Annotated in this window: 98 protein-coding genes, 3 tRNA genes and 1 pseudogene (2 of these 102 running past the window's edge); 40 read left to right on the forward strand and 62 right to left on the reverse strand. The window is 69.7% G+C overall.

Going from position 1 to position 115,343, the window contains the following annotated elements:
- Together ABRP24_RS09255 and ABRP24_RS09260 are read left to right on the forward strand one after the other, a co-directional pair.
- A protein-coding gene (locus ABRP24_RS09255; protein ID WP_349849853.1) for an LCP family protein crosses the window boundary here: on the forward strand, positions 1-565 show its 3' portion. 722 nt of this gene lie to the left of the window's left edge; the window shows 565 of its 1,287 coding nt (coding positions 723-1,287); its start codon lies off the left edge, out of view; it ends in the stop codon at positions 563-565.
- A 508-nt stretch (positions 566-1,073) separates the two neighbouring features.
- Positions 1,074-1,163, forward strand: a tRNA-Ser gene (locus ABRP24_RS09260).
- A 66-nt stretch (positions 1,164-1,229) separates the two neighbouring features.
- Here ABRP24_RS09260 and ABRP24_RS09265 read toward each other — a convergent pair.
- Positions 1,230-2,420, reverse strand: coding sequence for an MFS transporter (locus tag ABRP24_RS09265; RefSeq protein ID WP_349849851.1), 1,191 nt, complete (start codon positions 2,418-2,420; stop codon positions 1,230-1,232).
- Between the two features lie 127 nt (positions 2,421-2,547).
- Here ABRP24_RS09265 and ABRP24_RS09270 point away from each other — a divergent pair, with 127 nt between their 5' ends.
- On the forward strand, positions 2,548-2,997 hold the full coding sequence (locus ABRP24_RS09270; RefSeq protein WP_214531207.1) for a MarR family winged helix-turn-helix transcriptional regulator: 450 nt from the start codon (positions 2,548-2,550) through the stop codon (positions 2,995-2,997).
- 78 nt (positions 2,998-3,075) lie between these two features.
- Here ABRP24_RS09270 and ABRP24_RS09275 read toward each other — a convergent pair whose 3' ends face one another.
- Positions 3,076-4,080, reverse strand: a complete 1,005-nt coding sequence (locus ABRP24_RS09275; RefSeq protein ID WP_349849849.1) for a LacI family DNA-binding transcriptional regulator — start codon at positions 4,078-4,080, stop codon at positions 3,076-3,078.
- A 116-nt stretch (positions 4,081-4,196) separates the two neighbouring features.
- Here ABRP24_RS09275 and ABRP24_RS09280 point away from each other — a divergent pair, with 116 nt between their 5' ends.
- The 5 genes from ABRP24_RS09280 to ABRP24_RS09300 all read left to right on the forward strand — a co-directional run bounded on the left by ABRP24_RS09280 (position 4,197) and on the right by ABRP24_RS09300 (position 11,310).
- Complete coding sequence (locus ABRP24_RS09280) at positions 4,197-5,414, forward strand: Gfo/Idh/MocA family oxidoreductase (RefSeq protein ID WP_349849847.1); 1,218 nt, start codon at positions 4,197-4,199, stop codon at positions 5,412-5,414.
- Positions 5,411-6,415 carry a sugar phosphate isomerase/epimerase gene (locus ABRP24_RS09285; RefSeq protein ID WP_349849846.1) on the forward strand — a complete coding sequence of 335 codons (1,005 nt, stop codon included), beginning with the start codon at positions 5,411-5,413 and terminating at the stop codon, positions 6,413-6,415. Before ABRP24_RS09280 ends, ABRP24_RS09285 begins: the two co-directional genes overlap by 4 nt.
- A gap of 202 nt (positions 6,416-6,617) precedes the next feature.
- Positions 6,618-7,622 carry a MoxR family ATPase gene (locus ABRP24_RS09290; RefSeq protein WP_051596850.1) on the forward strand — a complete coding sequence of 335 codons (1,005 nt, stop codon included), beginning with the start codon at positions 6,618-6,620 and terminating at the stop codon, positions 7,620-7,622.
- Positions 7,622-8,953 (forward strand): DUF58 domain-containing protein, encoded by a 1,332-nt coding sequence (locus ABRP24_RS09295; RefSeq protein WP_349849845.1) that lies wholly within the window; start codon positions 7,622-7,624, stop codon positions 8,951-8,953. The genes ABRP24_RS09290 and ABRP24_RS09295 overlap by 1 nt, the downstream gene beginning before the upstream one ends.
- A 5-nt stretch (positions 8,954-8,958) precedes the next feature.
- Entirely contained in the window at positions 8,959-11,310 is a 2,352-nt protein-coding gene (locus ABRP24_RS09300; protein ID WP_349849844.1) for a DUF3488 and transglutaminase-like domain-containing protein, read from the forward strand.
- A 177-nt stretch (positions 11,311-11,487) separates the two neighbouring features.
- Here the strand turns inward: ABRP24_RS09300 and ABRP24_RS09305 are convergent, their stop codons facing one another.
- Both ABRP24_RS09305 and ABRP24_RS09310 read right to left on the reverse strand, forming a co-directional pair.
- Positions 11,488-12,090 carry a TetR/AcrR family transcriptional regulator gene (locus tag ABRP24_RS09305; protein ID WP_301599880.1) on the reverse strand — a complete coding sequence of 201 codons (603 nt, stop codon included), beginning with the start codon at positions 12,088-12,090 and terminating at the stop codon, positions 11,488-11,490.
- A gap of 247 nt (positions 12,091-12,337) precedes the next feature.
- Positions 12,338-13,099 carry a trimeric intracellular cation channel family protein gene (locus tag ABRP24_RS09310; protein WP_111038270.1) on the reverse strand — a complete coding sequence of 254 codons (762 nt, stop codon included), beginning with the start codon at positions 13,097-13,099 and terminating at the stop codon, positions 12,338-12,340.
- 69 nt (positions 13,100-13,168) lie between these two features.
- Between ABRP24_RS09310 and efeU the strand changes: the two genes are divergently transcribed.
- The 3 genes from efeU to efeB are packed head-to-tail and all read left to right on the forward strand — an operon-like array spanning position 13,169 to position 17,272.
- A complete protein-coding gene (efeU, locus tag ABRP24_RS09315) occupies positions 13,169-14,779 on the forward strand; it encodes an iron uptake transporter permease EfeU (RefSeq protein ID WP_349849843.1) in 1,611 nt (536 codons plus the stop codon).
- A complete protein-coding gene (gene efeO / locus ABRP24_RS09320) occupies positions 14,766-15,989 on the forward strand; it encodes an iron uptake system protein EfeO (RefSeq protein WP_349849842.1) in 1,224 nt (407 codons plus the stop codon). Before efeU ends, efeO begins: the two co-directional genes overlap by 14 nt.
- Positions 15,986-17,272, forward strand: coding sequence for an iron uptake transporter deferrochelatase/peroxidase subunit (gene efeB, locus ABRP24_RS09325; RefSeq protein ID WP_214524384.1), 1,287 nt, complete (start codon positions 15,986-15,988; stop codon positions 17,270-17,272). The genes efeO and efeB overlap by 4 nt, the downstream gene beginning before the upstream one ends.
- A gap of 321 nt (positions 17,273-17,593) precedes the next feature.
- Here the strand turns inward: efeB and ABRP24_RS09330 are convergent, their stop codons facing one another.
- The 4 genes from ABRP24_RS09330 to ABRP24_RS09345 form a co-directional block, all read right to left on the reverse strand.
- On the reverse strand, positions 17,594-19,972 hold the full coding sequence (locus ABRP24_RS09330; protein WP_349849841.1) for a bifunctional UDP-sugar hydrolase/5'-nucleotidase: 2,379 nt from the start codon (positions 19,970-19,972) through the stop codon (positions 17,594-17,596).
- A gap of 102 nt (positions 19,973-20,074) precedes the next feature.
- Entirely contained in the window at positions 20,075-21,889 is a 1,815-nt protein-coding gene (locus ABRP24_RS09335) for a thiamine pyrophosphate-requiring protein (RefSeq protein ID WP_349849840.1), read from the reverse strand.
- A 152-nt stretch (positions 21,890-22,041) separates the two neighbouring features.
- Positions 22,042-22,968: a sugar phosphate isomerase/epimerase gene (locus tag ABRP24_RS09340; RefSeq protein WP_349849839.1), complete on the reverse strand. Its 927-nt coding sequence runs from the start codon at positions 22,966-22,968 to the stop codon at positions 22,042-22,044.
- On the reverse strand, positions 22,965-24,122 hold the full coding sequence (locus tag ABRP24_RS09345) for a Gfo/Idh/MocA family protein (protein WP_035808774.1): 1,158 nt from the start codon (positions 24,120-24,122) through the stop codon (positions 22,965-22,967). Before ABRP24_RS09345 ends, ABRP24_RS09340 begins: the two co-directional genes overlap by 4 nt.
- Positions 24,123-24,198: 76 nt before the next feature.
- On the opposite strand from ABRP24_RS09345, the gene ABRP24_RS09350 reads away from it, so the two are divergent.
- The 3 genes from ABRP24_RS09350 to ABRP24_RS09360 all read left to right on the forward strand — a co-directional run bounded on the left by ABRP24_RS09350 (position 24,199) and on the right by ABRP24_RS09360 (position 26,618).
- On the forward strand, positions 24,199-25,620 hold the full coding sequence (locus tag ABRP24_RS09350; protein WP_349849838.1) for a glucose-6-phosphate dehydrogenase: 1,422 nt from the start codon (positions 24,199-24,201) through the stop codon (positions 25,618-25,620).
- A gap of 29 nt (positions 25,621-25,649) precedes the next feature.
- Positions 25,650-26,435 carry a dienelactone hydrolase family protein gene (locus ABRP24_RS09355; protein ID WP_176709249.1) on the forward strand — a complete coding sequence of 262 codons (786 nt, stop codon included), beginning with the start codon at positions 25,650-25,652 and terminating at the stop codon, positions 26,433-26,435.
- Between the two features lie 110 nt (positions 26,436-26,545).
- Positions 26,546-26,618, forward strand: a tRNA-Arg gene (locus ABRP24_RS09360).
- Between the two features lie 159 nt (positions 26,619-26,777).
- On the opposite strand, the gene ABRP24_RS09365 is transcribed toward ABRP24_RS09360, so the two are convergent.
- From ABRP24_RS09365 to ABRP24_RS09395, 7 genes are all read right to left on the reverse strand, one after another.
- Complete coding sequence (locus ABRP24_RS09365; protein WP_051596854.1) at positions 26,778-27,410, reverse strand: TetR/AcrR family transcriptional regulator; 633 nt, start codon at positions 27,408-27,410, stop codon at positions 26,778-26,780.
- Positions 27,411-27,502: 92 nt separating this feature from the next.
- The gene (aroQ, locus tag ABRP24_RS09370; protein WP_051596855.1) at positions 27,503-28,183 is read right to left on the reverse strand and encodes a gamma subclass chorismate mutase AroQ; all 681 of its coding nucleotides are present in this window, start codon (positions 28,181-28,183) and stop codon (positions 27,503-27,505) included.
- A complete protein-coding gene (locus ABRP24_RS09375; protein WP_027466125.1) occupies positions 28,180-28,401 on the reverse strand; it encodes a hypothetical protein in 222 nt (73 codons plus the stop codon). The genes aroQ and ABRP24_RS09375 overlap by 4 nt, the downstream gene beginning before the upstream one ends.
- 29 nt (positions 28,402-28,430) lie before the next feature.
- Positions 28,431-30,092, reverse strand: a complete 1,662-nt coding sequence (locus tag ABRP24_RS09380; RefSeq protein ID WP_349849837.1) for a glycoside hydrolase domain-containing protein — start codon at positions 30,090-30,092, stop codon at positions 28,431-28,433.
- 218 nt (positions 30,093-30,310) lie between these two features.
- Positions 30,311-31,405: an alkene reductase gene (locus ABRP24_RS09385; protein ID WP_349849836.1), complete on the reverse strand. Its 1,095-nt coding sequence runs from the start codon at positions 31,403-31,405 to the stop codon at positions 30,311-30,313.
- 64 nt (positions 31,406-31,469) lie between these two features.
- Positions 31,470-31,682, reverse strand: coding sequence for a hypothetical protein (locus ABRP24_RS09390; protein ID WP_027466129.1), 213 nt, complete (start codon positions 31,680-31,682; stop codon positions 31,470-31,472).
- Between the two features lie 51 nt (positions 31,683-31,733).
- Positions 31,734-32,177, reverse strand: a complete 444-nt coding sequence (locus ABRP24_RS09395) for a MarR family winged helix-turn-helix transcriptional regulator (protein ID WP_071246862.1) — start codon at positions 32,175-32,177, stop codon at positions 31,734-31,736.
- Positions 32,178-32,481: 304 nt separating this feature from the next.
- Between ABRP24_RS09395 and ABRP24_RS09400 the strand changes: the two genes are divergently transcribed.
- The 8 genes from ABRP24_RS09400 to ABRP24_RS09435 all read left to right on the forward strand — a co-directional run bounded on the left by ABRP24_RS09400 (position 32,482) and on the right by ABRP24_RS09435 (position 42,033).
- Positions 32,482-37,851 (forward strand): DUF6531 domain-containing protein, encoded by a 5,370-nt coding sequence (locus ABRP24_RS09400; protein ID WP_349849344.1) that lies wholly within the window; start codon positions 32,482-32,484, stop codon positions 37,849-37,851.
- 1 nt (position 37,852) lies between these two features.
- Entirely contained in the window at positions 37,853-38,224 is a 372-nt protein-coding gene (locus ABRP24_RS09405; protein ID WP_349849346.1) for a hypothetical protein, read from the forward strand.
- A 461-nt stretch (positions 38,225-38,685) separates the two neighbouring features.
- Positions 38,686-39,150: a hypothetical protein gene (locus ABRP24_RS09410; RefSeq protein WP_349849348.1), complete on the forward strand. Its 465-nt coding sequence runs from the start codon at positions 38,686-38,688 to the stop codon at positions 39,148-39,150.
- Between the two features lie 254 nt (positions 39,151-39,404).
- A complete protein-coding gene (locus ABRP24_RS09415; RefSeq protein ID WP_371836746.1) occupies positions 39,405-39,962 on the forward strand; it encodes a hypothetical protein in 558 nt (185 codons plus the stop codon).
- Complete coding sequence (locus tag ABRP24_RS09420) at positions 39,952-40,368, forward strand: DUF6188 family protein (RefSeq protein ID WP_349849352.1); 417 nt, start codon at positions 39,952-39,954, stop codon at positions 40,366-40,368. Before ABRP24_RS09415 ends, ABRP24_RS09420 begins: the two co-directional genes overlap by 11 nt.
- Positions 40,365-40,781: a DUF6188 family protein gene (locus ABRP24_RS09425; RefSeq protein WP_017886112.1), complete on the forward strand. Its 417-nt coding sequence runs from the start codon at positions 40,365-40,367 to the stop codon at positions 40,779-40,781. Before ABRP24_RS09420 ends, ABRP24_RS09425 begins: the two co-directional genes overlap by 4 nt.
- 59 nt (positions 40,782-40,840) lie before the next feature.
- Complete coding sequence (locus ABRP24_RS09430; protein ID WP_349849354.1) at positions 40,841-41,503, forward strand: hypothetical protein; 663 nt, start codon at positions 40,841-40,843, stop codon at positions 41,501-41,503.
- Positions 41,500-42,033 (forward strand): hypothetical protein, encoded by a 534-nt coding sequence (locus tag ABRP24_RS09435; protein ID WP_349849356.1) that lies wholly within the window; start codon positions 41,500-41,502, stop codon positions 42,031-42,033. The genes ABRP24_RS09430 and ABRP24_RS09435 overlap by 4 nt, the downstream gene beginning before the upstream one ends.
- A gap of 129 nt (positions 42,034-42,162) precedes the next feature.
- Here ABRP24_RS09435 and ABRP24_RS09440 read toward each other — a convergent pair whose 3' ends face one another.
- Positions 42,163-43,386, reverse strand: a complete 1,224-nt coding sequence (locus tag ABRP24_RS09440) for an alpha/beta fold hydrolase (RefSeq protein ID WP_146247938.1) — start codon at positions 43,384-43,386, stop codon at positions 42,163-42,165.
- 23 nt (positions 43,387-43,409) lie between these two features.
- On the opposite strand from ABRP24_RS09440, the gene ABRP24_RS09445 reads away from it, so the two are divergent.
- The 4 genes from ABRP24_RS09445 (at position 43,410) to ABRP24_RS09460 (ending at position 48,824) form a co-directional block, all read left to right on the forward strand.
- The gene (locus tag ABRP24_RS09445) at positions 43,410-43,991 is read left to right on the forward strand and encodes a DUF3000 domain-containing protein (RefSeq protein WP_017886108.1); all 582 of its coding nucleotides are present in this window, start codon (positions 43,410-43,412) and stop codon (positions 43,989-43,991) included.
- Positions 43,988-45,337 carry an HRDC domain-containing protein gene (locus ABRP24_RS09450; RefSeq protein WP_371836747.1) on the forward strand — a complete coding sequence of 450 codons (1,350 nt, stop codon included), beginning with the start codon at positions 43,988-43,990 and terminating at the stop codon, positions 45,335-45,337. The genes ABRP24_RS09445 and ABRP24_RS09450 overlap by 4 nt, the downstream gene beginning before the upstream one ends.
- Before the next feature lie 128 nt (positions 45,338-45,465).
- Positions 45,466-46,683: a thiolase family protein gene (locus ABRP24_RS09455; protein WP_027465475.1), complete on the forward strand. Its 1,218-nt coding sequence runs from the start codon at positions 45,466-45,468 to the stop codon at positions 46,681-46,683.
- 2 nt (positions 46,684-46,685) lie between these two features.
- On the forward strand, positions 46,686-48,824 hold the full coding sequence (locus tag ABRP24_RS09460) for a 3-hydroxyacyl-CoA dehydrogenase NAD-binding domain-containing protein (RefSeq protein ID WP_349849359.1): 2,139 nt from the start codon (positions 46,686-46,688) through the stop codon (positions 48,822-48,824).
- 112 nt (positions 48,825-48,936) lie between these two features.
- On the opposite strand, the gene dxs is transcribed toward ABRP24_RS09460, so the two are convergent.
- The 5 genes from dxs to dut all read right to left on the reverse strand — a co-directional run bounded on the left by dxs (position 48,937) and on the right by dut (position 56,028).
- Positions 48,937-50,874: a 1-deoxy-D-xylulose-5-phosphate synthase gene (gene dxs / locus ABRP24_RS09465; protein ID WP_349849361.1), complete on the reverse strand. Its 1,938-nt coding sequence runs from the start codon at positions 50,872-50,874 to the stop codon at positions 48,937-48,939.
- A gap of 150 nt (positions 50,875-51,024) precedes the next feature.
- On the reverse strand, positions 51,025-53,841 hold the full coding sequence (gene acnA, locus ABRP24_RS09470) for an aconitate hydratase AcnA (protein ID WP_349849363.1): 2,817 nt from the start codon (positions 53,839-53,841) through the stop codon (positions 51,025-51,027).
- A 128-nt stretch (positions 53,842-53,969) separates the two neighbouring features.
- Positions 53,970-54,785: a DUF3159 domain-containing protein gene (locus tag ABRP24_RS09475; protein ID WP_349849365.1), complete on the reverse strand. Its 816-nt coding sequence runs from the start codon at positions 54,783-54,785 to the stop codon at positions 53,970-53,972.
- A gap of 32 nt (positions 54,786-54,817) precedes the next feature.
- Complete coding sequence (locus ABRP24_RS09480; protein ID WP_232536646.1) at positions 54,818-55,540, reverse strand: DUF3710 domain-containing protein; 723 nt, start codon at positions 55,538-55,540, stop codon at positions 54,818-54,820.
- Positions 55,537-56,028: a dUTP diphosphatase gene (gene dut, locus ABRP24_RS09485; protein WP_232749524.1), complete on the reverse strand. Its 492-nt coding sequence runs from the start codon at positions 56,026-56,028 to the stop codon at positions 55,537-55,539. The genes ABRP24_RS09480 and dut overlap by 4 nt, the downstream gene beginning before the upstream one ends.
- Before the next feature lie 63 nt (positions 56,029-56,091).
- Here dut and ABRP24_RS09490 point away from each other — a divergent pair, with 63 nt between their 5' ends.
- Positions 56,092-56,523 carry a DUF3093 domain-containing protein gene (locus tag ABRP24_RS09490; protein ID WP_110859581.1) on the forward strand — a complete coding sequence of 144 codons (432 nt, stop codon included), beginning with the start codon at positions 56,092-56,094 and terminating at the stop codon, positions 56,521-56,523.
- 128 nt (positions 56,524-56,651) lie between these two features.
- Here ABRP24_RS09490 and ABRP24_RS09495 read toward each other — a convergent pair whose 3' ends face one another.
- Positions 56,652-56,951: a DUF4193 domain-containing protein gene (locus tag ABRP24_RS09495; RefSeq protein WP_349849368.1), complete on the reverse strand. Its 300-nt coding sequence runs from the start codon at positions 56,949-56,951 to the stop codon at positions 56,652-56,654.
- A gap of 298 nt (positions 56,952-57,249) precedes the next feature.
- On the opposite strand from ABRP24_RS09495, the gene sepH reads away from it, so the two are divergent.
- On the forward strand, positions 57,250-58,278 hold the full coding sequence (gene sepH / locus ABRP24_RS09500) for a septation protein SepH (RefSeq protein WP_173033640.1): 1,029 nt from the start codon (positions 57,250-57,252) through the stop codon (positions 58,276-58,278).
- A 33-nt stretch (positions 58,279-58,311) separates the two neighbouring features.
- Here the strand turns inward: sepH and ABRP24_RS09505 are convergent, their stop codons facing one another.
- A complete protein-coding gene (locus ABRP24_RS09505; RefSeq protein WP_349849370.1) occupies positions 58,312-59,478 on the reverse strand; it encodes a nucleotide pyrophosphatase/phosphodiesterase family protein in 1,167 nt (388 codons plus the stop codon).
- 43 nt (positions 59,479-59,521) lie between these two features.
- Here ABRP24_RS09505 and ABRP24_RS09510 point away from each other — a divergent pair, with 43 nt between their 5' ends.
- Positions 59,522-62,008 carry a DNA topoisomerase (ATP-hydrolyzing) gene (locus ABRP24_RS09510; protein ID WP_349849372.1) on the forward strand — a complete coding sequence of 829 codons (2,487 nt, stop codon included), beginning with the start codon at positions 59,522-59,524 and terminating at the stop codon, positions 62,006-62,008.
- A gap of 267 nt (positions 62,009-62,275) precedes the next feature.
- On the opposite strand, the gene ABRP24_RS09515 is transcribed toward ABRP24_RS09510, so the two are convergent.
- Positions 62,276-64,402: a type IIA DNA topoisomerase subunit B gene (locus tag ABRP24_RS09515; protein WP_071244557.1), complete on the reverse strand. Its 2,127-nt coding sequence runs from the start codon at positions 64,400-64,402 to the stop codon at positions 62,276-62,278.
- 167 nt (positions 64,403-64,569) lie between these two features.
- Here ABRP24_RS09515 and ABRP24_RS09520 point away from each other — a divergent pair, with 167 nt between their 5' ends.
- On the forward strand, positions 64,570-64,794 hold the full coding sequence (locus ABRP24_RS09520) for a hypothetical protein (RefSeq protein ID WP_017886093.1): 225 nt from the start codon (positions 64,570-64,572) through the stop codon (positions 64,792-64,794).
- A gap of 77 nt (positions 64,795-64,871) precedes the next feature.
- Here ABRP24_RS09520 and whiA read toward each other — a convergent pair whose 3' ends face one another.
- The 6 genes from whiA to uvrB form a co-directional block, all read right to left on the reverse strand.
- Positions 64,872-65,852: a DNA-binding protein WhiA gene (whiA, locus tag ABRP24_RS09525; RefSeq protein ID WP_027465690.1), complete on the reverse strand. Its 981-nt coding sequence runs from the start codon at positions 65,850-65,852 to the stop codon at positions 64,872-64,874.
- 75 nt (positions 65,853-65,927) lie between these two features.
- On the reverse strand, positions 65,928-66,827 hold the full coding sequence (gene rapZ, locus ABRP24_RS09530; protein ID WP_027465691.1) for an RNase adapter RapZ: 900 nt from the start codon (positions 66,825-66,827) through the stop codon (positions 65,928-65,930).
- Positions 66,828-66,930: 103 nt separating this feature from the next.
- Complete coding sequence (uvrC, locus tag ABRP24_RS09535) at positions 66,931-68,961, reverse strand: excinuclease ABC subunit UvrC (RefSeq protein ID WP_138803552.1); 2,031 nt, start codon at positions 68,959-68,961, stop codon at positions 66,931-66,933.
- The gene (uvrA, locus tag ABRP24_RS09540) at positions 68,962-72,003 is read right to left on the reverse strand and encodes an excinuclease ABC subunit UvrA (protein ID WP_349848565.1); all 3,042 of its coding nucleotides are present in this window, start codon (positions 72,001-72,003) and stop codon (positions 68,962-68,964) included.
- A gap of 48 nt (positions 72,004-72,051) precedes the next feature.
- Complete coding sequence (locus tag ABRP24_RS09545; RefSeq protein ID WP_138803554.1) at positions 72,052-72,969, reverse strand: SDR family NAD(P)-dependent oxidoreductase; 918 nt, start codon at positions 72,967-72,969, stop codon at positions 72,052-72,054.
- Positions 72,959-75,031, reverse strand: coding sequence for an excinuclease ABC subunit UvrB (uvrB, locus tag ABRP24_RS09550; protein ID WP_138804005.1), 2,073 nt, complete (start codon positions 75,029-75,031; stop codon positions 72,959-72,961). The genes ABRP24_RS09545 and uvrB overlap by 11 nt, the downstream gene beginning before the upstream one ends.
- Before the next feature lie 170 nt (positions 75,032-75,201).
- Between uvrB and ABRP24_RS09555 the strand changes: the two genes are divergently transcribed.
- Positions 75,202-76,530, forward strand: a complete 1,329-nt coding sequence (locus ABRP24_RS09555; RefSeq protein ID WP_349848567.1) for an MFS transporter — start codon at positions 75,202-75,204, stop codon at positions 76,528-76,530.
- Positions 76,531-76,665: 135 nt separating this feature from the next.
- Here the strand turns inward: ABRP24_RS09555 and ABRP24_RS09560 are convergent, their stop codons facing one another.
- From ABRP24_RS09560 to polA, 7 genes are all read right to left on the reverse strand, one after another.
- Positions 76,666-77,961 (reverse strand): acyltransferase, encoded by a 1,296-nt coding sequence (locus tag ABRP24_RS09560; protein ID WP_349848569.1) that lies wholly within the window; start codon positions 77,959-77,961, stop codon positions 76,666-76,668.
- Positions 77,958-79,454: an AMP-binding protein gene (locus ABRP24_RS09565; protein WP_349848571.1), complete on the reverse strand. Its 1,497-nt coding sequence runs from the start codon at positions 79,452-79,454 to the stop codon at positions 77,958-77,960. Before ABRP24_RS09565 ends, ABRP24_RS09560 begins: the two co-directional genes overlap by 4 nt.
- A gap of 22 nt (positions 79,455-79,476) precedes the next feature.
- Positions 79,477-80,520 carry a hypothetical protein gene (locus ABRP24_RS09570; RefSeq protein WP_349848573.1) on the reverse strand — a complete coding sequence of 348 codons (1,044 nt, stop codon included), beginning with the start codon at positions 80,518-80,520 and terminating at the stop codon, positions 79,477-79,479.
- Positions 80,517-81,119: a dephospho-CoA kinase gene (coaE, locus tag ABRP24_RS09575; protein ID WP_138803559.1), complete on the reverse strand. Its 603-nt coding sequence runs from the start codon at positions 81,117-81,119 to the stop codon at positions 80,517-80,519. Before coaE ends, ABRP24_RS09570 begins: the two co-directional genes overlap by 4 nt.
- 92 nt (positions 81,120-81,211) lie before the next feature.
- Entirely contained in the window at positions 81,212-82,687 is a 1,476-nt protein-coding gene (gene rpsA, locus ABRP24_RS09580) for a 30S ribosomal protein S1 (protein ID WP_027465699.1), read from the reverse strand.
- A 158-nt stretch (positions 82,688-82,845) separates the two neighbouring features.
- Complete coding sequence (locus ABRP24_RS09585; protein WP_349848575.1) at positions 82,846-84,525, reverse strand: DUF885 domain-containing protein; 1,680 nt, start codon at positions 84,523-84,525, stop codon at positions 82,846-82,848.
- Positions 84,526-84,575: 50 nt separating this feature from the next.
- On the reverse strand, positions 84,576-87,218 hold the full coding sequence (polA, locus tag ABRP24_RS09590) for a DNA polymerase I (RefSeq protein ID WP_349848577.1): 2,643 nt from the start codon (positions 87,216-87,218) through the stop codon (positions 84,576-84,578).
- A gap of 128 nt (positions 87,219-87,346) precedes the next feature.
- Between polA and ABRP24_RS09595 the strand changes: the two genes are divergently transcribed.
- On the forward strand, positions 87,347-87,715 hold the full coding sequence (locus ABRP24_RS09595; protein ID WP_051596794.1) for a PaaI family thioesterase: 369 nt from the start codon (positions 87,347-87,349) through the stop codon (positions 87,713-87,715).
- A 16-nt stretch (positions 87,716-87,731) separates the two neighbouring features.
- Here the strand turns inward: ABRP24_RS09595 and ABRP24_RS09600 are convergent, their stop codons facing one another.
- The 7 genes and pseudogenes from ABRP24_RS09600 to ABRP24_RS09630 all read right to left on the reverse strand — a co-directional run bounded on the left by ABRP24_RS09600 (position 87,732) and on the right by ABRP24_RS09630 (position 91,868).
- Positions 87,732-88,202: a GNAT family N-acetyltransferase gene (locus ABRP24_RS09600; RefSeq protein ID WP_349848579.1), complete on the reverse strand. Its 471-nt coding sequence runs from the start codon at positions 88,200-88,202 to the stop codon at positions 87,732-87,734.
- Positions 88,203-88,311: 109 nt separating this feature from the next.
- Positions 88,312-88,917: an ANTAR domain-containing response regulator gene (locus tag ABRP24_RS09605; RefSeq protein WP_017887240.1), complete on the reverse strand. Its 606-nt coding sequence runs from the start codon at positions 88,915-88,917 to the stop codon at positions 88,312-88,314.
- 126 nt (positions 88,918-89,043) lie between these two features.
- A tRNA-Leu gene (locus ABRP24_RS09610) sits at positions 89,044-89,125 on the reverse strand.
- A 55-nt stretch (positions 89,126-89,180) separates the two neighbouring features.
- Complete coding sequence (locus ABRP24_RS09615) at positions 89,181-90,350, reverse strand: GAF domain-containing protein (protein ID WP_349848581.1); 1,170 nt, start codon at positions 90,348-90,350, stop codon at positions 89,181-89,183.
- A gap of 52 nt (positions 90,351-90,402) precedes the next feature.
- Positions 90,403-90,573: pseudogene (locus ABRP24_RS09620) on the reverse strand (DUF779 domain-containing protein); the annotation flags it as partial.
- A 114-nt stretch (positions 90,574-90,687) separates the two neighbouring features.
- Positions 90,688-90,942: a hypothetical protein gene (locus ABRP24_RS09625; protein WP_349848583.1), complete on the reverse strand. Its 255-nt coding sequence runs from the start codon at positions 90,940-90,942 to the stop codon at positions 90,688-90,690.
- Positions 90,943-91,010: 68 nt separating this feature from the next.
- Positions 91,011-91,868 carry a hypothetical protein gene (locus tag ABRP24_RS09630; protein WP_349848585.1) on the reverse strand — a complete coding sequence of 286 codons (858 nt, stop codon included), beginning with the start codon at positions 91,866-91,868 and terminating at the stop codon, positions 91,011-91,013.
- A gap of 114 nt (positions 91,869-91,982) precedes the next feature.
- Between ABRP24_RS09630 and ABRP24_RS09635 the strand changes: the two genes are divergently transcribed.
- From ABRP24_RS09635 to ABRP24_RS09645, 3 genes are all read left to right on the forward strand, one after another.
- On the forward strand, positions 91,983-92,756 hold the full coding sequence (locus ABRP24_RS09635) for a DUF3800 domain-containing protein (protein WP_017887232.1): 774 nt from the start codon (positions 91,983-91,985) through the stop codon (positions 92,754-92,756).
- A gap of 179 nt (positions 92,757-92,935) precedes the next feature.
- The gene (locus ABRP24_RS09640; protein ID WP_349848587.1) at positions 92,936-93,223 is read left to right on the forward strand and encodes a hypothetical protein; all 288 of its coding nucleotides are present in this window, start codon (positions 92,936-92,938) and stop codon (positions 93,221-93,223) included.
- A gap of 260 nt (positions 93,224-93,483) precedes the next feature.
- Complete coding sequence (locus tag ABRP24_RS09645) at positions 93,484-94,083, forward strand: hypothetical protein (protein WP_349848589.1); 600 nt, start codon at positions 93,484-93,486, stop codon at positions 94,081-94,083.
- Here the strand turns inward: ABRP24_RS09645 and ABRP24_RS09650 are convergent.
- Complete coding sequence (locus tag ABRP24_RS09650; RefSeq protein ID WP_349848591.1) at positions 94,080-94,253, reverse strand: hypothetical protein; 174 nt, start codon at positions 94,251-94,253, stop codon at positions 94,080-94,082. The genes ABRP24_RS09645 and ABRP24_RS09650 overlap by 4 nt on opposite strands.
- A gap of 118 nt (positions 94,254-94,371) precedes the next feature.
- Here ABRP24_RS09650 and ABRP24_RS09655 point away from each other — a divergent pair, with 118 nt between their 5' ends.
- A complete protein-coding gene (locus tag ABRP24_RS09655; RefSeq protein ID WP_349848593.1) occupies positions 94,372-94,887 on the forward strand; it encodes a hypothetical protein in 516 nt (171 codons plus the stop codon).
- A 627-nt stretch (positions 94,888-95,514) separates the two neighbouring features.
- On the opposite strand, the gene ABRP24_RS09660 is transcribed toward ABRP24_RS09655, so the two are convergent.
- Complete coding sequence (locus ABRP24_RS09660) at positions 95,515-98,430, reverse strand: phage tail tape measure protein (RefSeq protein WP_349848595.1); 2,916 nt, start codon at positions 98,428-98,430, stop codon at positions 95,515-95,517.
- A 434-nt stretch (positions 98,431-98,864) separates the two neighbouring features.
- Between ABRP24_RS09660 and ABRP24_RS09665 the strand changes: the two genes are divergently transcribed.
- Positions 98,865-99,812 carry a DUF4062 domain-containing protein gene (locus ABRP24_RS09665; RefSeq protein WP_197019643.1) on the forward strand — a complete coding sequence of 316 codons (948 nt, stop codon included), beginning with the start codon at positions 98,865-98,867 and terminating at the stop codon, positions 99,810-99,812.
- A 207-nt stretch (positions 99,813-100,019) separates the two neighbouring features.
- Here ABRP24_RS09665 and ABRP24_RS09670 read toward each other — a convergent pair whose 3' ends face one another.
- The 10 genes from ABRP24_RS09670 to ABRP24_RS09715 form a co-directional block, all read right to left on the reverse strand.
- The gene (locus ABRP24_RS09670) at positions 100,020-100,553 is read right to left on the reverse strand and encodes a hypothetical protein (RefSeq protein WP_027466086.1); all 534 of its coding nucleotides are present in this window, start codon (positions 100,551-100,553) and stop codon (positions 100,020-100,022) included.
- Complete coding sequence (locus tag ABRP24_RS09675) at positions 100,550-100,954, reverse strand: excisionase family DNA-binding protein (RefSeq protein WP_081827351.1); 405 nt, start codon at positions 100,952-100,954, stop codon at positions 100,550-100,552. The genes ABRP24_RS09670 and ABRP24_RS09675 overlap by 4 nt, the downstream gene beginning before the upstream one ends.
- Entirely contained in the window at positions 100,951-101,400 is a 450-nt protein-coding gene (locus ABRP24_RS09680; RefSeq protein WP_155896864.1) for a hypothetical protein, read from the reverse strand. Before ABRP24_RS09680 ends, ABRP24_RS09675 begins: the two co-directional genes overlap by 4 nt.
- A complete protein-coding gene (locus ABRP24_RS09685; protein ID WP_027466085.1) occupies positions 101,390-101,806 on the reverse strand; it encodes a hypothetical protein in 417 nt (138 codons plus the stop codon). The genes ABRP24_RS09680 and ABRP24_RS09685 overlap by 11 nt, the downstream gene beginning before the upstream one ends.
- A gap of 8 nt (positions 101,807-101,814) precedes the next feature.
- Positions 101,815-101,964: a hypothetical protein gene (locus tag ABRP24_RS09690; protein WP_349848598.1), complete on the reverse strand. Its 150-nt coding sequence runs from the start codon at positions 101,962-101,964 to the stop codon at positions 101,815-101,817.
- A complete protein-coding gene (locus ABRP24_RS09695; RefSeq protein ID WP_349848600.1) occupies positions 101,961-103,019 on the reverse strand; it encodes an AAA family ATPase in 1,059 nt (352 codons plus the stop codon). The genes ABRP24_RS09690 and ABRP24_RS09695 overlap by 4 nt, the downstream gene beginning before the upstream one ends.
- Positions 103,016-103,318, reverse strand: a complete 303-nt coding sequence (locus ABRP24_RS09700; RefSeq protein ID WP_349848602.1) for a hypothetical protein — start codon at positions 103,316-103,318, stop codon at positions 103,016-103,018. The genes ABRP24_RS09695 and ABRP24_RS09700 overlap by 4 nt, the downstream gene beginning before the upstream one ends.
- A gap of 283 nt (positions 103,319-103,601) precedes the next feature.
- Positions 103,602-103,826, reverse strand: coding sequence for a hypothetical protein (locus ABRP24_RS09705; protein WP_349848604.1), 225 nt, complete (start codon positions 103,824-103,826; stop codon positions 103,602-103,604).
- Positions 103,826-104,242 (reverse strand): hypothetical protein, encoded by a 417-nt coding sequence (locus tag ABRP24_RS09710; RefSeq protein ID WP_349848606.1) that lies wholly within the window; start codon positions 104,240-104,242, stop codon positions 103,826-103,828. The genes ABRP24_RS09705 and ABRP24_RS09710 overlap by 1 nt, the downstream gene beginning before the upstream one ends.
- Before the next feature lie 357 nt (positions 104,243-104,599).
- Positions 104,600-104,812 (reverse strand): helix-turn-helix domain-containing protein, encoded by a 213-nt coding sequence (locus ABRP24_RS09715; RefSeq protein WP_349848608.1) that lies wholly within the window; start codon positions 104,810-104,812, stop codon positions 104,600-104,602.
- A gap of 121 nt (positions 104,813-104,933) precedes the next feature.
- On the opposite strand from ABRP24_RS09715, the gene ABRP24_RS09720 reads away from it, so the two are divergent.
- Both ABRP24_RS09720 and ABRP24_RS09725 read left to right on the forward strand, forming a co-directional pair.
- Complete coding sequence (locus ABRP24_RS09720; RefSeq protein ID WP_349848610.1) at positions 104,934-105,389, forward strand: hypothetical protein; 456 nt, start codon at positions 104,934-104,936, stop codon at positions 105,387-105,389.
- Positions 105,389-106,480 carry a site-specific integrase gene (locus ABRP24_RS09725; RefSeq protein WP_349848612.1) on the forward strand — a complete coding sequence of 364 codons (1,092 nt, stop codon included), beginning with the start codon at positions 105,389-105,391 and terminating at the stop codon, positions 106,478-106,480. The genes ABRP24_RS09720 and ABRP24_RS09725 overlap by 1 nt, the downstream gene beginning before the upstream one ends.
- Here ABRP24_RS09725 and ABRP24_RS09730 read toward each other — a convergent pair.
- Together ABRP24_RS09730 and ABRP24_RS09735 are read right to left on the reverse strand one after the other, a co-directional pair.
- On the reverse strand, positions 106,461-106,853 hold the full coding sequence (locus ABRP24_RS09730; RefSeq protein ID WP_349848614.1) for a DUF779 domain-containing protein: 393 nt from the start codon (positions 106,851-106,853) through the stop codon (positions 106,461-106,463). The two genes, ABRP24_RS09725 and ABRP24_RS09730, sit on opposite strands and share 20 nt — an antisense overlap.
- Positions 106,853-108,394, reverse strand: a complete 1,542-nt coding sequence (locus ABRP24_RS09735; protein ID WP_027465714.1) for an aldehyde dehydrogenase family protein — start codon at positions 108,392-108,394, stop codon at positions 106,853-106,855. The genes ABRP24_RS09730 and ABRP24_RS09735 overlap by 1 nt, the downstream gene beginning before the upstream one ends.
- A gap of 151 nt (positions 108,395-108,545) precedes the next feature.
- Between ABRP24_RS09735 and ABRP24_RS09740 the strand changes: the two genes are divergently transcribed.
- Positions 108,546-109,085: an HdeD family acid-resistance protein gene (locus tag ABRP24_RS09740; RefSeq protein WP_173033968.1), complete on the forward strand. Its 540-nt coding sequence runs from the start codon at positions 108,546-108,548 to the stop codon at positions 109,083-109,085.
- A 23-nt stretch (positions 109,086-109,108) separates the two neighbouring features.
- Here ABRP24_RS09740 and ABRP24_RS09745 read toward each other — a convergent pair whose 3' ends face one another.
- From ABRP24_RS09745 to gltB, 4 genes are all read right to left on the reverse strand, one after another.
- Positions 109,109-110,203: a VIT1/CCC1 transporter family protein gene (locus tag ABRP24_RS09745; protein WP_027465716.1), complete on the reverse strand. Its 1,095-nt coding sequence runs from the start codon at positions 110,201-110,203 to the stop codon at positions 109,109-109,111.
- A gap of 130 nt (positions 110,204-110,333) precedes the next feature.
- A complete protein-coding gene (gene pyk, locus ABRP24_RS09750; protein WP_017887208.1) occupies positions 110,334-111,779 on the reverse strand; it encodes a pyruvate kinase in 1,446 nt (481 codons plus the stop codon).
- Positions 111,780-111,958: 179 nt separating this feature from the next.
- Entirely contained in the window at positions 111,959-113,416 is a 1,458-nt protein-coding gene (locus ABRP24_RS09755; RefSeq protein ID WP_110858958.1) for a glutamate synthase subunit beta, read from the reverse strand.
- A protein-coding gene (gltB, locus tag ABRP24_RS09760) for a glutamate synthase large subunit (RefSeq protein WP_371836748.1) crosses the window boundary here: on the reverse strand, positions 113,409-115,343 show its 3' portion. Its footprint extends 2,670 nt past the window's final position; 1,935 of the gene's 4,605 nt are visible here — the last part of the coding sequence; its start codon lies beyond the right edge, outside the window; the stop codon is at positions 113,409-113,411. The genes ABRP24_RS09755 and gltB overlap by 8 nt, the downstream gene beginning before the upstream one ends.

The following is a 115,343-nucleotide window of genomic DNA, read 5'->3' on the forward strand; positions in this document are numbered from 1 at the left end:
GGACCTCGGCCGGATCTCGAGCCAGCAGGTGTTCCTGTCGTCGCTGCTCCGCACCGTGAAGTCGAACGACACCCTCGGTTCGCCGGCCCGCCTGTACAAGCTGGCCCGGGCGGCGGCGTCGAACATGCAGCTGTCCCAGAGCCTGAACGACATCGGGACGATGGTGCAGATGGGCCTGGCGCTCCGGGACCTGCCGCTGGCGCAGGTGAACTTCGTGCAGTACCCGGGCACCACGGGCGGCACCGGTGTCTACGAGGGCAAGGTCGAGCCGACGACGTACCTGGCCGACCGGCTGTTCGCGAAGATCAAGGCCGACCAGTCGTTCTCCCTCGGGGCGGACAGCACGGGCATCGGGTCGGAGACGAGTCCGACGCAGCCGAGTCCGACGCAGCCGAACGCGGCACCCTCGTCGCCAGCGGCTGCGCCGGCGCCCGCGACCCCGGCGACCCCGGCAGCGCCGTCGTCCGCCGCGCCGCGCACCCCCTCGGCGACGCCCGAGACCATCGACGGACTCGAGGGGCAGTCCGCCGACCAGCAGACCTGCTCCAAGGCGTTCGGGTACTGAGGAGCGGCGCGGGCGCGGTTGCTGCGCCTGGCCCCTCGCCCCCTTTCGCGAAAGCGACAGACTGCCGCCGAACATCCGCGGCGCTCTGTCGCCCTGGCGCCAGTGCCGGCCGAGCTCGGCGGCGCAGTGTCGCTTTCGTGGGCCCGACCGTTGCCGTGCGTGCGTGCGCCGTGACGTCAGCAGTGCACCCGCCCCGAACGCAGAAACGGGGGCGCGGTGGTGGGCCGCGCCCCCAGGGGAGTCGCTCCCCGCCGGGCGCCACGCGATCGGGCGCGCCGGGCCCGCACGGGGAACGACGTCGGGTGCTGTGTCGCGACGACGGGGACGAGCCCCGGAACGTGATTGCCGCGTCCCGATGATGCTATGCAGTGGGGTACGCCCCGACAACCCCCACGTGTCCCCACTTCGGGGGACCGAGTGCGACGGGCCGTGCCACGCGCGGGTGTGCGTCGGGTCGAGAGTAGCGCGGTCCTCCTGTATGGTGGTCGCAGCGCTCGCGAGAGTGCTTGGAGACGTCGCATAGTCCGGCCGAGTGCACCACCCTGCTAAGGTGGAGTCCCCTTTGAGGGGACCGAGGGTTCAAATCCCTCCGTCTCCGCACTCCACGAAAGCCCGGTCCGATCGGACCGGGCTTTCGTCGTTCCTGGCGCCCGAAGCGCTCGCGTCAGACCGTCGCGATGCTCCCCGTCGTCGTGGTCCGCACTCCCGCGCGCCCCCGACGCACGGCGCCCATGGCCACGAGCGTCAGCACCACGGCCGCCAGGGTGATCCCCGACCCCGCCCAGATCGGCGACGTGTAGCCGAGCCCGGCGGCGATGGTCAGGCCGCCGATCCAGGCCCCGAGCGCGTTGCCGAGGTTGAACGCGGCGATGTTCGCCCCGCTCGCCAGGGTCGGCGCGTGGTCGGCGTACTGCATCACCCGCGTCTGCAGGGCCGGGACGGTCGCGAACCCGAACGCCCCCATCAACACGAGGGCGATCACGGTGAGCACCGGCGAGGTCGCGACGAGGGCGAACGCCGCGAGCACCACGGTCAGGACGACGAGCACCACGAGCAACGTGCGGTCGATCGAGCGGGCCGCGAGCTTGCCGCCGGCGAAGTTGCCGACGAACAGCCCGATCCCGAACACGATGAGCAGCCACGGCACCGCCGACGACGGGAAGCCGGACACCGAGGTCAGCGTGTACGCGATGTATGTGAAGGCGCCGAACATCCCGCCGTAGCCGAGTACGGTCATGCCGAGCGACAGCCAGACCTGCCCGGACCGGAAGGCGCTGAGTTCGCGGGCGAGCGACGGGACCTCGGTGGAGCGGACCGCGGGGACGAGGACGAGGACGCCGATCAGGGCGACGACACCGATGGCCGCGATCGCCCAGAACGTCGCACGCCAGCCGGCGGCCTGGCCGAGAAAGGTGCCGAACGGTACGCCGAGCACGTTCGAGGCGGTGAGCCCGGTGAACATCAGGGCGACGGCCGACGCGCGCTTTGACCGCTCGACCATGTTCGCGGCGACGACCGAGCCGATGCCGAAGAACGCTCCGTGGCACAGGGCGGCGATGACACGGCCGGTCATCATCACGCCGTAGGTCGGGGCGATCGCGGACAGGGTGTTGCCGACGACGAACAACACGAGCAGCCCGAGCAGGACCGGCTTGCGGGGGAGCCGGGTGGTCGCGGCGGTGAGCCCGAGGGCCCCGACGATCACCGCCAGGGCGTACCCGGTGACGAGCCAGCCGGCGGTGGTCTCGGTGACGCCGTAGTCGGCCGCCACCTCGGGCAGCAGGCCGGTGATGACGAACTCGGTCAGCCCGATGCCGAATCCGCCGAGTGCGAGGGCGATGAGTCCCGCGGGCATGGATGTCCTTCCGTTGTGGAGCTGTGCCGCGTACGCTGGTTGTTGCAGACGCGGGATATCGATAGTTGCACACGCGGGGTATCCGCGCAAGCAACTGTCGTCGTCTGCACCGACCGAAGGAGCCCCGATGTCCGTCGACGACACCTCGACCGCCGTCCGCGCACACGGCTGGCGCACCCTGGCGGCGCTGCACGGCCTGATCGAGACGCGCCTGGAGCGGGCGCTCCGCCAGGTCGACCTGTCGGTCGTGGAGTTCACGGTGCTCGACGCCCTGCGCCGCCAGGATGGCTTCCACATGCGCATGCAGCAGCTCGCCCGCGCGGCCGCCCTCAGCCCGAGTGCGACCACCCGGCTGGTGAACCGGCTCGAGGAGCGCGCCCTGTTGACCCGCGTCCTGTGCGCCGACGACCGTCGCGGGCTCTACACGGAGCTCACGCACGCCGGGCAGGCCCTGCTCGAGCGTGCGACGCCGATCCACGCCGAGGCGCTCGAGGGTGCCCTCGCCGAGGCGCACGAGGTCCCCGAACTCGCCGACCTGGCCGAGTCCGTCGAGCGGCTCGAGGGCGCGCGCGTCTGACCTCGGGTCACCTCGCACCCGGCCTGGAGGCCCGGCGCACCTCCGCCCCGCCGGCGTCGGCCCCGGGGCGGTCACCACTCAGGCGCGCGGCGGCCCCGTCGTCGACCGCACGACGAGCGTCGGTGGCACGAGTGTCCTGATGGGATCCGTCGGCGTCCCCGCTGCGGCGCCGATCCGCTCGACCAACCGCGCAGCCGCCAGGCGCCCCACCTCGTCGTTGTGCGGGTCGACCGTCGTCAGGCGCAGCAGGGGTGACGCGGCGAGCGGGGTCTCGTCGTTGCCGATCACCGAGACGTCCTGCGGCACGCGGAGTCCGGCTTCCTGCACGGCGGCGATCGCGCCCATCGCCATGACGTCGTTCGCGGCGAACACCGCGGTCAGGTCGGGGTGCTCCCGGAGTGCGAGCCGCATGCCCTCGTAGCCGGTCGTCTCCGAGGTCGGGCCGGAACCGTAGACCAGCGGCTCGATGCCGGACGCGACCAGCTGCGCGACGGTGGCGTCGTGGCGGAGCGCAGCCGGGCCTCCCGAGCCGGTGACGTGGACGATGCGGCGGTGACCCAGGCCGACCAGGTGATCCGCTGCCAACCGCCCGCCGGCGGCTTCGTCGGAGGCGACCACGTCGAGTCCGCCCGGTACGTCCTCGCGCGCGCCGGCGATCACGACCGGGGTGTCGGCGGGGACGACGACGTCGGGGAAGCCCTCGGCGGCGAGCACCACGCCGTCGACCCGCAGGGAGACCAGGTCGTCGAATGGCGAGGAGTCGAGGTGGGCGTTGGCCCGGGTGTCGGCCAGGGTGAGGCGGAGTCCGTGCGGGGCGAGGGCCTCACGGATGCCGTCGAGCATCGGCACGTACCAGGGGTTCCGGAAGTCGTCGACGATGACCCCGATGGTGCGGGTCCGGGTGCCGGCGAGGATGGCGGCGGCGCGGTTCGGGCGGTAGCCGAGCTCCGCGACGGCGGCGAGCACCGCGGAGCGGCGGGCCGGGGAGACCCCGGGATCGTCGCGCAGCACCATCGACACCAGGGACTTCGAGACGCCCGCGCGTGCGGCGACGTCGATGATCGTCGGCGGGCGAGGGGTCACGCTGAGCCTTTCCGGCACGGTGCTTGACAGGACATGGGCTGGTGCGGCTACAGTCTACCGACACGTTCTGGAACGTTCCAGAATCGGGATCCAGCGACCTTCTCGAAGGAGAGAACATGAGCGACAGCATCGGCGTCGCCGTCATCGGTGCGGGCATGGCGGGCAAGGCCCACATGGCTGCGTGGCGGAACGCACCCTCCCTCTTCACCGCGACGCTGCCGCCGGTCCGGCTCGTCTCGGTCGGCGACGTCTACGAGCCCCTCGCCGCCGAGGCCGCACGGCGCTTCGGCTACGAGCGGCACGACACCGACTGGCGGGCCATCGCGGCGGCGGACGACATCGACGTGGTGAGCGTCGTCGTCGCGAACACCCTGCACCGCGAGATCGTCGAGGGGCTGCTCGCCGCCGGCAAGCACGTGCTGTGCGAGAAGCCGCTGTCCGACTCGCTCGACGACGCACGCGCGATGGCGTCCGCCGCTGCCGAGGCCGCGCAGCGCGGGGTGCTCGGCCGCATCGGGTTCACCTACCGCCGGGCTCCCGGCCTCGCGGCCATCAGGGAGCTCGTTGACGACGGCACCCTCGGCCGCGTCCTGCACGTCTCCGGCCGGTACTGGACCGACTACGGCGCCTCGCCCGACGTCCCGTTCTCGTGGCGCTTCGCGGGGGAGCCGGGGTCCGGCGCGCTCGCCGACGTCGGCTCGCACCTGTCCTACGTCGCCGAGTTCCTGGCCGGTCCGGTCCGGAGCGTCAGCGGTGGCACGTTCACCACGTCGATCACCGAGCGCCCCGTCGCCGCCGGACACGCCCTGCGGGGGCAGGCCGTCCCGCTCACGGGTGAGACCGCGGCCGTCGGCAATGACGACTACGCCACGTTCAGCGCACGGTTCGGTGACGGCACGGTCGTCGGGTCGCTCGAGGCCTCGCGCGTCGCCGCCGGGCACCCGAACGGCCTCGTGATCGAGGTGTTCTGCGAGCGCGGCGCCGCCCGCTGGGACCAGGAGCGCGCCTCCGAGATCGGCCTCGCGCTGCAGTCCGACGGCTCGCGCACGGGTGGGTACCGACAGGTCGTGCTCGGCCCGGACCATCCCTACGTCGCTGGCGGCATGGCGATGGACGCCCCGGGCGTCGGCTGGGGGCAGAACCAGATGTTCGAGTACCAGGCGCGGGCGTTCCTCGACGAGATCGCCGGGCTGACCGGCGCCGTGCCCGACGCCCTGCCCGCGAACGCCACGTTCGACGACGGCGTGCACAACATGGAGGTCCTCGACGCCGTGGCACGGTCCGCAGCGGCCGGAGGCGCCACCGAGACGATCAAGGAAGCAGTGACGGCATGAAGCTCGGTCTCTACAACGCGATCCTGCACGACCGGCCCCTCGCCGACGCACTCCGGGTCATCGCGGCCAACGGCCTCACCGGCATCGAGCTGAACACCGGCGGGTTCCTGCCCCCGGTGCACGTGCCCGACATCGACGCGATCCTGCAGGACGACGGGGCGCGTGACGCGTTCCTCGCGCAGTTCGCGGGGACCGGCGTCGAGATCGCCGGGCTCAACTGCAACGGCAACCCGCTGCACCCCGACCCGGCGATCGGTCCCGCGCACGCCGAGGACGTCCGGCGCAGCATCCGCCTCGCGGCCCGTCTGGGGCAGGACCGCGTCGTCACGATGTCCGGACTGCCGGCGGGGGAGCCGGGCGGGACGCGGCCGAACTGGATCGTGAACGCCTGGAACTCGGCGGCGCTCGACGTGCTCGAGCACCAGTGGAGCGTCGCGGTGCCGTTCTGGCAGGAGATCGACGCCCTGGCCCGGGAGCACGGCGTCAAGGTCGCGCTCGAGCTGCACCCGCAGAACCTCGTGTTCAACCCGGCGTCGATCCGGGAGCTCGTCGAGCGCGGCGGGCTGACCAACGTGGGGGTGGAGCTCGACGCCTCGCACCTGTTCTGGCAGCAGATGGACCCGGTGGCGGTCGCCCGCGACCTCGGTCCGCTCGTGTTCCACGCCGCCGCGAAGGACGTCAGGATCAACCCGCACGCCGCGATCAACGGGGTGCTCGACAACTCGTTCCGCCGGTTGTCGCCGGACGAGTCGCGCACGAACCTCGGCGGCGACGAGTGGGCGAACGAGTGGCCGAAGCCGTCGGCGTGGGACTTCGTCGCGCTCGGCAAGGGGCACGACGAGGCGTACTGGACGACGTTCCTCGAGGCCCTGCGTGCGATCGACCCGGACATGTGGGTGAACATCGAGCACGAGGACACCGAGCTCGGGCGCGAAGACGGGGTCGCGGTCGCCGCGCGCGTGCTGCGCGCCGCGAACGCGGCGCTGGCGCCCCGGTCCTGACCGTCCGTCAGCTGACCCGGTCACTGCCTGGAGGCCCGTGGGCCGTTCCGCGCACGGGGTGACGGATCGGCGTGTGGTGGGTCGTGCCTCCCGGCCCCACCACGCGCGGATCGGCCACCGGTGCGCGGAACGACCAGTCCGTGCACCCGTACCGGGTGCTGTCACCGGCCCGATGTAGCATGCACGACACCTGTCCCCGACGATGGAGCCCTGCGTGCCGGACCCGACCGACCCCGCCTTCCCGCTCGAACACGTGCGGGCGGTGGGCGACGACATCGTGGCCTCCGTCGCCACGGTGATCGACGGCAAGGCGGAAGCCATCCGCACGGCCCTCACGGTGATGCTCGCCGAGGGACACCTGCTCGTCGAGGACGTCCCCGGCGTCGGCAAGACCGTGCTCGCCAAGGCGCTCGGTGCCTCGGTCGGCGGATCGGTGAACCGCATCCAGTTCACCTCGGACATGCTGCCGTCCGACGTCACCGGCGTGAACATCTTCGACCAGTCGTCCGGCACCTTCCGGTTCTCGCCCGGCCCGGTGTTCGCGAACGTGGTCATCGGCGACGAGATCAACCGCACCAGCCCGAAGACCCAGTCGGCGCTGCTCGAGGCGATGGCGGAGTCGCAGGTCACCGTCGACGGTGTCACGCGCCCGCTCGACCGGCCGTTCATGATCGTCGCGACGCAGAACCCGATCGACATGGAGGGCACGTACCCGCTGCCCGAGGCGCAGCGGGACCGCTTCATGGCGCGCATCGCGATGGGCTACCCGAGCGTCGACGCCGAACGGCAGATGCTCGCGAACCGCGGCGGCAGCGACCCGCTGTCGCGCCTGCGGCCGATCGTCGACGTGACCACGCTGCGGGCGATCATCCAGACCGTCGCCGGGGTGCACATCGCCCCCGACGTCGAGGCGTACATCATCGCGATCGTCCGGTCGACGCGCACCCACCCCGACCTCGTGCTCGGTGCGAGTCCCCGCGCGACGCTGCACCTGGCGCAGGCCGCGCGTGCGCACGCCGCCCTGCTCGGCCGCCCGTTCGTCACCCCCGACGACGTCGCGACGCTCGCCCCGATCGTGCTCGCGCACCGGCTCGTGCCGGTCGCCCGTGGGCTCGGCGGCACCGGCGAGGACACCGTGCGCGAGATCGTCGTTCGCATCGTCTCCGACACCGCCATCCCGTTCACGGCCACCCCCGTCCGCTCCTGATGGCCGGTCCATCGGCACCGCCGTCGCTGCTGCGACGCGTCGGTGCCGCGCGGTCCACGGCGGCCCGGTTCGGCCGCCGCGGGCTGTCCTTGGCACGCCGAACCCCGTTCCCGCGCCCGACGATCCGGGGCTGGACGGTCATCGCCGTCGGCATCGGCCTGGTCGGCGGCGGCCTGGTCGGCACCACGAGCGTCGCCGTCACGGCCGGCCTGCTGCTGCTCGTGCTGGTCGTGCTCGGCATCGCGATGGCGTTCGTCGTCGCCACCCCGCTCCGCGGCAGCCGCAGCACCGCTCGGGCGATCGTCCAGGTGGGCGAGGTCTACCGGGAACGCATCACCCTCGGCAGCACCAGCCTGCGGATCGGCCCGCGGGCGACGCTGCTCGTGCGCGAACAACTCGAGGACGCCTTCGCCAGCCTGGCCGAGGCGGAGACCTACGCCGAGGTCGGGCCGAACCTGCCGCCGGCCGTGCTCGACGTCGAGGCGCTCGCGATGCACCGCGGCCGGACGCTGGTCGGGCCGGTGACGATCCGGGTGGAGGACCCGTTCGGCCTGCTCCGGATCGACCGTCCCGTGGTCCCTGTTGAAGAGGTCGTCGTCGTCCCGGCCTCGGCGCCCCTCGGGGCGATCGACGCCGGCGCGCTCGCCGGTGCGGTCTCGGCCGACGAGGGTCGGGTCGGACAGGGCGGTTCCGCCGACGACAGCGAACTCCGCCCGTACCGACCGGGCGACCCGATCCGCCGGGTGCACTGGGCCCAGAGTGCACGGCGCGGTGGACTCCACGTCCGCCAGACCACCCAGGCCCAGCCGCCCGAGGCCGTGATCGCCCTCGACGTCCGGCGCGAGTCCTACCAGCGGCTCGGTCGCGAGGACCTCGCCGAGCTCTCCGACCTGGGCGGCGACCAGGCCTTCGAGCACGCCGTCGTGGTGGCCGCCAGTGTCGCCCGGGCGCTCGCCGCCCGGACCTCCCGCGTCGTGCTCGTGTTCGACGGTCCCGAGGGCGCGACCCGGCACGCGGGCGACGTCGGCGGGCTCACCGACGTGCTCGTCGGGCTCGCCGACGTCCGGCTCCGCTCCGACGCGCGACAGGTGACCGACGTCCTGCCCGAGGTCCGTGGCCGCGACGTGCACGGCATGACCGCCGTGGTGACCGGCACCTGCACCGCGGACGAAGCCGCCGAGCTCGTCAGCGCGACCAGCGGCTCGAGCCGCGGCATCCTGGCGACGATCGTGCCGCCGGACCCGGCCGTGCGGGGCATCCTCGACCGTGGCGGCTGGCGGACCCTCGTGGTGCAGGTCGTCGGCGCGACGCCGTCCGGAGCCGCACGGTGACCGGGGTGAGCGCACCCGCGCGTGGTCGTGCCGACGTGCGCGAGATCCTCGAGCGCGACGACGACCTGCGTGACGTCCCGAGCGCCTGGGTCGTGGCCCTCGCGCCGGTGCCGGTGCTCCTCGCCGCCCTCGCGATCCGGCCGCTCGTGCAGGGCATCGCCTGGTGGGCATCGGGCGTCGTCGTCGTCGCCGTGCTCGTCGCCGTGATGCTCGCGGTGCGCCGCCAGACGCCCGGCATCCGCTTCGTCGTCCTGGTCGGCACGGTCATCGCCTGCTCGTGCGCCGCCGCCCTGGTCAACGACATCCAACCGCTCGGGTGGCTCGACGCAGACGGGGCCCTCGGGGAGACGCTCGCCGCGATCCGCCTGAACCCCGCACCGCTGCCGCAGACCGACGCGATCCGGCTCGTGGTCACCGCGTCGATCGGCTGGGTCGCGGCGGTCTCGCTGTTCCTCGCCGCCATCGCGCGGATCCCGTCGCTCGCCGCGGCACCGGCCCTCGTCATCCTGATCGTTCCGGGTGTCATCACCGGGCAGCCCGCCGGCACCCCGCTCGTCATCGCCACGGCGGTGGCGTTCCTCGCCCTGCTCTGGCTGTCCGTCCGCCCCGTGCAGCGCGCACTGCCGGCCGCCGTGGTCGGGGCGATCGGGCTCGTCGTGGCCATCGGGCTGCCGACGATCGTGCCGCTCAACGCCAGCTGGTTGTCCGGCGTGACCGGTGCGATCCAGTCGCCGATCCAGCCCGGACGGCCCGGCACCCTGCTCGAACTCGGCAACGACCTGCGCCGCCCGAGCGAGCTCGAGGTGTTCCGCTACCGCTCGTCGGACGGGCAGCCCGAGTACCTCAAGCTCGCCGACCTGGACGAGTTCGGCACGGGGGACTGGGTGCCGACCGTGACGAACGCGGCCGAGGCCGACACGGCCGACGAGCAGCAGTGGGCCGAGGGCGTCAACCCGCGCCTCGCGAGCCGCGGCGACGTGACCGTCCGGATCACCGGGCTGTCCAGCACCTACCTGCCGGTGCCGTCGGGTGCGGTGTCGATCGAGTCGCAGTCCACCAACCTCGACCTGTCGCAGTGGCGGTGGATGGGGAACTCGAGCACCGTCCGGTCGACCGGAGCCGCGACCGCCCGCGGTGCGATGTACGAGGTCTACGGGGCCTCGACCTTCGCCAACGACTACCTCGACGCGGTCGCCGCCTCGGGGGTGCTCGCCCGCTCCGACGGCCGTGGCTTCCGGGAGCCCAGCCGCCAGCAGCTGCGCACCGACCTCGCCCTGCCCGACGACCTGCCGGCGAACATCTCGACCACCGCGACCCGCGTCGCCGCAGCCGCGACAGACGACTACGGGCGTGCGCGGGCACTCGAGCAGTGGTTCCGCAGCGACCTGTTCACGTACTCCGAGACCGCCCCCGTCGAGCAGGGGTACGACGGCGACAGCATGGACGTCGTCTCGACGTTCCTGAAGGTCCGCGACGGGTACTGCGTGCACTTCTCGTCCGCGATGGCCGTGATGGCCCGCACGCTCGGCATCCCCTCGCGCATCGCGGTCGGGTACCGGGCCGGGTCGCCGCAGCCCGACGGCGAGTACGCGGTGTCGAACCGGCAGCTGCACTCCTGGCCCGAGTTGTACATCCGGGGCGCGGGGTGGGTCGCCTTCGAGCCGACGCCCGACTCCGACGAGGCCGCGCCGTCCGAGGAGCCCTCGGCCTCGCCGACCGCGGCGGCACCGGAGACCCCGCTGCCGGCTCCCGAGCAGACCACCCCGGCGCAGGATTCCGCGTCACCGACCCCGTCGGCCTCCCCGGCGCCGGGTGCCGCGGGTGCGTCCGGCTCCGGCGACGCAGGTGGCCCCGTCGGGCTGCTCGTGGGGCTGCTGCTCGTGCTCGCGGTCCTCGTCGCCCCGGGCCTCGTGCGCGCTGTCCGCCGCCGGTCGAGGCTTTTGGCGATCGCCGCCGGCCGGTCACCCGCCGTGCAGGCCTGGCGGGAGTTGCTCGACGACGTCGCCGACCACGGGTACGCCCCGGGCATCGCGCCACCGGGTGATGCCGCCGCCGTGGCCCGGACCGCCCGAGCCGTGCTCGGACGACTCCGGCCCGGGTTGCCGGCCTCGGTCGTGCCCCACCTGGAGGCCACGGTCGACGCGGTCGATCGGGAGCGCTTCGCCGCCGACGGGGTCGCCTCGGTGGACACTTCGGCGCTGGAGCGGCACGTCCGCGAAGCTCGTGGCGCACTCGACGCGTCGGTGCCCACCCTGCGAGTCGTCCGGTCGCGCCTGCTGCCGCCGAGCCTGCTGCCGTCGTCCGCCTGGTCCCACGACGGGCCGAAGCCCCGCCGTCGCGATCGTCGCACGGCCTGACGCGAGCGCGCGTGCGCACCGTGCGAGCCTCGCACGGTGCGAGGGGTGCGCCGAGTGGTGCGAGGGGTGCGCCGAGTGGTGCGAGGTTCCGTACTCCGTGCGACCGGCGCGGCCCCGCACGGACTACGGAACCTCGCACCGTTCGAGCGGGGCGCCCCCGCGCCGGGGCGCCACGCGTCAGCGCCGGCGGACGACCGCCTCGACCAGCGTCGCGACGAGCTCGCCCGGGTCGACCCCGGGCAGCGCCGGCGCGTCGAACACCAGGCCGACGTTCGCCCCGATGAGCACGGTCGCGAACTCCTCCGGGGTCATGCCGACGTCGACCTCGGTGTGGGCACCGAGCCACAGCCGCACCAGCTCGAGCACCCCGTCCTGCAGGACCCGGCGCTGCCGGATGAACTCGGGCAGGAACTCCGGGTGGCGCACGGCGTACCCGCGGAACGCCGAGAGCAGCGCGAACTGCTCGCTCTGGTCGTGCTGGCCGAACGCAGCGCGCAGGACGTCCCCGACGTCGACGGCGGCGATGTCGGCGTGCACGAGCTCCTGCAGCGAGCCGAGCACCAGGTTCGTGGACCGCTGCATGACCTGCGCGAGCAGGTCTTCCTTGGACGAGAAGTTCGAGTAGACCGCACCCTTGCTGAACCCCGCGCGCGCGGCGACGTCGTCGAGCCGGGCGCCGTACACACCCTGTTCGGCGAAGACCGCGGCTCCGGCGGCGAGCAGGCGTTCCCGGACCTCGGCACGCGGGATGCGCTGGGTGGGGGAAGCGTCGTCGCTCATCGGTTGTTGCTCCGACCTGTGCTGGTGGTCGTCGGGGAGAGCATCGTGGTGGAGACCTGCCGCGCCGCGCGTCTGATCCCGCGCGGCATCAGCGAAGCCCCCATCCCCACGTCTGCTCGGAACCGGCGCGTTCGGGTCGCGTCGGTGCTGTGCGGACAGCGTTCACCGGGATCATCCCCGGTAGAACTGCCAGGACGATACCCGGCGGTACTGATCGTAGCGTCGCGACGCCGCGGATGACAGCCCCTCAGTCCTCGTGCTCTTCCCGGACACTGCCGGCGCCGGTTCGACGGCCCGGACGCCGGAGCAAGCGGAGCGCGTCCGGCCGCAGGCTCCGACCCCGCCGGAGCAGCGAACCGAGGGTCGACTTCGGCTGCCAGTCACGGCCGTTCGGCAGCCCCCAGCCCCGGCGGACCGCTCCCCAGCGGAGCCCGAGCGACAGGGTGATCGCGAGCAGGATGCCGAGCGACGGCGACCCGAGCGCCGAGGCGATCACCATCACGGCCGACGCGGCGACGGCCACGGTGGCGTACAGCGCGTTCCCGCCGAACACCGCCGGCACCCGCCGCAGCAGCAGGTCGCGCATGGCCCCGCCGCCGACCGCGGTGATGGTCCCCATGATGATCGCGGCGGGCCAGTCGAGCCCGGCGTCGTAGGTCCGCTGCACGCCGACCACGGCCCAGAACCCGATCACGGCGGCGTCGAGCACGGTGAACAGCCGGTCCCACGTCACCTCGGAGAACGACACGAGGAACGCGATGAGCGCCCCGGCGACGGCGACCGGCACGTACAGCGGGTCGACGAGCGCGACGGGGGGTCCGTTCTGCAGCAGGGTGTCGCGGAGCATCCCGCCGCCGAGTCCGGAGACGAACCCGACGACCAGGAACCCGAACAGGTCGAAGTCCATCGCGCGGGCGATGGAGCCGCCGAGCAGGGCGGACGCGAAGACCCCGGCGAGGTCGAGCACGTTCGTGACCGACGCCAGGCCGTCGACGGACAGCAGGTTCATGAGAACCATCAAACATCACGTCGCACGACTGGCGGGCCGTTCGGCGGTTAGGTTAGCCTCACCTTCGTCATGCTCGCCACTCTCGTCATCGGTCTCCGTGAAGGCCTCGAAGCCACGCTCATCGTCGGCATCATCGCCGCGTTCCTGCGTCGCAACCGCGTCCCGCTCACCCCGATGTGGTCGGGCGTCGGGCTCGCGGTGCTGCTCAGCATCGCCGTCGGCTTCGGGCTGCAGGCCGTCGAGCAGGCGCTGCCGCAGGCTCAGCAGGAGGGCATGGAGGCGGTCATCGGCATCGTCGCCGTCGTCTTCGTCACGGGCATGATCGTCTGGATGCGCACGCACGCGCGCACCCTGACGGCCGACCTCGAGGCCAGTGCCACCGCGGCGCTCGGCCGGGGCACCGCCTGGGCACTCGCCGGCATGGCGTTCCTCGCCGTCCTGAAGGAGGGCTTCGAGACCTCGGTGTTCCTCCTCGCCACGTTCCAGGCGTCGTCGGACACCGGCCTCGCCGCCCTCGGTGCCGTGATCGGCATCGCGGCCGCGGTCGTCGTCGGCTTCGGCATCTACACCGGTGGCGTCCGCCTCAACCTGTCGCGGTTCTTCACCGGCACCGGGGTCTTCCTGGTCTTCGTCGCCGGCGGCCTGGTGCTGACCGTCCTCCGCCGCGCGCACGAGGCCGGCTGGATCGTCATCGGCCAGCAGCGCACCGTCGACCTGTCGTGGCTCGCCCCGAACGGTTCGGTGCAGGGCGCCCTGGTCACCGGCGTGCTCGGCATCCCGCCGGACCCGCGGGTCATCGAGGTGCTCGGCTGGTTCCTCTACGTCGTTCCGGTGCTGGCCCTGACCCTCTGGCCGCGCGCCTGGCGTCCGTCGCCGGACCGCGTGCCCGGGGTGCGCGCCGTCGTCGCCGGTGCTCTCGCCGTCGCCGCAGTGGCGCTCGCGATCGCCGTGCCGACGGGCGGGGTCGACCTGCCCCGCACGACCGCGGTCAGCGGCGACGCCAGCTCCGTCTCCGCCAGCGTCGACGGTGCGTCCGGTGTCCTGCGGGTGGCCGGCACCGGAACCGGCCAGGAGGCCCGACTCGCCCTGCCGACGTCGGCCCACCGCCGCGTCACCCGCGCGGGCGTGACCGCCGACCGGTGGCGCGTCGTGCAGGACGGGGCCGGTGGGCAGGGGAGCGGTGCCGACCGTCCGTCGACGCTGACCCTGGACGACCTCGTCACCCTGTTCGGCCGCCTGCCCGTCGGGGTCTCCCCGTCGACGAACCCTGGTCCGTTCGCGGCCCGCTGGGCCGTGCGCGACACGGTGACCCTGTGGACGGTCCGCGGTGGGGTCCTGGACGCGACCCGCGACGAACGCGAGGTGCTGACGCTGAGCGGTGGGGGCCTCCCGTCCGCGCGCACCACGACCCTGGACCGCACCGTCTGGTCCGTCCCCGACGCCCGTGTCGAGCGGTCGGCCGCCTCGGTGGCTGCAGCGGACTCGCGATCAGCCGACCTGCTGCTCTGGAAGGCCTGGCTGCCGATCGCCCTCGGCGCCGCGGCCGCCGTGCAGGCGCTGCTGGCCCTCCGTGACCGCCGTCGCCGGCGACTCCCCACCGTCCCCACCCCCGAACCCGTCCCCGCTCGTGGCCCTCCGGCCGCGGACCCTGCAAGGAGCACCGACCATGTCCTTCGGTAAGCCCGTCCGACCCCTGATCACCCTGGGCGCCCTCGGCGCCGTCACCGCCCTCGCACTCACCGGTTGCGCCGGTGGGTCCGCCGAGGCCGGCGGCTCCGGCTCCGGCGACGCGAAGGTCTCCCGCGTCACCATCACGCTCACCAACGACGGGCAGGACGCCTGTGCGGTGTCCTCGACGAAGGTCCCCGCGGGCCCCGTCACCTTCACGGTGAAGAACGAGTCGTCGACCGCGATCACCGAGGTCGAGCTGCTGCAGGACCAGCGGATCCTCGGCGAGAAGGAGAACCTGGCGCCCGGCCTCGACGCCGTCCGCTTCACCGCCACGCTGACCGGCGGGAAGTACCAGGTGTACTGCCCCGGCGCCGAGACCGAGCTGACGGACTTCACCGTCACCGGCAAGGCCGCGTCGACCGCGAACAGCAGCGCCTCGACCCTGCTCCGCGACGGGACGAAGGGCTACGCGACCTACGTCGACGGCCAGGTCACCGACATGGTCGCCGCGGTCCAGCAGCTGCAGAAGGACATCGACGCCGGTGACCTCGACGCGGCGAGGACCGACTACGCGAACGCCCGCCCGTTCTACGAGCACGTCGAGAGCGACGTCGATGGCTTCGTCAAGAAGGGGTTCAAGGCCACCGACAACGCCGGCAACCTCGACTACCTGATCGACATGCGCGCCTCGAACCTCGACCCGGCCGTCGGCTGGAGCGGGTTCCACGCCGTCGAGAAGGACCTGTTCCAGGCCGGGAAGATCACCGCGTCGACCAAGCAGACCGCCGCGGACCTGACCGAGGACGTGCAGCTGCTCGCGAAGCTCGTGCCGACCCTGGACTACAAGCCGGAGGACCTGGCGAACGGTGCCGCCGGGCTGCTCGAAGAGGTGCAGTCGAACAAGATCACCGGCGAGGAAGAGGCGTACAGCCACATCGACCTCGTCGACCTCGCCGCCAACGTCGAGGGTGCCCGTCAGGCCTTCGCGTACCTCAAGCCGGGGCTGACCAAGCTCGACCCGACCCTGACGAAGCAGATCGCGAAGCAGTTCGACGCCACGAACACGCTGATGGACGGCTACCGCGACGCCGACGACCTGGGCGGCTTCGCCAGCTGGGACGCCGCCACCAAGAAGTCCGACGCGAACACGATCTCGCAGCAGATCCAGGCGCTGCAGGACCCGCTGTCCCGCCTGGCCGAGAAGGTCGCGACCGCGTGACCGAGCCGGACGAGGCACCCCGGGCGAACGTCTCCCGCCGCGGGCTGTTCGGTGCCGGCCTGGCCGTGGCCGGTGCCGGGGTCGGCGCGGCTGCGGGCATCGGCGGCGCCACCGCGGCGACCGGCGTGAACCCGTTCACGGCGGCGACGAACGGTGACGAGTCGATCGACCTGTCGCAGAGCCAGCCGTTCTACGCCACCGCGGCACGGCAGCCGCAGGGTGGGATCCGCACCACCCCGCAGCGGTACTGCGTCTACATGACGTTCGACCTGTCGACCACCGTCACGACCGACCTGCAGGTGCTCCTCGCCCGCTGGTCGGCCGCGATCGCCCAGCTGCAGGCCGGCAAGACCGTCGGCAGCGTCGAGCCGGCGCACGGCAATGGAGTCGGTGCCGACACCGGCGAGGCGCTCGACCTCGGGCCCGCGTCCCTCACCGTCACGGTCGGCCTGGGACCCGGCGTCTTCGACGAGCGCTTCGGGCTGGCCGACCGGCGCCCGGCGTCGCTCGCCGACATCCCGACGCTGCCGAGCGACAACCTGCAGGAGGGGCTGACCGGCGGCGACCTGTCCCTGCAGGCCTGCGCCGACGACCCCCAGGTGGCGTACCACGCGGTGCGCGACCTGGCACGGATGGCCCGCGGCACCGCGACCGTCCGCTGGACCGTGCTCGGCTTCGGCCGGGCATCGGCGGGACCGCACCAGAGCACGCCCCGCAACCTGATGGGGTTCAAGGACGGCACCCGGAACATCACGACCGACGCCGACCACGACCGGTTCGTCTGGCTCGACCGCGACGCCGGGTGGATGGCCGGCGGCAGCTACCAGGTGGTGCGGAAGATCCGGATGAACATCGAGACCTGGGACGCCGACGTCGTCAGCGACCAGCAGCGGGTGTTCGGGCGGACGAAGATCCAGGGCGCACCGCTCTCCGGCGGACAGGAGCACACCACGCCGGACTTCCACGCGAAGGACGACGACGGTGCGACGAAGATCGACGCGACGTCGCACATCGCCCTCGCAGCGCACGAGGCGAACGGCGGCGTGAAGATCCTGCGGCGGCCGTACAACTACACCGACGGGCTCAACGAGTACGGCCAGCTCGACGCCGGGCTGCTGTTCATCGCCTACGTGAACGACCCGGACCACTTCACGCGGCTGCAGCGGAAGCTCGGCGCCTCGGACCGGCTGAACGAGTACGTCTCGCACATCGGGTCCGCGGTGTTCGCCGTCCCGCCGGCACCCCGCAAGGGGTCGTACATCGGCGAGCAGCTGTTCCGCTGAGCTGAGTCGCTGCGACGCCAGGGTGGGCGCCCTCCGCCGTTTCCCTGGAGGCGGAGGACGCCCGCGTCGCGGAGTCTCGCCGAACGGAACCACCGTCGACTTGCTGAAAGCGACCCGGCACGACGCGTCGCGGTGCGACAACCCCGAGAGTACCCCGCGGATCCGCGGATCCGCAGTGATCGACCGGGATGGGACAGCAACCGTCACCGCCGGGTCGCGCGACGCGTGCGCCGGAGCTGTGCCGGGCCTCCTGATCGACGCGAACGGGCCGCCTCACCAGGGTGAGACGGCCCGTTCGCGTGTGTGCCCGCAGGCTCGGGGTCAGTCCGTCAGGACCGTCGCGGCACGTCGTGCGCGGTTGCGGCGGAGGACCACGAGCGCCGTGATCCCGGCGAGCAGGAGCAGGCCCGCCGCGATCGCCGGAGCGGTCAGGTCCGCACCCGTGTAGGCGAGGTCGCCACCGGCGCGCGGGTCGTCGTCGGTCCCGCCGACGCCACCGATGCCGGCGTCATCAGCGCCACCCGCGCCGGGGCCGGGGGTGACCCCGCCGCCCGTGCCCGGGGTCGGGTCGACCGGGTCCGTCGGGTCCGTCGGGTCGGTGGGGTCCGTCGGGTCGGTCGGGTCGACCGCTGCGGCGACCGGGATCGTCACGGCGAGGGTGATGGTCTGGCCGGGCAGGGTGACCACGAGCGGTGCGTCCGTCGTGGCGACGGGCTCGGCCACCGCGGCGAGCGAGACGGAGCCGGCGGTGCGGGCGGCGGCGCGTGCCGCCGGGGCCTCGATCTCGGGGACCGTGACGGTCAGGGTCGCGCGACCCTGCTCGTCGTTCTTGTCGGTGATCGTCGGGTCGATCGCCGACGACGCCAGCTCCTTGCCGTCCGCGCTGACCGAGACGGTGCCGGCCTTCGCGGGGTCCTCGCTGCTGAACACGAGCGACGACAGGTCGAGCTCGATCTCGTCACCGGGCTGGAACCCACCGGCCGGGGTCGGCGTGACCGTGACGCCGACGGCGCGCTGGTCGACCTGGGGTGTGACTTTCTTGTTCGCCACGAAGTAGTCCACCTGGGCCTGCAGGTCGACCTGGCCGGAGTCGGCGACGTTCGTGCCGGTCGCGAAGGCGGCGAAGTTGTCGCCACCGGTCGACAGGAACGAGTTGACGGTCACCTTGAGGGTGTCGGTCAGCGCGATCGGCTTGCCGCCGAGGGTCATGCCGGTGATGCGCTCGCCGCGGCCCTTCGACGGGTCGTAGGTGTACGCGAAGCCGTCCGAGACGCCGAGCTTCAGGAACGGACGCTCGAGGCCGTCCGGCTGCCACTGCTGCTCGAGGGCGTTCTTGATCTGCTGGCCGGTCATGTCCTTCGTCACCAGGGTGTTGGCGAACGGCTGGACGAGCGCGGCCTCCTTGTAGGTTACGGTGCCGTCGGGGTCGCCGGCGCCGCTGGACGCGTAGACCATGTCGGTGCGGAGGCCGCCCGGGTTCATGAAGGCGACCTGCGAGCCGTTCCGCTCGGTGGCGCTGCGCTGGACCTCGGCGATGTAGTTGCCCAGGACGGACTCGCCGCCGCGGTTCTCGGCCTTGCGGTCGGACTGCACGGCGCGACGCAGGTCACCCGTGATCTCGCCGAGCTTCTCGCCGCCCTTGACGTCGGCGGCGGCCTTCGCGGCGGTCACGATGTCGCTCACCTCGGTCACCGAGGTGGTGTCGGCGGGGACACGCTTGTCCTCGTTGACGGATGTGACCGACGACGTGATGCCGGTGAGCTGCTTGTCCGCGTCCACGGTGAGCTGCAGGTGTCCGAGGTTCACCCCGTAGGACCCGGCCTGGATCACCGGACGCTTCGTGCCGTCGGGGCCGGCGATGGAGTGGTTGTACGTCGCGTGGGTGTGCGCCGAGACGATGGCCGAGACCTTCGACGAGACGCCGGCGGTGATCTTGCCGAAGGCGCCGGTGCCGGTGGCGTCGGCGAGCGCGCTCGTGGTGGCGCCCTCGTGCACGAGCAGGACGAGCACGTCGGCCTCGCCGTTGTCGTCCCTGCCGTCCGTGAGCTGCACGGCGTACCGGTTGACCTGGCTGACGATCGGGGCCATCGCGAGGCCCTCGACCCCGCCGGGGCTGACGAGCCCGGGGATGAGGTCCTCGGTGGTCGCGCCGATGAAGCCGACCTTGACGCCGCCCTTCTCCACGATGGAGTACGGCGTGAACGCGGGGTCGGTGGTGCCGGCCTTGACGATGTTCGCCGAGACGTACGGCCATTCGGCGCGGTCGTCGATGCGGTTCCGCAGGTCGTCCTGGCCCTTGTCGAGCTCGTGGTTGCCGATCGCGCTGACGTCGAGGTCCATGGCGTTCAGGGCGTCGATCGTGGGGGAGTCCTGCTGGATGAGCGAGGTGAAGGTCGAGGCGCCCACGTTGTCGCCGACGCTGGCGAAGATCGTGTTCGGGTTGGCCTCGCGGTACGACTGCACGACGCCGGCGAGCTTCGCGGCGCCGGCGGCCTTGTCGGCGGCGGTGCCCTCGGACTCGATGCGACCGTGGAAGTCGTTGACGTCGATGATGTCGATCGTCGTGTCGCCCTCGGCGGCGACGGCTGCGGACGGGACGGAGAGTGCGACCAGGACCCCGGCGGTGGCGAGGGCCGCGCCGGCGCCGAGGCGTCGTCGGGTCGTCGCACCGGCGGTTCCGGTGGTGTGGGAAGTGTTCATCGCCGTCGAACCTACGAAGACGCACAGGCGACTCGCCAGACCCCGTCGCAAGTCGTCACACGACGTTCACACGGCCGTCCCCCTGGGCCCGCCCGACCCGGTTCAGTCGCGGCCGAGGGCGCCCTTCACCCGCTCGGTGACCTCGGTCGCCATCGCCTTGGCGGAGTCCTTCACCACGTCGAACTCGACCGGGTCGCCCTTCAGCAGGCTCTTCGCCGTGTTGATCGCGTACTCCTTCGTGATGTGCGGGGGCAGCGGCGGGACGCTCCGGCTGACGTACGCGTCGATGAGGGTCACCCCCTGGTGGGCGAACGCCCGATCGACCGCGGCCTCGACCTCGGAGTCCTCGTGCACGGCGATGCCCTGGAACCCGAGCAGCGTCGCGTACCCGGCGTAGTCGATCGACTCGACGTCCTGCGAACCGCGCCACATCGGGTTGCCATCCTCGGTGCGCATCTCCCACGACACCTGGCCGAGATCGTCGTTGTGCATGACCACGATGACGAGCTGCTGGTTCGGCCACGCCGCCAGGTACTTCTTCACGGTGATCAGCTCGTTCATGCCGAGCATCTGGAAGGCACCGTCGCCGATCGTGCACACCGCCGGACGGTCCGGGAACGCGAACTTCGCCGTCACCGCGTACGGCATCGCCGCGAGCATCGTCGCGAGCCGGCCGGACATGTCGCCGCGCATGCCCTCGCGCAGCCGGATGTGGTGGCCGTACCAGTCGGCGGTCGTGCCGGCGTCCGCGGTGACCGTGACGCCGTCGGGCAGTCGGTCGTTCACGGCCTGGATCACCCGGCGCGGGTTCACCCCGTCGTCGTAGGCGACCTCGGACTGCGCACGCATCTCCGACTCCCACTCGCGCATCTCGTGGGCGACGGTCTGCTGGAAGGACCTGTCGGTCTTCTGCTCGAGCAGCGGGAGCACGGCGTCGAGGGTCGAGCCGACGTCGCCCCACAGGTTCAGCTCGGTCGGGTACCGCAGGCCGAGCTGCTCCGGCTTGATGTCGACCTGGATGCCCCGGGCCTGCCCCGACTTCGGCATGTACTCGCCGTACGGGTAGTTCGTGCCGAGCAGCACGAGGGTGTCGCAGTCGCGGATCTGGTGCAGCGACGGCAGCGACCCGAGCAGCCCGAGCTGCTGCGAGTGGTACGGCACGTCGGACGGGATCACGTCCTTGCCGCGGAGCGCCGTGATGATCCCCGCGCCCGCCTTCTCGGCGGCCGCGAGCACCTGGGCCGTCGCACCGCGCGCGCCCGCACCGACCAGGAACGTCACCTTCGACCCGGCGTTGATGATCTCCGCCATCTTCCGGACCTCGTCGGCGGGTGGCGTGATCCGGGTGGAGGCGGGGACGTCGCTCGACCGCGAGGCCCAGTGCTCCAGCGGCGGTGCGTCGTAATTCATCGCCTGCACGTCGTGGGGCAGCACGACGACGGCCGGCTGCTTGCGCAGCGACGCGGTGCGGAACGCGGTGTCGAGCACCACGCCGACGGCCTCGGGAGTGGCCACGGTCTGCACGTAGCAGGCGACGTCGGCGAACACGCGCTCCAGGTTCGACTCCTGCTGCGTGAACGACCCCATCGCCGCGAGCCCCTGCTGGCCGACGATCGCCACCACCGGCTGGTTGTCCATCTGCGCGTCGTACAGGCCGTTCAGCAGGTGGAAGGCACCGGGACTCGACGTCGCGACGCAGACCCCGACCTCGCCGGTGAACTTCGCGTGCGCGGTCGCCATCAGCGCCGCGATCTCCTCGTGCGTGGGGCGGACGTACTCCAGGCCGTCGCCCGTCGACGCCGCCTTGCCGAGCGCGCCGTCGAAGGCGCCGATCCCGTCGCCGGGGTACCCGAACACGCGGGAGACCCCCCACGCCTTGATGCGGTCGATGACGAAGTCGCTCACGGTCGTGCTCATGGCACCAGCGTGCGCGGGCGCGCACGGGTCCGTTCACAGGCACCGGCCTGGAGGCGCGGATCACGTGACCGACGTCGGTCACGTGATCCGCGCCTCCAGACCAGGGCGCCTGTGCTGGCTGGTGCTCGGTGTCGGCTCCTGCTCGGTACCGGCTACAGCTCCTGCGCGATCAGCGGACGCAGCGTGCGGTGCGCGATGCGCAGCCCTTCGAGCACCCGGTCGTCGGTGCCGCCCCAGAGCGGGTCCTCGTGCTCGACGCTCAGCGTGCCGTCGAAGCCGGCCTCGTAGAGGCGGTCGACGACGCGCGGCCAGTCCACGACACCACGGCCCGGCACGCGGAACCGCCACCAGCCCATGTCCCACGGGTCGTCGCCCTTGTCGACCTTGCCGAAGAACCCGTACTCGTTGCGCCGCTCGGGGAAGAGCTCCAGGTCCTTCGCCTGGGCGTGCACGATGTGCTCGGCGAACGGCAGGATCGTCTCGACCGGGTCGATGCCGATCCACGTCAGGTGCGACGGGTCCCAGTTCAGCCCGAAGCCCAGACCGGTCACCCAGCCCCAGAGCTCGGGGGAGTACGCGATGTTGCCGGGGTACCCGTCCGGGTGCCAGCCCTCCATCACGCAGTTCTCGATGACCAGCCGCACGCCGCGCTCGCCGGCGTAGTCGACGAGCTCGGGCAGGACCCGGTTCCCCTCGGCCATGTTCTCGCGGACGGACTTCGTGGTGTCGCGCCCGATGAAGGTGCCGACGTACGGGATGCCGAGCGTCTGCGCGGTGTCGATCGCGTGCTCGAGGTGGGTCCGCACCGCGGCACGGTGCTCGAGGTCCCGGTGCAGGTTGTTCTCGTAGTAGGCGAGCGCGGAGATCTCGAGCCCGGTGCGGTCGAGCAGGTCGCGGGTGGCCAGGGCGTCCTCGTCGGTGAACGTGGCGACCGGCAGGTGCGCCGCCTCGAAGTCACGGCCGCCGGTGCCCGGCCAGACGGCGACCTCGAGCCGCTCGTAGCCCTGCTGCTGGGCGAACCCGGCGATCCGGTCGAGCGACCAGCCGGGCAGGCAGGCGGTCAGCATGCCGAGCTTCACCGGATCTCCCGCCAGGTCGTCTCGGCCGCGCTGCCGATCACGGCCTCGATGATGTCCGCGGAGCGGGCGCCGTCCGCGAAGGTCGGCAACCCGTCGGGGGCCACCCCGGTGCGGACCGCGGTGTAGGTGTCGGCGACGAAGGCGGCGAAGGCGTCGAGGTACCCCTGCGGGTGCCCGGCCGGCACGATCGCCAGCCGGCGCTGGTCCGGGTACCCCTGCGACGGGTCGCGGACCACGATCTGCGCGCCGCGCTCGTTCCCGAACCAGGCCGACTCGGGCTGCTCCTGGTCGAACGCCGCGCTGCCGCGGGTGCCGTCGACCTCGAACCACAGGCGGTTCTTGCGGCCGGAAGCGACCTGCGAGATCACGACGTTGCCGATGCGGCCCGTGGCCGTGCGGAAGGTGGCGACGGCGGTGTCCTCGGTGGTGACCTCGGCGCGTTCGGCCGCGTCGGCCACCGGGTCCGGGTCCGGGGAGCCGGAGAACGACGGACCGGACGCGGCCGGCCGGGTCGGGTAGACGATGTCGGTCGCCGCGGACACCGAGGCGAAGCGCTCACCCGTCACGAACTCGACCAGGTCGCACCAGTGCGAGCCGATGTCCGCGAACGCGCGGGACAGCCCGCTCGAGGTCGGGTCGACCCGCCAGCTCGAGGCGTCCTCGTCGAGCATCCAGTCCTGCAGGTAGTGGCCGTGCACCGCGAGCAGTCGGCCGAGCTCCCCGTCGGCGATGCGCGCCCGGATCTCGCGGACCATCGGGTGGTACCGGTACACGAACGGCACCGTGGCCACGACACCGGCCTCGGCAGCGGCGGCGACGAGTTCGGCGGCCTGCGCGGGGTCGATCGCCAGGGGCTTCTCGCACACCACGTTGATGCCGGCCGCGATCACCGCGAGCGCCTGCGGGTGGTGCTGGTCGTTCGGGGTGCAGATGTGCACGACGTCGGGGGCGTCGGCGATGACCTCGTCGAGGGAGGCGTAGCCGCGGGGCAGGTCGAGCTGCGCCGCCACCTGCTCCGACCGGGCGGCGTTCCGGCCGAGCACACCGAGCACCTCGGCACCGGAGGCCCGGGCCGCCCGGGCGTGGACCCCGGCGATCATGCCCGTCCCGACCACGGCGACACGGAGGCGTCGCCCTTCGTACCCACTGCTCATGGTGCTCCCTCGCGCCGGACTGACACCACCGTAGCGGCCCGGCCGTCCCCGGGGGACGGTGAGTACGGTCTGGTGCATGTCGAGCCTCCAGACCAGCCTGCTCATCCTCGGAGCCAGCGGCGACCTGTCCAAGCGCCTGCTCCTGCCCGGCCTCGCCACCCTGCTCCAGGTGAAGGACGACTGGGACGTCCAGCTCGTCGGGGCCGGTGTCGAGGACCTGTCCGACGCCGACTGGAAGGCGCAGGTGCGCGAGTCCTTCGAGAACGCGCAGGCGTCCAAGAACGAGGAGGACGAGGGCGCCTCGGGTGCGACGTCGTTGCCGGACCGACTGCAGGCCGTGGTCGACGCCTCGACCTACCGGAAGGCCGACGTCACGGACCCGGACGACCTGCGGGCACTGCTCGCCGCGTGCGAGCACGACCCGGCGATCTACTTCGCACTGCCGCCGGCGGTCACCGAGAAGAGCTGCGAGCAGCTCGCCCACCTCGACCTGCCCGCCGGCACCCGCCTGGCGCTCGAGAAGCCGTTCGGCACGGACGCCGACAGCGCCTCGCACCTCAACGACCTGCTGCACTCGTTCATCCCCGAGGAGCGCATCCACCGCGTCGACCACTTCCTCGGCCGCTCCACCGTGCTCAACCTGCTCGGGCTGCGCTTCGCCAACCGCATCATCGAGCCGCTGCTGTCGTCGCAGCACGTCGAGCGGGTCGACATCGTCTACGACGAGACCCTCGGGCTCGAGGGCCGGGCGCGCTACTACGACAAGGCCGGGGCGCTCACCGACATGATCCAGAGCCACCTGCTGCAGGTGATGGCGGTCGTCGCGATGGAGGCCCCCGCCTCGATCAAGGCCGACGACCTGCGCACCCAGAAGGAGCTCGTGCTGCGGGCCGTCCGGCCGTGGGGTGGCGACGTCGTCACCGCGGGCAAGCGCGCCCGATACACCGCCGGCACCGTCGGGGACCGCCAGCTGCCGTCGTACGTCGACGAGGACGGCGTGGACCCGTCGCTGGGCACCGAGACCCTCGCCCAGCTCACCCTGGAGATCGCGAACTGGCGCTGGGCCGGCGTCCCGTTCACCCTGCGGTCCGGCAAGGCGCTCGCCGCGCAGCGCCGCGAGATCGTCATCACGTTCAAGGACTCCCCGCACGTGCCCGAGGGGCTCACCGGCACCGAGCTGCCCGACCGGCTGCGCATCTGGATCGCTCCGGACGAGATGCAGCTCGAGCTCAACGTGAACGGCGCCGGTGACCCGTACACGATCGACCACACGAGCCTCGAGGTGACCTTCAACCCCGGGCGTCTGAGCGCCTACGGCGAGGTGCTGGCCGGCGTGCTCGAGGGTGACGCCACGCTGTCGGTCCGCGGTGACAGCGCCGTGCAGGGCTGGAAGGTCGTCGGGCCGTTCCTCGACGCGTGGAAGGCCGGCAAGGCGCCCCTCGACGAGTACGCCGCCGGGTCCGTCGGCCCCGACGGCTGGGACAACATCGAGGCCTGAGCCCGAGCGGCGGCGTAGCGTCGGGCGACGTGAACACCACCGACGACGTCCTGCAGACCGTTCCCGAACCCGCCGGCGCCGACATCCGTGTCGACGACGTCCCCTACGACCACGAGGGCACCGAACTGCTCGGCGTGCTCGCGAAGGACGCCGCGATCGCGGGCCGTCGTCCGGCCGTCCTCGTCGTGCACGACTGGCACGGCGTGAACGAGCACGTCCAAGCACGGGTGACGATGCTCGCCCGACTGGGCTACGTCGCCTTCGGCGCGGACATCTACGGAGCGGGCGTCCGCCCCGGTGACGACACCGCGGCCCAGGTCGCCGGCGGTTTCTACCAGGACCTGCCGCTGCTGCGGGCCCGCGCCACCGCCGGACTCGAGCGACTGCTCGCCGACCCGGACGTCGACCCCGCCCGCGTCGTCGTCATGGGGTACTGCTTCGGCGGCTCGACCGCACTCGAACTGGCACGGACCGGGGCCGACCTGGTCGGGGCCGTGGCGTTCCACGGCGGCCTCATCGCGCACGACCCCTCGGACGCCGCCGACATCCGGGCGAAGCTGCTCGTCCTCACCGGGGGCGCCGACCCCGTCGTGCCGGACGAGGCCGTGCACGCGTGGCAGGACGAGATGCGGGCGGCGCCGGACGTCGACTGGCAGGTCGTGACGTACTCCGGTGCGATGCACGCGTTCGCGGTGCCCGGCACCGACGCCCCGGACCACGGCGCGCAGTACCAGGAGCGCGCCGACCGCCGATCGTGGCAGGCGCTCCGCGTGTTCCTGGCCGAGGTGTTCGACGAGGAGCCCGCGGCGCTGTGACGGTGCGGCCGTCGGAGACCGCTCGCGACACGCCGAGCACGGGGGTCGGAGCGCCTCGATTGGCGCCCGGGCCGCACCTGTTGTAGAGTCTTCCACGGCCGCAAGGCCACGCGCTCGTAGCTCAATGGATAGAGCATCTGACTACGGATCAGAAGGTTGGGGGTTCGAGTCCCTTCGAGCGCACAGGCAAGCAGGACGAAGAAGGGCCCCGGTGGATTCCACCGGGGCCCTTCGTCGTTCATCAGCAGCGTTCGCGCCCGGGTCCACCCGTCGCGCGTCACGTCCGTGCGATTCGGTGAGCAGGAACGGTCGAGTCCCGGAGCCGGACTCGACCGTTCCTGCTCACGAAGTGGCGGGGGAGTACGGCTGGGCCGCCGCGATGACCTCCGACGCGCCGGCGATGCCGAACGACGTGAAGAGCGGTGCCCACAGGGCCTTGAGCTGCGCCACGAGCTCGTCGTCGGTCAGCTGCGTCGAACCGTCCACCATGCCCAGCGTCGTGTTGAGGAGCAGCAGGACGGACGGCTGGACCGCGGCCGCGTCGACGTCCGCCGCCGCGACCCCGGCGCTGACGAGCTCGCCCCGCGTCATCTCGAACCAGTCGAAGCCGCGCGGCACCGGCACGCCGGCCTTGCCGAGTTCGTGCAGGAGCCGGACCGCGCCGCCCGCCACCGAGCCCCGGCGGACGTCCATCCCGGTGGTCAGGAGGAACACCGTCAGCCGCTCGATGCCGGGCTGCGCGGGGAGTGCGTCGAAGAGTTCACGCCAGCGCTGCTGCTGCAGTTCGATGACCGCCGTCGCCAGGTCCTTCTTCGACGGGAACAGGTGGTACCCGATCGCCGACTTCGGCTTGCCCATCGCCTCGGCGACACGGGAGAACGTGGTCGCCTCGTAGCCGAAGGCCGCGAACTGCTGCCCCGCGGCGTCGATGATGGCTCGACGAGACGCCTCCATGGCGAGCTGCCGCTGGTTCATCTGGCGTGGTGTCCTTCCTCGCCCGGAGCTGAGCGATCAGTGAACACCACATCCTAGGGCCGCTCATGATGACGGCCCGTCCCCTGCCCGCGTCAGGCGGCGCAGAACGTGTGCCAGGCCACGTCGATCCCCTTCCGGTGCAGCGAGTCGAGTCCGACGTCGAGGTGCTTCCGCTCCGCGTCCACCAGGTGTGCGCACCGGTGGTCCTGGGCGACGGTCTGGGCCTGGCCGAGCGCGGTCACCAGGTCGGTGTCGATGGCGTCGAGCTGGGGCCGGATGGTCGTCAGGTCCGGCGCCGTCGTGGGTGCGGTCCACGGGTTGTGCGTCCAGTGGTTGATGAGGCCGCGCTGGACCACCTTGCTCGCGGCGATCTGCGCGCGGATCACCCGGGTGACCAGGACGGGGTCGACGCCCTGCTGCTCCGCCAGGGTCACCGCTTCGTCGACGACGGCCTGTTCGCGCACCGGGTCGGCGATCGGCTTGCCGCTGAGCCACTTCGACTCCGCCACCGGGTCGGCGAGCTCCAGCCGTCGGAGGATGAGCGCGCCGATGGTGTCGAGCTCTGCCGTCGATGCCGCGGGACGGGAACCGTCGTGGGAGATGGTCATCGTGGAACCCGTCGGTTCGGCGGACGTGGGCAGGGGGTCGGCGTTCGCCGCCGTGGTCGGCAGGGCGATGCCCGCCGCGAGCAGCCCGAGGGTCAGGGCCGTCGCGGCGGTCCGGCGGCTGCGGTGCCGGGCGGTGGTCGGGGTGGTGGGGTGTGCGGTGTTCACGGGGTTTCCTTCCCGAACCGGCGCCGGACGCGTCGGGTCAGATCGTCGATGATCGGTTTGATGACCTCGTCGTAGAACGGGTAGACGCCGAAGTGGTCGGCGCCCTCGTCGCAGTAGCAGTCCATCGAGATCGCCTCCTCGAAGTTCGAGAAGACGTAGGTGGCACGGTGCGGGAACGCGGCGTGCGGCTCGTCGTCACGCGGGGTCGTGGTGGTCACGGCGGTGCTCGATCCCGGTCGGCAGCCGGTCAGCCGGCCAGCCGAGCCGCGGGGACGCCGGGGTCGCGCCCGGAGTCCACCACGGCGTCGATCTCGGTGGATCCGTTGCCCGACCCGACCGTGCGGTTCTGGATCTGGTTGAGGGACCAGTTGCCCGGCAGGGGCTCGAGCTGGTTGCCCGCCCAGGCCGGCGACATCCCGGCGACGAACGAGAAGTGCGCGAGTCCGGCGCTGCTCACGGCGGTGCACGTGGCGCGGGAGCCGTAGACGCCCGCCTTGTACAGGTTCCCGCGGTCCCGCAGGCCGGCGGCGACGCCACGGAAGTACGGCACCACGAGCGACTCGTCCTGCGCCGCCGAAGCGTCGAAGTCGGCGGCGAAGTAGACGGTGGTCTGCTTCGGGATCCCGAGCTGTCGGGCGGCGTCGTGGGCGCGGTGGGCGTCGCGGACACCCTGCTCCTCGGTGAACCACGAGGCAGTGAACCCGCCTTCCTCGAAGATCGGCCACAGCCCGAGCCCGGCGCTCGCCATCACACGGAGTTCGTCGGGGGTCAGGGCCTTGTCGAGCGCTCCGGACTGCTGGTGGTTGGTGAGGTAGCGGCCGACGCCGGTGGCACCGGACGCACGGACGGCGGCCGCGCGGGCGTCGTCGAGGCGCACCGCGGTGTCGGCACCGGTCGTCGCACGGTCCGGGTCGCCCGTGCTCGCGGCCAGGGCCGCCCACGTGCCGGCGTCGCACGTCCCGGTCTGCTCGGCCGGCGGGAACGCCTGGAACTGCTGGAACGCACGGACCACCGCGGCGTCCGCTGCCGAGTAGGCACTGCTGAACACGACGCGCTCGCCGTTCAGCACCAGGAGCGCCTTGACGAGCAGCACCCAGGCGCCGGTGGCCCCGACCCCGACGACGCTCGGTCCCGCGGCACGGAGCGCGGCAGCCGTCCCCGGTCCCCAGGCGCCGTCGACCGTGACGCCGACCGCGACCTGCACCGCGCGGATCGCCGCCGAGTACGTGCTCGTGTCGACGAGTCCGCTCGTGCTGCCGTACGCGCCGCCGGTCGCCTCGGCGTAGGTGCGGTTGAGGTACTGCTGCACCGCGCGCACCGCGCGGGATCCGCCGGAGGCGAGCCGGACCGGGTCGACGGTCAGGAGGGCGCCGAACAGGTGGGGCGACAGCGGGAGTGCGCCGGGCTCGGCACCCAGGTCGGAGCGGAGCGCCTGCACGGCCGCGACGGTGGCCGCGTCGTACTCGCCGGTGAGCGTCACGGTCGCCGCACCCTTGCAGACGAGTCCGGCCTGGACGAGTCGGCACCAGGTCGCGGCGTCGGAGCCCGTCTCGGCCCCGACGTCACCGTGCTGCTCGAGCTTCCGACGGGTCGTCGGCCCGAGCGTCGCGACGACGGGGGAGATGCCGAGGAGCGACTGGGTGGCCTGCACGATCCCGAGCACCGTGCCGCTGCCGGTCAGTCCGTCCTCGTCGACGTGCACCCACCCGTGCAGGTGCCCGAAGGTCGTGTTGAGCCAGCGCTGCACGGCGAGCACGCCCGAGTCGGAGGTACCGGAGGAGCCGGTCGATCCGGTTGAGTCAGCCGCGCCCGACGGGGTGGCGGCGTCGGCCGGGGCCGCGAGTGCGGTCGTGACGAGCGGGACGGTGGCGGTGATGCCGATGAGCGCAGTTCGGCGCGAGATGTGCACGGGGGTGCCCCTTCAGTTGCCTCGAGCGTCCGCTGGCCGTTGATCGCACTGTGCGATGCTGATGGCCGCGGCATGGTCCGAGCAACTTCGTCCCTCAACTTGGGACGGCCCTGCATTTCAACAGACGATCGTCTGATGAAGCGCTCAGTCGCGCACGACGGACGGGAGGCCCGTGGCGGTGTCGCCACGGGCCTCCCGTCCGTCAGGTGGTGCGTCGACTACGCGACGGTCGCGCGCGCCTCGGCCAGCGACGGGTAGTCGGTGTAGCCCTCGGCGGTCGCGCCGTAGAAGAGCTCCGGACGGGGCTCGTTGAGCTCGGCGTCGTGCTCCCAGCGGTGCGCGAGGTCCGGGTTGGCGATCGCGGCGCGGCCCACGGCGACGGCGTCGGCGTGGTCGCCCTCGACGATCGCGATGGCCTCGTCGCGGGTGGTGAGCGACGAGAAGCCCGAGTTCACGATGAACGGCGCACCCGCGGTGCGGCGGACGTGCTGCACCAGGTCGCCGGTCGGCTCGGCGTGCAGGACGTCGACGAAGGCGAGCCCCAGCGGCGCGAGGCCCTCGGCGACGGCGGTGTAGGTGGCGCGGACGTCGGCCGCGTCGTCCTCGATGACCCCCTGGATCCCGTGCTCGGGCGACAGGCGGATGCCGGTGCGGTCGGCGCCGATGGCCTCGGCGATGGCGGTGGTGACCTCGATCGCGAAGCGTGCGCGGTTCTCGGGGGAGCCGCCGTACTGGTCGGTGCGGGTGTTCGACACCGGCGACATGAACTCGTGCACCAGGTAGCCGTTGGCGCCGTGGACCTCGACGCCGTCGAGCCCGGCGGCGATCGCGTTGCGGGCGGCCTGCACGAAGCCCTGCACGGCCCCCTGCACCTCGGCGGTGGTCAGCTCGTGCGGGACGGGCATGTCGGCCTTCGAGCCGTCGGCCAGGTGCGTCTGCCCGGGGGCGGCGATGGCGGACGGGGCGACGATGCGCGGGGTCTGCGAGATGTCGGTGTGCGAGACGCGGCCGCCGTGCATGAGCTGCATGACGATCGTGCCGCCGGCGGCGTGCACGGCGTCGGTCACGCGGCGCCAGCCGGCGATCTGGTCGTCGGTCTCGATGCCGGGCTGCCCGGGGTAGGAGCGGCCCTCCTGCACGGGCCACGTGCCCTCGGTGATGATCATGCCGAGGCCGGCGCGCTGCCGGTAGTGCTCGACGAGCAGGTCGTTCGGGATGCCGTGCTCGCCGGCGCGGGTGCGCGTGAGCGGGGCCATGACGACGCGGTTCGACAGGGACAGGGCGCCGATGGAGGCGGGTTCGAAGAGCTTCACCTCAGGGTGAACGACGAGTTGTCCGATGCAATTCCGCCTCGGAGCACTTCTTCAGGCAGCGCGGTCAGTCACGCGGGCACACCAGCGTCGACGAGCGGACCTGGCCCTCGGGCCGGATCACCTGGTGCTGCGAGAGGGGCTTGCCGCACAGGGGGCACCCCCGGTCGATCGTCCGGTCGTCGATGCCCTCGGGGCGACCGGCGCCGATCTGCGAGGGGCCCATCTTGTTGATGAGCGTCGTGTTCCACCGTTCGTACCACTGGCCGAAGCGTCCCACGGTGCATCCTTTCGTTCGTGCACGAACCATTATGGCACCGATGGCCGCGGATCACACCTGGTCGACGCGCTCCAGCAGCTCGGTCAGCTCGTCCTTCAGGGACTCGAGCCGGGCGAGTGGCCACCCGAGCCGGTCGGCGACGGCGAGCGGGACCGCCTGGGCCCGGTCGCGCAGGGCGTGCCCGGCGGTGGTCAGGGAGACCTCGAGCTGGCGTTCGTCGGCGGCGCTGCGGGTACGGCGGACGTAACCGGAGGCCTCCAGCCGCTTGAGGAGCGGGCTGAGCGTCGCGGAGTCGAGCCGCAGTTCGCGGGCGATCTCGCGCACCGATCGCGGGTCCCGCTCCCACAGGGCGAGCATGACGAGGTACTGCGGGTGGGTCAGGCCCATCGGTTCGAGCAGGTCGCGGTACAGGCCGATCACGCTGCGGCTCGTCGCCGCGAGTGCGAAGCAGAGTTGCCGGTCGAGCGCGAGCGGGTCCGGGGCGGTCTGGGTCATGCGTTCAGGGTACTTCGTTCGTGCACGAAGCGGCGTGGTCGCGACCCGGGGCGGTGGGCGCGACGGCCTGGAGGCCCGGGGGGGGGGGGGGGGGGCCGCGCCCGGGCGGCCGCGGGGGGGGGGGGGGGGGGGGGAGAACCCGGGGGGGGCGGCGTTGCCGCGCCCGGTGGCGGGCCTGGGGGGGGGGGGCCCGCGGCCCCCGCGCCTCCTGTCCGTTGCTCGTTTCGGATGCATGCGGTCCTCTGGCATTTCAGTCGCCGGCCGTGACAGGATGGGCCGGTCAGCACCATGGGGGGAATTGACGATGGCGAAGATCCACGGGAACGATCCGACCGGCTACTCGTACAGCGCGGCGGACACGCTCAAATCGGCTTCGACGGCGCTCGCGTCGTCGATCGGCAGCCAGTCCGGATCGCGGTCGTCGTCGGTGACGGCCGCCAGTGCGGAGTTCCGGGGGTACTTCTCCGAGGTCTTCGCGGACAACGCCGACATCGGTGCGCGCAGCGCGACGAAGCTCGTCGAGTCGTTGCAGAGCCTGTCGGGGTTCGTGCAGGAACTCCGCGACGCCGCGAAGGACGAGGACGACCGGCGGAAGCAGGCGAAGGCGTGGGACGCCCGCAAGCGTGAACGCGAGGAGAACTTCTTCGTCGGCGCCGGACACGAGATCTCGACGTGGTTCGGCGGGGGCGACGACCCGAAGCCCCCGGAGCCGGAACCGGAGCCGCGGCTGCAGGCGGACGAGGTCAGCGTCAAGGGGCGCGAGATCCCCGCGGGTGGTGGGACCAGCGGTGGGACGTCGTCGGCCGTCCCCGAAGACCTCCGCTCCTTCGAGGCGAACACCCGCACGCTCGACTCCGACCTGTCGGGTGCCGACTCCACGTTCCGCAACGCCCTGAGCGACTACGAGGCCGAGTGCAACCCCTGCTGGGGCACGCTGAACGCCCAGTCGCTGCTGACCGCCGTCAACGACTGGCTCACCGCGAACGGGCAGGACGCCGACTGGGCGGGCACCGTCGCCGCGCAGTTCGAAGCCGCCGGTGGTGGTGCCGGGCCCGCGACGCTGTCGGACGCGGCGATCGCGGCGGCCCTGTCCGCGGCGGGCATCGACGCCGGACGTGACGACTTCACCATCGGACCGTTCTCGGCGATGGGGACGCCCCCGACGAACGGGTTCGCCGACGATCCCGTCAACACCGCCACGGGCAACTTCCTGGAGCCCGAGACCGACCTGTCGTTCGCCGGGCAGGCGGCGTCGCTCCGGCTCACCCGGATGTACAACTCGCTCGACGGCCGTGCCGGGGTGTTCGGGCTCGGGTGGTCCTCGATCCTCGACACCCGGCTGGAGATCACCGACGACGCCGCGTCGGTCGTGCTCGACGACGGCCGGCAGGTCGACTTCCCGCGGCAGGGCGACGGCTGGGACCGCGCGGTCGGCGAGGACCTGTGGCTCCGGGCCGAGGGGGACGCCCTCGTCGTCCAGGACAACGCCGGTGGTCGCTGGGCGTTCACGCGGTCCGGGCTGTGGTCGAACTTCGGTCGCGGAGCCGGCACCACGGTGACCGTGCGGCGTGACCAGCAGGACCGCATCACCCGCCTGTCGCACGTCTTCGGACGGTTCATCGACGTCGAGTACGCGGGCGACCGTGTGGCGTCGACGACCGCCTCCGACGGACGCCGCATGGAGTACCACTACGACGATGCTCGTCGACTCGTCCGTGCGACGGACGCCGTCGGCAGCCGTCAGTACCGCTGGAACGACGACGGGCTGATCGACCGCGTGACCGCTGCCACGGGTGTGGTCGAGTGCGAGAACACCTACGACGCCCGTGGCCGTGTCGTCGAGCAGCGCACGCCGTTCGGACGGCGCGTGCGGTTCGCGTACCTGCCGGGCCGCGTCACCTCGGTCTCCGACGTCGACGGCGACCACACCAACACGTGGATCGCCGACCGCAAGGGCCGGGTCGTCGGGATCATCGACACCGACGGGCGGCGTCAGTCGATGTCGTACGACCCGCACGGCAACCTCGTCTCGGTGACCGAGCGCGACGGGCAGGTGACCGTCCACGGGTACGACGAGCGAGGACGGCGCGTCCGGACCGTGACACCGGAGGGCGCCGACCTGACCTTCGGGTACGACGAGCAGGACCGCATGACCACGGTGGTCACCGCGAACGGCGGGGTCGTCGAGTACGAGTACGCGGGCGACGACCGGAACCCCTCCGTCGTCATCGACCCTGTCGGCGGTCGCACGCTGCTCGAGTGGCGGGACGGCCTGCTCGTGGGGACGACCGATCCGATGGGCGTCGTCGTCTCCTTCCACCACGATGCGTCCGGTGAGCTCACCGGGGTCGAGAACGCCGTCGGCGACACCGCGCAGTTGGTCCGCGACCCCGGAGGCCGGATCATCGAGGCCGTCACACCGCTCGGCAACCGGACCCGGTACCGCTACGACGCCGCCGGCCTGCTCACCGCGCGTGAGGACCCGGACGGCGGGCTGTGGCGGTTCGAGCACGGCGACGGCGGTCGGGTCACGGCGACGATCGATCCGACCGGTGCCCGCACCGAGGTCACCTACGGCCAGCACGGCGAGATCGTGTCCACCACGGATCCCCTCGGTCGCGTCGTGACGAAGGACTTCGACGCCTTCGGCAACGTCTCGTCGATGACCCTGCCCGACGGTGCCGAGTGGGCGTTCGTGCACGACGCGCTCTCCCGACTCGAAGCCGTGGTCGACCCGGCCGGCGGCACCTGGACACGCGAGCACGACATGGTCGGAGCCCTCGGCGCGACGGTCGACCCCACCGGTGTCCGCACCGAGGTGGGGCGCTCGCGCGCTGACGGCGTCTCCACGGTCCGGGACGCCTTCGATGCCGTGTCCGTCACGACCGACGAGTTCGGGCGCCCGACCCGGCTCGAGCACACAGACGCCTCCGCCGAACTCACGACGTACGACGCCTGCGGCCGACCGGTCGAACTCGTCGACGCGGACGGTGGACTCACCAGGATCGAGCGTGACCTGGCCGGACGAGTCGTCGGTGTGACGACTCCGGCGGGCCGCACCACCCGGTACGAGTACGACGCGTGCGGCCGCCCGGTCAGCGCGATCGACCCCGCCGGCGCACGCACCACGCTGACCTACGACGCCGATTCACGGGTCGTCGCGCGCACCCTGCCGACCGGCGAGGTCGCCCGGACCGAGTACGACCGCCAGGGTCGGGTCGTCCACGCCGACGTGCCCGGGGTCGGCACCGCCCGGTACCGGTACGACCGCGTGGGTCGGGTCGTGTCGGCGCGCGACACCCGCTTCGGCCAGCGGACCTTCCGCTACGACGCCGCCGGACAACTCGTCGCCGCGGTGAACGGGCTCGGCGGCACCACCCGGTACGAGTACGACCAGCGTGGGCGCCTCGTCCGCACCGTCGATCCGCTGGGTGGGGTGACTCTCCGCACGTACACGCAGCTCGACAAGGTGGCCTCGTCCACCGATCAGCTCGGTCGCACGACGACGGCGACCTACGATGCGGCCGGGCGCCAGCTCACCCAGACCGACCCGGACGGGAGCGTCCTTCGGTGGGAGTACGACGCGGCCGGTCGGGAATCCGCGCAGTACGCCGGTGACCGGTTGATCGGCCGCATCGACCGCGATGCGCGTGCTCGCACGGTGACGATCACCGACGAGACCCGTCCCGACTCCCCCGCCACCCACGTCCTCGAGTTCAGCCGACTGGGCCAGCTCGTCCGCCGTGCCACCGGCGCGCGCGAGACCCGGTGGACCCACGATGCCGACGGACTCCGCACCTCGGTGCAGTCCCCTGACGGGTCCACGACCCGGTACGAGCACGACGACACCGGACGGGTCGTCCGCGTCGACCACTCCGCATTCGGCGAGGTCCGGTACGAGCACGACGCGGCGGGGCGGCTCCTGCAAGCCCGCGGCGGCGATCAGCTGCAGACCTGGGAGTACGCGAACGGACACGTGGTCCGGCACACGCGCATCGACGCGGACGGCACGCACGCCAGCACGATCGAACGCGACGCCGACGGGCGCATCACCCGGGTCGACGGACCCGGTGGGAGCACCACCTACGAGCACGACGATGCCGCGCAGCTGGTGGCGTCCGTCCAGGAAGCCCGTCGCACCGACTGGGTCTACGACGTCGCTGGTCGTCTGGCTGAGGAACGGACGGACTCCGGGGCCCGACGGTTCCGGCACGACGCCGCCGGTCAGCTGATCGGCGTCGACGCCGTGGACGGGTCGCCCGAGGTGGAGTACGCCTACGACGGCGCTGGTCGTCGGGTGCAGGCGCTCCGAGCCGACGGCGTGACGACCACGTACGGCTGGACCCCGCAGGGTCACCTCACCGGGGTGGCGGAGACCACCGCGGCACGCAGCACCACGACCGACCTGCACGTCGACGCCCTCGGTGAACTCGCCGATGTCGACGGCGTCCCGATCGACTGGGACACCGCCGCGTTCGCACCGACGCTCCTGGCTGTCGGCGACACACCGGTCGTCCGTGCTCCCGGTGGTCTCACCGGCGTGGACGACGGGTGGGCCACCAGCGGTCGGCGCACCACGAGAGCAGCCGACGACGCCGACCCGTGGCAGACGCTCGTCGACCTCGGCGGCTCCGGCCTGCCCGGCGGCATCGCACTCGGCGCCGACGGTTCGCTGCAGGTCGCCGGCCTCGAGTGGATGGGTGCCCGCGCCTACGACCCGTCGTCGCGCGGTTTACTGTCCGTCGACCCGGTCACCGCGCCCGCCGGAGCAGCCTGGGCCGGCAACCCGTACTCGTTCGCCGGCAACGATCCGCTGCACGCCATCGACCCGCTCGGACTTGCGCCGGTCACCGACGCCGAGCTCGAGGCCTACGCGGCGGCGCAGCAGGGGCCGCTCGCACGTGCCGCAGCCGCGACCGGTGACTGGTTCGCGGACAACTGGGAGTACGTCGCCGGCGGTGCCATGGTCGTCGCCGGAGGGGTGCTCGTCGCCACCGGGGTGGGTGGTCCGGTCGGCGCGATGCTCATCAGCGCCGGTGCCGACACCATCATCCAGAAGGCCACCACCGGCGAGGTGAACTGGGGCCAGGTCGCCGTCAGCGGGGCCTTCGGTGCCGTCGGTGGTGGTGCCGGAGCCCTGATCGGCAAGCAGCTGGTCAAGAACGCAGCTGAAGGTGCGGCCGAGAACGTCGCGAACTACGCGGTGAGCGGCCAGCCCGTGACCCCCGGTGGTCTGCTCCGGAACGCGGCCGAAGGTGCCGCGACGTCGGCGGCCACCGGCGGCACGATGTCGAAGGTGCACCTGCCGACAGCGTTGAACAAGCTCGGCGACGAGCTCCCGACGCCCTTCGAAGGTCAGAAGATCTACCGTGTCTACGGCGGAGATGCTCAGGCGACCGGTGCCTCATGGTCGCCGTCCCACCCTGGTTCTGTTGCCAACTACCGCGACGTCGCAGGACTACCTTCAGGGAAGACTGAGCCCGATTACAGCGTGAACTCGGGGCGGTTCCTGCTCGAAGGGACTTTGCGCGACCCCAGCGCGGTGGTGAAGACGAGGGCAGCTCTTCCCCTGGACGGCAACCGAGGCGGAATTGACGAGTACATCATCCCGAACGGCATCGAGAAGGGCGCGATCCAGCTCGATCGCGTCAGCGGCATCAATCCGGAGTTCTGACATGCAAGAAGTCTTCTTTCTCTCGTCCATGGACAGCAAGCGGTTCTCGTCTGTCTTCCGGTGCGAAGTGGAACGACCGATCGAGCTACCGAACGGTCACCATGCGCTGATGGTCAGCTGCGATCCGCCGCTGAACGGTCAGGAGCTCGGCCACCCGCTGGGCGTCGGGGAGCTTTTGCTCTGGAGTCGCTTCGAAGACGAAGACCTCTGGACCTTCCCCACCTTCCCGCACTTCGTGCAGATCTGTCTCCCTGACGTCGATCTGCCTGTCCATGTCATGCCTCCGAGCATCGCATGGGGCGAGATCTACAAGACCGAGGCAGACGCGCACGCCCACGAGATGAGCGCTCGCCCGCGCTCCTCGACGAAGTGAACGACTTGGTCGGCAAGCTCCGGCAGACTCGCGAACCGCCCTACGAGCTTGAAGATTGGGACAACATGAAGACAGAAGACGAATCACGTCTGCACGATCTCATCCGCACTTGCTTGGATCACCTACTCCTACCTGAATCAGGACCATTGCAGGACCAAGCGCGAGCAATTCGAGGATTCCGAGCGACTGGTCCACGGATCTGGCAGATAGACCTTGACGACTCACCCGCCGTCAGTTTGCCGGACCAGCCCCTTCCGATCGAAGCCTCTTATGCAGATGAATCTTCTGAGGTTGTCGGCGAAGTTCTCATTTGGACGAAGAACGGGAGGATTGACAGTCTAGAGCTTCCATGGTTCACGGATTCGATGCCAAGAAACATTCCCAGCGCTCAACAACTGCTATTTGACGAATGATGGCCAGCGTCTTCAACCGGAGGACAAGGCGAGGTTGAATCGGATCCTATGCTGCGACTTTTTACCCGTGAATCTGAACAGGGCGATAGCGAATGGTTCGACCTCGCCGACGTCGTGTCCGCCCTTCATCTGCCGCAGCTTTCATGGACGGCCGAGGACATATTCGTGAACGTGTCGAGAGATCCCGGACTGGACGTTGCCGAACTGGAGCAGCTCTCGAGCGCGCCCCACTTGCCCAATCCGGTGCTCGACAATGCCTCGTTCATGCGACTCACCGAAACCACGCAGCAGTTCATCGATGGCGAGTTCGTCGGATTCAACCCATCCGAAGTCGGTGATATCGACAGAGCAGTCATCCGCCTCGACATGAGTGACGGCTCGTTGTGGACGATCATCATCGACACAAATCGGGTCGAGATTCGGGACGGATTTGCCCGGGCATTCGGGCCGGGAACGCGAGTGCCGGCGATGACCACCCGCACCACCGGGCCTTCGACCGAAATGCCACCGTGAACACCGCACGGTCGCGAGCCTTGAGCAGAAACAGAGCAACCGGCCCACGAGAACGAAACGTGCTCTCTTGAGTCCACCGATCCACGCGGGGATGGCTCCCCCATCCGTGGACAGCATCACCCGTCAGGCTCGAGCCGCCCGCCGAAGTTTGGGGCGAAGCACCCCCGCGATCGCAATTGTGACGTGTGCAACCGACACCTGAGAGGACCAGGTTGAGTTCACAGCAACAGATCTACCCAGTTGCGGTCGGTGACGTGTTCACCGTGCCGCTCAACGACAGCAGGGTGGTGCTCGGACAGGTGATCGGCAAGTACACGAAGGCGCTCTACGTCATCATCTTCGACCTCGTCGCGCCCGTCAGCTCAGTGCAGAGCCTCCACCTCAGCGAGGTGACGGCAGCGACTCCCATTCTCGCGCGGATGACGTTCGATGCGCGATTCCGACCGGGCATGTGGCAGATCGTGGGCAACAGCATTCCCGACCAACGCCGGTTCCTGCCCGCGTTCAGCCACGGATCGGAGGACTACGACGGGGTGCACGTCACGAACTTCGACAGGTCGAGGATGAGGAGGGCGACGGCTGACGAGGCCCGCCGTGTTCCGCATCTGACCGTCGACTCCCCGATGGTCGTGGAGAAAGCGGTTCGTGCCCACCACGGCTTGGAACCGTGGCGGCCGGTGTACGACGACCTCCGGTACCGCCCCACTCCGACGTCATGGGAACTCTTCGGAGAACCTCGATCTGCTCGAGCAGACTCAGCGAGGGCAGCTCCTGAACAGCAATCCGTACAAGGGAACGATCATGGTCGCTGACACCGCTGACCCCACCGGGGGCGCGATGACCGTCGAGCGCGCGGGCACGCTCGACCTCATAGGCGTCGACTTCCGGCTCGAGCTGGGGTTCGGCAACGGCTACCGCGTCCAGCTCGAATCCGAGTGCACCGTCACCGACCGGTCCGGAAGCACCGCGGTCGTCGATCCCGACCGCAAGGACTCACTGCTCCCGGTCCTGCGGCTGTTCGGTGCCGAGCTCGTTCGGAGTTCGACAGAGAACGGCGTACTGACGCTGATCTTCGACGGCGGGGACACCCTCGTCGCCGGTCCCGATGCCGAGTTCGAGTCCTGGCAGGTCTCCGGGCCGAAGGGTCGCCCGGCCCGCACCGAGCCGCCGACCGGAAGCACGGGCACGGTCACGGGCACGGAAGGAGATCGAGGATGAGCGGCGTTCCGCGCCAGCCCTTCGCGCTGGACATCGCCGGCGACACCGTCGACCTCATCAGCATCGGACCAGACGTGACGATCCGCTTCTCGAGCGGTGCTTCGCTCCGGTTCGAGACCGACTTCGCGCTGACAGGCTCTGACGGGGAGCACGCGTTCCTCGATCCCGGCGACAAACCGTCCCTGCTCGACCTCCTTGCCCTGCACAACAAGGTCGTCTCGGACGGTGCAGTCACGGGCGCGCGGATCGCCATCCGGTTCGCCTCGGGTGAGTTGCTCGAGGGCTGGTCGAACCGCCGAGGTCCGTCCTGGCACTACAGCGAACCGGGGCGCGCACGAGTGGACATCGACGTTCTGCCCGACGGCGAGGTCCGGTACCGACACAGCCCGTCGTCCGCGGAGATCAGACGGTGACGGACGCGCCCCCGGCCATCTCGATCCACCATCTCCAAGCGGTCACCAACGGAACGACTGTGGACCTGCCAGATCGTGTCGTCGAGGTCCTCGCCGCAGTGGGATCGGACGCGCAAGTGCTCGTCTCCGACGTGTCCGCACGCTCGTTCGCAGCGGTCATCCGGAGGAGCTATTCGACAAAGCAGCCGAACCTCGTAGCGTTCATCGACCCACTCGAAGCCCTCGGGGACGAGCTCGTCCTGATCTGTCAGGTCGAGCACGGCGATGAACTCGTGACGGTCGTGTTGCGCGCGACGGACCGGACGCTCGTGGCTGCCACGGCGGTCGACCGATCCGTCGGACTCGTCCACATCACCGTCCAGGAGCTGTGCTCGCGCCTGCGCACATCAGACGCCCCGGGGGCCGAACTGGCGCTCGAGGTGGCATCGCAGTGCGCGGCCGAGGAACGGCTCCGTGTCTTCGATCAGGGCGCGCTGGCGACGGCACGGACCTTCCTGACGAAGTACACGATGGCCGCCGAGAAGGGCTTCGACGTCCGCGGACTCGACGAGTTCGCCCGTGCGCTCGTGCCGCTCGGCGACGAACAGCCGCGGTTCTGCATCGTGCAGGCTGACACATGGGTCGGATTCACGGCGTTCACGCCCGGCAGGACCGACGTCCTCGCTGCCATGAGCGTGGGCGGCCTCTCGCCTCAGACCGAGACGACCGAGGAGAACGGATGACCACGACAGTGCCGGGCGACCTGGGGATGGTCACCTACCGAATCCCCGCTGCTCGCATCGTGCTGCCCGACCTGGTGCAGTTCTTCTCAGAGCTCAAAACATCAGAGCTCGATTCACCAGAGCTCGTCTGGGTCCTCACGACCCTGTACGCCGTCACGTCCCCTGACAAGCCGGTCCAAGCGCTCCCACTCGAACGCCGCGTCGACGCGGCGGCCGAACCCGGGCTCATCCTGAGCCATGCCGAGGCGATGGAGATCGCTGACAGCATGCGGCAGCTCATCGACGGCGAGTTCCTCGGCTACCTCCCCGGCTCGGACCTGACCGACGAGTCGAACCTGGTCGTCCGGATCGACGCGTTCGACAGTGGCGAATGGACCGTTACGGTCCGACCGCCGCTCACGACGATGAGCGATGCCTTCGACCGGACGCACGGCCCAGCGCAGCTCGGCCGACCGGCGACTCGTCTCGGGGAGTTCGGGCCGCGACAGCAGACGACGAACGGAACGAATGCCGGACCACCCGCTTCGTGATCAGGAATGGTCGGGTGTCGGACGGTGACCCGACCATTTCTGCTCACGATGCGACCGAGCGGACGCAAGGACGGACGGGAGGCACGGTGCCAGCTGACACCGCGCCTCCCGTCCGCCGTTCGGTCGCGTCTACCGCGCGCTGGCCGCCCCGCGCCGCTGGACCACCTCGGTCAGCCACGCGAGGATGCGGGCGTCGAACCAGTCGGCGTCGTGGTTCCAGAGCTTGGTGTGCCGGGCCGTGGTCTGGATCTCGAGCCGCACCAGGTCGGGCCGTGCGCGGGCCAGGTCGTGCGAGGCCGAGGACGGCACGAACCCGTCGTCGTCGCTGTGCAGCAGCAGGATCGGCACCGTGAGCTCGTCGGAGCGCGTGACCATGTCGAGCTCGCGCAAGTCCACAGGGGCCTGAAGCCCGGCGAGCCGGTGCAGCACCGGCGTCCGGAGCAGGCGCTGCGCGACCTTGCGGACCGGACGCGGCAGGCGCAGGAGCTGGCTCTGCGACTTCAGGACGGCGTGCCAGTCGACCACCGGGGACTCCAGCACCACCCCGTCGACCAGGCCGGCGAAGCGCGAGCGGAGCAGGGTCTGCAGCACGACGGCGCCGCCCATCGACCAGCCCATCAGGACGACGCTCTGGGCGTCCTGCGCGGTGAGCCAGCGGAGGACGGAGTCGACGTCCTCCCACTCGGTGCTGCCGAGGCCGTAGCGGCCGTCGACGCTCGGCGGGGCGACGCCGTCGTTCCGCCACGAGGCGAGCACCACCGAGTACCCGGCGGCGCGGAAGACGGGGACGGCGCGGATCGTCTCGGCACGCGTGACGCCACGGCCGTGCACCAGGACGGCCCACGGCGCTGCCGGGTCGTCGGCGCGGACGACCCACGCGGGGGCGGGGCCGTTCGGGGTGGGGATGTCGACGTCCTCGACGGGCACGTCGAGTTCGCCGGGGGTCAGGTAGAACCAGCCGCCCCAGCGACCGCGACGGGCGGCGGTCGGGTCGCCGGCGTCGATCGCGATGATGCGGCGCGTGACGGTGGTGTCGGTCGTGCCGAGGACCTCGCCGACGCGCATGTGGCCGGTGCCGCCGCCGAACCAGAGCGAGTAGCGGCCCTGCAGCTCGGTGTCGGCCGTGCGCTCGATCGTGACGGTCTTCCGGACGGGGTCGACGGCGTGGATCGGGACGCGCTCGTTGCGCTTGCGGTCGGGGGTGACCACGGCGCGGGCGACGGCGGCGACGAAGCCACCGATGACGGCCGTCCCCACCGCGGCAGCTGCCAGACCGGCGCCGAGTGCGATGAACCCGGCCGATCGAGCGGTCTCCTGGACGACGTCCTCGGCGGGTCGCGCGGATCGGGACATGGCCCGGAGCCTAGTCTGCATGTGTGTCCGAAACCCGAGAGCCCGACGCCTTCGCGCGGCTCCGCGCGTTCGTGTCCGGCGGCAGCGGCCGTGCCGAGACCACCGTCACCGAGATCCCCTCGCCGACCCGGATCGCACCGTTCTCGATCGCCCTGGCGGCGGACGTGTCCGGCACCGCGCACGGGGTCGAGTCGGACCTGGGCACCGGCCGGTTCATCGCCCTGTACGACCCGGAAGAACCCGAGGGCTGGGGCGGCGCGTTCCGTGTCGTCTCGTTCGCCCAGGCGCCGCTCGAGCCGGAGATCGGCGTCGACGAGTTCGTCGCCGACGTCACCTGGAGCTGGCTCGTCGACGCGCTCGAGTCGCACGGTGCGACGTACGACCACGCCTCGGGCACGGCCACCAAGATCATCTCGCGCGGGTACGGCGACCTCGCCGCACAGGGCGACGGCGCCCAGCTGGAACTCCGCGCGTCGTGGACACCACGCGGCGACGACCTCACCGCACACGTCCGGGCCTGGCAGGACATCGTCGCCATGCTCGCCGGTCTGCCGCCCGCATCGGACGGCGTGACCCTGCTGGCCCCGAGGAGGCTCGCCAAGTGACCGACCCCGCTCCCCAGGACGCCGCTGGATCGACCGGCTCGGCTGCGTCCGCAGCCACGGCTGCCGGCTCGACTGCTCCGGCTGCCGCTGCTGGCTCGGCCGCTCCGGCCGCCGCCGCCAGCCCCGCCTTCGAGGCATCGCACGACGCCGTCAAGGTGATCGACACGCGCGAGGACTACCTCGAGGCGGTCGCCGCCATCGCCGCCGGCCACGGCCACGGCCCCGTCGCGGTCGACGCCGAGCGCGCCAGCGGCTACCGCTACTCGCAGCGCGCCTACCTGATCCAGGTGTTCCGCCGCGGTGCCGGTGCGTTCCTGTTCGACCCGATCCCGATCGGCGACTTCTCGGAGCTGCAGGCCGCCATCGTCGACGAGGAGTGGCTGTTCCACGCCGCCTCGCAGGACCTGCCGTGCCTGCAGGAGGTCGGCCTCGTCCCGACGCGCATCTTCGACACCGAACTCGGCGCCCGCATCGCCGGGTTCCCCCGTGTCGGCCTCGGCGCCGTCGTCGAGCAGCTGCTCGGCATCACCCTGGCGAAGGCGCACTCGGCCGCCGACTGGTCGACCCGTCCCCTGCCGCAGTCGTGGCTCGTCTACGCGTCGCTCGACGTCGAGCTGCTGCCCGACCTCCGCGACGCCCTCGCCGAGAAGCTCGACGAGGCCGGCAAGACCCGGATCGCCCAGGAGGAGTTCGACGCGGTCCTGCACCGCGCCCCGAAGCCCGCCCGTGCCGAGCCCTGGCGTCGGCTGTCCGGCATGCACGCGCTCCGTGGTGCTCGAGCACTGGCGATCGCCCGGTCGCTCTGGCTCGCCCGCGACGAGTACGCCCGCCAGGCGGACATCGCCCCCGGGCGCACGATCCCCGACTCGGCGATCGTCGCCGCGGCGGCCGCCGCACCCGAGTCCCGCGCCGAACTCGGTGCGCTGAAGACCTTCACGGGCCGCGCCAGCCGTTCCGAGCTCGACCGCTGGTGGGCCGCCGTCGAGGAAGGCCGCACCACGGAGGACCTCCCCCGTCTCCGCGGCGCCGGCGAGGCGACGCTCCCGCCACCCCGTGCCTGGGCGGACCGCAACCCGGCCGCCGACCGCCGGTACAAGGCCGCGCGCGCCGCAGTGACGAAGCGTGCCGAGGAGCTCGACATCCCGCTCGAGAACCTGCTCACGCCGGAGACGCTCCGGCTCGTGTCGTGGGCACCGCCGTCGCCGCCGTCGACCGAGCTGGTCGGCGCCGCCCTCGCCGAGCACGATGCCCGTCCGTGGCAGGTCGAGGAACTCGCGTCGATCATCGCGTCGGCCTTTGTGGCTGCTGCACAGCGGCCCGCGGCGACGGACGACGACGAGTCGTAGGAACTGCCCAACCGGCATGCGGCCGCCCAGGCTGGGGGCATAGCGTCGGGAGGGTCGCCGGGCGAGGCCCGGCCAGGCCGGAGCGACCTGCGTTCCGGCCCGATCGATGAGGATCTGGGAGGCCCGGATTGCCAAAGGCATCAGACGTCGTGTTCGTGGACGGCGTTCGCACACCGTTCGGACGAGCCGGCGAGAAGGGGGTGTTCTGGAAGACCCGGTCCGACGACCTCGCGGTGCACGCGATGCGCGGACTGCTCGACCGGAACGCCTTCGACACCGCAGCCGTGGACGACGTCGCCGTCGCGGCGACCACGCAGCAGGGTGACCAGGGGCTGACGCTCGGCCGCACGGTCGGCATGCTCGCGGGTCTGCCGAAGTCGGTCCCCGGCTACGCGATCGACCGCATGTGCGCCGGTGCCATGACGAGCGTCACGACGCTCGCGGGTGCCATCGCCTTCGGCGCCGCCGACATCGCGATCGCCGGTGGTGTCGAGCACATGGGCCGGCACCCGATGGGCTTCAACGCCGACCCGAACCCGCGCTTCGTCGCGGAGCGCATGGTCTCGAGCGACGCCCTCGTCATGGGTGCCACCGCCGAGCGCCTGCACGACCGCTTCCCCGCGATCACGAAGGACCGCACGGACGCCTACGCCGTCCAGTCCCAGCAGCGCTACGCCGCCGCCTGGGCGAACGGCAAGCTCCAGCCGGACGTGATCCCGGTCGAGGTCAACAAGGGCGACGGCTGGGACGTCGTCAGCACCGACGAGCCGCCGCGGCCGGGGACGACCCTGGAGGCGCTGGCCGCGTTGAAGACGCCGTTCCGGCCCCACGGACGGGTCACCGCCGGCAACGCCGCCGGTCTGAACGACGGCGCCACCATGAGCCTGCTCGCGTCCGAGGACGGCGCGAAGCAGCACGGACTGTCGACGAAGATGCGCATGGTCTCGTTCGCCTTCGCCGGCGTCGAGCCCGAGGTCATGGGCGTCGGCCCGGTCCCCGCGACCGACAAGGCACTGTCGAAGGCCGGCCTGTCGATCGACGACATCGGCCTGTTCGAGATCAACGAGGCGTTCGCCGTCCAGGTGCTCGCGTTCCTCGACAACTACGGCATCGCCCAGGACTCCCCGAACGTGAACGCCTGGGGCGGCGCGATCGCCGTCGGCCACCCGCTCGCGTCGAGTGGCGTCCGGCTGATGAACCAGCTCGCCGCACAGTTCGCCGAGCGACCGGACGTCAAGTACGGCATCACCACGATGTGCATCGGGCTCGGCCAGGGCGGCACCGTCATCTGGGAGAACCCGAACCACAGCAAGTCGGCCGAGCGTTCGGCTCGGAAGGGGGCGTGACCATGACCATCGTCGACAACGACCTACTGGCCGAACTCAGCGAGGACGAGGTCGTCACGCACTCGTTCGTCAAGCACGTCACGATGCCCTCCGGTGGCACGCTGGCGCTCATCACGCTCGACAACGGCAAGGACTACAAGCGACCGAACACCCTCGGGCCCCGCACGCTCCGTGAGCTCGCCGGCGTGCTCGACACCCTGAAGACCGAGGCCGCCGCCGGCACGATCCAGGGCGTCGCCATCACCGGCAAGGAGTACTGCTTCGCCGCCGGGGCCGACCTGTCCCAGGCAGCGGCGGTCCCGTCGCGCGAGGCCGCCCACGACCTGGCCGCACTCGGGCACGCCACGCTCAAGAAGTTCGCCGACCTCGGGGTGCCGTCGTTCGCGTTCGTGAACACCCTGGCGCTCGGCGGTGGGCTCGAGATCGCCCTGCACTGCACCTACCGGGCGTTCTCGTCCGCGGCGCAGGGCATCGGGCTCCCCGAGGTGTTCCTCGGCATCATCCCCGGCTGGGGCGGCGCGACGCTGCTCCCCCGCCTGATCGGCCCGGAGCGCGCGCTCCGCGTCATCGTCGAGAACCCGCTCAAGAACAACCGCCTGATGGACGGCCCGGCCGCGGTCGAGATCGGCATCGGTGACGTGCTCGTCCCGTCCGTCACGTTCCTGCCCTCCGCCGTGGCGTGGGCGGACGGCGTCATCACCGGAACGACCAAGGTGGTGCGGAAGAACGAGCCGGGCATGCTCGAGAAGGCCGCATGGGGCACCGTCGTCAAGGTCGCCCGCGGACAGGTCGCGTCGAAGATCGGCACCGTGCCGAAGTCGCCGTTCCGGGCGCTCGACCTCGTCGCCGCCGCCAAGTCGGGTTCGCTCGACGAACGCTTCGCCGACGAGGACGAGGCCCTCGCCGACCTCATCTCGGGCGACCAGTTCGCCGCGTCGATGTACGCCTTCGACCTCGTGCAGAAGCGTGCGAAGAAGCCCGTCGGCGCTCCCGAGGGCGTCGACGCGAAGAAGATCACGAAGGTCGGCGTCCTGGGCGCCGGGCTGATGGCGTCGCAGTTCGCGCTGCTGTTCGCCCGACGCCTGGGCGTCCCCGTCGTCATCACCGACGTCGACCAGTCCCGTGTGGACGCCGGCGTCGAGCGGATCCGCGGCGAGGTCGCGAAGCTGCTCGACAAGGGCCGGATCTCCCCCGACGACGCGAACCGCATCACGGCACTCGTCAGCGGGTCGGTGTCCTACGACGCCTTCGCCGACGCCGACTGGGTGATCGAGGCGGTCTTCGAGGAGATGACCGTCAAGCAGGAGGTCCTCCGGAAGATCGAGCAGGTCATCGCACCGGACGCCATCCTCGCCACGAACACGTCGTCGCTCTCCGTCGACGAGATTGCGTCGGTGCTCACCAACCCGGAGCGCCTCGTCGGCTTCCACTTCTTCAACCCGGTCGCGGTCATGCCGCTGCTCGAGGTGGTGCGCGCGGCGAAGACCTCGGACGAGGCCCTCGTCACCGCACTCGCCGTCGCGAAGACCCTGAAGAAGACCGCGATCATCACCGCGGACCAGCCGGGCTTCGTCGTCAACCGGGTGCTCGCCCGGGTGCTCGGCGAGGCGATGCGCGGCGTGGAAGAGGGCACCTCGTTCGACACCGTCGCCCAGGGTGCCGCACCACTCGGCCTGCCGATGTCACCGTTCGAGCTGCTCGAGCTCGTCGGGCTGCCGGTCGGCGCGCACGTGCTCGACTCGCACCACGCGGCCTGGCCCGAGCGCTTCTACCCCGGCGACGGCCTGAAGAAGATCGCCGAGCACGGGACGATCCTGACCCGCGACAAGAAGGGCAACGCGACCGGGTACGACCCCGCCGCCGTGAAGCTCGTCGCGCCGTCCAAGAAGGACGCGCAGCCGGTCGACGCCGCCGAGATGCAGCGCCGGTTCGAGGACGCCCTGGCCGACGAGCTGCACCGCATGCTCGAGGACCGGGTCGTCGAGCACGTCGAGGAGATCGACCTCGGGCTCATCCTCGGTGCGGGGTACCCGTTCCAGGCCGGTGGGATCAGCCCGTACCTCGACCGCTCCGGCGCGTCCGAGCGAGTCTTCGGCGGCACGTTCCACGAGCCGCGGATCGTCGGCCCCGCTTCCCGCTAGAGCCGACTCGGTCTCGAAGGCCGCACCGCCGCACAACCAAATTCACCCCGAACCGCGGATCGCCGTGGTTCGGGGTGACTTTGGTTGTGCGAGACGCTCGCGGACCGCGCGGTCAGCGGTCGGACGCCGCGGACTCGCGGGACCGCGCGGGCTTCGCCTGCGGCAGCTTCGTCCCGACCACCTGGTCGATGACGTCGCGGGCGATGGCCTGCGCCGTCAGCCCCGCGTCGGTGAGGATCTGCGACCGGGTCGCGTGGTCGATGAACGCGTCGGGCAGCCCGAGCTCGTTCACCCCGGTGTCGACCCCGGCAGCGCGCAGGTCCTGCCGCAGCCGGGTCCCGACGCCGCCGACCCGCACGCCGTCCTCGATGGTGATCACGAGTCGGTGCGTCCGCGACAGTTCGATCAGCGACGTCGGGATCGGCACCACCCAGCGCGGGTCCACGACGGTGACGCCGATGCCCTGCGCCTCGAGCAGCGCCGCGGCCTCGAGTGCCACCGGCACCATCGACCCGACGGCGACGAAGAGCACGTCCTCGACGTCGTCCGCGGCGGCGTGCAGGACGTCCACGCCATCGGAGAGACGACGGACCGCGGGGATGTCCGGTCCGACCTGCCCCTTCGACCACCGCAGCACGGTGGGGGCGTCGTCGACGGCGATCGCCTCGCGGAACTCCTCGCGCAGCGTCGGGGCATCGCGGGGCGCGGCGATCCGGATCCCCGGCACGACCTGCAGCAGCGCGAGGTCCCACATGCCGTGGTGCGAGGGGCCGTCCGGGCCGGTGATCCCGGCACGGTCGAGCACGAACGTCACGCCGGCCCTGTGCAGGGCGACGTCCATCAGCACCTGGTCGAACGCGCGGTTCAGGAACGTCGCGTAGAGCGCCACGACCGGGTGGAGACCGCCGTATGCGAGGCCCGCGGCGGTCGTCACGGCGTGCTGCTCGGCGATGCCGACGTCGTACACCCGGTCGGGGTGCTGCTCCTGGAACAGGTGGAGCCCGGTCGGCCGGAGCATCGCCGCCGTGATGGCGACGATCCGAGGATCCGAGGCGCCGGCATCGGCGAGGGAAGACGCGAACACCGAGGTCCACGACGGCCCCGATGCGGCGTCGAGCGACTCCCCGGTCTCCGGGTCGATGTGCCCGACGGCGTGGAACTGGTCGGCCTGGTCGCGCAGGGCGGGCTCGAAGCCGTGGCCCTTCTCGGTGATCGCGTGCACGATGACCGGAGCGCCGTACTCCTTGGCCTGCCGGAGCGCTGCCTCCATCGCCTGCTGGTCGTGGCCGTTCACCGGGCCGATGTACTTGATGTCGAGGTTGGAGTACAGCGCCTCGTTGTTCGTCAGCCGCGACAGGAAGCCGTGCAGGCCCCCGCGCATGCCTCGGTACACCGCACGACCCGGAGCGCCGAACCGCGCCGCCACGGCCTGCGTGCCCTCGTACAGGGCGCGGTACTCGCGGCGGGTGCGCACGGAGCTCAGGAACCGCGCCATGCCACCGATCGTCGGGGCGTACGAGCGGCCGTTGTCGTTGACGACGATGACCAGGCGTCGGTCGTTGTCGTCGGAGATGTTGTTGAGCGCCTCCCACGTCATGCCGCCGGTGAGGGCACCGTCCCCGACCACCGCGACGACGGTGCGGTCGGTCTGCCCGGTCTGGCCGAACGCGCGGGAGATGCCGTCGGCCCACGACAGCGACGACGACGCGTGCGAGGACTCGACGATGTCGTGCTCGGACTCGCTCCGCTGCGGGTAGCCGGCGATGCCGCCGCGTTCGCGCAGCTTCGAGAAGTCCTGGCGCCCCGTGACGAGCTTGTGCACGTACGACTGGTGCCCGGTGTCGAAGACGAACGGGTCGTTCGGCGAGTCGAACACGCGGTGCATCGCGAGCGTCAGCTCCACGACGCCCAGGTTCGGCCCGAGGTGCCCACCGGTCTTCGCGACCTCGGCGACCAGGAAGCGCCGGATCTCGGCGGCGAGGTCGGTCATCTGCGCGTCGGAGAGACGCTTCAGGTCGCGCGGCGACGTGATGCTGGCGAGCAGGCTCACGGGCGCTCCTTTCGTGGGGCTGTCAGCCCACTCTATTCTCGCTACCAGGTGACGGACTGGAGGCCCGTGGCGGTGTCGCCACGGGCCTCCGGTCCGATCTGTGGTCGCGTCAGCGACCCGTGCGTACGACGCTCCTGTCGTTCAGCGGACTCAGACGAGCGAGCGGAGCACGTACTGCAGGATGCCGCCGTTGCGGTAGTAGTCGGCCTCGCCGGGGGTGTCGATGCGGACGACCGCGTCGAACTCGATCGGCTGCTTGCCGGCCGGCGAGTGCTCGCTCGGCGTCGCGGTGACGTGCACCGTCTTCGGGGTGCGGCCCTCGTTCAGCTCGGTCAGCCCGGAGATCGACACGACCTCGGTGCCGTCGAGCCCGAGGGACTCGACCGTCTCGCCCGCCGGGAACTGCAGCGGGACGACGCCCATGCCGATGAGGTTCGAGCGGTGGATCCGCTCGAAGCTCTCGGTGATGACCGCGCGGACCCCGAGCAGGTTCGTGCCCTTGGCCGCCCAGTCACGGGACGAGCCGGAGCCGTACTCCTTGCCACCGAAGATGACGAGCGGGATGCCCTGCTCCTGGTAGTGCTGCGAGGCGTCGTAGATGAACGACTGCGCACCGTTCGGCGTCGTGAAGTCACGGGTGTAGCCGCCCTCCACGCCGTCGAGCAGCTGGTTGCGCAGACGGATGTTCGCGAACGTGCCGCGGATCATGACCTCGTGGTTGCCGCGACGCGAGCCGTAGGAGTTGAAGTCCTTGCGGTCGACGCCGTGCTCGGCGAGGTACTGGCCGGCGGGGCTGTCGGCCTTGATCGAACCGGCCGGCGAGATGTGGTCGGTCGTGACCGAGTCGCCCAGCTTCGCGAGCACCCGGGCGCCGGAGATGTCCGACACCGCGTCGGGCTGCATCGTCATGCCCTCGAAGTACGGGGGCTTCCGGACGTAGGTCGACTCCTGGTCCCACTCGAAGGTGTCGCCGGTCGGGGTCGGCAGGTTCTTCCAGCGGTCGTCGCCCTCGAACACGGAGCCGTACTCGTGGGTGAACATCTCGGTGTCGATCGACTCGTCGATGACCTGCTGCACCTCGGCCGCGTCGGGCCAGATGTCGGTCAGGTAGACGTCGTTGCCGTCCTGGTCGGTGCCGAGAGCGTCCTTGTCGAAGTCGAAGTGCATCGACCCGGCGAGGGCGTAGGCGATGACCAGCGGCGGGGACGCCAGGTAGTTCATCTTGACGTCGGGGTTGATCCGGCCCTCGAAGTTGCGGTTGCCCGAGAGCACCGCGGTGACGGCGAGGTCGTTGTCCTGCACGGCCTGCGAGATCTCCTCGGGCAGCGGGCCCGAGTTGCCGATGCAGGTGGTGCAGCCGTAGCCGACCGTGTAGAAGCCGAGCTGCTCGAGGTAGGTGGTGAGACCGGCCTTCTCGTAGTAGTCGGTGACGACCTTCGACCCGGGCGCGAGGGTGGTCTTCACCCAGGGCTTCGCGGTGAGGCCCTTCTTCGCGGCGTTCCGGGCGAGGATGCCGGCGGCCATCATGACCGACGGGTTCGACGTGTTCGTGCACGAGGTGATCGCGGCGATCGCGACGGCACCGTGGTCGATCGTGAACGGGTCGGCCCCGTCCATCGCGACCTTCGTCGGCGCCGAGGCGGTCGACGGTGCGCTCGACACGTGCACGTGCTCGTGCAGCGCCGTGTCCTCGTTGGTCGAACCGGCGGCGATCGGGTCGGAGGCCGGGAACGTCTCCTCGACCGCGTCGTCGAGGTCGGTCTGCTCGGACGGCGTCGTGTAGTTGTTCAGGTCGAGCTCGAACTGACTCTTCGCGTTCGTGAGCTCGATGCGGTCCTGCGGACGCTTCGGGCCCGAGATGGACGGCACGACCGTGGAGAGGTCGAGCTCCATGTACTCGGAGTAGTTCGGCTCGACCGAGGCGTCGTGCCACAGGCCCTGGGCCTTGGAGTACGCCTCGACCAGCGCGATCTGCGCCTCGTCGCGACCGGTCAGCCGCAGGTAGTCCAGCGTGACGTCGTCGACCGGGAAGATCGCCGCCGTCGACCCGAACTCGGGCGACATGTTGCCGATGGTGGCGCGGTTGGCGAGCGGGACGGCGCCGACGCCCTCGCCGTAGAACTCGACGAACTTGCCGACGACGCCGTGCTTGCGGAGCTCCTGCGTGATGGTGAGCACCACGTCGGTCGCGGTCACGCCGGGCGGGATCTCACCGGAGAGCTTGAAGCCGACGACCTTCGGGATGAGCATCGACACGGGCTGGCCGAGCATCGCGGCCTCGGCCTCGATGCCGCCGACGCCCCAGCCGAGCACGCCGAGGCCGTTCACCATCGTGGTGTGCGAGTCGGTGCCGACCAGGGTGTCGGGGTACGCATAGGTCTCGCCGTCGAAGTCACGCGTGTAGGTGACCTTCGCCAGGTACTCGATGTTCACCTGGTGGACGATGCCGGTGCCCGGCGGGACGACCTTGAAGTCCTCGAACGCGGTCTGGCCCCAGCGGAGGAACTGGTAGCGCTCACCGTTCCGCTCGTACTCCAGGTCCGTGTTGCGCTGCAGGGCGTCCGTGCTGCCGAACAGGTCGGCGATGACGGAGTGGTCGATGACCATCTCGGCCGGGGACAGCGGGTTGATCTTGTTCGGGTCGCCGCCGATGTCCGCCATGGCCTCGCGCATGGTGGCGAGGTCGACGATGCACGGCACACCCGTGAAGTCCTGCATGACGACGCGCGCCGGCGAGAACTGGATCTCGGTGTCGGGCTCCGCGTCGGGTCGCCAGGAGCCGAGCGCCCGGATCTGTCCCTCGGTGACGTTCTTGCCGTCCTCGGTGCGGAGGAGGTTCTCGAGCAGCACCTTCAGGCTGTAGGGCAACTTCTCGTGCCCGGGAACCGAGTCGATCCGGTGGATCGCGTAGTCGACACCCCCAACCGACAGTGTGTCCTTCGAGCCGAAGCTATTGACTGCAGCCACCGTGCCGCCTCCCTACTGATCGGTTTGCCCTCATCCTCGCGGGCCGTGGACCGTCCCACCAGCAAGGCAAACCTAATCCCGAGGACGCGTGCGCGCCCTGCGAGAACTATCTTGATGTCGAGAGAACTCTACACCGGGGCGACGTCGTCGCGTCGGACGAACACGGTGCGGACCAGCAGCCACGTCACCCAGAGCACCGCCGCGTACAGCGGCACGCCGAGGATGAGCTTCAGCCCGGCGAGCAGTTCGACCTGCGCCGTCAGGTACAGCGGGACCTCCACCGCGAGACGGACCGCGAACAGCCCGACCCAGATCCAGGTGGCGACCGTCAGCACCCGGCGCTTCACCGGGTCGGCGCGCCAGTCGACGTGCGAGCCGTCCTCGTTCGCCGGCAGCAGGAAGCCGACGACGAGCCCGATGAGCGGCCAGCGGATCGCCAGCGTGATCAGCAGCCCGACGAGCCAGACGGCGTTGATGACGATCCCGGGGATGAAGTTGCTCTCCGCACGGCCGGTGATGAGCGCGAGGCCGGCCGAGACCGCGACGCCGAGGATGCCCGCGAACGACATCGTCACCGACTGCCGCTGCAGCAGCCGGAGCACCACGAACACCAGGCCGACCGCCACCGGGATCACGACGCTCGGCACGAGCTCCTTCGTGACCGCGTAGACGACCAGGAACGCGAACCCGGGCAGCACCGACTCGGCGAGGCCGCGCACCCCGCCGACCGCGCCGAGCAGCGCCCGGCCGGACGGCGCCTCACCGGGCGCGACGCGGGCGATGCCGGCGTTCTGCACGGCGTCACGGAACTGCGCGGAGAAGGACGGTGCGACCGGCGACTCAGCCGGCGGCGCCACATTCGGCACCACCGACGGCTCGGCCGCCGGTGCAGCGGGGTCGGAGCCAGCCGTCTCGGGTCGTGGGGTGTCGTCGTGGTCCGGCACCGTGCCTCCAGGCGGGGTTGGTCGTCAGTCGGTCAGATCGCGGTCTGCGTCGACTTGGGCATGTGCAGCGGGATGAGGTCGCGCGGCGGCATCGGCGTCGTGCCGCGCACGACGACGACGCTGCGGAACAGCTCCTCGATCTCGCTGGCGTCGTCCGGCTGCTCGGCGGCCTTGCCGGCGATCACGCCGCGCAGGAACCAGCGCGGGCCGTCGACGCCGACGAAGCGGGCCGGACGGGAGCCGGCGGTGCCGCCGTCGCCGTCCACGGCGACCGGGACGGACGCGCGGAGCTCGGGGCCGAACGGGCCGTCGACCTCGGTCACGACTCCGCCCTGGCGCTCGATCTGCTCGGCGATCTGGGCGCGGATCTCGTGCCACAGGCCGGTGGACCGGGGCGCCGCGAACGGCTGGACCTGCAGCGTGGACTCGTCGTAGTCGAGCCCGACCGCGACGACGCGCTGCGAGCCCTCCTCGACCTCGAGGCGCAGGTGCAGGCCCTCGCGCGGGAGCACCTTCACCCCGCCCAGGTCGACGTAGGGGCGGACCAGGTTCGCCTCGGTCTCGTCGTGGGGGCCGTTTTCGGCCCGGTCCTCCGGAGCGGACTTGTCCGTCGGGGCGACCGCGTCGACCTCGTCGAGGTCCGCGTCGGCATCCGTCGCGATGTCGACCTCGGGGGACGTGTCCGCGACCTCGATGTCGTCGGTGACGGCGTCCGCCACCTCGACCTCGTCCCGCTTGCGTCGGCCGAACTTCATGCGCGCGTTCCTTCCTGAGCGTCTGCGGCGGCACCGGTCACGGCGTCGCTCCGGTCACCGTAGCCCGACGAGCCGAACCCGCCCTGTCCGCGGACGCTGTCCGGCAGGTCGACGACCCGGGTGTAGGTCACCTGCGGCACCGGCATCACGATCAACTGGGCGATGCGGTCGCCGACGTGCACCTCGTACGGTTCCGTCTGGTCGGTGTTGAGCAGGGCGACCTTGATCTCCCCGCGGTAGCCGGAGTCGACGGTGCCTGGGCTGTTCACGATCGTGATGCCGTGCTTCGCAGCCAGGCCGCTCCGCGGGACCACGAACGCGGCGTAGCCCTCGGGCAGCGCGATGCGCAGACCCGTGGCGGCCAGGTGTCGTTCCCCCGGCTGCAGCACGAAGGCCTCGGTGGAGACGAGATCGGCACCCGCGTCGCCGGGGTGGGCGTGGCCGGGAGCGTGCTCCCCGGTCCAGAGGACGTCGACTGGTTCGGTCACGTGACGAGGGTAGTGCAGCCGTGACCGTTCCGTGACCTCGCTCGCTCGTGATCGAATGGACCCGTGACCCTGTACCGCGAACGACTCTGGGCCCCGCCCGCCCTCTACCTGGCGACGGCGCTCGTCATCCCCGCCACCCTGCTCGTCTTCCTCCCCATCAGCGTCCTGGCCGGCGTCCTCGTGGCGATCGGGATGGAGCTCGGGGTGCTGGTCCTCCTGTGGGCACTCGCACCCACCATCGAGGTCACCGACACCGAGTTCCGCGCGGGCAAGGCACACCTCCCCCGCACGCTCGTCGGCACGACCGAGGCGTTCGAGGGCGCAGCGGCCACCGAGCAGCGCGGGCCGGCACTCGACGCCCGCGCGTGGACCCTCTTCCGCGGCTACGTCCGGGGGGTCGTCAAGGTCGAGGTGCGCGACGACGCGGACCCGACGCCCTACTGGCTGGTGAGCGTCCGGCACCCGGGCAAGGTCGTCGAGGCGCTGCGGTCCTGACGGACCACGGTCCACGGCCTGGAGGCGCGGCTCGGCCCCGCCTCGCAGCACACGACGAAGGCCCCGCATCCCTGGAGGATGCGGGGCCTTCGCTGATCGTTGCGTCGAGGACGACGCGGCTGTGTTCGCTAGAGCGACGCGCACTCCGCGCAGACCGGTCCGAGCTTCGACTCGTGGTCGAGCTGGAAGCGGTGCTTCACGAGGAAGCACTCGACGCAGGTGAACTCGTCGACCTGCGGGGGCAGCACCACGACGTCGAGGTCGACGTCGCTCAGGTCCTGCCCGGCGAGTTCGAAACTGCCGGGGTTGTCGGAATCATCGTCGACGACCCCCGACATCTTGTCGGGAACGCGCTCCTTGAGGGCCTCGATCGACTCCGAGTCGGAGTTGTCGTCGGTCTTCCGGGGGGCGTCGTAATCGGTGGCCATGCCCATCCATTTCTCGTATCGAGAGGTCGTCGCCGGGTGATCGGCGGCGACAGTTTGCACCACGCCCCGCCAGAGCGCAAACCGAGTGCTGCGGCGGGTCGTGCTGGCGGTGCAACCCACGACCGGAACCGGACATTCCCGACACCCGTTGCCGGAGGGCCGCGTGCCCGGGATCGGCCACGCGGATGTCCGCGGCACGCCCGTGCGCCTCCCCGGAAACCGCCCGTCGTCCCTGCATACTCACGGGGTACGACAGCAGGACCGTACGCGACGCTGGGAAGGCGGAACCATGCAAGACGTGAGAGTCATCGGAGTCGAGTCCGGCGCACTCCTCCTGGCGACCGACGGCGGCACCGAGTTCCGGTTGCCCGTCACGTCGTCGCTGGCCGGCCAGGTGCGCCAGGCGAACCCCGACGCCGGTCCGCAGAAGCGGGTCTCCCCCAAGGACGTCCAGGCACGCATCCGTGGCGGCGCAGACGCCGCCGACGTGGCCGCCGCGCTCGACGTCGACGTCGAGTACGTCCGTCGCTTCGAGGGGCCGGTCCTCGCCGAGCGCGCCTTCATCCTCGACGCCTCGCACCGTGTGCCGGTCACCCCGGTCGACGACGAGTCCCCCGACACCTTCGGCCCTGCGATCACCGCGAAGCTCGAGGCCGGTGAGGCCACCGCGATCACCTGGGGTTCGTGGAAGCACCCGGAGAGCGGGTGGCAGGTCCGCGTCCGCTACACCGCGGGCGAGGTCGAGCACGACGCCCAGTGGCACTTCGACCCGAAGACCTCGACCCTCGCGCCGGACAACGGTGACGCCCACCGGCTCTCGCACACCGACGACGAGGGCATCGCCCCGCGCCTGCGTGCGGTCGAGTTCGAGCAGCAGGACGACGACGGCACCCGCTTCGACTCGGGCGCCTTCCGCGTCGACGAGCCGGAGCAGCCGGCCGCCGAGCCCGAGCCGTCCCAACACGCGCCGCTCCGTGCACCACTGCCCCGCATCGGTCAGGCCGCCGTGGAAGAACGTGCTCCCGGCAACGAGACCGCGGACCTGCTCGAGGCGCTCCGCCGTCGCCGCGGGGAGCGCGAAGCAGCGTCCTTCGGCGAACAGCGCGACGAGCCCGCCCGCGGGACCTCGATCAGCGTCGTCGACATCCCGCTGCAGGGCTTCGAGGACGGCGGCGCACACGACACCGCACCCCAGTCCTCCGACGTCCGTCCGGCCTCGGCGCCGGAGTCCGAGAGCCGTGGCGAACGCAAGAAGCGCAACCGTCGCTCGATGCCGAGCTGGGACGAGATCGTCTTCGGCACCCGTCCGGACGACGACCCCGCCTGATCGGCACGAGCACCGACCGTCGGCGCCGACGTCCTAGTGGGCGAACGCGCCGGCGAGTCGGAGCGGCACGATCGTCTCCTCGTCGGTCATCGCGCCGTGCTGGCCGATCATGCGCTTCGGCGTCTCGTCCTCGCGCAGGGCACGGTCGTCGTTGAACGCCCACGAGCCGCGCGCCACGACGAGCACGTCGCCGATGCGCGGCACCACCTGGTCGGACACGTGCCCGAACCACCCGGCCTCGATCGCCTCGGCACGGCTGGCGACGTACGCCTTCTTGCCGTAGCGGGCCCGGAACGCGCCGACGAGGGCGCGCACGTCGGTGCCCGGTGCGACGGTGAGCTGGCGGCAGCGCGGGTCACCCGCGACGCCGACCACGTCGGTGAGCAGCAGCGGGTCGATGGAGATGTTCGCGTGGTCCGGCACGTCGAGCACACCGTGGTCCGCCGTCACCAGGACCCCCACGTCGTCGGCGCTGCGGGCGTCGAGGCGGGCGAGTTCGCCGTCGAGCAGCTCGAGGGCGGCCGTCCACCGGTCGGACTGCCAGCCGTACTTGTGCCCGATCGAGTCGAGCTCCGGCACGTACAGGTAGACGAGCGAGCGGCCGCTGGTGGTCTCGGCCAGTGCGGCGTCGACGCGCTGGGCAACGGTGTCCGCCGACACGTACCGGGCGCCGCCGAGCACGTTCGCGGTCATCCCGGACGAGTGGTACCGGTCCGGCCCGACGACGACGGGGTCGAGTCCGAGCTCCGCGGCCCGGGTGAACAGGGTCCGGGTCAGGAACCAGTCCGCGGGGACCTCGGTGTCCCAGCCGCCCAGCAGGTTCATCACGGCACCGGTGTCCGGGTTCCAGCCGCTGTAGCCGACGACGCCGTGGGTGCCGGGCGAGCGGCCGGTGGTCAGGGTGCTCAGGGCGGCCGCGGTCGTCGTCGGGAACCCGCTCCGCAGCTTCTTCGCGGTGCCGGTGCCCTTCGCGCCGGTCAACCAGCGGGCGTGCCCGGCGCGCGCCGCCAGCGCGGCGGAACCGAGGCCGTCGACCAGCACGACGATCGCCGAGCGGGCGGGGCGGAGGGTGATCCGGGCCTCCAGGCCGTCGTTCCGCAACCACGCGTCGTCCGCAGCGCCGAGCGCCACGAGGCAACTCGGGAAGACGTCGGCGAGGTTCGCGACGGCGTCGGGGGCCGTCGGTACGCTTGTTCCCATCCCACGAGTCTCCCAGACGACTCCGGTTCTCCAGAAAGGTGCCATGGCACGCACGGACGTAGTCGGCCTGCCCGACGGTGAGCGCATCGAGGACGTCGACGTCTCCGAGGAGATGCAGGGCTCCTTCCTCGAGTACGCGTACTCCGTCATCTACTCGCGGGCGCTGCCCGACGCCCGCGACGGCCTGAAGCCGGTGCAGCGTCGCATCCTGTACCAGATGGCCGAGATGGGGCTGCGACCCGACCGCGGACACGTCAAGAGTGCCCGCGTCACGGGCGAGGTGATGGGCAAGCTGCACCCGCACGGCGACGGCGCGATCTACGACGCGCTGGTCCGCATGGCCCAGCCGTTCACGATGCGCGTGCCGCTCGTCGACGGCCACGGCAACTTCGGCTCCCTCGACGACGGCCCCGCTGCCGCCCGGTACACCGAGGCACGGCTCGCCGAACCGTCGATGGCGATGACCGAGGGCCTGGGCGAGGACGTCGTCGACTTCGTCCCGAACTACGACAACCAGATCATGCAGCCGGGCGTGCTGCCGGCGGCGTTCCCGAACCTGCTCGTCAACGGCGCCTCCGGCATCGCGGTCGGCATGGCGACGAACATGGCGCCGCACAACCTCGGCGAGGTCGTCGAGGCCGCGAAGCACCTGCTCATGAACCCGCAGGCCACCCTCGAAGAGCTCATGGAGTTCGTGCCCGGCCCCGACCTGCCGTCCGGCGGCACGATCGTCGGGCTCTCCGGGGTCCGCGACGCCTACGCCACCGGCCGTGGTTCGTTCCGCACCCGCGCGAAGGTGAGCGTCGAGAACCTCACCCCGCGCAAGGTCGGGCTCGTCGTCACCGAGCTGCCCTACCTGGTCGGCCCCGAGCGTGTGATCGAGAAGATCAAGGACGGCGTCCAGTCCAAGAAGCTCGTCGGCATCTCCGACGTCAACGACCTGACGGACCGCAACCACGGGCTCCGGCTCGTCATCGGCATCAAGAGCGGCTTCAACCCCACCGCCGTGCTCGAGCAGCTCTACAAGCACACCCCGCTCGAGGACGGCTTCGGCATCAACAACGTCGCGCTGGTCGGCGGGTCACCGCGCACCCTCGGGCTCCGCGAGCTGCTCGACGTCTACGTGCAGCACCGGCTCGCCGTCGTCACCCGCCGGTCGCAGTACCGGCTGGCACGACGCAAGGAACGGCTGCACCTGGTCGAGGGTCTGCTCATCGCGATCCTCGACATCGACGAGGTCATCCAGGTCATCCGCACCTCCGACGACTCCGAGGCAGCGCGCAACCGCCTGCGCGACGTCTTCGACCTGTCCGAGGTGCAGGCCGAGTACATCCTCGAGCTGCGCCTGCGCCGCCTGACGAAGTTCTCGCGGATGGAGCTCGAGGCCGAGCGCGACCAGCTGCTCGCCGACATCGCCGCCCTCGAAGAACTGCTGGCGTCCGACGAACGGCTCCGCGCGCAGGTCGCCCTCGAGCTGACCGAGGTGTCCGACAAGTTCGCGACCCCGCGCCGCACGCTGCTCACCGAGGCCGACGCCCCGGTGAAGGGCGGTCGGAAGGCCGCGGTCGACCCGGAGTCCCTGCAGATCGCCGACTCGCCCTGCCGCGTGCTCCTCTCGACCACCGGACGGCTCATCCGCGTCGACATCCCGACGTCGGAGCTCGGCATCGTCCGCGTGCCGAAGCGCTCGAAGCACGACGCCGTCCGCTCCGCCGTGGTGAGCACCGTGCGGGGGCAGATCGGCGCGATCACTTCGACCGGGCGGGTCCTCCGGCTCTCCCCCGTCGACGTCCCCGCCGTGCCGCCAGCCGCGGTCCGGCTCGACGCCGGTGTCCGGGTCACCGACTTCCTGGCGCTCACCAAGGGCGAGACCGTCGTGGCGATCGTCGACCTGTCCGGTGCGTCGTCGGACTCGCTGGCGATCGGCACCGCGCACGGCGTGGTGAAGCGCGTCGTGGCGGGTGCGTGGCCCGACAAGCCGGAGTTCGTCGTGATCGGCCTGAAGCCCGGCGACCACGTGGTCGGTGCCGCGCAGGCGCCCGAGTCCGACGACCTGGTGTTCATCAGCTCGAACGCGCAGCTGCTGCGGTTCCCGGCGTCCGTCGTCCGGGCGCAGGGGCTGCCCGCCGGTGGTGTGGCCGGCATGGCCCTCGCCGACGGCGCCTCGGTGATCTGGTTCGGCTCGGTCGCACGCTCCGACGACGCCGTGGTCGCCACGGTGTCCACCACCTCGACCGCGCTGCCCGGCACCGACGCCGGTCGCGCCAAGGTCTCCGCGCTGTCGGAGTTCCCGGCGAAGGGCCGTGCCACCCAGGGTGTCCGGGCGCACGCGTTCCTGAAGGGCGAGGACGGGCTCACGGTGGGATGGGCGGGCATCGCGCCGCCACACGCCGTCGGCACGGACGGCGCCGCACGGACCCTGCCCGACTGGCTGTCGAAGCGTGACGGGTCGGGCGCCCCGCTCGAGGCGGTCATCGGCTCGATCGGTGGCAGCGCTGCGACGCTCGACGGCACCGCCGGCGAGGCGTAGGCGGGCGCTGGCGTCCGCCACGTTTCGCGCCTGGCGACATCTCACGCTCTTCGGGCCCCGTGAGGTGTCGCCCAGCGCGTGAGAACGCAGGGCGCACGGCCCGGAGGCGCGGGGCGGCGCCGCCACGGGCCTCCCGTCCGCCGTCACCGTGTCGCGGACGCGGCGCGGTTTCGCGCTGAGCGACAGCTCACGGGCCGCAGGCCGCGTGAGGTGTCGCCCAGCGCGTGAGCACGCCAGGCCGCTGCGCGGCCCGGGCGTGAAGGCGCGCTACGCGTCGATGCGGTCGCGGTCCAGGCCCTCGCCGGCCAGGATGAACTCCTTGCGCGGCGCGACGTCGTTGCCCATGAGCAGCTCGAACACCTTCGCGGCACCCTCGGCATGGGTCACGTTCACCCGGCGCAGGGTGCGGTGCGCGCGGTCCATCGTGGTCTCCGCCAGCTGGTCGGCGTCCATCTCACCGAGGCCCTTGTACCGCTGGATCGGCTCCTGGTACTTCTTGCCCGTCTTCTCGAGCTTCTTCAGCACCGTCTGCAGCTCCTGTTCGGAGTACGTGTACAGCGTGTCGTTCGGCTTGCCGCGGTTCACCACGACGACCCGGTGCAGCGGCGGCACGGCGGCGAAGACCCGGCCCTGCTCGATCATCGGCCGCATGTACCGGAAGAACAGCGTCAGCAGCAGCGTGCGGATGTGGGCGCCGTCGACGTCGGCGTCCGACATGATGATGATCTTGCCGTAGCGGGCCTGGTCGATGTCGAACGTACGGCCCGAACCAGCGCCGATGACCTGGATGATCGACGCGCACTCGACGTTCGAGAGCATGTCCGACACGGACGCCTTCTGCACGTTGAGGATCTTGCCGCGGATCGGCAGCAGTGCCTGGTACTCGCTGTTGCGGGCGAGCTTCGCGGTGCCCAGCGCCGAGTCACCCTCGACGATGAAGAGCTCCGTGCCCTCGGTCTCCTGCGAGCGGCAGTCGGCGAGCTTCGTCGGCAGCGAGGAGTTCTCGAGCGCGTTCTTGCGGCGCTGCGTCTCCTTGTGCGCCCGCGCCGAGATGCGGGTCTTCATCTCGGACACGACCTTCTCGAGCAGAGCGGCCGACTGTGCCTTCTCGGTGCGCTGCGTCGAGGTGAGGATCTCGGTGATGCGCTTCGACACGACCTGGTCGACGATCTTCCGGACCGCCGGGGTGCCGAGGATCTCCTTCGTCTGCCCCTCGAACTGCGGCTCGGGCAACCGCACGGTCAGCACGGCGGTCATGCCGGCGAGGACGTCGTCCTTGTCGAGCTTGTCCTGCCCGACCTTGAGCTTGCGCGCGTTCGCCTCGACCTGGGCACGGACGGCCTTGACGACGCCCGACTCGAACCCGGCCTGGTGGGTGCCGCCCTTCGGCGTCGCGATGATGTTGACGAAGCTGCGGAACACGGTCTCGTAGCCACTGCCCCAGCGGAGCGCCAGGTCGACCTCGCACTCGCGCTCGACCGAGGTGGAGACCATGTGGCCCTTGTCGTCGAGCATCGGCACAGTCTCGGTGAAGGTGCCGGTCCCCTGCACGCGCCAGACGTCGGTGAGGGGGCTGTCGACGGCGAGGTGCTCGACGAACTCGCCGATCCCGCCCTCGTACCGGAAGCGCTCGACCACCGGCCCGGCGGCCACGGTGGTACCCGTCGCCTCGGCCCGGGCGGCAGCGGCGTCGATCGACGCCGCGCGCTCGTCGGTGATGGTGATGCCGAGCCCGGGCACGAGGAACGCGGTCTGCCGTGCACGGGTGACCAGGTCGTCGGTGCTGAACCGGGCGTCGGCGGTGAAGATCTGGCGGTCCGCCCAGTAGCGGATCCGGGAGCCGGTGACACCCTTCTTGACCTTGCCCACCACACGCAGCTCGCTGCCCGAGGTGAAGGGCGCGAACGGAGCGTCCGGGCCGATGCCCTTGCTGTCGTCGAAGATGCCCGGCTCGCCGCGGTGGAACGACATGGCGTAGGTCTTGCCGCCCCGGTCGACCTCGACGTCGAGGCGCTCCGACAGCGCGTTCACGACCGAGGCGCCGACGCCGTGCAGGCCACCCGAGGCCGCGTACGACCCCGAGCCGAACTTGCCGCCGGCGTGCAGCTTGGTGAACACGACCTCGACCCCGGTGAGGCCGGTCTTCGGTTCGACGTCGACGGGGATGCCCCGGGCGGTGTCCCGGACCTCGACCGAGCCGTCGGCGTGCAGCACGACACCGATCTCGTCACCGTGCCCCGCGAGGGCTTCGTCGACCGAGTTGTCGATGATCTCCCACAGGCAGTGCATGAGGCCCCGGGAGTCCGTCGAGCCGATGTACATGCCCGGCCGCTTCCGGACCGCCTCGAGCCCTTCGAGGACGGAGAGATGGCGTGCGGAGTAGTCGGAGCTCACCGTCGGAGTTTACCGAGCGGCACCGACAGCACCGTGTGGACACTCGCACTGGGGCCAAGCGATCCGCGCTGAGCGAAACAGGGCCCGACAATGCGTCGCTCTCAGGCATCACGTGTTGAAATGGTGCAACCACCCGGCACCACCTGCGATCCGTGAGGAGCACAGCAATGACCCAGACCGTGCAGGACCCCTCCATCGACGAAGTCAGCAACCACCAGCTGACCGCCGCCGACCGTTGCGACAGCTGCGGGGCGCAGGCCTACATCCGAGCCACCATGTCGAGCGGCGAGCTCTACTTCTGCGCCCACCACGGCGCCGAGTTCAAGGACAAGCTCGCGGCGACCGCCATCGAGTGGCACGACGAGAGCAGCCGACTCTACGAGTCGAAGTAGTCGCGACCGACACACGGACAGGAGGCGCGGTGCCAGCTGGCACCGCGCCTCCGGTCCGCAGGGTCGACAGACCGCTCTCAGGCCCCTTCGAGCTCCTCGGGAACGCTCGCTTCGGTGCCCGGGATGCCGAGGTCGGAAGCCCGCTTGTCGGCCATCGCCAGCAGGCGACGGATACGACCGGCGATGGCGTCCTTGGTCATGGGCGGGTCCGCGTGCTGGCCGAGCTCGTCGAGCGAGGCGTCGCGGTGCTGCAGGCGCAGGGTGCCGGCGTACTGCAGGTGGTCGGGGACCTCGTCGCCGAGGATCTCGAGCGCACGCTCGACCCGGGCGCATGCTGCCACGGCGGCCTGCGCGGAACGGCGGAGGTTCGCGTCGTCGAAGTTGACCAGGCGGTTCGCGGTCGCGCGGACCTCGCGACGCTGGCGCATCTCCTCCCAGTCGGCGGTGGTGCGCGCGGCACCCATGACGGTCAGCATCTGACCGATGGCCTCGCCGTCGCGGATGACGACGCGGTGCACCCCGCGGACCTCTCGGCCCTTGGCGGCGACCCCGAGACGCGACGCGGCACCCACGAGGGCCATCGCGGCCTCGTTGCCGGGGCAGGTGACCTCGAGCGCTGCGGCCCGACCCGGGTCGGTCAGGGTGCCGGAGGCCAGGAAGGCGCCGCGCCAGATGGCGGCGAGGTCTTCGCGGTTGCCCGTGGTGAGGCGGTTCGGCAGCCCGCGGACGGGGCGGCGACGGGCGTCCATCAGGCCGGTCTGGCGGGCGAGGGTCTCCCCCGCCTCGAGCACGCGGACCAGGTAGCGGGTGCCACGGCGGGCGGACGCGGACGATCCCACCGACGCCTCGCTGCGCACGCCGTAGAGCTCGGCGAGGTCCTTGCGGACCCGGTGCACGATGATCCGGGTGTCGAGCTCGACCTCGACCGCGATGCGGCCCGAGATGACGTGCAGACCACCTGCGAACCGGAGGATCGTGGCCAGTTCGGCGGCGCGGACCGTGTTGCGGTTCACGGCGACCCTGGCCAGTTCGTCCTTGACCTCGGCAGTCAACGGCACAGCATCATTCCTAACGTTCGTTCAGTGGTTCCCGCAGATCCGGCGGCACGGGCGTGGGAGCAGCCGGAGGGACGGTCACTCCCGGCCGAGATCTCGGTTCTTCACACGCACGGCGACGCCTGGCATCCCGCGGAGGAGGTTCGCCAACTCGGCGACGATGGCGACCGAGCGGTGCTTCCCGCCGGTACAGCCGATGGCGATCGTAGCGTGTCTTTTGTTCTCGCGCTGGTACCCCTCGAACACCGGCTCGAGGACGGAGGCGTAGCGATCGACGAACGGACGGGCTCCGGCCTGGGCCAGGACGTAGTCCGAAACCGGCTGGTCGAGCCCGGTGTGGGGCCGCAGTTCCGGCACCCAGTAGGGGTTCGGGAGGAACCGCACGTCGGCCACCATGTCGGCGTCGGCGGGCAGTCCGTACTTGAACCCGAAGCTCATCAGCGTGACCTGGACACCCACGAAGTGCTCGTCGGCGAAGTGCTCGATCACGGTGTTCGCGAGCTGGTGGATGTTGAGGTCGGAGGTGTCGATCACCACGTCGGACGCCTCGCGGAGGCCGGCGAGACGCGCCCGTTCGCGGGCGATGCCGTCGAGCAGGGTGTCCTCGCCCTGGAGCGGGTGGGGTCGACGGACCTGCTCGAAGCGCCGGACCAGCACGGCGTCGGTGGCCTCGAGGAACAGCACACGGACCCGCGCGGACGTGCTCGAGCGGACCTGCTCGACCGCGTGCTCGGGGTCGGTGAAGAACCGCCCGCCTCGGACGTCGACCACCGTGGCGATCTTCGGGATCTTCTCCCCCGCGCGGTCGGCCAGCTCGGTCAGCGGGGCCAGCATCTGCGTGGGCAGGTTGTCGACCACGTACCAGCCCAGGTCTTCGAGGGCCTTGCCGACGGTGGACCGCCCGGCACCGGACATGCCGGTGACGATGAGGATGTCGTGCTGCGACGCGTGGGTGGTCGCGGTGGCGCTGTCGGTCATCTGGGAGTGGGCTCCGTCGTGGCGGCCCGGGCGCGTCGCCCGGGGAGGTCTCGGCTGCCGGACCAGGCTACCGCCCGGTGACGGCCGGGAGGCGCGGGGTTCGTCACGACGGTCGCTGCGGACCGTCGTCGGTCACCTCGGGGACCCGCACGGGGCCTCCGGGATCGGTGACGGTTCCGGTGTCCGCGATCGCGTCGGCGTCCGGTTCGGGGGCGCTCGACGCGCTCGTGGCCGGTGCGCTCGTCGGCGTCTGGGCCAGCTTCGAGACCACGGCGGCAGCGGTCGCCGGGCCGATCCCGTTCACCTCGCCGATGTCCTCGGCCGTGGCCTCGCGCAGCCGGGCGACCGAACCGAAGTGCTTCAGCAGGGCGTTGACGCGGCTCGGGCCGAGACCGGGGATCTCGGACAACCGCGACCGGACGTCCCGCTTCCGCTTGCTGCGCTGGTGGGTGATCGCGAACCGGTGCGCCTCGTCACGGATGCGCTGGATGAGGAAGAGCGCCTCGGAGTTGCGGGGCAGGATGACCGGGAAGTCGTCGTCGGGCAGCCAGAGCTCCTCGAGCCGCTTGGCGATGCCGACCAGGGCGATGTCGTGCACGCCGGCTTCGTCCATCGCGCGCTTCGCGGCCTGCACCTGGGGCTGGCCGCCGTCGACGATGAGCAGCTGCGGGCGGTACGCGAACCGTTTCGTCGGCTTCGACCCCTCGACGACCTCGTCGGTCGTGACGTCCGGGACGTCCGGCAGCTCGGCGTCCTCGTCCAGCCGCGCCAGGCGCCGCGAGAGCACCTGGTACATGCTGTCGGTGTCGTCGGTGGTCTCGGCGATCGAGTACCGGCGGTACTGGTCCTTGCGCGGCAGACCGTCCTCGAAAACCACCATCGACGCGACGACGTTCGTGCCCTGCAGGTGCGAGATGTCGTAGCACTCCATACGGAGCGGCGCCTCGGTCATGCCGAGGGCATCCTGGATGTCGGCCAGTGCCGCGGCCCGGGTGGTGTAGTCGGCCGAACGCTTGGTCTTGTAGAGCATGAGCGCCTGCCCGGCGTTCTGCGCGGCCGTCCGCGCGAGACCGGCGCGATCGCCGCGCTGTGCGGTGCTCAGCTTCGTGCCGCGCCCGTTCCGACGCTTGCTGAGCCACTCCTGGAGCGCGTCCGCGTCCTCCGGCAGTTCGGGGACGACGACCTCGCGCGGGGGCTCGTCGGTGACGTAGACGCCCTGCACGATCTGCTCGACGAGGTCGCCCGTGGCGATGTCGAGCTCCTTGTCGACCACCCAGCCGCGGACACCGCGGATGCGGCCACCACGGACGGAGAACAGCTGCACGGCCGCGGCGAGCTCGTCCTCCGCGATGCCGAACAGGTCGAGGTCGACCGAGTCGCGGAGCACCACGGCGGACTTCTCGAGCACGGCTTCGAGCGCCTCGACCTGGTCGCGGTACTTCGCGGCCTGCTCGTACTGCATCGCGTCGGCCGAAGCCCCCATGCGCTGCCGGAGCTCGGTGATGACCCGACGGTCGTACGAGTTCATGAAGCGCACGAACTCCTCGACGAGGGCGCGGTGCTCCTCGATCGTGACCTTCTGCGAGCAGGGGCCACCGCACTTGCCGATCTGCCCCGGGAAGCACGGGCGGCCGGTCTGCATCGCCTTCTTGTACGACGAGTCCGAGCACGTGCGGATCGGGAAGACCTTGATCATCAGGTCGATGGTGTCGTGCACCGCCCAGATCTTCGGGTACGGACCGAAGTACTTCGCGCCCTTGATCCTGCGGTTGCGCGTCACCATCACCCGCGGCGCCTCGTCACCCAGGGTGACCGCCATGTACGGGTACGACTTGTCGTCGCGGAACTTGACGTTGAACGGCGGGTCGAACTCCTTGATCCAGGTGTACTCCAGCTGGAGTGCCTCGATCTCGGAGCCGACCGTCGTCCACTCGACACTGCGCGCCGTCAGGACCATGCGCCGCGTGCGCTCGTGCAGCGTCGGCAGCGGCGCGAAGTAGTTGCTCAGCCGGGCGCGGAGGTTCTTCGCCTTGCCGACGTAGAGCACCCGACCGGCTTCGTCACGCCAGCGGTAGACGCCCGGGTCGGTCGGGATCTCCCCCGCCTTCGGACGCCACGGGACGGTGTCCGCCACCTAGCGAGCACCCGCCTTCTGCTTGCTCGCCTTCTTGGTCGTGCCCTGCTGCTTCTGGGTGGCCTGGCGTGCGCCGACCGCCTGCTGCTTGCCGACCCGGGCGTCCTGCGCGTCGAAGATCTCGCGCAGGAAGACACCGGTGTGGCTCTCCGGCACGGTCGCCACGTGTTCCGGGGTGCCCGTCGCCAGGACCGTCCCGCCGCCGGACCCGCCCTCGGGACCCATGTCGATCAGCCAGTCGGCGGACTTGATGACGTCGAGGTTGTGCTCGATCGTGATGACGGTGTTGCCCTTGTCGACCAGGCTCTGCAGCACGAGGAGCAGCTTGCGGACGTCCTCGAAGTGCAGACCGGTGGTCGGCTCGTCGAGCACGTAGACCGTGCGGCCGTTCGAGCGACGCTGCAGCTCGGTGGCGAGCTTGACGCGCTGCGCCTCGCCGCCGGAGAGCGTGGTCGCGCTCTGGCCCAGGCGCACGTAGCCGAGGCCCACGTCGACGAGGGTCGCCATGTACCGGTGGATCGCCGAGATCGGCTCGAAGAACTCGGCCGCCTCGCTGATCGGCATGTCGAGGACCTCGGAGATGTTCTTGCCCTTGTAGTGGACCTGGAGCGTCTCGCGGTTGTAGCGCGCACCACCGCAGACCTCGCACGCGACGTAGACGTCGGGCAGGAAGTTCATCTCGATCTTGATCGTGCCGTCGCCCGCGCAGTTCTCGCAGCGGCCACCCTTGACGTTGAAGCTGAAGCGGCCGGGCTGGTAGCCGCGGGTCTTGGCCTCTTGCGTCTCGGCGAACAGCTGACGGATGCGGTCGAACACGCCCGTGTAGGTCGCGGGGTTCGACCGTGGCGTCCGGCCGATCGGTGCCTGGTCGACGTGCACGACCTTGTCGAGCTGGTCGAGGCCCTTCACCCGGGTGTGCTTGCCCGCGATGTGCCGTGCACCGTTGAGCTGGTTGGCGAGCACCTTGTACAGGATGTCGTTCACCAGCGTGGACTTGCCGGACCCGCTGACGCCCGTGACCGCGGTGAACACACCGAGGGGGAAGTCCGCGTCGATCGACTTGAGGTTGTTCGCGCGGGCACCCTGCACGGTGATGGCGCGCTTCAGGTTGACCTTGCGGCGCTCGGCCGGCACCTCGATCGCGCGTCGGCCGGCGAGGTAGTCGCCGGTGATCGACTCACGGTTCTCGATGATGCCCTCGTACGAGCCGGAGTGCACGACGTTGCCGCCGTTCACGCCGGCGCCGGGGCCGATGTCGACGACCCAGTCGGCCGTGCGGATCGTGTCCTCGTCGTGCTCGACGACGATGAGCGTGTTGCCGAGGTCCTTGAGCTTGACCAGGGTGTCGATGAGTCGACGGTTGTCGCGCTGGTGCAGGCCGATGCTCGGCTCGTCGAGCACGTAGAGCACACCGGTCAGCCCGGAACCGATCTGCGTCGCGAGTCGGATGCGCTGCGCCTCGCCGCCGGACAGACCACCGGCACCACGCGCGAGCGTGAGGTAGTTCAGGCCGACCTCGAGCAGGAACTCGAGGCGTGCGCGGATCTCGCGGAGGACCGCGGCGGCGATGTGCGCTTCACGGTCGGTCAGCGTCAGCTCGTCCATGAACGAGTACGCGTTGTCGAGCGACATGTCGGTGACGTCCGCGATGCTGCGGTCGTTGACCGTCACCGCGAGCACCTCGGGCTTGAGGCGGGTTCCCTCGCACACCGGGCACGGGACCTCGCGCAGGTAGCCCTGGAAGCGCTGGCGCTGCGAGTCCGACTCGGCCTCGGCGAACTTGCGCTCGATGTAGGGCATGACGCCTTCGAACCCGCTCGTGTACCGCATCTCGCGGCCGAACCGGTTGCGCCAGGAGACGGACACCTGGAAGTCCTTGCCGGTCAGGATCGACGCCTGCACCGCGGGGTCGAGCTGGTTCCACGGGGTGTCGAGCGAGAAGCCGAGCTCCTTGCCGAGGCCGCCGAGCAGCTTGTCGAAGTAGGAGTACAGCCCGCTCGTCCCCGTCCAGGGCAGCAGGACGCCGTCACGCAACGAGGCCTCGGGGTCGCCGAGCACCAGGTCGGGGTCGACCGACATGCGCGTCCCGAGGCCGGAGCACTCGGGGCACGCGCCGAACGGCGCGTTGAACGAGAACGTGCGCGGCTCGATCTCGGTGAGCGCGAGCGGGTGGTTGTTCGGGCACGAGAGGTTCTCGGAGTAGGTCCGGACCGCTCCGGGCCCCTCGTGGTCCACCAGGTCGATGCCGACGGTGCCGTCGGTCAGGCGCAGAGCGGTCTCGAGCGAGTCGGTGAGACGACCGAGGATGTCGTCGCCCGCCACCAGGCGGTCGACGATGACCGAGATGTCGTGCTTGACCTGCTTCTTGAGCTTGGGCGGGTCACTGAGCTGGATGCGCTCCCCGTCCACGATCGCGCGGGCGTAACCGGACGCCGCGAGCTCCTGGAAGAGGTCGACGAACTCGCCCTTCTTCTTGGAGATGACGGGCGCGAGGACCTGGAACCGGGTGCCGGTCTCGAACTGCATGAGCTGGTCGGCGATCTGCTGCACGGTCTGCTTGCTGATCACCTCGCCACACGTCGGGCAGTGCGGGACCCCGATGCGCGCCCAGAGCAGACGCATGTAGTCGTAGACCTCGGTGATCGTGCCGACGGTCGACCGGGGGTTGCGGTTGGTCGACTTCTGGTCGATCGACACCGCCGGCGAGAGCCCCTCGATGAAGTCGACGTCGGGGCGGTCGACCTGGCCGAGGAACTGGCGCGCGTAGGCGGACAGCGACTCGACGTACCGGCGCTGCCCCTCGGCGAAGATCGTGTCGAACGCCAGCGAGGACTTGCCCGAGCCGGACAGGCCGGTGAACACGACGAGCGAGTCGCGGGGGATCTCGAGGTCGACGTCACGGAGGTTGTGCACGCGAGCGCCGCGCACGCTGAGCGTGGAGGTGCTGTGCGGTGCGGTCCCGCCGGGGAGGTGGAGGTCAGCGGGCTCGCCGAAGGCGTTCCGGCCCGACGTCGAGGTACCGGGGTCAGAGGTGATGGTCATCGTCGTCGATTCTACGAAGCGGCACCGACATTCGGCCGGGATGGAGGGTCAGACGAGTGCGTCGAGAGCGAACGCGACACCGGATGCACGCTCGCTCGCCGCCCAGAGCTGCGCTGCGACCGTCCTGTCGTGCGCCCGTGGTTCGGCCGCGACCACCGTGGCCGCGCCACGGAGCTGCATCCAGCCTGCCGGGCCCCAGTACTCCCCGGAGCGCACGTCCGCACCGACGGCAGCGTGGACGAGCGGCTGGGCGCCGATGTCCTTGCCCTGGGCGACGATGCGCTGTGCCGGGCGGATCCACTCGGGTTCGGGTCGTGTCGGGCTGACGTCCGGGCGTGCCGGTGACAGTCGGTCGAGCGACAGGCCGGGGTGCGCGACGACGCTCGACACGGACGACCCCGAGTCGGCCAGTCGTTCGGCGAGCTCGAAGCCGAACAGCATCACCGCGAGCTTGCTCCTGGCGTACTGGCGGTGGCTCGAGTACCGACCGACCCCGAGCGGATCGGTCGCGTCGAGCTGGGCGAACCGGTGGGCGATAGACCCGAGGTGCACGACCCGGCCGGCTCGTCGTTCGAGCAGGGGCAGGACCAGCGCGGTCCACGCGAAGTGTCCGAGGTGGTTCGTGCCGATCTGCAGTTCGGTGCCCTGCGCCGTGCTCCCCCGCGTGGACGCCCCGACGACCCCGGCGTTGTTCACGACCGCGTCGACGCCGCCGGGTTCCAGCGCGGCGAGTTCGTCGGCGGCAGCGTCGACCGAGTCGAGGTCGGCGAGGTCGAGGTGGACGTGGGCGAGCGAGGCCCCGTCGACGTGCCGCCGGATGCTGCGCTCGGCGGCCTCCGCCCGGTGGCGGTCGCGCGTGGCCAGCACCACACGGTGCCCCGCCGCGGCGAGCTGCTCGGCGGCGTGGTACCCGAGCCCGGCACTCGCACCGGTGACAACGACCGTGCGGGCGCCGTCAGCTGACATGCCCGGCCGCCTCCATCTGGCGCAGGGCCTTCTTCAGGTCCTGCACCTCGTCGCGCAGTCGCGCCGCGAGCTCGAACTTCAGCTCGGCCGCAGCCTGCAGCATCTGGTCGTTCAGGTCGGCGATGGTGGCGCCGAGCTGCGTCGCGCCCTCGCCCGCGATGCCGCCGCGCTTGAGGTTCGGCGTGGGCGACCGACGGCCGTCACTGCCCGGGCGACCCTGCAGGAGCGCCTTCGTGTCGTCGTTCTCGCGCTGCAGGACCTCGGTGATGTCGGCGATCTTCTTGCGCAGCGGCTGGGGGTCGATGCCCCGCTCCAGGTTGTAGGCGACCTGCTTCTCACGACGGCGATCGGTCTCCTCGATCGCGGTCTTCATCGAGTCGGTCATCTTGTCGGCGTACATGAGCACCTGGCCCGACACGTTGCGGGCAGCGCGACCGATCGTCTGGATGAGCGACGTCGACGAGCGGAGGAAGCCTTCCTTGTCGGCATCGAGGATCGCCACGAGCGACACCTCGGGCAGGTCGAGGCCCTCGCGCAGCAGGTTGATGCCGACGAGCACGTCGTAGACACCCTGCCGCAGCTCGGTCAGCAGCTCGACGCGCTTGAGGGTGTCGACGTCGGAGTGCAGGTACCGGACACGCACGCCCGCGTTCCCGAGGAAGTCGGTGAGTTCCTCGGCCATGCGCTTGGTCAGCGTGGTGACGAGGACGCGCTCGTCCTTCTCGACCCGCTGCTTGATCTCCTCGAGCAGGTCGTCGATCTGGCCGTCGCTCGGCTTGACCACGATCTCGGGGTCGATCAGGCCGGTCGGGCGGATGATCTGCTCGACCACGCTGTCGGTGACACCGAGCTCGTAGCGCCCGGGGGTGGCCGACAGGTAGACCTTCTGCCCGACGCGCTCGAGGAACTCCTCCCACTTCAGGGGGCGGTTGTCCATCGCGCTCGGCAGGCGGAACCCGTGCTCGACGAGGGTGCGCTTGCGCGAGGCGTCGCCTTCGTACATCGCGCCGATCTGCGGCACGGTGACGTGCGACTCGTCGATCACGATGAGGAAGTCGTCGGGGAAGTAGTCGATGAGGCAGTGCGGTGCTTCGCCCGGACCACGGCCGTCCATGTGCCGCGAGTAGTTCTCGATGCCCGAGCAGAACCCGATCTGCTCCATCATCTCGATGTCGAACGTGGTGCGCATCCGGAGGCGCTGGGCCTCGAGCAGCTTGCCCTGGCCCTCGAGCTCGGCGAGCCGTTCCGCGAGTTCTTCCTTGATGGAGGCGATCGCCCGGTGCATCACGTCGGTGTCCGCGACGTAGTGCGAAGCCGGGAAGATCGACACGGCGGGCAGGTCGTCGATGACGTTGCCGGTGAGGGGGTGCAGCGACGAGAGCGCTTCGATCTCGTCGCCGAACATCTCGATGCGGATCGCGTGCTCTTCGTACATCGGGATGATCTCGATGGTGTCGCCGCGCACGCGGAACGTGCCCCGGGCGAAGTCGACGTCGTTGCGCTGGTACTGCATGGCGACGAACTTGCGGACGAGCTGGTCGCGCGAGATCGTCTGGCCGACGTGGAGCGCGACCGATGCGTTCATGTACTGCTCGGGGGTGCCGAGACCGTAGATGCAGGAGACGGTGGACACCACCACGGTGTCGCGCCGGCTGAGCAGCGAGTTCGTCGTGGAGTGCCGGAGCCGTTCGACCTCGGCGTTGACCGAGGAGTCCTTCTCGATGAAGGTGTCCGTCTGCGGGACGTACGCCTCGGGCTGGTAGTAGTCGTAGTACGAGACGAAGTACTCGACCGCGTTGTTCGGCATCAGGCTGCGGAACTCGTTGGCGAGCTGGGCCGCGAGGGTCTTGTTGTGCGCGAGCACGAGCGTCGGCCGCTGCACCTGCTCGATGAGCCACGCGGTCGTCGCCGACTTGCCGGTACCGGTCGCACCCAGCAGCACGACGTCGGTCTCACCGGCGTTGATCCGCCCGGCGAGTTCCGCGATGGCCGCGGGCTGGTCGCCACTCGGCGAGTACTCGCTGATGACCTCGAACGGACGCACCGCTCGGGTCGGTTCGATCGCAACACCCATGGGGACAACGGTAGTCGGCACCCCTGACACCGAGGGCCCCTGCTCGCCCTCGGCGTATTGTCCGCTGCAAGCAGGCTCCAAGGCGACTGATGGTGGCCGGGCATACCGTCCGATCCGTTCAGTCACCCGACTCCTTCCCACTCCCCCGAAGAGGCCTCATGACCACGGCGACCCCGGCCGCACCGATCAAGGGCACCCCGTTCCGCGGACGCATCCGCGGGCGCGTGCTCGTCCTGCTCTGCTGCATGTACGCGATCTCGTACATCGACCGGACGAACATCTCGACCGCGCTGCCGCACATCACCGAGGAGTTCGGGTTCAACGAGGCGACCGCCGGCCTCATCGTCTCCGCGTTCTCGTTGCCGTACGCCCTGCTGCAGGTGTTCGGCGGCACGATCAGCGAGAAGTTCGGCCCGCGCAGGGCGCTCTTCGTCATCACGGTGATCTGGGGCGTCGCGACGCTCTGGACCGGGTTCGCGGTCGGCTTCTGGACCCTCTTCGCCGCACGGGCCCTGCTCGGGCTGAGCGAGGCCGCCGCGTTCCCGACCGCCACGCAGGCGATGAGCCGGTGGATCCCCCGCGACCGGAACGGCTTCGCCCAGGGCGTGGTCCACTCGGCGGCACGGCTCGGCAACGCCCTGGCGCCGCTCATCGTCGCCTGGGTGATCGGCGCGACGGGCAGCTGGCGCTGGGCGTTCTTCGCCACCGCGGTGCTGTCCCTGGCGTGGGCCGTCGTCTGGTTCGTCTGGTTCCGCGACAAGCCCGAGTCCGCGAAGGGCATCACGCAGGTCGAGCTCGCCGAGCTCCCGCCGGTCGAGACCCGCGCGACCCGTCCCCCGGTGCCGTGGCGGCAGATGGCGAAGCAGATCCTGCCGGTCACCTTCGTCGACTTCGGGTACGGCTGGACGCTGTGGGTGTTCCTCACGTGGCTCCCGACGTTCCTCAGCTCCACCTACGGCCTGGAGATCGGCGACTTCGCCCTGTTCACCACCCTCATCCTGCTGGCCGGTGTCGTCGGGGACACGGTCGGTGGGATGCTCAGCGACCGCATCATCCACCGCGGCGGGAACACCCGGAACGCCCGCCGGACCATCCTGGTGATCGGGCTCGGCGGCTCGCTCCTCTGCCTCATCCCACTCGTGATCGGGCAGGGCCTGCTCGTCGCGACGATCTCGCTGGCCCTGTCGTTCTTCTTCCTCGAACTCTGCAACGCCAACCTCTGGGCGATCCCTATGGACGTCGCGCCGCAGTGGTCCGGCACGGCCTCGGGCTTCATGAACACCGGGTTCGGCATCGCCGGTGTGGTCTCGCCCATCGTGTTCGGCCTGCTCATCGACGCCTCGGGCTGGCAGGTGCCCTTCGCGCTCTCCTGCGTCCTGCTCGGAGCCGCGGCCGTCGTCGCCTGGTTCATGAAGCCGCAGCGGCTGACCTCCACCGACGGCGTGCTCGAGATCGGCACCCCGAAGGCCGAGCAGCACCCGGCCTGACGGGCGACGCGCGGAACGTGCGCCGGCCCTGGTGGTCCGCACGCGACGGCCGGGAGGCGCGGGTCGGGCCCGCCACGTGCCTCCAGGCCGCCCGCCCCGCGTCCACCGCCCCGCACGGCTTGTGCGAGGCGGCGCTCATCGCGCCGCCCGCCGCCCGACGTCGTCGGTCTCGCCGACGAGGGCGTCGTCCGGATCCACCGGTTCCGGCGACCGCCGGGGCACCGTCGCGACTGCGGAACGACGCGCCCGCGCTGCTCGCGACGCCCGCGAGGACAACGACGGCCGGCCGGTCAGCGGCACGCTGAGCGGCGTCCGCCGGAACAGCTCGGTCACCGCGACGGACAGCACCAGAACGAGCACGTAGGTGACGAGGGTGAGCCACGGCCGTGGCACGACGGCCTCGAGCCAGCTGTCGCCGTAGAGCAGGATCCAGATGACGAACGGGTGGCTCAGGAAGATGCCGAACGAGCGATCGGACGCGTAGTCGACGAACCGGGCGGTCCGGCTGCCGGGTCGCCGGCGGTCCGCCCAGGCGGCGCCGATCGCCAGGAACCCGACGAACACCGCGGTGCTCCAGACCACCTGGATCGGCTGCAGCGGTGTCCCCGCGGCGTAGAGGGACTGCCCGAGGCCGACCTGCAGCGCCCACACGCCGAGGGTGAGTCCACCGACGCCGGCGAAGGCCCACAGCACCGAACGCCGGTGGACCCGGATGAACCGCAGGAACGCGTCCGCGTGGTCGGCGGCGATCGCCCCCGAGACGATGAAGAAGACGTACGAGAAGAAGAACTGCTTCTGGTAGCCCTGCATCCACGCGTCGCTCGCCGGGAAGTACTTGTACCCGGCGAACACCACCAGCTGGACCAGGAACGCCACGACCAGCACGGTGACGTGGTGCCCGCGGGTCCGGCGCACCAGCCAGACGATCACCGGCAGGAGCAGGTACACCTGCATCGTCACGAGCAGGAAGTACAGGTGGTACCACGAGGTGCCGGTGACGATGCCCTCGGCCGCGGTGCGCACCAGGTCCGGGACGTCGCCACGGCGGGTCGGGCTCAGCAGCCACGCCGCCGCGACGTACACGAACGACCACGCCAGGTACGGCACGCCCACGAGCAGGAACCGCTTCGGCCAGAACTGCGCCATCGGCCGCGGCCGCAACGTGTAGCTGTACACGAGCACGAACGCGGTCAGCGAGAAGAAGACCAGCCGGGTGAAGTGCAGCGGTGCGAGCAGCGCGTTCAGCCCGACGTCGTCGGCGGCGGCGGTGTGGCTCGTGGTGTGCACCCCGATCACGCACGCGAACGTGAGGATGCGGAGCACGTCGACCTCGTACAGGTGCCGGGGCTTGCCCTCCGCCGTGCGCGTCGGCGTCTGCACCCCCGGCTCAGCGCCGATCGACGCCGGGGACACGCGTGCTGGTCGGTTCACGAGGGTCGGGCCATGGTCCGGACCTTCGCACGCTGCACCTTGCCGGTGGGTGCACGCGGCAGGTCGGGCACGACGATGACCTCGACCGGTCGGCGGAACCGCGTCAGGTGCGCCTCCGCCCGGGCCACGAGATCAGCCACGAGGGCTGCGTGGTCGACGGGTTCGTCGGGCTGCGGGATCACGTAGGCGATGGGGACCGCACCGAGCACGTCGTCGGGGCGGCCGACGACGACCGCCTCGAGCACACGTGGATCGCCGAGCAGGACGTCCTCGACCTCGGACGGGTAGACCTTCTCGCCACCGCGGTTGATGACGTCGTCGGAACGCCCGGCCAGGGACACCCAGCCGTCCGCGCTCAGGGAGCCGACGTCACCGGTGTGGAGCCAGCCGTCGGCGTCGAACCGCTCGGACGCACGGCCCCCGAGGTACCCGCGGACGATCCCCGGACCACGCACCCACAGGGCGCCGATCTCGTCGGCGGCCAGGAGCGAGCCGTCCTCGCCGCGGACCTGCACCTCGGACCCGACCGGTACCCCGACGGTCCCCGGCCGGGCCGGTTCGTCCAGCGGGGTCGCCGTGATCTGCGAGGCACCCTCGGTCATGCCCCAGCTCACGACGAGCGGCACGTCGCCGAGGGCGGCGCGCACGGGATCGGGCAGCGGCGCCGACGCGCTGCGCACGAACCGCAGGCCCGACGGGAACTCGAGCGGCCCGGTCTTCGCCAGCACGGCCAGGACGGCCGCGACGGCGTTCAGCCAGGTGATCCGTCGTTCGGCGAGCAGGTCCCAGAACCCGGTGCGACGGAAGCGCCGGTCGAGCACCAGGGTCGCGCCGGCGACGAGCGTCGCGAGCAGCCCGACCACCTCGGCGTTGACGTGGAACAGCGGCAACGAGTTGAACCCGCGGTCGTCCGGTACGAGCCGGTTGTGCCGCGCGACGGCCCGCGCGACGAACAGCAGCTGTGCCTCGGGCAGCTCGACGCCCTTCGGCGTACCGGTCGACCCGGAGGTGAACAGCACGACGGACCCCTGACCCGGCGCGTGCGGGCTGTCGGCGGGCAGGTCGCCGTCACGGACGGCGGTCGGGAGGAACGTGGCGGGGTCGATCCCGCTGGCCGGTGCCCCGGGGACGGTCGCGTCCACCGCGCGGTCGGACACGACGATGGACGCGCCGCCGATCAGGTCGGCGAGACGGCCGGGCTCGGTGGCCGGCTGGCCGGTTTCGACGGGGATCGCCCGGCGGCCTGCGGCGACGGCGCTGAGGTGCACGACCGTGAACCCGAGCGGGTCGCCCACGTCGACCACGACGGCACCCGACGGGGCGATGCCGATCGCGTCGAAGGTCCGCGACCAGGCGGTGACCGCGTCGTCCAGCGCACGGTACGTCAGGACGCGCTCGGAGCGAGCGTCCTCGAGGAAGTGGCGCTCGCCCCCGTCGACCGCACGGGCCCGGATGAGCGAGCGCAGATCGGGTTCATCGCGAACGGGCTGCACGCGGAAAGGCTATTGCGCGACCCTATGAGCGGTCGGAGGGAAGAGCGGGATCTGTGGAGAACCGGTGCAGCATCCACTGCCAGAGCGGGAGCATCCGGGGAACGCCGTCACGGGTGAGCGGTGTCGAGTCCTTGATGATCAGGGAGTGCGCCTTGCCGTCGCCGCCGAGGTCGGTGAGGATCGCGTGCGGGTCCGCGCCGGCGACGGGCGGGGTGGTGTCCGTCTCGAACGGCCCGGACACGCCACTCAGCCCGAGGACGTCCCACGAACCGGTGATGCGGGGGCCGAACGTGTCACGGACGTCGTCGATGGCGTACATCCGGTCGACCGGTGTCCGGCCAGGGCGGTCCATCCACGCTGCGTGCGACGGCCCGCGGGACTCGACGGGCGAGGAGAACATCAGCGCGCCGTGGACACTGCGGATGTGCGCGATGTACGCGGCCTCTCCGCCGCCCTGCGAGTGTCCGGCCACGACGACGTCGTTCCAGACGATGCGGTCGTCGCCCTGGACGAACCGCCCCCAGCCGCCGTCGGGGTCGTGGTCGTCGAGGTACGCGACGGCGTCACGGAAGCGCGAGACGATGGACCCGGCCGGACTGACCGCGCTGAACTCCGACGGCCGGGTGCCGTCGAAGCGGTTCCGTTGGACCATGCCGTAGCAGCGCGCGTCCGCCTCGCACGTGCCGGACAGCGTACGACCGAGGTTCCAGTAGTCGAGGCCGAGCACGTGGTAGCCGTCGGCCAACGCGGCCGCCAGGAACCGCTGGTACTCGGCCGGACGGGCCCGGGTCGCGGGCAGGAACAACAGGAGCGGACCGTCGGCCGACGTGCGCGCGGCGAAGTCGTCGCGGTTCGGGGTGAGCCGCTCACCGTTCACCGTGCCGAGCCGGAACCGGTGGAACTCGCCGTCAGGCCCGTGTTCGTCACCCGACGGCCGCTCGTGGACCGCGACCCGGCCGTTGTCCGCCACACGCTGGGCACCGAGGACGTTCGCGGCGACGAGCGAACCGGCCCCGATCGCCACGAGGACGATCGCGGCGAGGACCAGCAGCAGACGGTGACTCATGCCGTGATCCGCGCCCACACCTCGTCAGCGGAGCGTATCGTCTGCTCGAGCGTCCCGGTGGCGTCGACGACGTGGTCGGCGAGGGCGAGACGCTCGGCATCGCTCGCCTGGGCGGCGACGCGACGCTCGGCCTCGTCACGGGCCATCCCGCGGTGCTCGACGAGCCGTTCGATGCGCTGCGCCGCGGGGGCGTCGACCACCACGACCGCGTCGAACCGGAGCGGGCGCGAGCCGCGGGCCTCGGCGAGCAACGGCACGTCGTAGACCACCACGGCGTCGGGGTCGGCGGCCTCGGCGGCGTCGAACGCCTGCTGCGCGAGCCGCCAGACCTCGGGGTGCGTGATGGCTTCGAGGTCCTTCCGCGCCGCGGGGTCCGCGAACACGATCGACCCGAGCGCCGGCCGGTCGAGGGAACCGTCGGCGGCGATCACCGACGGTCCGAACCGCTCGGCGACCTGCGCCAGGCCCGGGCTGCCCGGTGCCACGGCATCCCGTGCGAGTCGGTCGGCGTCGACCACGACGGCCCCGTGCTCGGTCCAGCGCCGGGAGACGGTCGACTTGCCCGCGGCGATGCCGCCCGTGAGTCCGATGATGTGCACGGCCACAGGGTAACGACCCCGATGCCCGGAAACGCCGGAAGCCCGGCACCCTGTCAGGGGTGCCGGGCTTCCGGTCGTGACGAACCGCTCGATCAGTTGTTGGTCGAGCTGAGCTTCTCGCGGAGTGCAGCGAGCGACGCGTCGTCGGCCAGGGGGCTTGCGCCACCCGTCTCGCCGGCGAACGACGAGGTCGACGACGACGAGGAAGCCGTGGCCGGGAGGTCGAAGCCACCCTGCGCCTCGTCGGCGATGGTCTTCGCGACCTGCGCCTTGTGGGCTTCCCAACGCGCCTGGGCGGCCGCGTACTGGCCCTCCCACTCGGTGCGCTGCGTGTCGTAGCCCTCGAGCCACTCGTTGGTCTCCGGGTCGAAGCCCTCGGGGTACTTGTAGTCACCCTTGTCGTCGTACTCGGTCGGCATGCCGTAGAGCGCCGGGTCGAACTCGTCGCTCTCCGGGTCCACGCCCTCGTTCGCCTGCTTGAGGCTGAGCGAGATGCGGCGACGGTCGAGGTCGATGTCGATGATCTTGACGAAGACCTCGTCGTTGACCGACACGACCTGCTCGGCGAGCTCGACGTGCTTGTTCGAGAGCTCCGAGATGTGCACGAGACCCTCGATGCCGTCGGCAACGCGGACGAAGGCACCGAACGGGACGAGCTTCGTGACCTTGCCCGGTGCGATCTGACCGATCGCGTGGGTGCGGGCGAAGACCTGCCACGGGTCCTCCTGCGTCGCCTTGAGCGAGAGCGACACGCGCTCGCGGTCCAGGTCGACCTCGAGGATCTCGACGGTGACTTCCTGACCGACCTCGACGACCTCGCTGGCGTGCTCGATGTGCTTCCAGCTGAGCTCGGAGACGTGGACGAGACCGTCGACGCCGCCGAGGTCCACGAACGCACCGAAGTTGACGATCGAGGACACGATGCCCTTGCGGACCTGGCCCTTGTGGAGGTTGTTGAGGAACGTCGTCCGGGACTCGGACTGCGTCTGCTCGAGGAGCGCACGGCGCGACAGGACCACGTTGTTGCGGTTCTTGTCGAGCTCTAGGATCTTGGCCTCGATCTCCTGGCCGAGGTACGGCGTGAGGTCGCGGACACGACGGAGCTCGATGAGCGATGCGGGGAGGAAGCCACGGAGGCCGATGTCGACGATGAGACCACCCTTGACGACCTCGATGACCGTCCCGGTCACGACGCCGTCGGACTCCTTGATCTTCTCGACGTCGCCCCACGCACGCTCGTACTGCGCACGCTTCTTCGACAGGATGAGGCGGCCTTCCTTGTCCTCCTTCTGGAGAACCAGGGCCTCGACCTCGTCGCCGACCTCGACGACCTCGTTGGGGTCGACGTCGTGCTTGATCGAGAGCTCGCGCGAGGGGATGACACCCTCGGTCTTGTAACCGACGTCGAGGAGGACCTCGTCGCGGTCGATCTTCACGACGGTGCCGGAGATGAGATCACCGTCGTTGAAGAACTTCAGGGTCTTCTCGACCTCGGCCAGGAAGTCATCAGCCGAACCGATGTCGTTGATGGCGACCTGCTTAGGAGCCTTGGTCGTAGTGGTTGTCATGTAGAGATTGCTCCGAACGGACATGAGTCGGGCCATGGCGTGCGGGGACTCGGCCCCCGTGGTGCACCGCCGTGGCGATTGATTGATTGGCGCGGATTGCGCCGCACAAGTCTAACCGCACCGGCGGAGGCCCCACAACCGGGCGTGTCGACGGCGCGTCACCCGACCAGCGCGGTCCGGAGGGTGTCGAGGCCGATGCTGCCGAGCGAGAGCGCCCGGTGGTGGAACGCCTTCAGGTCGAAGTCGGCTCCCTCGCGCGCGGCGACCTCGTCCCGGATGGACTCCCAGACGCGCTGGCCGACCTTGTACGAGGGTGCCTGCCCCGGCCACCCGAAGTACCGGGCGACCTCGAACCGGACGAACGCCGGGTCCATGTTGACGTTCTGCCCCATGAAGTCGAGCGCGTACTCCCACGTCCAGCCGCCGCCGTCGGGGTTCGTCTTCTGCAGGTGCACGCCGATGTCGAGCACGACGCGGGCCGCGCGCATCCGCTGCCCGTCGAGCATGCCGAGCCGGTCGCCGTCGTCGTCGAGGAACCCGAGCTGCTCCATCAGCCGCTCGGCGTACAGCGCCCAGCCCTCGACGTGCCCGGAGGACCCGGACAGCTGCCGGCGCCAGGTGTTCAGCTCACCGCGGTTGTAGACGCCCTGGCTGATCTGCAGGTGGTGTCCGGGGACGCCCTCGTGGTAGACCGTCGTCTTCTCGCGCCAGGTGCCGAACTCGGTGACGCCCTCGGGCACGGACCACCACATGCGGCCGGCACGGGAGAAGTCGTCGGAGGGGCCGCTGTAGTAGATGCCGCCCTCCTGCGTGGGGGCGATCCGGCACTCCAGGCGACGGATCGGGTCCGGGATGTCGAAGTAGGTCCCGGCCATCGCGGCGATCGACGCGTCACTCGTCTCCTGCATCCACCGCTGCAGCGCATCGGTTCCGTGCAGGATCCGGGACGGGTCGGTGTCGAGCACCTCGATCGCCCGGGCAACGCTCGCGCCGGACTCGATGCGGTCGGCGATGCGCTCCTGCTCGTCCCGCATGCGCGCGAGTTCCTCGAGGCCCCACTCGTACGTCTCGTCGAGGTCGACGACCGCGCCGAGGAACCGGCGCGAGTGCAGCTCGTAGGCCTCGCGACCGACGGCGTCCACGGGGGTGGCGAGCGGCAGCAGCTCGTGCTCCAGGAACTGCCCGAGCGAGCGGTACGCGGCCGAGGCGACCTGGGCTCCGCGGGTGAGCTCGGCGCGGAGCGTGTCCGGCACCGGCGAACCGTCGTCGAACGCGGCGCCTTCGGCGAGGCGCGCGAAGAAGCCGTCCTCGGCGCCGTTCCGCGCTGCCTGCTCGGCGACCAGGGCGACCTGGCGCTTGGCCGGGGTGACGTCTTCGCGGGTGCCCTCGAGCAGGGTCTCGCGGATGCCCTCGAGGGCGTCCGGCAGCGCGTGCAGCCGGCTCGCGATGTCCTGCCAGTCGCCCTCGGTCGCGGTCGACATCAGGTCGATGATCTCGCGGACCGACTGCGCCGGGCTCGCGATGACGTTGAGGTCGCGGAGGTGCAGCTTGCGCTCGTACGACTCCTGCACCAGGTCCAGCTCGGCGCCGAGGTCGGCCTTCGTCACCTGGTCCACGGAGTCGACGGCGGGAGCGGCGTCGAGCGCACGCTTCGCACCGCGCGCGGCCTCGGCCATCGCGGCGGCACCGGCGGGCGAGGTGTCGCCGTACTCCCCCGTGCGCCCCGGGACGCCGATGTACGTGGCGGTCGTCGGGTCGAGGTCGACGAGGGTGGTGACCCAGTCCTCGGCGACGCGGTCGACGGCGGACGGCTGGCGGACAGGACGCTCTTCGCTCATGCCCCGACCCTACCGACCCGTGGGTCGACAGGACCCCCGGGTCGCCCGGGTCAGTGGGCGGCGCTCTCCCAGTTCGGCCCCACGCCGACCGAGACGTCGAGCGGGACGCTCAGCTCGGCAGCGCTGCCCATCCGGGTGCGGAGGATCTCCTCCACACGCTCCTGCTCACCGGGCGCGACCTCGAGGATGAGCTCGTCGTGCACCTGGAGCAGCAGGTGGGACTGCAGCTCGCCCTCGCGCAGGTCGTCGGCGACCCCGAGCATCGCGATCTTGATGATGTCGGCGGCCGAACCCTGGATCGGGGCGTTCAGCGCGGCGCGTTCGGCGTTCTCACGCAGGACCCGGTTCGGGCTCTTCAGGTCGGGGAACGGGCGACGGCGACCGAAGATCGTCTCGGTGTAGCCGTCCTCGCGCGCCTGCTCGACGACGTTGCGCAGGTAGTCGCGCACCGCACCGAAGCGGGCGAAGTACTCGGTCATCAGGGTTCGGGCCTCGGACTGCTCGATGCGCAGCTGCTTCGACAGACCGAAGGCACTCAACCCGTAGGCCAGGCCGTAGGACATCGCCTTGACCTTGGTGCGCATCTCGTTGGAGACCTCGGACGGGTCGACGCCGAACACCCGGGCGCCGACGAAGCGGTGCAGGTCCTCGCCCTCGTTGAAGGCCTGGATGAGCCCCGGGTCGCCGGAGAGGTGCGCCATGATCCGCATCTCGATCTGCGAGTAGTCGGCGGTCACGAGCGTCGTGTACGGCTCGGCGACCGCGAACGCCGACCGGATCCGGCGACCGACGGCCGTCTTCACCGGGATGTTCTGCAGGTTCGGGTCGGTCGACGAGACCCGGCCGGTGCTCGTACCGGTCTGCTCGTAGCGGGTGTGGATGCGCCCGTCGACCACGGCGGCGTCGAGCGTGTCGACGATCTGCCGGAGCTTCGTGGCGTCGCGGTGCTGCAGCAGGAGCCCGAGGAACGGGTGCGGGTGCTGTTCCTGCAGGTCGGCCAGGCTCGCGGCGTCGGTCGAGAACCCGGTCTTGGTCTTGCGGGTCTTCGGCATCGCGAGCTCGGTGAACAGGACTTCCTGCAGCTGCTTCGGCGACCCGAGGTTGACCTCGTGCCCGATCTCGGCGAAGGCCTGCTGCGCGAGTTCGGCGGCGCGCTCCCCGAGTTCCTTCGACAGACCGGTGAGCACCGGGCGGTCGATGCCGACACCGATGGTCTCCATGCCGGCCAGCACCGACACGAGCGGCAGCTCGATGTCGTCGAGGACCTTCAGCGAGGACGCGTCGATCCGGGCGCGCAGGGCCGTGGTGACGCGGAGCACGAACCACGCGTGCACCCCGACGTTGACCGGGTCGGTCTCGGGGACCAGCTGGTTCGGGTCGGCCGTCGGCAGTTCTTCGCCGAGCTCCTGGTAGACGAGGTCGGACAGCGGCTGCCCCTGCTTGCCGGGCTGGGCGAGCCACCCCATGATCCGGGCGTCGCCGGCGATGCCGTTCACGACGAAGCCGGCGGTGCCGAGCGCCTTGACGGCGGCCTTGGCGTCGTGGAAGTGCTTCGGGGTGTCGGAGGCGAACCAGGCCGAGAGCTGCTCGTAGTCCTTCGCGCCGCTGCCGCCCGGCACCAGCACGGCGTCGTCGTGGGTCGCGATGCCGATGGCGCTGAGGCGTCCGTCGATGACCTCGACCGCGACGCCGTAGCCGTTCGCCGCCTCGGTCGCGTTGCGGCGCTCGAGCCAGTAGCCGAGTTCTTCGTCGATCAGGGTCTTGACGGGCGGCGGGGTCGGCGCGCCGTCGGTGACGGTGCCCTCGGCCGCCGGCTCGGCCGGGTCGCCCGACCCGGCCACCTTGAAGACGCGGTCGAGCAGCGTGCGGAACTGCAGCTTGGCGAAGAGCTCGCGCACCGCGATTTCGTCGACCGGGCGGAGCGCGACGTCGGCGGGACCGACGGGCAGCTCGACGTCGGTGACCAGGCGGTTGAGCCGGCGGTTCCGGATCGCCCGGTCCCGCTGCTCGCGCAGGTTGTTGCCGACGACGCCCTTGATCTCGTCGGCGTGCTCGAGGATGCCGTCGAGCGACCCGTACTGGGTCACCCACTTGACCGCGGTCTTCTCGCCGACCTTGTCGATGCCGATCAGGTTGTCGCTGGTCTCGCCGACGAGGGCGGCGATGTCCGGGTACTGGTGGGGCTCGATGCCGTACCGCTCGTAGACCTTGTCGCGGTCGTAGCGGGTGAGTTCGGAGACGCCTCGGACCGACGGGTAGAGCAGCGTGACGTCGTCATTGACGAGCTGGATCGAGTCGCGGTCGCCGGAGACCACGTAGACCGTAAAGCCCTGGTCGGCACCCTGCTTGGAGAGGGTCGCCAGGATGTCGTCGGCCTCGTAGTCCTCTTTCGTGACGGTGGTGATGCCCATCGCCTCGAGCGCCTGCTGCAGGAGCGGGATCTGCCCCTTGAACTCGGCCGGTGTCTCGGAGCGGGTGCCCTTGTACTCGGCGTACTCACGGGTGCGGAACGAGAACCGGGAGATGTCGAACGCGACCGCCAGGTGGGTGGGCTTCTCGCGCTGCAGGAGCATCAGCAGCATCGAGATGAAGCCGTGGATCGCGTTGGTGTGCTGCCCCTCGCGGTTCACGAAGCTGTCGACCGGCAGCGCGTAGAAGGCCCGGAAGGCGAGCGAGTGGCCGTCGATGACCATGAGGGTAGGCTTTGCGGAGTCCGACACCCGGACAGCCTACCGACGCCCGCTGACACGGAAGGTCGACGCAGACCGTGACCGACGACACCACATCGACCACGATCGATCCCCGCATCGACGAACGCGGCATGGGCGAGCTGGCCGAGAAGATGGGCATGGTCATCACCGAGCTCTCGGCCGAGCGGGCGGTCGGTTCGATCCCCGTCGAGGGCAACCGCCAGCCGGTCGGCCTGCTGCACGGCGGTGCCTACGTCGTCCTCGCGGAGAGCCTCGGTTCGATGGCCGCGAACGTGCACGCCGGGCCCGGCCGCTACGCCGTCGGCATCGAGCTCAGCGCCTCGCACTCCCGGAGCGCCACGAGCGGCATCGTCACGGGCACGTGCACCGCCATCCACCTGGGCGGCACGCTCACCACCCACGAGATCGTCCTGACCGACGACCAGGGTCGCCGGTGCTCCACCGTCCGGATCACGAACATGATCCGCGAGCGTCGCTGACCGACGGACCGACGACTCAGTCCTCCGGCGGCCGCTGCAGCAACAGGCGGGCGTCGCCGAACCCGAGCCTCCGGTAGAGCCGCTCGCCGTCCACGCTCGAGTGCACCGACGTCCGCTCCACGCCGAGTCCGTCGGCGAGCTCGAGCAGGGCCGCGACGAGCCGTCCGGCGACGCCGGAACCGCGCAGCTCCGGGTGCACGTAGACCGTCTGCAGCTCAGCGGCGAACCGGTCACCGTCGACGTGCGGCGCCGGTGGTCGCGGGTTGATCGCCAACCACGCCATGCCGAGCACCACACCGTCCCGCTCGGCGACGACGCACCGGTGCGATTCCCGGTGGTCGACCGCGAACCCCGTCATCGCACGGCGGTACTCGTCCGGCGTCTGCACCGGCGTGCGGCCGTCCTCGTCGACGCTCCACCGCCACCGCAGGTCGGCCACCGCCGGCATGTCGTCAGGCCGGGAGGCCCGGATCACCACGTCGTCCATGTCTCCAGCCTGCCAGGTGGTCGCGGCACACGCCCCGCCCCTGGACGCAGGAACGCCGCCGACCCCAGGGGGTCCGGCGGCGTTCCGTGAGCGACGGTGAAGCGCTGGACTACTTCTTGGCGCTGAGCTGCTCGATGATCGCCTTCGCGACGTCGTGCATGGTCAGGCGGCGGTCCATCGAAGCCTTCTGGATCCAGCGGAACGCCTCGGGCTCGGTGAGGCCCATCTTCTCGTTCAGCAGGCCCTTGGCGCGGTCGACGAGCTTGCGGGTCTCGAAGCGCTCGACGAGGTCGGCGACCTCGGCTTCGAGCGTGATGATCTGCTGGTACCGCGAGAGGGCGATCTCGATCGCGGGGAGCAGGTCGTTCGGGGTGAAGGGCTTGACCACGTAGGCCAGCGCGCCGGCCTCGGTGGCACGCTCGACGAGGTCCTTCTGGCTGAACGCGGTCAGCAGGACGACGGGCGCGATGTGGTTCTTGGACAGCTTCTCGGCTGCGGAGATGCCGTCGAGCTGGGGCATCTTGACGTCCATCACGACGAGGTCGGGACGGAGGTCGGTCGCGAGCTGGACGGCGGTCTCACCGTCACCGGCTTCACCGACCACGTCGAACCCGTTGTCGCGGAGGATCTCCACGATGTCGAGGCGGATGAGCGACTCGTCCTCGGCGACGACGACGCGACGGGGTGCTGGTGCTGTTGCTTCTGTGTCACTCACGGACGAAAGCCTACTAGACGACGGAAGTGCCGTATCCCAGACCACGCAGATCGAACGCCGGATCGATCGTTGGTACGAGTGGCGGGACGCGGGTCCGAACTGCCCCGCACGCCGTGAGCTATTTCGTACGAGTGGCGGGACTTGAACCCGCACGCCGTGAGGCAGAGCATTTTGAGTGCCCCGTGTCTGCCGATTCCACCACACTCGCGAGGAGGCCAACACTACCAGCCCGACCCGCGCCTCCCGGCCCGTCGTCGACCGTCTCAGGAGCCCTCGAGCGCCTCGATCGCCGCCACGAGACCGGCCCGTCGCGGCGACCGCCGTGGCAGCACCGCGAGCAGCGCGCGGAGCACGAGCGCGTCGGTCGCACCGTCCGGGGTGCGCGCCCACGCGAGCAGGGCGTCGACGCCGCCGTCGGCGACGACCGACTCGCGGAACCGCAGCCGCACCAGGTCACGGACCGCGTCGACGCCGGGTGCGGCGGAGCCCGGCAGGACCGGTCCGGCGTACCGGTCGACGGCCTGGAGGCGCGCCCCGCGTTCGAGCGCGGACAGCACGCCGTCGACGTCGGTCCGGACCCCGGTCACCCGGTACGGCCGCGACGTCACGGTCACGTCCGGCGCGTGCTGCGCGAGGACCCGCCGGAGCCGGACGACCTCGGCGCGCAGGGTGACGACCGAGCGCGGGTCTCCGTAGACCGAGGCGGCGAGGTCGGTCGCCGCGAGGCCGTCGGGGTGCGCGGCGAGCACGACGAGCAGTTCCGAGTGCCGGGCGGACAGCTCGACCCGTCGGTCGGCGATCCGGAGCACGGCGGTGTCGGTCCCGAGCACGGTCAGCTCGGCCGACGGCCCGCGGGGCGTCCGCGCGCGTGGGCGGACCGCGGCCAGGGCGAGCTGGGCCTCGGCGGCGGCGACCGTGGCGGCGAGCAGCGACAGCGTGTGCCGCTCGACGGCGCGGTCGTCACCCGTCAGGTCGAGCACCCCGACCGTGGCGCCGCTCGCGTCGTGCACCGGGACGGCCGTGCACGAGAACGGCTTGACGGCATTCGCGTAGTGCTCGTCGGACCGGATCTGCACCGGACGGTCCAGGCGCAGTGCCGTGCCGGGCGCGCTGGTGCCGACGCGGTCCTCCGACCAGTCGGCTCCGGGGACGAAGCCCATGTCCTCGGCGGCGCGACGCGTGGAGCGGGCGCCGTCGACCCAGACGAGACGACCCGCGGCGTCCGCGACGGCGACGACGCACCCGGCCGAGCGGGAGTCGTCGAGCAGCAGCCGGCGGACCACCGGCAGCAGGGTGGCGAGGGGGCCGTCGTGCCGTACGGCATCGAGTTCGTCGTAGTCGAGGGTGAGGACCGGGGTGGCGTCGGGGTCGACCCGGGCGGACCGCTGCCACGACGCGGCGACGAGCGGGCGGAGCCGACCGGGTGCGCGCATGCGTCCTCCGATCGACCCCACCCGCCGCTCCGTCGCGACGCGTGCGGTCAGCCTACGTCCGGGCCACCCGCGGGACCAGGCCGAGATCGGCGAGCTCGGCCTCGTCGAAGATCCGCGACCGGGTGAGGAACCGTTTGCCCTCCGGGACCTCGACCGAGAAACCGCCGCCGCGACCGTCGACGACGTCGATCGTCAGGTGCGTGTACTTCCAGTACTCGACGGACCTTGTTGCCCGGTGGTGCCTGTGGTTGTGAAGCCCGGCCTGATGCGGATCCGGTGGTAGTGGTGCGTTGTGCGGAGAAGTCCGCTTGTGCGCCTCTTGCGGACTCGCTGCGGACTAGGAACGCATCTGCCTGAGCTGAGACGGGCCTTCACCGTCTCGGTTGCGCTTGCGGCCCAGGGAACGGGCCGACTGCTTCCACGGATCCCGTGGCTGCTGAGTCCAGGCTTTGACCTCGGAGGGCCAGAAGCGGTGCTGGTTGCCGTTGCGGAAGGACGGGAACAGGGGATCCTTCCCCAGTTCCCGCGCCTTCCACTCGGAGATCTGCAGCCATGCAGCGAGTTCCGTGACCTTCAGCGCTTGTTCGTCCATGGGGCAACCGTAGGAACCCGAAGGCATTCGGCTGTCGATGCCCAGGAGCGCGGGCATGTCCTTGACGCTTACACCTCGCGATCGCCGCGGGGCGGTAGGACGGTCACCCCCTCCAGCGCAGCTTCGAGTTCCTTCCGCAGCTTGAGGACCAACGTCTTATGCCGCGGCTCCAAGTCCTCAAGAGCTCGTTCAGCGACTACGGTGACCCGGCCGAGGCGATCGAGCAGCATCCGCTGTCCTTCAATCTCAGCAGCGCGCTCGACGCCGATCCATTCACGGAGGCGGTCAAGCTCGGGCAACCTTCGCTCAACGAAGCGCCGACGAGCCTCGTCTGGGGCGATGCAGTAGTCCTGCCCATCAACGATGCTCGTGAAGTTGTCACCGTGCAGGGCATGTTCCTGGGCCGTCCGCTCCTGCTCTTCGATGTAGTCGATGATGTCCGCCGGGTACAGCGCGGCGGCAGTGCGACCGATCAGCTCAGTTGTGGGCCAGGCTGCGTGAAGATCGGGTCCGTCGTAATAGGCGGGCGGCGGCTCGAGGTCCTGTTGGTCCACGCGCAGGTACTGCGCCAGCGCAGGGACATCGTGGACAGTGATGGATCCGGCACTGTCGCGATTGAACTCCGCGAGCTCAAACGGGACCGACTTCCACAGCACTAGCTCCGCGGTCCGCCATTGCTCCACCGACGGATCAAACGCGGCTACAGCTCGCCGCTTCTGATCAAGTTCGATGTAGGCGCGCCGGTCCTCCCACCGCACCTCGAGCCGAGCAGGCGAAACCCAGCGGCGCTCGCCCTGCCACTCGTTCGCGACGAGCTCGACGCGAACCCGCGGCGGGCGCTTGTCTCCGACCGCGAGCACCAAGGCTTCATGAAATGTCGCGGAGTTCTTGGATGTCCTGTACGCCCATTGCTCGCCTACTTTCATGAGCACAGCATAAGAAGCAAGGTGCTTGGCTCCGTACGGCCCGCAGGGGCGCACCTGCCGCCTTCCCTCGATGTCCGGTCGGTGTCTGCGAGTTAACTCAAGAGATGCGCGAAGATGGGTCACGTGCTGCACGCGTACATCGATGAGACCGGGGACAGAGGCCTCCTGTCCAAGCCCGGCTCTAGCCCCGTCTTCGGGATGGCGGCCATCTTGCTGACGGATGAATCGGCACTCGCGGTGCGGTCGGCAGTCGAGCAGTTGCGGCGCGAGTTTGGTGTACCCGATGGCAAAGTCATGTCTTGGAAGGATCACCTCAAGACGCACTCTCGTCGCACCCACGCCGCCCAGGTTCTCGGAGCGATTCGCGATGTCAAGCTGATCTACGTCTACTGCCAAAAGGACCAGGTCGAAGGCGAGTACACGCAACATCGAGAGCTGTTCTACAACTACGTAGCCCTTAAGATGTACAAGAACATTCTGTGGGCCGCGCGGAACTGGAAGGGCGTCACGGAAGGCATCCAGACACGGTTCGGCCACGTCCGTGGGCACGACCACACAACCACTGATGCGTACTTCCGGTACCAGCTGCAGTTCGAGCCGAAGGTTCCCTTTGGCATGGAGCGTGGCCTGCGCTGGGTATCTGCCGACCGATACCTCGAGAGTCAGGCCGCCGATCTTTACGGAGGGTTCTTGCGATCGGCAGTATGGCCTGATGAGTTCGGTAACGTCGAACCTGGGTACATCCTGCGGGTGTGGCACCAGGTGAGACTTGGGCCTGGCGGATGTCCCGCGCCGCTTGGGTTCATGTCGATGCCTCGGAACGACATCGCCACGTCTCTCCCGTGGTGGCCTTGCTCACACTGCAACGCAAAACGCCCGAACTCTTGAAGCCTCCAGGGGCCGATCCACTTAAGGAGTGCGGTGGCAGCACCGCGGGCTTTCCCTGGCAGGCATCAAGCGCTCGGGCTTGTGCTTGATCACACGTTAACACGTTCCCCTGACAGATGCACGGCCGCCGAAGCCCCATCCAAACGTGCCTGTCGGTGGACGCCCGCAGGATTGACACCATGCCCGAGCACAAGTGGGCTCCCCCGGAGCATCCCGACGTCACGCTGCACCAGCCCGTCACGCTCGACGCAGGGACCGCTGGTCAGCTGCGGACACTGGATCCGGTCGCTCCCGTCTGGGCTGACATCGAGTTCGTGAACGTAGGGATGCTGCACCTCAAGTGCTTCGCTGCTGCGGAGTCAGATAGCGCGGTGCTCGTGCAGACCGCCTGGCAGGGCCGGCTGCAGCAGGTGCTGGTGTCGCGCGACAGGGTGACGCGGCGCGCACTCGATCTGCGGGCGCGGTGATGGCCCATAGACGGCGCGATAGGTGGTCACTCGGGCCGGCGTACACGCTTCCAGAGATCGCGCGGGGAGGCCCTGACTACGACGTTTCACCGCCCGACCCTGTGTTCGCATGGTTGCAGTTCCCGGATCGCATCCTTGAGGTTGAAGCCCGTGCCATCGCTCATACCGAGCGGGCAGTGCTCGTCGAGTGGGGATTTGCACAGGCAGCAGATTGCGCCTGGGTCTGGCGCGACGCCGTCCGAAATCGGTAGAACTGGTCGGTGCACACTCTCGCGGGAAGCCCGTTCGCCCCTGACGCAGCTTCGGACTGGGCGAACGTCATCATCAACGCCCTCATCGGTCTGGCCACACTCGCCGCACTCGCGCTGACTATCCGGCAGTCTCGTCAGGCCTCTCGCGACTCGATGGCCGCTCAAACGGCGGCTCGGCAATCCGAGGCGCGGGAGCGGGCTAGAGAATCGGCCGCGCGACTCAAGGCCATAGAACAGCGCGCGTCCCGTCAAGCCACCGCCGTGACGGTTGCTGCTGCGATAAACTTTGACGGTCAGCACAGCCACGTTGCGGTCGACATCAGGAACGACTCCGACGCGGCGATCCGCGATATCACCGTCACCAGCACCGCCGGCGGCGAGACCTTCACCTGGCCATTGAGCAGCGTCGGGCCTCACGGGCAACAGCGCACGAATCAGACGCACATCGTCCCGGAGAGCCTGGTTGAGCCGGTGGAAGCGAACCTGGTCATCGACTTGACCGACGTCTATATGGACCGATGGCGAATTCATCCGTCCGGCAAGGTTGAACTGCTCGAGTCGGCTCGGATAGTCGATACACGCGCGAGCGACGCCGCTCCTGCTAACTAGCGCGCTTCGGGACGGTCTTGGTTCCAGTGCCCCGGCTTCCACTCCCCTGTTTCTTCGAAGTGCGCACGCGTCTTGTAGTGGTCGTTGAGCGCAGCCAAGACTAAGGCGTGCACCACCCAGTAGGCGACGAAGATGCCGGTGATGAACAGAACGATCGTGAGAAGACCCATGCCGCTCTTTTTCCGGGTTGGTCGAGCGGGCGCACCACCCCGAACGGTCGCGCCAGGTGGGCGACGCCTCCCGAAGAGGGGCGGCGACGGCGAACGTGAGCCGTCCTATGCTTCTTCTGTGAAAGCACTCACGGTAGTCATCCTCATCGCCGCGCTCGGAACACTCATCACTGGTTGCGCCTCGCAAGGACACGATGAGCCAACTCGGACGGCAACTCCGACAGCAACAGCCGCCTCGGAGAACGAGGTGGCCTCGGTCGTCGCGGAGTACGCGCCGGACTGGCGAGATGTCATCGACAATGCTTCTGGATGCCGACTTGAATTTGTGATGGGGTCTGACGTCGCCCGCTCATACGTGTGCGAAACTAGTGAAAAGACAATGGGCATAACTGCGGGGCTCGCAGCTCGGAGCCTCAACGAACTCAAAATCCCCGAGGCAATGTCATCCCTCGTTTCAGAAACCGGAAGCATTCTAGAGGGAATTGCTGCGGACGACCTCTCGGTCTTATGCGGAGACGATGGCTGGAACGGCACCGACGAGGACGACAAGGCATGCACCGCCGCCCTTGGCAATCGATTCGCACTTTACCAACAGCTTGACGCAAAGCTCTCCGCATGGTCACCGTACCTTTAGCCAGCGCGATCTACCAAGGGACAATGGCTTGAGCACCGACATCTGGCTCGGCGCGGCCCTCGGGTTTGGAACCAATTTAATCACATCCCTTCTTGTATGGGGCGTGTCTCGTTGGGCGTACAACAAGCGTCGAGCCCCCGCCTGGAAGCTAACGCACCTCCACGACGACATCTGGACACTCCAACGCTTGGTCGGCCCAAGCGCCGAGCGCGTTCAAGCGACTCCCTGGGGAGCGGGACCCGCAAGCCCAAGCCTCGTCACACTAAATGACCTGCAAACGTTCGGGCTAGAGAATCCCACCCCGGAGTACAGATGGCAACGGCAAGCCATGCGGAGGGGCGGATCGAATTCGTTCGAAATCTCCAGTGAGGGTTTTGCCTTCCGGTTAACTTGGTATAGCCGGAAAAAGCGCTACTACTGCAGCATGCTTCCAATCCGTGCTGAAAGCACGTTTGCTACTCCCGCCGACATTGTCCGCGACAAGGATCCTGATTGGGTCGACTACTTTCAGTGGGATCCTTACTGGGACTACGACCCGGCCACTGTTGCGCCGTATCTCGGAAGGAGAAAGGCGATATAAGCCGCGCTGGCTCAGTCTCAACCGGGCCAGCGCGGCTTATCATATGATCAGCGACCCCCTCGAATCTTCGTACGCAGCAGGAACATCGCTTCGGCCATGTCTTTCTGCTGGTTCCCGGACGACGGGAACGAGAACGCGACTGACTGCGGCCCGTCATAACCAGCTGCCTGCACCGGCATCGAGAAGTACGGAGCGGCTGGCTGCGTGGTCGGGATGTTGAACCCACCCGACGCGAACGCCTGCAGCCGCTTACCCGTCTCTTCCCACACCGCCAACGACCTGGCACGCTTTGACGGCGCTAGCGGGATGTATGCCTCACCGCCTGTCTCCGGTTCAGCCCACACCCGCCATGCACCCGCAGGCGCAATCTCCGCAAGGTGGTCTTCACGCATGCCACCATCGGCGTAGTAATCGACCAGGCCGCCGTCAGCCTTCGTCACACCACCAGTCCACGACGACGCCGGGCTGTCGTTCGTGGCCTGCACCGAGATGCGAACCACGCGCCCATTGTTCAACGTGATCAGGTTGTTGATCTTGTTCTGCGCATCCGACGTTTCCGCCAAGATCTTGATGTCCTTCGACGACGGCAAAGCGAACACCTGATCGGCGAGCTTCTTCACCTCAGCCTTGTTGAACCCCGCCGCAGTAGCCGACTCGATGAACTTCGCACGCTGATCACGCAGCGTCGCAATGTACTTGTCCGCAGCATCCTTCGACGACATCGTGGACGAATCCACCTGGAACTGCGCCTTAGCCGCCTCCTGCGCCTTACCGGCCACATCAGACAGCATGGACGCGTTCGCGGAGCCCGACTCCGTGCTCTGATCCAGCGACAACTTGAAGCCGTCGAGAGTCTTGTGCGACTCTTCGTACGCTTCCTTCTGTCGCTCAACCTCTTCGGAAATACCGGCTAGGCCAGCCTGGTAGTCGGCGTTCGACGACACCGCGTCCTGGTTCGCGCCATTGACGTCATTGAATGACTCGAGCAGCTTGTTCAGCTGATCGGTGAGCTGCTCAACCTTGTCCTGCTCTTCCAGGTACGCATCGCCGGTTTCCTTGGCGACCGTCGCGGAGTCTTCCTGGGCCAGCTTGAGCAGGTTGTGCATGCTGTCCGACTCACCCAAAGCGGTCGCCTGCTCGGTCAGCGCCTTCTTGTAGGCAGGCATCGCGTTCAGCAGGGTCTCGAGCTGGCCCTTGGATCCGTCGGTCTCCGCGGCAAGCAGCGAAAACGCATGCTGGGCAGTCGGGAGGTCCGTGGCCGCCAGCACACCAAGCTGCTCACCGACATCCTTGATGGCGTCCGTGGCTCCGAAGTAGTCGGAGCTGAAGCGGGCCATGACGTTCTTGTTGCGTTCCTCGATGTTGTCGAGCACCGCCGGCAGGTCCTTCAGCTGCCCGGCAACATCAGCCGTCCAGTACTTGAAGCCCTTGCCCTGAGCTGCCGTCTCAAAGACATCCGACGCGTCCTTGGCCGTGACGAGGCTGTTGGTGAGCTCATCCGAGCTGGCCTGCAGCGACTCGATGTACTTGCTCAGCAGGTCCACGCCTACCGTCGCTGCGGCCAGAGCAACACCCCACGGACCGGTCAGGAACGTCGCCACTGCCTTCATGGCAGCACCCGAACGCGTGACAGCCCCACGGACCGACTCGACACCCTTCGACACTGCAGGGATCGATGACCCCTGCAGCGTGTCGAGCGCCAGCTTGAATTCAGCGATCTTCGGGACCACCAGCAGGAAGCCGCCCGCAGCAAGCGCAGCAGCGCCCGCGATCGCCGTCAGAGTCAGCGCCGTGGACTGAACGATCGGCGGAGCGTCCGAGAACGCATCCACCATGCTTGTGACCAGCTGCACCAGAGGGCGCAGCGTGCCATCAGCAGCCGCACCAGCCTTGATGGCGGCAGTATCGAATGCGCCGCCCAGCTTCTCGAGGTCGCCAGCCAGGTTGTCCTGCATGATCGCAGCAGTCTCAGCGGCGTACCCGGAGTCGTTGACCTTGTCGATCCACCCCTGCACACCCGACTGTCCCTGCTCGAACAGGACCGACGCAGCACGCACAGCATCCGCGCCGAAGATCGTCTTAAGGGCAGCGTTCTGCTGCTCAACAGACATGCCCTTCAGCGCGTCCTGCAGAACCCCCGCGTACTGCGCAAGACCAATGAAGTTGCCCTGCGAGTCGTACGCGCTGATGCCAAGCTGATCCATCACATCAGCGGCCTGCTTCGAGTTCGGAGTCAACGCCTGCAGCATCGACTTGAACGACGTGCCGGCGTCGGAACCAGTCAGGCCAGCCTTAGCGAATGCCGCCAGCCCGCCAGTGGTTTCCTCGATCGAAAGACCCGTCTGGTTCGCAACCAGACCAGCCTGGTTCAGCGCCTCACCGAGATCATGTACGGTGCCCTGCGCCTTGCCTGCACCAGCCGCAAGAAGGTCGGCGATGTGGGGAACTTCCGAACCGGACTTGCCGAACTGCGTCATCGCGGTTGCAGCGGTCTCCGCCGCTTCACCAACATCGAGCGACCCCGCCGCAGCGAGATCCAGCGAGCCCTTCAGGCCGCCGTTCAAAACGTCCTTAGTTTGGATACCCGCCTTCGCGAGCTCTTCGATGCCACGAGCAGCCTCCTGAGCAGAGAACGCAGTCGCGCCCCCAGCATCAATCGCCGCATCACGCAGCAGGTTCATGTTCGCGGCGGTCTCATGCGTCGCCGCCTGCACCGCAGACATCTGCTTGTCGAACTCGGTGTACTTCGCCACCGCAATACCCACCGCAGCAAGTGCAACGGCGCTGAAGGCCGTCAGACCCCGGCCAACCTGCTCCATCGCCTGGTTCTGCTGCTCAAAGCGCTGCTTGGCGTCCTCAGCGGACTTCGAGACCTTGCGGTTCGCAGCTTCCGCTTGTGCGAACCCCTGCACGTAGCCGGCAACCTGAGCGGTCAGCGTTACGCTCGTGTTCCTTTCGACCATTCCTTCATCTCCAACCGGAGAATCAAGGCGCACAAAAGAAACCCGCCGGAGACCCGAGCGCGCCGAGACTTCTCATCTCGTTCACGCCCGGGTGGTTTCCGGCGGGCTTACTTACAGGTCAATTCTACCTTGGAAGAGGACAAAAAGATCATCTCTAAACTTCGCGGGAGCCACTTGCGACGCAATATTCAGTTATTCCCCGAACTGCACCCAGGGCCTGCCCCGACCCCCAGGTGAAATCCGAGCATGAGCTGCGAGCACAAGCGGCCTAGCCGCCGCGCCGACGCCACAAGCAACTCTCTCCAGCGTTCCCAGCGGAACGTGTTGTTGAGATGGGGCAAGCTCGGAACCATCCAAAGTCGTGCGGCGTGGGCCTTGCCGAGTGGCCGCGGAAGCGACAGGATCAACCCATGGATCGCCTATATCGAGTCTTCGTGAGCTCCACGTTCACCGACCTCATCGAAGAACGACGGGAGGTGATGCAGGCATTGCTGGAACTCAACTGCATGCCGGCGGGCATGGAGCTTTTTCCATCCTCCGACGCCCAACAGTGGGACATCATCGAGCGCATACTTCGCACCTGCGACTATTACATAGTGATAGTCGGAGGTCGATACGGTTCGACGACAGAGGAAGGAATCAGCTACACGGAAAAGGAGTACGACCTGGCGAAATCCATAGGCATTCCGGTTCTCGGTTTCATTCACGGCAACCCTGACGACATTCCAGCAGGCAAGACGGAACTGGACCAAGAAGCTCGCGAACGCCTACAGGTATTTCGTGAGAAGGTGCAAGGCAAGCACATCAAGAAGTGGACAAATGCCGATCAACTTGGAGCAGTGGTATCCCGGTCACTTACCCAGGAGTTTCAAACCAACCCCCAACCTGGCTGGGTAAGGGGCGGGCATGCACTAACCCCCGAGATCGAAACCGAATTGCGCAACCTCCGTGCCGCGAAACGCGAGGGAATGTTGATACCCGTGGCGGGTGACGGGCGCACTCTCAAGCAAGGCAGCGACACGTACTCCATCAAGATGCTTTCACGGTTCGGTTCGAACGAGCCCGGGGATATATTCGAGCGGGACGCTACCTGGGATGACATCCTCATCGCTGTCGGTGATCGCCTGCTTACAGAAGCCTCAGACTCGACATTGCGTTGGGCCATTTGCATTCGATTCGGTGAGATTGACTGGGACGCCCATGAGGAGGTCACGCTCACCCAGGAGAGCTGGCAGCAAATAGTCCGGCAGTTTCGAGCTCTCGGCTATATCGAACTTGGTGTTCGAGAACGGCCGATAAATGACCATGATGCGTACTGGAGGCTTACACCCACTGGCGAAGCGCATCTGTCATCAATTATGGCGCTATACCGGGAAGAATGAAGGAGCCACCCCGTCGATGCTCGAGCCGATGGTCTGCATGTAAGAGTGCGAAACGCTGGCGCGGCTCGGGCATCGTGGAAAAACTGCCACGGACAGAAGTCACCTAGCCCCGGAGGGATTCCTGGCGGCGCTGAGGGGGCCTCCGCCCACCCTCAGCGCTCACTGTGGGAGTCGCGTTGGGAGCACTGAGGGCATCTTCGGCGGAGTTCAGACCATGTACGCCATCGTGCGGCTGAACGACTCGTTGAGATGCTGCGCGAGGATCTGGATCTCCTTCGCGGTCGTCGCAGCGTCAGGGTGCTCGGCGGTGAACTGCTGGGCCACGCCGTTCCACCCCTTGTCGATGGACTTGCGGAAGAGTGCGTGGGCGAGGGTTCGGTCGTTGCTCCGAATGGCGAGGCCCATGAGCCGTGCAGCATCGTCGGCGTCGTCCAGTCGGTCGGCTCGCTCCTGTGCGTCTCGGAAGGCGATCAGGTCGGTTGGGCCGGAGCCAATCTTGGCGTCGAGCTGCGTCTCGAGGCTGCGGAGGTGGTTCTTCACCAGCTGAACCTCCTTGTCGCGGAGGGCGTTCGCACGGCTGCGAGCGCCGGCCACAACCTCTTCCGTCTGGTGCCGCTTGCCTTCCTCGGACAGAGTGACGTTCGCGGCAATGTCCTTCTTCTGCTGCTGCGTGTACTTCTGGAGGCGTGATGCCTGCTCGCGCAGGTCGTCGAGCTGGGCGTCGAGTGCGTCAAGGCTCATGGTGTTCCCTTTCGTGCTTTGAAGTGCGCGAGTTGTTCTCGGTTGATTCGGTACGCGTGACCGACGGTATTCGCTTGTAGGCGGTTCTCGCGGATGGCCTTACGGATCGCTCGGTCTGTTATCGCGAGGGCATCAGCTGCCTGCTTCGTGCTGAGCCATTCCAATTGTGGAGGCAGTTCCGCATCCGTCGCATTCTTAGTTCCGGTGGCGGACTCGCGCCAAGACAGTGCTGCGACCTTCAGCGCAATCAACGTCTGATCGATTTCTGGATTTTCGCCGCGGTGATTTGCGTGGTAACGATCTAGTTCCGCGTATCGAAGCAACCAAGCGGCAGCCCGCCCAGTCACGAGCACTACAGCTCCGTCCACGCCGTGCACCATCTCCCGCGCCTGGCGGATCATGAGTCCGCCTTACTGTCGACGAGCTCTGGCCGATAACGGTTAACGTGAATCCTGATACTTCCGCCGCCCTCGTTGGGGTGTTCTCTGTCCTGCTTTTGGTGGTCCCGCTTGAGGGCCGCTCTCTTCGCGCCAACTTTCGACGCCGCAGGGGCTTCTTGCTGCTTCCTGCAGGATCGCTCGTCTGCTCTTTCGCCGGACTCGTTGTTGCGGTGAACGGGGTTTATTACGGAGAGCTGGTCGCCCCGTGGGAAGGCGTGGCCTGGATCGCTTTTATCCTCGACCTGGCAGTGACCGCTGTCTTCCTCTTCGCTCTTGTCCAGCAGGACAACGATGAGTTGGCTGCGAATAACGACCCAGAAGCGCAGGCCCGAGCGGAAGGGTTTGCGCTTCGCCAGCGCCTTCAGCAGACCTGGTGGGGTCGCCGCTATCTCCAGTTCACGCGTCACGGTCGGCGTCTTCCGAAGCTCCCTTGAGCATGCCCCACCACGCACGAGCGGCGGACCGCATGTCGAAGTCGCTCGCGTCGGTGATCTTGTACGCGGGCTCGAGGTACAGGACGGTGAGGTGCAGGGTGACTCCGAAGAGGACGTCGGGCCAAGCGTCGGAACCGAGTGTGTGGTCCACGTGCCATTTGTGCTTGGAGACGATGGCGCTGAGCTCGGGTGGGTTGTCCGACGTAGCGGCGAGCTCGGTGGCGAGCGTGAACGCTGCGAGGCCGATGGATCCCATGCCGGCGACGCTGCTGGGGCTGCCGTCCTCGTCTTCGTAGAGCTGACCGGCGAGTGCCCGGTTGCCCGCCGCTTCAAGTTCGCTGAGGTAGGTGTCAACCCAACTCTTGCTGTCGTTGGTCATCGTTTGTCCTAACGGTCGTAGTGCAGCCCGAAGGCTGGGTGGTTGAGTCGCGGGCACGTCTCGTCGTGCTCGAGGACGGCATGGGTGATGCCGGGGCCGGAGATGTCGATGACTGCAGTGGCAGAGCAGTCGGGGCAGGCGACGGTGATCGGGTTCATGCCACGCCCTCGAACATGTCGCTCTCGTAGGGGGTGTTAGAAGCGTTAGGAGTGTTATAACCGTCTTCGGAACTAACAGATCTAACGGAACTAACAGCAGGGCCATACAGGCCCCGTGCTGGCTTCAAGATGCGCTTCGCGTCGACCGCGCGCTTGAGGTAGACGTCGAGCTGCGTCACCGGGATCGTCGGCAGCAGGTGCTGAATCTCCTGACGGGAGACGGGAGCATCGGCCTGGTAGACGACGCCGATGATGTCGGCCATCCGATCCCCCACTCCTGCGGACACCTTGATTGCGTCAGCAGCAGCGCGGGCAGCTTCCAGCCCTCCGCCGTTGAGTGCCCAGGCTCCCGAGTCGGACAGCAGCAGTGCGTACTCGCCCTCTTTCGCATCGCGCGAGGTGACGTGCAGTGTCGCGCTCTGCTCTTGTCGCTCACGGCGCAGCACCAGCACAGTGTCGGCAGCTCCTGCGATGCCCTGGGTGCCGCTCACGGCGTCCAGGAAGTCCTCTCCGCCGCTCTTTCGGGTGTGGTGGACGATGATGAGGGACGAGCCCGGTTCCGCGTCTGTGGTGGCCTTGAGCGCGCCAAGGAACTCGTAGTCTGCGGCGTACTGCGACTTCGTTGCTGCGGTACTCGGAAGTACCTTCCCGAGGGTGTCGAGGATGACGACGGGGTTCTGGTCGATGTTCCGGGAGATGAACTCCTTGATGGCAGGGATCACCTGACCGCCTTCGAGCGCCGTGACGAACTCGAGCCGCGGGGTGACCACCTCAGGGTCCAGCGTGCGAATGCGCTGCTGCAGGCGGCGGGGACCGTCTTCGAGTGCGAGGTACAAGACGGGTCGGGGCGCGCCCGTAGGTACACCGCCCAGTGCTTTCTCGCCAACGTGGAGCGAGAGCGCCAGCCCGAGCACTAGCCAGCTCTTGCCGATCTTCGGCGCTGCGACGAGCAGGGTCATGCCTTCGGGGATGATGCCGGGGACGACGTACTGAGTGGGCGGGAAGTCCTGCGCCATCAGCCAGCGGGCATCGAAGGTAGTTGGGGGTCGGGTCATTGGGTCTCCTGTCCGGAGTAGATCTGGGCGCGGATTGCGGCCGCTCGTTTGGCTGCGGCTTCAGCGCCGCGATGCTTCTGCGCCTCGAGGAAGGCGTTTGTGGTCTCGTGGTCACGCGACGGCTGGCGTCGGGACACTTCGGCGTACAGCCGGTCTGCGTCGTGGTTCACCTGGTCGACTTCGGGTTGCCGTGACGCGCTCCCCTGCTCGAACGCGAAGACGTAGAACTGCCGAAGCGAGGGCGGCAGCTGCCTGAGCTCGACGACGCCAGCTGTGAGGTCGATCGCCAGCTGGTGCATGTACCGCTCTGCGGCCGGAGAGAGCTCGATGGTGTCCGGGTACGAGAAAGCCCCCTCGTCCTCGTTCTGTCGAGGATCTGGGGGCTTCCTGGTGCCGGACTGGCTTACGGCCACTCAGGCGGCTCCGGACGTTCGGCGTCTTGCGCAGCTTCGAGCAGGCAGATAGCGAGGCGTCGTGCCTGGTCCCCAGCTAGCTCCGTCAGGGGACGTTCGGCACGCAACCCCACAACGCCGTTGATGGCGAGCACCGCGAATCCGTCGACCGTCGTCTTGCCAGCCGGCATCAGGCGGCCACCTGCAGGGTCGGGACCACCATGGGGACGGCGAGAGGCTGCGTCCGCACATCGGAGACACGAGCGACGATGGCATGCGCCAATCGCAGCGCTTCGGAGGGCGTCAGGATGAGCGAGTAGCCGTCGCTGAACTGGCTCGGCTGAGCGTCGATGATCACTTCGGCGCGCCCAGTCAAAGTCGTCTCGACGTCGACGAGCTTGATCACGTCGTCCATCAGGCATCCCCCTCGACTCGCTCGAACTTCCCGGTGATGATCCCTTCCCCCGGGTCCAAGGAGTAGCCGACGAGCTTGTACAAGCCGACGTACGTCATGACGAACTCGTTCGGGCGGCTGGTCACCTCATCTTCCGGGTAGTCACCCCACTGGTACCCCGGAGTCGTGTGCAGCTGGTACTCGACCGGCGTCAGGTGACCCCATGTCGTTGCGTCGGGCATCGCGCTGATCTCTTCGCGGTTGCCCTCGTACCGGCGGTGCGTGCTGATGACCCTGTAGAGACCGTTGGGGTCAGGCTGCTTCCACTGCTTGTGGTGCCAGCCCTTCAGTTCGAGCTTCGCGGTGCCGACCCGCGCAGCTACAGCGTCCCCCGAAGGGGCGCTTGCGTGGATGTCAGTGGGGCGTGCGATGATCATGTTGTTGAGAGACAATGTCTTTTGTCCTTCGGTTTCGTGATGGTTACTGGTTGGACTTGGCCCCTGGTGTTGGCGCACCTGGGGCCTTCTTCTTGAGACGAGCACGGACGTTCCGTCCCCGTCTGGTCTCCTTCATCTCGGCTTGGCGTCCGAGGAACTTCAGGAGCTCTAGGGCGAGACGCGAGTCAAGCAGCACCGTGATGGGCTGCTTGTCGTCACGCCACGGGCCGACCAACTTCCAGTCGGCGTGCGGCGACCAATCGGCGCCCGTCAGGATGTTCCTGACGGCTTGTTCGCCAGTCGGGTCGCCGTAGGCGGGGGGCGCGAGGCTTTCGTCGATCGCGCGGTCTGGCAGGTTCAGGACGCTTCCGTGAACTGGGCGTCCAGCCAGGCGGCTACTTCATCAGCGTCGAACATGATTCGACCGCCGACCTTTGCGTGACGCGGTGCAGCCTTCGTCTTGATCATCCAGCGCAGTTGGTCCGGCGTCTTCCGAAGCAACTCTGCCGTTTCGGCGAGCTTGAGAAGCTTCCGGATCCGTGGCTGCGGAGTTGGAGTGAAGGTGGTCATCGTTGCCCTTCCTTGTCGCGGTGCTCTCGGGTGACCACCGCTGGTTCCCATTCTGCACCAAACCCCGTCGCCCTGCAACCAATCACTACCAATCGTGGTGTCGTTTCGATACCATTCCAGCATGCCCACTACTCTCAACGCCCGCATCGGCAGGAACCTTGCGCACTACCGAGGGGACATGTCGCAGCGCGAACTGGCCAATAAGGTGCGTGAGTACGGGCCCCGCTGGACTCATTTGACCGTCGCAGCCGTCGAGAAGGGTGAGCGACCGTTGCGGGCCGACGAAGTGGTTGTGCTGTTGGACCTGCTGCGGATCCCATCGTTCAAGGCTCTGATTGCTAGGGAAGAGACAACTCAGCTCTCGAGCATCCTCGAGTCATGCAAGAAGGCGCTGTTCGGCGTCCGACGAGAGTCGACCTTCCTCGTCCGGGCACGAGGAGCGCTGCAGAGCGAACTCGATCGCACTCAGGCAGGTCAACCTGACGAGCTGCTCGAGGAAGCGGCGCGCATCCTCAATGAGTCAAACGAGATGCTGGCAGCACTTGAGGCCGGCGGACAGCTCCCAGAGCGCGTCTGATGGCAAGCATCAAGCAGCGCACAAACGGCTCTTGGAGAGCTCGCTACCGAGACGACGAGGGCAAGGAGCACGCAAGGCACTTCCCCCGGAAGCGCCATGCGCAGGACTGGCTCGATGAGGTCACTACCTCTGTGCGAACCGGCTCGTACGTCGACCCCAAAGCATCGCGATCCACTCTCGCTTCGTTCTATGCGGAGTGGTCAGGTCGCCAGGTTTGGACTGAAGGCACCGTCAGGGCTGCGGACCGTGCGGTCGCGTCGTGCACGTTCCGAGACGTTCCGTTTGGGAAGCTGAAGCGCTCGCATGCGGAGTCATGGATCAAGACGCTCGAACAGGAGCTCGCAGCCTCAACTGTTCGCACCCGAGTGAAGTACGTCCGCGGCGCGCTGCGCGGCGCGATTCTCGACGGCTACCTCGGCAAAGACCCGACTCTCGGACTCCGGCTGCCCGCAGTCCGCAAGCTCGAGCACACGATGCGGATCCCAACACCGGCAGAGGTAGGTGCAATTCGAGAGCTCGCGGAGCCTTTCTTGCTGCCACTTCTCGACCTGATGGCCTTCGCCGGCATGCGCATCGGTGAAGCTTCCGCGGTTCAGGTGGGCGACGTCGACTTCATGCGCAGGACTGTCCACGTTGCGCGACAGATTCAAAATCGAACCGGCCGTCGCGAGATCTGCGCGCCCAAGCATGGGAGTGAGCGAAGCATCCCGGCCCCCGATGCGCTCATGAACCGGCTCGGCGTGCACCTGAGCGAGCACGGCGTCTACGAGGGTGGTTGGTTCCTGCCGGGCGGTCCGCCCTCGCCCGCTGCGCTTCGAGCGTGGTTCAACAAGGCCTGTGCGGCAGCAGGAGTGGTTGGCCTCACCCCGCACGACTACCGGCACTTCTACGCGTCAGGCCTCATCCGCGCTGGACTCGATGCGGTTTCTGTCGCACGAGCGATGGGGCATGCGTCTCCGACGATCACTCTCAGCATCTACGCCCATTTGTTCCCTGACGCGGCCGACCGAACCAGGTCCGCGGCTGCGGACCTGATCGGGTCGACCGAGCATTCTGCGGACGATCTGCGGACTATCGCCGCTGAGGCGTGAGCCCTAGGGCTTCCAGTTCGGGCTCCGTGAGCATGCGTGAGCGCGTCAGGAAGCGCTTCCCATCAGGACTTTCGACCGAGAACCCGCCGCCCCGACCGTCGACGACGTCGATCGTCAGGTGCGTGTACTTCCAGTACTCGAACTGCGACACCGACATGTAGACCTCGACCGGGTCCAGCCCGTCGACCTGCAACGCGCCGAGCAGGACGTCCCCCGGGCCGGTCCGGAACATGCCGACGGGGTAGCACATCGGGCTCGAGCCGTCACAGCAGCCGCCGGACTGGTGGAACATCAGCGGGCCGTGCCGGGCGGTGAGGGTGCCGAGGAGCTCCCCCGCCGCCGGCGTCACCGCGACGCGTGCGGTGTCGGGCATCAGAAGAAGCCCATCGGTCCGTCGGCGTAGGAGACGAGCAGGTTCTTCGTCTGCTGGTAGTGGTCGAGCATCATCTTGTGGTTCTCGCGCCCGATGCCGGACTGCTTGTAGCCGCCGAAGGCCGCACCCGCCGGGTACTGGTGGTAGGTGTTCGACCACACCCGCCCGGCCTGGATGTCACGTCCGGCGCGGTACAGGGTCGTGACGTCACGGCTCCACACCCCGGCGCCGAGCCCGTACAGGGTGTCGTTGGCCGTGGCGATCGCGTCGTCGTAGCCGCTGAAGGACGTCAGGGCGAGCACTGGCCCGAAGATCTCCTCCTGGAAGATCCGCATCGAGTTGTCGCCCTCGAACACGGTCGGGGTGACGTAGTAGCCGCCCGAGAGTTCGCCGCCCAGGTCGGCGCGTTCACCACCGGTCAGGAGCGTCGCACCCTCCTGCTTGCCGATGTCGATGTAGCTCAGGATCTTCTCGAGCTGGTCGTTCGACGCCTGGGCGCCGATCATCGTCGACAGGTCGAGCGGGTGTCCCTGCTTGACGGCACGGACGCGTTCCAGGCCGTCGGCGACGAACCCGTCGTAGATCTCCTTCGCCACGAGTGCCCGGGACGGACACGTGCAGACCTCGCCCTGGTTCAGGTTGAAGAACGTGAAGCCCTCGAGCGCCTTGTCGTAGAAGGAGTCCTTCTCGGCCGCCACGTCGGGGAAGAACACGTTCGGGCTCTTGCCGCCGAGCTCGAGCGTCACCGGGATGAGGCTCTGCGAGGCGTACTGCATGATCAGGCGGCCGGTGGTGGTCTCCCCGGTGAAGGCGATCTTCCGGATGTCCGGGTGCTGCGCGAGCGGTGCGCCGACCTCGATGCCGAAGCCGTTGACGACGTTGAGCACCCCGGCGGGCAGCAGGTCGCGGATGAGCTCGACGAGCACGTGGATGGACGCCGGGGTCTGCTCGGCGGGCTTCAGCACGACGCAGTTGCCGGCGGCGAGGGCCGGTGCGAGCTTCCACACCGCCATCAGGATCGGGAAGTTCCACGGGATGATCTGCCCCACGACGCCGAGCGGTTCGTGGAAGTGGTAGGCCACGGTGTCGTGGTCGATCTCGCCGGCGGAGCCCTCCTGCGCACGGATCGCCCCGGCGAAGTACCGGAAGTGGTCGATCGCGAGCGGGATGTCCGCGCCGAGGGTCTCGCGGATCGGCTTGCCGTTCTCCCACGTCTCGGCGACGGCGAGCATCTCGAGGTGCTCCTCCATGCGGTCCGCGATCTTGTTGAGGATGACGGCGCGCTCGGCCGCGCTCGTCCGGCCCCAGGCCGGGAACGCCTTCCATCCGGCGGCGACGGCGCGGTCGACGTCCGTCGAGTCGCCGCGGGCGACCTCGGTGAACACCTTGCCCGTGACGGGCGTCGGGTTCTCGAAGTACTGCCCACTGGCGGACGGCACGTACTCGCCGCCGATGAAGTGGTCGTACCGGGATCGGTACTCGACCAGGGAGCCTGGCTCGCCGGGTGCGGCGTAGCTGGTGGGCGAGGGTGCGATGGTCATGGTGGTGCCCTTTCGACGACGCTGTCGGGGCGCACGGGTCGCGCGCCTGCTCCGCACGGTACGACCGCGGGGGTTGCAGGTCGTTGCACGGTCCGGGGCTCCGACGGGTAGCGTGCTGGACACCAGCGCTGGCGATCAGGGAGGAGCGCTCGTGGATTCTCGTGCCGTCAGGACGTTCCGGGTGTTCGTCGTCGTCACCGCCGTCGTCGCCATCGCACTGGGCATCGTGGCCATCGTCTGGCCCCGCCCGTCGCTCGTGCTCGTGGCGCTGCTGTTCGGCGTGTACCTCGTCGTGGCCGGGGCACTGCGCGTCTTCGCCGCGGTGCGGGGCCACGGCACTCGGCCGGTGTGGCGGTGGACGTCCGGCATCGTCGGCGGCCTGGTCGCGGTCGCGGGGCTCGTGACGCTGCTCGACCCGGCGATCCCGCTCGTCGTCTACGCCGTGCTCGCCGGGGTCGGGTTCCTGATCGAGGGGGTCGCCGCGATCGTCGGCGGCTTCGTCGGCCACCCGGGATCGTCTCGCGTCCCGACCGTCGTCAGCGGTGTGCTGTCGATCATCGGGGGCATCGTCGTGCTCGTCGCGCCCGGACTCGCGCTGACCGTCTTCATGGTCTTCGCCGGCATCGCGCTCATCGTCGTCGGGGCCGCTGCCCTGCTGCTCCTGCCGCCGCGCGCCGCCGTCCGCCGGTAGCCGCCACGCGCCGCCGTCCGCCGCTAGGCCGACCCGGTGCCGAACAGCAGCCCGAGTGCGTAGGTGACGATCGCCGCACCGAACCCGATGGCGAGCTGCCGGAAGGCGCGCTTGCCGGGAGACGCTCCGCTCAGCACGCCGACGACGGCACCGGTGCCGAGCAGGGCGATGCCCACTAGCCCGCCGGCCACCGCGATCGCCGGCCACCCCTGCATGCCGAACAGGAACGGCAGCACCGGGATGATCGCGCCCGAGGCGAAGAAGCAGAAGCTCGACACCGCGGCGCTCAGCCCGGTGCCGACCGCCTCGTGGTCGTCCGTGACCGCGGTCGAACCGGTCGCCGGCCGCCGCTCTCCGATGCCGGACAGCACCTGCGCGGCGTGCTCGGTCGCCTCGGCCTCGGACATCCCGCGCGCCCGGTAGACCAGGGCGAGCTCGTTCGCGTCGACGTCGAGGTCCGACACCGCCCTGCCTGCCTCGGGGTGCGGCGCCGACGCCTCGAGCAGCTCGCGCTGCGACCGGACGGAGACGTACTCCCCCGCCCCCATCGACAAGGCGCCGGCCAGCAGGCCGGCGATGCCGCTCAGCAGCACGAAGTGCCGGTCGGCACCGGAGGCGCTGATGCCGATGATGAGCGCCAGGTTGGACACCAGGCCGTCGTTCGCGCCGAACACCGCCGCCCGGAACGTGCCGGACAGCCGCATCCGGCCGCGGTTCGCGAGCCCGCGCACGACCTCGCCGTGGATCCGCTCGTCGGCGGCCATCCGCGCGGTCGCGTCCGAGTCGTCGGCGTACGGCGAGCGGTCCTCGGCGCGCTGCATGAGCGCGAGGACGAAGACCGACCCGAACCGCTTGGCCAGCACGGCGAGCACCCGGGTGCGCAGGCTCCCCCGCCGCGGCCGTCCGACGTCGTCGCCGAGCAGGTCGAGCCAGTGGTCGGCGTGCCGTCCCTCGGCCTCGGCCAGCGCGGCGAGGATCTCGCGCTCCTCGCCGGAACGGCGGGCGGCGAGGTTGCGGTACACGGCCGCCTCGGCACGTTCGTCGGCCAGGTAGCGACGCCAGCGGCGGACGTCGGCGCGCGGCGCCGGGGTGTCGGATCGGAGGCTCACAGCGACCATCCTGCCGCCTGCGGCCGACGTCCGCTCACCACCGGGGCCGTGGAGACGCGGCAGGGCGCGGACCGGAAGCGGTCGGCGCTGCTCGCACCGGGCCTCCAGTCCGCGCCCTGGTGGCGACGGATCCTCGGGATCAGTCCCGGACGTACGCCGGCGCGGCCTCGGCGTGGGCGTCGCCCACCCGGTGCACGCGCAGGTCGTTCGTCGAGCCCTCGATGCCGGGAGGGGAACCGGCCGTCACGATGACGCGGTCGCCGGGGGCGGCCAGGCCGTTCTCGAGGAGGACGTCGTCCACCTGCGAGAAGAGCTCGTCGGTGTGGGTCTTCCGCTCCACCAGGAACGAACGGACACCCCACGTGAGGGCCATCCGGCGGCGCGTGGCCTCGTTCGGAGTGAAGGCGATGATCGGCAGACCGTGGCGCAGGCGCGACATGCGGCGGGCCGAGTCGCCGGACTCGGTGAAGACGCAGAGGTACGACGCCTCGGTGAACTCGGCGATCTCGACGGCGGCGAGGGTGATCGCTCCGCCGAGGGTGCGCGGCTTGGTGCCGAGCGGGGCGATGCGCTCGAGGCCGTGGTCCTCGGTCGACTCGACGATGCGTGCCATGGTGCGGACGGTCTGCACCGGGTACTCACCGACGCTCGTCTCACCGGACAGCATGACCGCGTCGGCACCGTCGAGGACGGCGTTGGCGACGTCGGACGTCTCGGCGCGGGTGGGGATCGGCGACGAGATCATCGACTCGAGCATCTGCGTCGCCACGATGACCGGCTTCGCCATGCGGCGGGACAGCTCGACGGCGCGCTTCTGCACGATCGGGACGGCCTCGAGCGGGAGCTCGACGCCGAGGTCACCGCGGGCGACCATGATGCTGTCGAAGGCGTCGATGATCTCCTCGAGGGCGTCGACGGCCTGGGGCTTCTCGACCTTGGCGATGACCGGAAGGCGCTTGCCCTCTTCGTCCATGATCTCGTGGGCACGCACGACGTCGCTCGCGTTGCGCACGAACGACAGCGCGATGAGGTCGGCGCCCTGGCGGATGGCCCAGCGCAGGTCGGCCTCGTCCTTCTCGCTCAGCGCGGGGACGTTGACGGCGACACCGGGCAGGTTGATGCCCTTGTTGTTGGACACCGTGCCCGGGACGACGACCTCGGTGCGGACCCGCACGCCGTCGGTGTCGAGGACACGGAGGCGGACACGGCCGTCGTCGATGAGCAGCGGGTCACCGGGCTTGACGTCCTGCGGCAGGCCCTTGAACGTCGTGCCGCAGATCTCCTTCGAGCCGGGGACGTCCTCGGTCGTGATGGTGAAGATGTCACCGACCGCCAGGTCGTGCGGACCGTCGGCGAAGCGTGCCAGACGGATCTTCGGACCCTGCAGGTCCACGAGGATCGCGACGGGCTTGCCGAGTTCTTCGGCGGCACGACGGACGTTGACGTAGTTGGCCTCGTGGACGCTGTAGTCACCGTGGCTGAGGTTGAGGCGGGCGACGTCGACGCCCGCCTCGATGATCTCCTTGACGGTCTCGTAGTCCGACGTTGCCGGTCCGAGCGTCGAAACGATCTTTGCGCGTCTCAATGGATTCCTTCGTGGTGGTGGATGGAGCTTGGGTTTCCGCGCTGTGGGGCCGCGCGGAACGAAGCGAGGCCACCAGCACCCTACCGAGTGCTGGTGGCCTCATGCTCACGGGAGCGTGAGCATCTGGTGGAGACGGTCCGCCGTCTGGCGGCGGCCCGACATCTGGTGCGCGTCCGACATCAGACGGAGATCGCCCGGTCGGTCGCCTTGACCGGTGCCGGCAGGATCGTGGAGCCCTCGAGGTACTCGTCGACCTGTGCGGCCGCGGCACGGCCCTCGGCGATCGCCCACACGATGAGCGACTGCCCGCGACCCGCGTCGCCGGCGACGAACACGCCGGCCTCGTTGGTCGCGTAGTCGGCACGGCGGTCGAGCGCCCCGGAGACCGTGGTCGGCAGACCGAGCTGCGGCTCGATCGTGTCCGACTCGGGGCCGGTGAAGCCCATCGCGATGAGGACGAGGTCGGCCGGGATCTCCCGCTCGCTGCCCGCCTTCGGGACCCGTCGGCCGTCGAGGTACTCGGTCTCGGCGACCCGCAGTGCGCGGACCTCGCCGGCGTCGTTCGACAGGAACTCGACGGTGGAGGCGAGGAAGTGCCGCTCGCCGCCCTCTTCGTGGGCGCTCGTGATCTCGAACACGGTCGGGAACATCGGCCACGGCTGGTCGGACGGACGCTCGAGCGGCGGCTGCTTGCCGATGGCCAGGTTCGTCACGCTCAACGCGCCCTGGCGGTGGGCGGTACCGATGCAGTCCGCGCCGGTGTCGCCGCCGCCGATGACGACGACGTGCTTGCCCTCGGCCGTGATCTGGTTGTCGACCGTCGTGCCCGCGTTCGCCTTGTTCTGCTGGACCAGGTAGTCCATGGCGAAGTGCACGCCCTCGAGGTCGCGCCCCGGGATCGGCAGGTCGCGCGGCACCGTGGCACCGGTGGCGACGACGACCGCGTCGTAGCGCGACTTCAGGTCGTCCCAGGTGATGTCCCTGCCGATCTCGACCCCGGCACGGAACCGGGTGCCCTCGGCCTGCATCTGGGCGAGGCGCGCGTCGATCTGGCGCTTCTCCATCTTGAAGTCCGGGATGCCGTAGCGGAGCAGGCCGCCGATGCGGTCGTCCCGCTCGTAGACGGCGACCGTGTGGCCGGCACGCGTGAGCTGCTGCGCGGCGGCGAGTCCGGCGGGGCCGGAGCCCACGACGGCGACGGTCTTGCCCGTCAGGCGCTCCGGCGGGTGCGGGGTGACCCAGCCGTTCTGGAACGCCTGGTCGATGATCGAGACCTCGACCTGCTTGATCGTCACCGGGGGCTGGTTGATGCCGAGCACGCACGACGACTCACACGGGGCGGGGCAGAGCCGGCCCGTGAACTCCGGGAAGTTGTTCGTCTCGTGCAGGCGCTCGATCGCCTGTCGGCCCTCACCGCGCCAGGTCAGGTCGTTCCACTCCGGGATCAGGTTGCCGAGCGGGCAGCCCTGGTGGCAGAACGGCACGCCGCAGTCCATGCAGCGGCCGGCCTGGCGCTTCAGGACACCGGACTCCTGCTGCTCGTAGACCTCTTTCCAGTCCATGAGCCGCACGGGCACGGGTCGCCGGGGCGGGAGTTCGCGTTCCTGGACCTTCAGGAATCCCTTGGGGTCAGCCACCGGTCACCTCCATGATCCTGTTCCAAACGATGTCACCGTCGGGGTCGAGCCCCTCGTCGACGGCCTGTCTGCGCGTCTCGAGCACCGCCGCGTAGTCGCGCGGCAGCACCTTGACGAAGTCGCTCAGGTCTCCGGACGCCAGCAGGTCGGACGCGAGCGTCGACCCCGTCTCGTCGGCGTGCCGGGTGAGCAGGTCGGTGACGATCTCGACGTCGGCGCTGTCGAGCGCCTCGAGCCGGAGTTCGCCGGACGCCAGGGCGTCGGTGTTGACGTGCTCCTCGCGGAGCCCACGGACGTACGCCGTGCCGCCGGACATGCCGGCACCGAGGTTCCGGCCGGTCTCGCCGAGGATGAGCGCGAGCCCGCCCGTCATGTACTCGAGCGCGTGGTCGCCCACACCCTCGACGACGGCCGTGGCGCCGGAGTTCCGCACCAGGAACCGCTCGCCCACGATGCCGCGGATGAACATGCTGCCCTGGGTGGCGCCGTACCCGATGACGTTGCCGGCGATGACGTTCTCGGCGGGGTCGAAGCCCGAACCGGCGTCGGGGCGGACGACGATCTGGCCGCCCGAGAGCCCCTTGCCGACGTAGTCGTTGCTGTCGCCGATGAGCCGCAGCGTGATGCCCGCCGGCAGGAACGCGCCGAGCGACTGCCCGGCGGAACCGCGCAGCGTCACGTCGATCGAACCGTTCGGCAGACCGTGTTCGCCGTGCCGCAGGGTCACCTGGTGGCCGAGCATGGTGCCGACGGCGCGTTCGGTGTTGCGGATGGGCAGGTCGAGCGCGATCGAACCGCCGTGGTCGAGCACGTCCGCGGTCTGCTGGATGAGCTGCACGTCGAAGTGCTGGTCCAGCTCGTGGTCCTGCTCGCGGTGGTGGCGGCGCGGTTCGGCGTCGTCGAAGTGCGGTCCCTTGAGCACGGGCGCGAGGTCGAGCCCTGAGGCCTTCCAGTGCTCGACGGCACGGTCGACGTCGAGCGCGTCGGTCTGCCCGATGGCCTCGTCGAGGCTGCGGAAGCCGAGCTCGGCGAGGAGCTCGCGGACCTCCTGCGCGATGAACTCGAAGAAGTTCACGACGAACTCGGGCTTGCCGGAGAACCGCTTGCGGAGCTCGGGGTTCTGCGTGGCGACGCCGACCGGGCAGGTGTCCAGGTGGCAGACGCGCATCAGGATGCAGCCCTCGACCACGAGCGGCGCGGTCGCGAAGCCGTACTCCTCGGCACCGAGCAACGCGGCCACGACGACGTCGCGCCCGGTCTTCATCTGCCCGTCCACCTGCACGACGACGCGGTCGCGCATGCCGTTCAGCATGAGCGTCTGCTGGGTCTCGGCCAGGCCGATCTCCCACGGGGTGCCGGCGTGCTTGAGCGAGTTCAGCGGGCTCGCGCCGGTGCCGCCGTCGTGGCCGGACACGAGCACGACGTCGGCCAGGGCCTTCGTCACACCGGCCGCGACCGCACCGATGCCGGACTGGCTCACGAGCTTCACGTGGACGCGGGCGGCCGGGTTGGCGCGCTTGACGTCGAAGATCAGCTGCTTGAGGTCCTCGATGGAGTAGATGTCGTGGTGCGGCGGCGGCGAGATGAGGCCGACGCCCGCGGTGGCGTGCCGGGTGCGGGCCACCCACGGGTAGACCTTCGCCGGGGGCAGCTGACCGCCCTCGCCGGGCTTCGCGCCCTGCGCCATCTTGAGCTGGATGTCGGTGGCGTGCGTGAGGTACATGCTCGTCACGCCGAACCGGCCGGAGGCGACCTGCTTGATCGCGCTGCGGCGCTCGGGGTCGAGGAGCCGGTCGACGTCCTCGCCGCCCTCACCCGTGTTCGATCGGCCACCGAGCCGGTTCATCGCGATGGCGAGCGTCTCGTGGGCCTCCTTCGAGATGGACCCGTAGGACATCGCACCGGTGTTGAACCGCTTGACGATCGA

Source organism: Curtobacterium sp. WHRI 8282 (assembly GCF_040223925.2).
Lineage (GTDB): Bacteria > Actinomycetota > Actinomycetes > Actinomycetales > Microbacteriaceae > Curtobacterium > Curtobacterium flaccumfaciens.

Coding starts and splice junctions, on each gene's coding strand:
- ABRP24_RS09265 (WP_349849851.1), bottom strand. CDS start 2,420: ATGCCCGCGGGACTCATCGCCCTCGCACTCGGCGGATTCGGCATCGGG.
- ABRP24_RS09270 (WP_214531207.1), top strand. CDS start 2,548: ATGTCCGTCGACGACACCTCGACCGCCGTCCGCGCACACGGCTGGCGC.
- ABRP24_RS09280 (WP_349849847.1), top strand. CDS start 4,197: ATGAGCGACAGCATCGGCGTCGCCGTCATCGGTGCGGGCATGGCGGGC.
- ABRP24_RS09285 (WP_349849846.1), top strand. CDS start 5,411: ATGAAGCTCGGTCTCTACAACGCGATCCTGCACGACCGGCCCCTCGCC.
- ABRP24_RS09290 (WP_051596850.1), top strand. CDS start 6,618: ATGGAGCCCTGCGTGCCGGACCCGACCGACCCCGCCTTCCCGCTCGAA.
- ABRP24_RS09295 (WP_349849845.1), top strand. CDS start 7,622: ATGGCCGGTCCATCGGCACCGCCGTCGCTGCTGCGACGCGTCGGTGCC.
- ABRP24_RS09305 (WP_301599880.1), bottom strand. CDS start 12,090: ATGAGCGACGACGCTTCCCCCACCCAGCGCATCCCGCGTGCCGAGGTC.
- ABRP24_RS09310 (WP_111038270.1), bottom strand. CDS start 13,099: ATGAACCTGCTGTCCGTCGACGGCCTGGCGTCGGTCACGAACGTGCTC.
- efeU (WP_349849843.1), top strand. CDS start 13,169: ATGCTCGCCACTCTCGTCATCGGTCTCCGTGAAGGCCTCGAAGCCACG.
- efeO (WP_349849842.1), top strand. CDS start 14,766: ATGTCCTTCGGTAAGCCCGTCCGACCCCTGATCACCCTGGGCGCCCTC.
- ABRP24_RS09330 (WP_349849841.1), bottom strand. CDS start 19,972: ATGAACACTTCCCACACCACCGGAACCGCCGGTGCGACGACCCGACGA.
- ABRP24_RS09335 (WP_349849840.1), bottom strand. CDS start 21,889: ATGAGCACGACCGTGAGCGACTTCGTCATCGACCGCATCAAGGCGTGG.
- ABRP24_RS09345 (WP_035808774.1), bottom strand. CDS start 24,122: ATGAGCAGTGGGTACGAAGGGCGACGCCTCCGTGTCGCCGTGGTCGGG.
- ABRP24_RS09350 (WP_349849838.1), top strand. CDS start 24,199: ATGTCGAGCCTCCAGACCAGCCTGCTCATCCTCGGAGCCAGCGGCGAC.
- ABRP24_RS09365 (WP_051596854.1), bottom strand. CDS start 27,410: ATGAACCAGCGGCAGCTCGCCATGGAGGCGTCTCGTCGAGCCATCATC.
- ABRP24_RS09395 (WP_071246862.1), bottom strand. CDS start 32,177: ATGACCCAGACCGCCCCGGACCCGCTCGCGCTCGACCGGCAACTCTGC.
- ABRP24_RS09400 (WP_349849344.1), top strand. CDS start 32,482: ATGGCGAAGATCCACGGGAACGATCCGACCGGCTACTCGTACAGCGCG.
- ABRP24_RS09405 (WP_349849346.1), top strand. CDS start 37,853: ATGCAAGAAGTCTTCTTTCTCTCGTCCATGGACAGCAAGCGGTTCTCG.
- ABRP24_RS09410 (WP_349849348.1), top strand. CDS start 38,686: ATGCTGCGACTTTTTACCCGTGAATCTGAACAGGGCGATAGCGAATGG.
- ABRP24_RS09420 (WP_349849352.1), top strand. CDS start 39,952: ATGGTCGCTGACACCGCTGACCCCACCGGGGGCGCGATGACCGTCGAG.
- ABRP24_RS09425 (WP_017886112.1), top strand. CDS start 40,365: ATGAGCGGCGTTCCGCGCCAGCCCTTCGCGCTGGACATCGCCGGCGAC.
- ABRP24_RS09435 (WP_349849356.1), top strand. CDS start 41,500: ATGACCACGACAGTGCCGGGCGACCTGGGGATGGTCACCTACCGAATC.
- ABRP24_RS09440 (WP_146247938.1), bottom strand. CDS start 43,386: ATGTCCCGATCCGCGCGACCCGCCGAGGACGTCGTCCAGGAGACCGCT.
- ABRP24_RS09460 (WP_349849359.1), top strand. CDS start 46,686: ATGACCATCGTCGACAACGACCTACTGGCCGAACTCAGCGAGGACGAG.
- ABRP24_RS09480 (WP_232536646.1), bottom strand. CDS start 55,540: ATGAAGTTCGGCCGACGCAAGCGGGACGAGGTCGAGGTGGCGGACGCC.
- ABRP24_RS09495 (WP_349849368.1), bottom strand. CDS start 56,951: ATGGCCACCGATTACGACGCCCCCCGGAAGACCGACGACAACTCCGAC.
- ABRP24_RS09505 (WP_349849370.1), bottom strand. CDS start 59,478: ATGGGAACAAGCGTACCGACGGCCCCCGACGCCGTCGCGAACCTCGCC.
- ABRP24_RS09510 (WP_349849372.1), top strand. CDS start 59,522: ATGGCACGCACGGACGTAGTCGGCCTGCCCGACGGTGAGCGCATCGAG.
- ABRP24_RS09520 (WP_017886093.1), top strand. CDS start 64,570: ATGACCCAGACCGTGCAGGACCCCTCCATCGACGAAGTCAGCAACCAC.
- rapZ (WP_027465691.1), bottom strand. CDS start 66,827: ATGACCGACAGCGCCACCGCGACCACCCACGCGTCGCAGCACGACATC.
- uvrA (WP_349848565.1), bottom strand. CDS start 72,003: ATGACCATCACCTCTGACCCCGGTACCTCGACGTCGGGCCGGAACGCC.
- ABRP24_RS09545 (WP_138803554.1), bottom strand. CDS start 72,969: ATGTCAGCTGACGGCGCCCGCACGGTCGTTGTCACCGGTGCGAGTGCC.
- ABRP24_RS09555 (WP_349848567.1), top strand. CDS start 75,202: ATGACCACGGCGACCCCGGCCGCACCGATCAAGGGCACCCCGTTCCGC.
- ABRP24_RS09570 (WP_349848573.1), bottom strand. CDS start 80,520: ATGAGTCACCGTCTGCTGCTGGTCCTCGCCGCGATCGTCCTCGTGGCG.
- rpsA (WP_027465699.1), bottom strand. CDS start 82,687: ATGACAACCACTACGACCAAGGCTCCTAAGCAGGTCGCCATCAACGAC.
- ABRP24_RS09585 (WP_349848575.1), bottom strand. CDS start 84,525: ATGAGCGAAGAGCGTCCTGTCCGCCAGCCGTCCGCCGTCGACCGCGTC.
- polA (WP_349848577.1), bottom strand. CDS start 87,218: ATGGTCATCGACGGCCACTCGCTCGCCTTCCGGGCCTTCTACGCGCTG.
- ABRP24_RS09595 (WP_051596794.1), top strand. CDS start 87,347: ATGGGCGAGCTGGCCGAGAAGATGGGCATGGTCATCACCGAGCTCTCG.
- ABRP24_RS09600 (WP_349848579.1), bottom strand. CDS start 88,202: ATGGACGACGTGGTGATCCGGGCCTCCCGGCCTGACGACATGCCGGCG.
- ABRP24_RS09615 (WP_349848581.1), bottom strand. CDS start 90,350: ATGCGCGCACCCGGTCGGCTCCGCCCGCTCGTCGCCGCGTCGTGGCAG.
- ABRP24_RS09625 (WP_349848583.1), bottom strand. CDS start 90,942: ATGGACGAACAAGCGCTGAAGGTCACGGAACTCGCTGCATGGCTGCAG.
- ABRP24_RS09630 (WP_349848585.1), bottom strand. CDS start 91,868: ATGAAAGTAGGCGAGCAATGGGCGTACAGGACATCCAAGAACTCCGCG.
- ABRP24_RS09635 (WP_017887232.1), top strand. CDS start 91,983: ATGGGTCACGTGCTGCACGCGTACATCGATGAGACCGGGGACAGAGGC.
- ABRP24_RS09640 (WP_349848587.1), top strand. CDS start 92,936: ATGCCCGAGCACAAGTGGGCTCCCCCGGAGCATCCCGACGTCACGCTG.
- ABRP24_RS09650 (WP_349848591.1), bottom strand. CDS start 94,253: ATGGGTCTTCTCACGATCGTTCTGTTCATCACCGGCATCTTCGTCGCC.
- ABRP24_RS09660 (WP_349848595.1), bottom strand. CDS start 98,430: ATGGTCGAAAGGAACACGAGCGTAACGCTGACCGCTCAGGTTGCCGGC.
- ABRP24_RS09670 (WP_027466086.1), bottom strand. CDS start 100,553: ATGAGCCTTGACGCACTCGACGCCCAGCTCGACGACCTGCGCGAGCAG.
- ABRP24_RS09675 (WP_081827351.1), bottom strand. CDS start 100,954: ATGATCCGCCAGGCGCGGGAGATGGTGCACGGCGTGGACGGAGCTGTA.
- ABRP24_RS09685 (WP_027466085.1), bottom strand. CDS start 101,806: ATGACCAACGACAGCAAGAGTTGGGTTGACACCTACCTCAGCGAACTT.
- ABRP24_RS09690 (WP_349848598.1), bottom strand. CDS start 101,964: ATGAACCCGATCACCGTCGCCTGCCCCGACTGCTCTGCCACTGCAGTC.
- ABRP24_RS09695 (WP_349848600.1), bottom strand. CDS start 103,019: ATGACCCGACCCCCAACTACCTTCGATGCCCGCTGGCTGATGGCGCAG.
- ABRP24_RS09700 (WP_349848602.1), bottom strand. CDS start 103,318: ATGCACCAGCTGGCGATCGACCTCACAGCTGGCGTCGTCGAGCTCAGG.
- ABRP24_RS09705 (WP_349848604.1), bottom strand. CDS start 103,826: ATGGACGACGTGATCAAGCTCGTCGACGTCGAGACGACTTTGACTGGG.
- ABRP24_RS09710 (WP_349848606.1), bottom strand. CDS start 104,242: ATGATCATCGCACGCCCCACTGACATCCACGCAAGCGCCCCTTCGGGG.
- ABRP24_RS09715 (WP_349848608.1), bottom strand. CDS start 104,812: ATGACCACCTTCACTCCAACTCCGCAGCCACGGATCCGGAAGCTTCTC.
- ABRP24_RS09720 (WP_349848610.1), top strand. CDS start 104,934: ATGCCCACTACTCTCAACGCCCGCATCGGCAGGAACCTTGCGCACTAC.
- ABRP24_RS09725 (WP_349848612.1), top strand. CDS start 105,389: ATGGCAAGCATCAAGCAGCGCACAAACGGCTCTTGGAGAGCTCGCTAC.
- ABRP24_RS09730 (WP_349848614.1), bottom strand. CDS start 106,853: ATGCCCGACACCGCACGCGTCGCGGTGACGCCGGCGGCGGGGGAGCTC.
- ABRP24_RS09735 (WP_027465714.1), bottom strand. CDS start 108,394: ATGACCATCGCACCCTCGCCCACCAGCTACGCCGCACCCGGCGAGCCA.
- ABRP24_RS09745 (WP_027465716.1), bottom strand. CDS start 110,203: ATGGTCGCTGTGAGCCTCCGATCCGACACCCCGGCGCCGCGCGCCGAC.